Source organism: Buttiauxella sp. A111 (assembly GCF_014189855.1).
Lineage (GTDB): Bacteria > Pseudomonadota > Gammaproteobacteria > Enterobacterales > Enterobacteriaceae > Buttiauxella > Buttiauxella selenatireducens.
Genome location: NZ_BJFN01000001.1, coordinates 227,780 through 343,122, shown reverse-complemented (window position 1 = coordinate 343,122; position 115,343 = coordinate 227,780). Strand labels below are relative to the sequence as shown.

Annotated in this window: 112 protein-coding genes, 2 tRNA genes and 1 other annotated feature (2 of these 115 running past the window's edge); of the genes, 57 read left to right on the top strand and 57 right to left on the bottom strand. The window is 49.8% G+C overall.

The annotated features are described in order from the left end of the window. The 3 genes from BSPA111_RS01565 to BSPA111_RS01555 all read left to right on the top strand — a co-directional run. On the top strand, positions 1-1,479 hold the 3' portion of the coding sequence (locus BSPA111_RS01565; RefSeq protein ID WP_183269467.1) for an FAD/NAD(P)-binding protein. 414 nt of this gene lie to the left of the window's left edge; the window shows 1,479 of its 1,893 coding nt (coding positions 415-1,893); its start codon lies beyond the left edge, outside the window; the stop codon is at positions 1,477-1,479. 5 nt (positions 1,480-1,484) lie between these two features. Then, entirely contained in the window at positions 1,485-2,678 is a 1,194-nt protein-coding gene (locus BSPA111_RS01560) for a cytochrome c (protein ID WP_183269466.1), read from the top strand. A 62-nt stretch (positions 2,679-2,740) separates the two neighbouring features. Then, a complete protein-coding gene (locus BSPA111_RS01555) occupies positions 2,741-2,980 on the top strand; it encodes a DUF2164 domain-containing protein (protein WP_183269465.1) in 240 nt (79 codons plus the stop codon). A 79-nt stretch (positions 2,981-3,059) separates the two neighbouring features. On the opposite strand, the gene BSPA111_RS01550 is transcribed toward BSPA111_RS01555, so the two are convergent. Beyond that, positions 3,060-4,679, bottom strand: coding sequence for a phosphoethanolamine transferase (locus BSPA111_RS01550; RefSeq protein ID WP_183269464.1), 1,620 nt, complete (start codon positions 4,677-4,679; stop codon positions 3,060-3,062). Positions 4,680-5,373: 694 nt separating this feature from the next. Beyond that, a complete protein-coding gene (locus tag BSPA111_RS01545) occupies positions 5,374-5,622 on the bottom strand; it encodes a YqjD family protein (protein ID WP_183269463.1) in 249 nt (82 codons plus the stop codon). A gap of 132 nt (positions 5,623-5,754) precedes the next feature. On the opposite strand from BSPA111_RS01545, the gene BSPA111_RS01540 reads away from it, so the two are divergent. After that, positions 5,755-6,438, top strand: coding sequence for a hypothetical protein (locus tag BSPA111_RS01540; RefSeq protein WP_183269462.1), 684 nt, complete (start codon positions 5,755-5,757; stop codon positions 6,436-6,438). 22 nt (positions 6,439-6,460) lie between these two features. Here BSPA111_RS01540 and melR read toward each other — a convergent pair whose 3' ends face one another. After that, positions 6,461-7,390, bottom strand: a complete 930-nt coding sequence (melR, locus tag BSPA111_RS01535; RefSeq protein ID WP_183269461.1) for a transcriptional regulator MelR — start codon at positions 7,388-7,390, stop codon at positions 6,461-6,463. 271 nt (positions 7,391-7,661) lie between these two features. Here melR and BSPA111_RS01530 point away from each other — a divergent pair, with 271 nt between their 5' ends. Together BSPA111_RS01530 and melB are read left to right on the top strand one after the other, a co-directional pair. Continuing rightward, complete coding sequence (locus BSPA111_RS01530) at positions 7,662-9,017, top strand: alpha-glucosidase/alpha-galactosidase (protein WP_183269460.1); 1,356 nt, start codon at positions 7,662-7,664, stop codon at positions 9,015-9,017. Between the two features lie 84 nt (positions 9,018-9,101). Next, entirely contained in the window at positions 9,102-10,529 is a 1,428-nt protein-coding gene (melB, locus tag BSPA111_RS01525) for a melibiose:sodium transporter MelB (RefSeq protein WP_183269459.1), read from the top strand. Between the two features lie 145 nt (positions 10,530-10,674). Here melB and BSPA111_RS01520 read toward each other — a convergent pair. The 3 genes from BSPA111_RS01520 to mdtK all read right to left on the bottom strand — a co-directional run bounded on the left by BSPA111_RS01520 (position 10,675) and on the right by mdtK (position 12,397). Continuing rightward, positions 10,675-10,751: transfer RNA gene (locus BSPA111_RS01520), tRNA-Val, on the bottom strand. A 42-nt stretch (positions 10,752-10,793) separates the two neighbouring features. After that, positions 10,794-10,870, bottom strand: a tRNA-Val gene (locus tag BSPA111_RS01515). A 153-nt stretch (positions 10,871-11,023) separates the two neighbouring features. Continuing rightward, the gene (mdtK, locus tag BSPA111_RS01510) at positions 11,024-12,397 is read right to left on the bottom strand and encodes an MdtK family multidrug efflux MATE transporter (protein WP_183269458.1); all 1,374 of its coding nucleotides are present in this window, start codon (positions 12,395-12,397) and stop codon (positions 11,024-11,026) included. Between the two features lie 212 nt (positions 12,398-12,609). On the opposite strand from mdtK, the gene BSPA111_RS01505 reads away from it, so the two are divergent. Further along, positions 12,610-13,251: a riboflavin synthase subunit alpha gene (locus tag BSPA111_RS01505; protein WP_183269457.1), complete on the top strand. Its 642-nt coding sequence runs from the start codon at positions 12,610-12,612 to the stop codon at positions 13,249-13,251. Between the two features lie 51 nt (positions 13,252-13,302). Here the strand turns inward: BSPA111_RS01505 and BSPA111_RS01500 are convergent, their stop codons facing one another. The 5 genes from BSPA111_RS01500 to punC all read right to left on the bottom strand — a co-directional run bounded on the left by BSPA111_RS01500 (position 13,303) and on the right by punC (position 19,886). After that, positions 13,303-14,226, bottom strand: coding sequence for a LacI family DNA-binding transcriptional regulator (locus BSPA111_RS01500; RefSeq protein WP_183269456.1), 924 nt, complete (start codon positions 14,224-14,226; stop codon positions 13,303-13,305). A 53-nt stretch (positions 14,227-14,279) separates the two neighbouring features. Next, the gene (locus tag BSPA111_RS01495) at positions 14,280-15,671 is read right to left on the bottom strand and encodes a glycoside hydrolase family 1 protein (protein ID WP_183269455.1); all 1,392 of its coding nucleotides are present in this window, start codon (positions 15,669-15,671) and stop codon (positions 14,280-14,282) included. Positions 15,672-15,717: 46 nt separating this feature from the next. Next, entirely contained in the window at positions 15,718-17,037 is a 1,320-nt protein-coding gene (locus BSPA111_RS01490) for a PTS sugar transporter subunit IIC (RefSeq protein ID WP_183269454.1), read from the bottom strand. Positions 17,038-17,245: 208 nt separating this feature from the next. Continuing rightward, positions 17,246-18,394, bottom strand: a complete 1,149-nt coding sequence (gene cfa, locus BSPA111_RS01485) for a cyclopropane fatty acyl phospholipid synthase (protein WP_183269453.1) — start codon at positions 18,392-18,394, stop codon at positions 17,246-17,248. A 298-nt stretch (positions 18,395-18,692) separates the two neighbouring features. Continuing rightward, a complete protein-coding gene (gene punC / locus BSPA111_RS01480; RefSeq protein ID WP_183269452.1) occupies positions 18,693-19,886 on the bottom strand; it encodes a purine nucleoside transporter PunC in 1,194 nt (397 codons plus the stop codon). A 115-nt stretch (positions 19,887-20,001) separates the two neighbouring features. Between punC and punR the strand changes: the two genes are divergently transcribed. Beyond that, positions 20,002-20,919 carry a DNA-binding transcriptional activator PunR gene (gene punR / locus BSPA111_RS01475; RefSeq protein WP_183269451.1) on the top strand — a complete coding sequence of 306 codons (918 nt, stop codon included), beginning with the start codon at positions 20,002-20,004 and terminating at the stop codon, positions 20,917-20,919. Between the two features lie 18 nt (positions 20,920-20,937). Here the strand turns inward: punR and purR are convergent, their stop codons facing one another. Beyond that, positions 20,938-21,963: an HTH-type transcriptional repressor PurR gene (gene purR, locus BSPA111_RS01470; RefSeq protein WP_183269450.1), complete on the bottom strand. Its 1,026-nt coding sequence runs from the start codon at positions 21,961-21,963 to the stop codon at positions 20,938-20,940. Positions 21,964-22,271: 308 nt separating this feature from the next. On the opposite strand from purR, the gene BSPA111_RS01465 reads away from it, so the two are divergent. Next, the gene (locus BSPA111_RS01465; protein ID WP_034495793.1) at positions 22,272-22,361 is read left to right on the top strand and encodes a YnhF family membrane protein; all 90 of its coding nucleotides are present in this window, start codon (positions 22,272-22,274) and stop codon (positions 22,359-22,361) included. A gap of 79 nt (positions 22,362-22,440) precedes the next feature. On the opposite strand, the gene sodB is transcribed toward BSPA111_RS01465, so the two are convergent. Together sodB and BSPA111_RS01455 are read right to left on the bottom strand one after the other, a co-directional pair. After that, entirely contained in the window at positions 22,441-23,022 is a 582-nt protein-coding gene (sodB, locus tag BSPA111_RS01460; protein ID WP_183269449.1) for a superoxide dismutase [Fe], read from the bottom strand. 164 nt (positions 23,023-23,186) lie between these two features. Next, positions 23,187-24,041, bottom strand: coding sequence for a C40 family peptidase (locus BSPA111_RS01455; RefSeq protein ID WP_183269448.1), 855 nt, complete (start codon positions 24,039-24,041; stop codon positions 23,187-23,189). 362 nt (positions 24,042-24,403) lie between these two features. Here BSPA111_RS01455 and grxD point away from each other — a divergent pair, with 362 nt between their 5' ends. Continuing rightward, positions 24,404-24,748, top strand: a complete 345-nt coding sequence (gene grxD / locus BSPA111_RS01450) for a monothiol glutaredoxin 4 (RefSeq protein WP_034455369.1) — start codon at positions 24,404-24,406, stop codon at positions 24,746-24,748. Between the two features lie 60 nt (positions 24,749-24,808). On the opposite strand, the gene rnt is transcribed toward grxD, so the two are convergent. The 5 genes from rnt to eptA all read right to left on the bottom strand — a co-directional run bounded on the left by rnt (position 24,809) and on the right by eptA (position 29,632). Next, positions 24,809-25,468: a ribonuclease T gene (gene rnt, locus BSPA111_RS01445; RefSeq protein ID WP_183269447.1), complete on the bottom strand. Its 660-nt coding sequence runs from the start codon at positions 25,466-25,468 to the stop codon at positions 24,809-24,811. 96 nt (positions 25,469-25,564) lie between these two features. Beyond that, positions 25,565-25,972 (bottom strand): lactoylglutathione lyase, encoded by a 408-nt coding sequence (gloA, locus tag BSPA111_RS01440; RefSeq protein WP_183269446.1) that lies wholly within the window; start codon positions 25,970-25,972, stop codon positions 25,565-25,567. 207 nt (positions 25,973-26,179) lie between these two features. Next, positions 26,180-27,277: an alkene reductase gene (locus BSPA111_RS01435; RefSeq protein ID WP_183269445.1), complete on the bottom strand. Its 1,098-nt coding sequence runs from the start codon at positions 27,275-27,277 to the stop codon at positions 26,180-26,182. Between the two features lie 55 nt (positions 27,278-27,332). Continuing rightward, entirely contained in the window at positions 27,333-27,932 is a 600-nt protein-coding gene (locus BSPA111_RS01430) for a TetR/AcrR family transcriptional regulator (RefSeq protein ID WP_183269444.1), read from the bottom strand. 71 nt (positions 27,933-28,003) lie between these two features. Beyond that, positions 28,004-29,632 carry a phosphoethanolamine transferase EptA gene (gene eptA, locus BSPA111_RS01425; RefSeq protein ID WP_183269443.1) on the bottom strand — a complete coding sequence of 543 codons (1,629 nt, stop codon included), beginning with the start codon at positions 29,630-29,632 and terminating at the stop codon, positions 28,004-28,006. A 184-nt stretch (positions 29,633-29,816) separates the two neighbouring features. On the opposite strand from eptA, the gene BSPA111_RS01420 reads away from it, so the two are divergent. The 3 genes from BSPA111_RS01420 (at position 29,817) to sodC (ending at position 31,614) form a co-directional block, all read left to right on the top strand. Then, a complete protein-coding gene (locus BSPA111_RS01420; RefSeq protein WP_183269442.1) occupies positions 29,817-30,056 on the top strand; it encodes a DUF1289 domain-containing protein in 240 nt (79 codons plus the stop codon). Between the two features lie 57 nt (positions 30,057-30,113). Continuing rightward, positions 30,114-31,010: an aldo/keto reductase family oxidoreductase gene (locus tag BSPA111_RS01415; RefSeq protein WP_183269441.1), complete on the top strand. Its 897-nt coding sequence runs from the start codon at positions 30,114-30,116 to the stop codon at positions 31,008-31,010. A gap of 82 nt (positions 31,011-31,092) precedes the next feature. Beyond that, complete coding sequence (sodC, locus tag BSPA111_RS01410; protein ID WP_183269440.1) at positions 31,093-31,614, top strand: superoxide dismutase [Cu-Zn] SodC; 522 nt, start codon at positions 31,093-31,095, stop codon at positions 31,612-31,614. 2 nt (positions 31,615-31,616) lie between these two features. On the opposite strand, the gene BSPA111_RS01405 is transcribed toward sodC, so the two are convergent. From BSPA111_RS01405 to BSPA111_RS01395, 3 genes are read right to left on the bottom strand one after another with little or no spacing between them, the layout of a single operon-like run. After that, positions 31,617-33,638, bottom strand: coding sequence for an FUSC family protein (locus tag BSPA111_RS01405; RefSeq protein WP_183269439.1), 2,022 nt, complete (start codon positions 33,636-33,638; stop codon positions 31,617-31,619). 8 nt (positions 33,639-33,646) lie between these two features. Next, positions 33,647-34,498, bottom strand: coding sequence for an HlyD family secretion protein (locus BSPA111_RS01400; protein WP_183269438.1), 852 nt, complete (start codon positions 34,496-34,498; stop codon positions 33,647-33,649). Positions 34,499-34,501: 3 nt separating this feature from the next. Beyond that, positions 34,502-34,738, bottom strand: coding sequence for a DUF1656 domain-containing protein (locus tag BSPA111_RS01395; protein ID WP_183269437.1), 237 nt, complete (start codon positions 34,736-34,738; stop codon positions 34,502-34,504). A gap of 175 nt (positions 34,739-34,913) precedes the next feature. On the opposite strand from BSPA111_RS01395, the gene slyA reads away from it, so the two are divergent. Continuing rightward, the gene (gene slyA / locus BSPA111_RS01390) at positions 34,914-35,354 is read left to right on the top strand and encodes a transcriptional regulator SlyA (RefSeq protein WP_183269436.1); all 441 of its coding nucleotides are present in this window, start codon (positions 34,914-34,916) and stop codon (positions 35,352-35,354) included. Positions 35,355-35,459: 105 nt separating this feature from the next. Here the strand turns inward: slyA and slyB are convergent, their stop codons facing one another. Next, positions 35,460-35,927: an outer membrane lipoprotein SlyB gene (slyB, locus tag BSPA111_RS01385; RefSeq protein ID WP_183269435.1), complete on the bottom strand. Its 468-nt coding sequence runs from the start codon at positions 35,925-35,927 to the stop codon at positions 35,460-35,462. Positions 35,928-36,211: 284 nt separating this feature from the next. Between slyB and anmK the strand changes: the two genes are divergently transcribed. From anmK to pdxY, 5 genes are all read left to right on the top strand, one after another. Next, positions 36,212-37,336, top strand: coding sequence for an anhydro-N-acetylmuramic acid kinase (gene anmK, locus BSPA111_RS01380; RefSeq protein ID WP_183269434.1), 1,125 nt, complete (start codon positions 36,212-36,214; stop codon positions 37,334-37,336). 97 nt (positions 37,337-37,433) lie between these two features. Continuing rightward, a complete protein-coding gene (gene mliC, locus BSPA111_RS01375; RefSeq protein ID WP_183269433.1) occupies positions 37,434-37,757 on the top strand; it encodes a C-type lysozyme inhibitor in 324 nt (107 codons plus the stop codon). 57 nt (positions 37,758-37,814) lie between these two features. Further along, entirely contained in the window at positions 37,815-38,471 is a 657-nt protein-coding gene (pdxH, locus tag BSPA111_RS01370) for a pyridoxamine 5'-phosphate oxidase (RefSeq protein ID WP_183269432.1), read from the top strand. 142 nt (positions 38,472-38,613) lie between these two features. After that, positions 38,614-39,888: a tyrosine--tRNA ligase gene (gene tyrS / locus BSPA111_RS01365; RefSeq protein ID WP_183269431.1), complete on the top strand. Its 1,275-nt coding sequence runs from the start codon at positions 38,614-38,616 to the stop codon at positions 39,886-39,888. Between the two features lie 100 nt (positions 39,889-39,988). Next, entirely contained in the window at positions 39,989-40,849 is an 861-nt protein-coding gene (pdxY, locus tag BSPA111_RS01360) for a pyridoxal kinase PdxY (RefSeq protein WP_183269430.1), read from the top strand. 98 nt (positions 40,850-40,947) lie between these two features. Here pdxY and gstA read toward each other — a convergent pair whose 3' ends face one another. From gstA to ydgT, 11 genes are all read right to left on the bottom strand, one after another. Then, positions 40,948-41,550, bottom strand: a complete 603-nt coding sequence (gene gstA, locus BSPA111_RS01355) for a glutathione transferase GstA (protein WP_183269429.1) — start codon at positions 41,548-41,550, stop codon at positions 40,948-40,950. 110 nt (positions 41,551-41,660) lie between these two features. Beyond that, the gene (gene dtpA / locus BSPA111_RS01350) at positions 41,661-43,166 is read right to left on the bottom strand and encodes a dipeptide/tripeptide permease DtpA (RefSeq protein ID WP_183269428.1); all 1,506 of its coding nucleotides are present in this window, start codon (positions 43,164-43,166) and stop codon (positions 41,661-41,663) included. Positions 43,167-43,780: 614 nt separating this feature from the next. Continuing rightward, positions 43,781-44,416, bottom strand: coding sequence for an endonuclease III (nth, locus tag BSPA111_RS01345; protein ID WP_183269427.1), 636 nt, complete (start codon positions 44,414-44,416; stop codon positions 43,781-43,783). Further along, the gene (locus BSPA111_RS01340) at positions 44,416-45,102 is read right to left on the bottom strand and encodes an electron transport complex subunit E (RefSeq protein WP_183269426.1); all 687 of its coding nucleotides are present in this window, start codon (positions 45,100-45,102) and stop codon (positions 44,416-44,418) included. Before BSPA111_RS01340 ends, nth begins: the two co-directional genes overlap by 1 nt. Beyond that, positions 45,099-45,725, bottom strand: a complete 627-nt coding sequence (gene rsxG, locus BSPA111_RS01335; protein ID WP_183269425.1) for an electron transport complex subunit RsxG — start codon at positions 45,723-45,725, stop codon at positions 45,099-45,101. Before rsxG ends, BSPA111_RS01340 begins: the two co-directional genes overlap by 4 nt. A 9-nt stretch (positions 45,726-45,734) precedes the next feature. Continuing rightward, positions 45,735-46,784 carry an electron transport complex subunit RsxD gene (rsxD, locus tag BSPA111_RS01330; protein ID WP_183269424.1) on the bottom strand — a complete coding sequence of 350 codons (1,050 nt, stop codon included), beginning with the start codon at positions 46,782-46,784 and terminating at the stop codon, positions 45,735-45,737. Further along, complete coding sequence (gene rsxC / locus BSPA111_RS01325; RefSeq protein WP_183269423.1) at positions 46,785-48,872, bottom strand: electron transport complex subunit RsxC; 2,088 nt, start codon at positions 48,870-48,872, stop codon at positions 46,785-46,787. It abuts the gene before it with no gap. Then, positions 48,865-49,443, bottom strand: a complete 579-nt coding sequence (gene rsxB / locus BSPA111_RS01320; RefSeq protein WP_183269422.1) for an electron transport complex subunit RsxB — start codon at positions 49,441-49,443, stop codon at positions 48,865-48,867. The genes rsxC and rsxB overlap by 8 nt, the downstream gene beginning before the upstream one ends. Then, the gene (gene rsxA, locus BSPA111_RS01315) at positions 49,443-50,024 is read right to left on the bottom strand and encodes an electron transport complex subunit RsxA (protein ID WP_183269421.1); all 582 of its coding nucleotides are present in this window, start codon (positions 50,022-50,024) and stop codon (positions 49,443-49,445) included. The genes rsxB and rsxA overlap by 1 nt, the downstream gene beginning before the upstream one ends. 79 nt (positions 50,025-50,103) lie before the next feature. Then, positions 50,104-50,556, bottom strand: coding sequence for a DUF2569 domain-containing protein (locus tag BSPA111_RS01310; protein WP_183269420.1), 453 nt, complete (start codon positions 50,554-50,556; stop codon positions 50,104-50,106). Between the two features lie 93 nt (positions 50,557-50,649). Beyond that, positions 50,650-50,865, bottom strand: coding sequence for a transcription modulator YdgT (gene ydgT, locus BSPA111_RS01305; protein ID WP_183269419.1), 216 nt, complete (start codon positions 50,863-50,865; stop codon positions 50,650-50,652). Positions 50,866-51,145: 280 nt separating this feature from the next. On the opposite strand from ydgT, the gene BSPA111_RS01300 reads away from it, so the two are divergent. Next, positions 51,146-52,186, top strand: coding sequence for an oxidoreductase (locus tag BSPA111_RS01300; protein WP_183269418.1), 1,041 nt, complete (start codon positions 51,146-51,148; stop codon positions 52,184-52,186). A gap of 122 nt (positions 52,187-52,308) precedes the next feature. Here BSPA111_RS01300 and speG read toward each other — a convergent pair whose 3' ends face one another. Then, positions 52,309-52,866: a spermidine N1-acetyltransferase gene (speG, locus tag BSPA111_RS01295; RefSeq protein ID WP_183269417.1), complete on the bottom strand. Its 558-nt coding sequence runs from the start codon at positions 52,864-52,866 to the stop codon at positions 52,309-52,311. A gap of 61 nt (positions 52,867-52,927) precedes the next feature. Further along, positions 52,928-53,278 (bottom strand): DUF1283 family protein, encoded by a 351-nt coding sequence (locus BSPA111_RS01290; protein WP_183269416.1) that lies wholly within the window; start codon positions 53,276-53,278, stop codon positions 52,928-52,930. Between the two features lie 108 nt (positions 53,279-53,386). Here BSPA111_RS01290 and BSPA111_RS01285 point away from each other — a divergent pair, with 108 nt between their 5' ends. The 5 genes from BSPA111_RS01285 to BSPA111_RS01265 all read left to right on the top strand — a co-directional run bounded on the left by BSPA111_RS01285 (position 53,387) and on the right by BSPA111_RS01265 (position 59,232). After that, the gene (locus BSPA111_RS01285; RefSeq protein WP_183269415.1) at positions 53,387-53,713 is read left to right on the top strand and encodes a YnfA family protein; all 327 of its coding nucleotides are present in this window, start codon (positions 53,387-53,389) and stop codon (positions 53,711-53,713) included. 186 nt (positions 53,714-53,899) lie between these two features. Continuing rightward, a complete protein-coding gene (gene rspA, locus BSPA111_RS01280; protein ID WP_183269414.1) occupies positions 53,900-55,114 on the top strand; it encodes a starvation-sensing protein RspA in 1,215 nt (404 codons plus the stop codon). 15 nt (positions 55,115-55,129) lie between these two features. Beyond that, a complete protein-coding gene (locus BSPA111_RS01275; protein WP_183269413.1) occupies positions 55,130-56,143 on the top strand; it encodes a Zn-dependent oxidoreductase in 1,014 nt (337 codons plus the stop codon). A 62-nt stretch (positions 56,144-56,205) separates the two neighbouring features. Further along, a complete protein-coding gene (locus tag BSPA111_RS01270; protein ID WP_183269412.1) occupies positions 56,206-57,609 on the top strand; it encodes an MFS transporter in 1,404 nt (467 codons plus the stop codon). 171 nt (positions 57,610-57,780) lie between these two features. Beyond that, complete coding sequence (locus BSPA111_RS01265) at positions 57,781-59,232, top strand: mannitol dehydrogenase family protein (protein WP_183269411.1); 1,452 nt, start codon at positions 57,781-57,783, stop codon at positions 59,230-59,232. A 45-nt stretch (positions 59,233-59,277) separates the two neighbouring features. On the opposite strand, the gene BSPA111_RS01260 is transcribed toward BSPA111_RS01265, so the two are convergent. Together BSPA111_RS01260 and ydfG are read right to left on the bottom strand one after the other, a co-directional pair. Further along, entirely contained in the window at positions 59,278-59,964 is a 687-nt protein-coding gene (locus BSPA111_RS01260; RefSeq protein ID WP_183269410.1) for a GntR family transcriptional regulator, read from the bottom strand. Between the two features lie 93 nt (positions 59,965-60,057). Further along, positions 60,058-60,807, bottom strand: coding sequence for a bifunctional NADP-dependent 3-hydroxy acid dehydrogenase/3-hydroxypropionate dehydrogenase YdfG (gene ydfG, locus BSPA111_RS01255; RefSeq protein WP_183269409.1), 750 nt, complete (start codon positions 60,805-60,807; stop codon positions 60,058-60,060). Positions 60,808-61,174: 367 nt separating this feature from the next. Here ydfG and guaD point away from each other — a divergent pair, with 367 nt between their 5' ends. From guaD to dcp, 5 genes are all read left to right on the top strand, one after another. Further along, positions 61,175-62,506, top strand: a complete 1,332-nt coding sequence (guaD, locus tag BSPA111_RS01250; protein WP_183269408.1) for a guanine deaminase — start codon at positions 61,175-61,177, stop codon at positions 62,504-62,506. Further along, a complete protein-coding gene (gene xdhA, locus BSPA111_RS01245) occupies positions 62,503-63,939 on the top strand; it encodes a xanthine dehydrogenase small subunit (protein WP_183269407.1) in 1,437 nt (478 codons plus the stop codon). Before guaD ends, xdhA begins: the two co-directional genes overlap by 4 nt. After that, positions 63,929-66,274 (top strand): xanthine dehydrogenase molybdopterin binding subunit, encoded by a 2,346-nt coding sequence (xdhB, locus tag BSPA111_RS01240; RefSeq protein WP_183269406.1) that lies wholly within the window; start codon positions 63,929-63,931, stop codon positions 66,272-66,274. Before xdhA ends, xdhB begins: the two co-directional genes overlap by 11 nt. Continuing rightward, on the top strand, positions 66,271-67,056 hold the full coding sequence (gene xdhC / locus BSPA111_RS01235; protein ID WP_183269405.1) for a xanthine dehydrogenase accessory protein XdhC: 786 nt from the start codon (positions 66,271-66,273) through the stop codon (positions 67,054-67,056). The genes xdhB and xdhC overlap by 4 nt, the downstream gene beginning before the upstream one ends. A 100-nt stretch (positions 67,057-67,156) precedes the next feature. Continuing rightward, positions 67,157-69,202 (top strand): peptidyl-dipeptidase Dcp, encoded by a 2,046-nt coding sequence (dcp, locus tag BSPA111_RS01230; RefSeq protein WP_183269404.1) that lies wholly within the window; start codon positions 67,157-67,159, stop codon positions 69,200-69,202. 53 nt (positions 69,203-69,255) lie between these two features. Here the strand turns inward: dcp and yciA are convergent, their stop codons facing one another. Then, complete coding sequence (gene yciA / locus BSPA111_RS01225; RefSeq protein WP_183269403.1) at positions 69,256-69,648, bottom strand: acyl-CoA thioester hydrolase YciA; 393 nt, start codon at positions 69,646-69,648, stop codon at positions 69,256-69,258. A 158-nt stretch (positions 69,649-69,806) separates the two neighbouring features. On the opposite strand from yciA, the gene BSPA111_RS01220 reads away from it, so the two are divergent. Then, entirely contained in the window at positions 69,807-70,235 is a 429-nt protein-coding gene (locus BSPA111_RS01220; protein WP_183269402.1) for a hypothetical protein, read from the top strand. 105 nt (positions 70,236-70,340) lie between these two features. On the opposite strand, the gene BSPA111_RS01215 is transcribed toward BSPA111_RS01220, so the two are convergent. Both BSPA111_RS01215 and BSPA111_RS01210 read right to left on the bottom strand, forming a co-directional pair. Then, entirely contained in the window at positions 70,341-70,877 is a 537-nt protein-coding gene (locus BSPA111_RS01215; RefSeq protein WP_183269401.1) for a septation protein A, read from the bottom strand. A 59-nt stretch (positions 70,878-70,936) separates the two neighbouring features. Then, positions 70,937-71,680 (bottom strand): YciC family protein, encoded by a 744-nt coding sequence (locus tag BSPA111_RS01210; protein WP_183269400.1) that lies wholly within the window; start codon positions 71,678-71,680, stop codon positions 70,937-70,939. Positions 71,681-72,151: 471 nt separating this feature from the next. Here BSPA111_RS01210 and BSPA111_RS01205 point away from each other — a divergent pair, with 471 nt between their 5' ends. The 9 genes from BSPA111_RS01205 (at position 72,152) to BSPA111_RS01165 (ending at position 80,701) form a co-directional block, all read left to right on the top strand. Next, positions 72,152-73,168, top strand: a complete 1,017-nt coding sequence (locus BSPA111_RS01205) for an iron ABC transporter substrate-binding protein (RefSeq protein ID WP_183269399.1) — start codon at positions 72,152-72,154, stop codon at positions 73,166-73,168. 94 nt (positions 73,169-73,262) lie between these two features. Beyond that, the gene (locus BSPA111_RS01200; RefSeq protein WP_373925621.1) at positions 73,263-74,765 is read left to right on the top strand and encodes an ABC transporter permease; all 1,503 of its coding nucleotides are present in this window, start codon (positions 73,263-73,265) and stop codon (positions 74,763-74,765) included. A gap of 1 nt (position 74,766) precedes the next feature. Then, positions 74,767-75,804 (top strand): ABC transporter ATP-binding protein, encoded by a 1,038-nt coding sequence (locus BSPA111_RS01195; RefSeq protein WP_183269397.1) that lies wholly within the window; start codon positions 74,767-74,769, stop codon positions 75,802-75,804. A gap of 86 nt (positions 75,805-75,890) precedes the next feature. Continuing rightward, entirely contained in the window at positions 75,891-76,592 is a 702-nt protein-coding gene (locus tag BSPA111_RS01190) for a heavy metal response regulator transcription factor (RefSeq protein WP_183269396.1), read from the top strand. Then, positions 76,576-77,967, top strand: coding sequence for a heavy metal sensor histidine kinase (locus BSPA111_RS01185; protein WP_183269395.1), 1,392 nt, complete (start codon positions 76,576-76,578; stop codon positions 77,965-77,967). Before BSPA111_RS01190 ends, BSPA111_RS01185 begins: the two co-directional genes overlap by 17 nt. Positions 77,968-78,245: 278 nt before the next feature. Further along, positions 78,246-78,773: an undecaprenyl-diphosphatase gene (locus BSPA111_RS01180; protein ID WP_183269394.1), complete on the top strand. Its 528-nt coding sequence runs from the start codon at positions 78,246-78,248 to the stop codon at positions 78,771-78,773. A 2-nt stretch (positions 78,774-78,775) separates the two neighbouring features. Then, positions 78,776-79,561, top strand: coding sequence for a hypothetical protein (locus BSPA111_RS01175; protein ID WP_183269393.1), 786 nt, complete (start codon positions 78,776-78,778; stop codon positions 79,559-79,561). 192 nt (positions 79,562-79,753) lie between these two features. Further along, entirely contained in the window at positions 79,754-80,386 is a 633-nt protein-coding gene (ompW, locus tag BSPA111_RS01170) for an outer membrane protein OmpW (RefSeq protein WP_183269392.1), read from the top strand. Between the two features lie 135 nt (positions 80,387-80,521). Further along, the gene (locus BSPA111_RS01165) at positions 80,522-80,701 is read left to right on the top strand and encodes a hypothetical protein (protein ID WP_183269391.1); all 180 of its coding nucleotides are present in this window, start codon (positions 80,522-80,524) and stop codon (positions 80,699-80,701) included. Between the two features lie 571 nt (positions 80,702-81,272). Here the strand turns inward: BSPA111_RS01165 and trpA are convergent. Genes trpA through BSPA111_RS01140 form a run of 5 tightly spaced genes read right to left on the bottom strand, consistent with a single transcriptional unit; the run spans position 81,273 to position 87,805 of the window. After that, entirely contained in the window at positions 81,273-82,082 is an 810-nt protein-coding gene (trpA, locus tag BSPA111_RS01160) for a tryptophan synthase subunit alpha (protein ID WP_183269390.1), read from the bottom strand. After that, on the bottom strand, positions 82,082-83,275 hold the full coding sequence (gene trpB, locus BSPA111_RS01155; protein ID WP_183270257.1) for a tryptophan synthase subunit beta: 1,194 nt from the start codon (positions 83,273-83,275) through the stop codon (positions 82,082-82,084). The genes trpA and trpB overlap by 1 nt, the downstream gene beginning before the upstream one ends. 7 nt (positions 83,276-83,282) lie before the next feature. Then, a complete protein-coding gene (trpCF, locus tag BSPA111_RS01150; protein ID WP_183269389.1) occupies positions 83,283-84,644 on the bottom strand; it encodes a bifunctional indole-3-glycerol-phosphate synthase TrpC/phosphoribosylanthranilate isomerase TrpF in 1,362 nt (453 codons plus the stop codon). A gap of 3 nt (positions 84,645-84,647) precedes the next feature. Further along, positions 84,648-86,243: a bifunctional anthranilate synthase glutamate amidotransferase component TrpG/anthranilate phosphoribosyltransferase TrpD gene (gene trpD / locus BSPA111_RS01145; RefSeq protein ID WP_183269388.1), complete on the bottom strand. Its 1,596-nt coding sequence runs from the start codon at positions 86,241-86,243 to the stop codon at positions 84,648-84,650. Then, the gene (locus BSPA111_RS01140; RefSeq protein ID WP_183269387.1) at positions 86,243-87,805 is read right to left on the bottom strand and encodes an anthranilate synthase component 1; all 1,563 of its coding nucleotides are present in this window, start codon (positions 87,803-87,805) and stop codon (positions 86,243-86,245) included. The genes trpD and BSPA111_RS01140 overlap by 1 nt, the downstream gene beginning before the upstream one ends. A gap of 22 nt (positions 87,806-87,827) precedes the next feature. Next, positions 87,828-87,925, bottom strand: a sequence feature (Trp leader region). A 138-nt stretch (positions 87,926-88,063) separates the two neighbouring features. Between BSPA111_RS01140 and BSPA111_RS01135 the strand changes: the two genes are divergently transcribed. From BSPA111_RS01135 to rluB, 3 genes are all read left to right on the top strand, one after another. Then, the gene (locus tag BSPA111_RS01135; protein ID WP_373925620.1) at positions 88,064-88,966 is read left to right on the top strand and encodes a PHP domain-containing protein; all 903 of its coding nucleotides are present in this window, start codon (positions 88,064-88,066) and stop codon (positions 88,964-88,966) included. Beyond that, positions 88,963-89,583, top strand: a complete 621-nt coding sequence (locus tag BSPA111_RS01130) for an L-threonylcarbamoyladenylate synthase (RefSeq protein WP_183269385.1) — start codon at positions 88,963-88,965, stop codon at positions 89,581-89,583. Before BSPA111_RS01135 ends, BSPA111_RS01130 begins: the two co-directional genes overlap by 4 nt. A 95-nt stretch (positions 89,584-89,678) precedes the next feature. Continuing rightward, positions 89,679-90,557 carry a 23S rRNA pseudouridine(2605) synthase RluB gene (gene rluB / locus BSPA111_RS01125; protein WP_183269384.1) on the top strand — a complete coding sequence of 293 codons (879 nt, stop codon included), beginning with the start codon at positions 89,679-89,681 and terminating at the stop codon, positions 90,555-90,557. 31 nt (positions 90,558-90,588) lie between these two features. Here rluB and cobO read toward each other — a convergent pair whose 3' ends face one another. Together cobO and BSPA111_RS01115 are read right to left on the bottom strand one after the other, a co-directional pair. Beyond that, a complete protein-coding gene (cobO, locus tag BSPA111_RS01120; RefSeq protein ID WP_183269383.1) occupies positions 90,589-91,179 on the bottom strand; it encodes a cob(I)yrinic acid a,c-diamide adenosyltransferase in 591 nt (196 codons plus the stop codon). Then, positions 91,176-91,937: a YciK family oxidoreductase gene (locus tag BSPA111_RS01115; protein ID WP_183269382.1), complete on the bottom strand. Its 762-nt coding sequence runs from the start codon at positions 91,935-91,937 to the stop codon at positions 91,176-91,178. Before BSPA111_RS01115 ends, cobO begins: the two co-directional genes overlap by 4 nt. Positions 91,938-92,208: 271 nt before the next feature. On the opposite strand from BSPA111_RS01115, the gene sohB reads away from it, so the two are divergent. After that, positions 92,209-93,258, top strand: a complete 1,050-nt coding sequence (gene sohB, locus BSPA111_RS01110; RefSeq protein ID WP_183269381.1) for a protease SohB — start codon at positions 92,209-92,211, stop codon at positions 93,256-93,258. Positions 93,259-93,309: 51 nt separating this feature from the next. Here sohB and BSPA111_RS01105 read toward each other — a convergent pair whose 3' ends face one another. Further along, positions 93,310-93,561, bottom strand: coding sequence for a YciN family protein (locus BSPA111_RS01105; protein ID WP_183269380.1), 252 nt, complete (start codon positions 93,559-93,561; stop codon positions 93,310-93,312). Positions 93,562-93,963: 402 nt separating this feature from the next. Between BSPA111_RS01105 and topA the strand changes: the two genes are divergently transcribed. The 6 genes from topA (at position 93,964) to acnA (ending at position 101,509) form a co-directional block, all read left to right on the top strand. After that, entirely contained in the window at positions 93,964-96,561 is a 2,598-nt protein-coding gene (gene topA, locus BSPA111_RS01100) for a type I DNA topoisomerase (protein ID WP_183269379.1), read from the top strand. 191 nt (positions 96,562-96,752) lie between these two features. After that, a complete protein-coding gene (gene cysB, locus BSPA111_RS01095; RefSeq protein WP_064546360.1) occupies positions 96,753-97,727 on the top strand; it encodes an HTH-type transcriptional regulator CysB in 975 nt (324 codons plus the stop codon). 352 nt (positions 97,728-98,079) lie between these two features. Continuing rightward, a complete protein-coding gene (locus BSPA111_RS01090; RefSeq protein WP_221200559.1) occupies positions 98,080-98,208 on the top strand; it encodes a YmiA family putative membrane protein in 129 nt (42 codons plus the stop codon). Between the two features lie 2 nt (positions 98,209-98,210). Beyond that, on the top strand, positions 98,211-98,381 hold the full coding sequence (locus tag BSPA111_RS01085) for a hypothetical protein (RefSeq protein ID WP_183269377.1): 171 nt from the start codon (positions 98,211-98,213) through the stop codon (positions 98,379-98,381). A gap of 174 nt (positions 98,382-98,555) precedes the next feature. Then, positions 98,556-98,654, top strand: coding sequence for a small membrane protein YmiC (gene ymiC, locus BSPA111_RS22750; protein ID WP_304502611.1), 99 nt, complete (start codon positions 98,556-98,558; stop codon positions 98,652-98,654). Positions 98,655-98,833: 179 nt separating this feature from the next. Continuing rightward, the gene (gene acnA / locus BSPA111_RS01080) at positions 98,834-101,509 is read left to right on the top strand and encodes an aconitate hydratase AcnA (protein WP_183269376.1); all 2,676 of its coding nucleotides are present in this window, start codon (positions 98,834-98,836) and stop codon (positions 101,507-101,509) included. 36 nt (positions 101,510-101,545) lie between these two features. Here acnA and ribA read toward each other — a convergent pair whose 3' ends face one another. Then, positions 101,546-102,139, bottom strand: coding sequence for a GTP cyclohydrolase II (gene ribA / locus BSPA111_RS01075; protein WP_183269375.1), 594 nt, complete (start codon positions 102,137-102,139; stop codon positions 101,546-101,548). 208 nt (positions 102,140-102,347) lie between these two features. Here ribA and pgpB point away from each other — a divergent pair, with 208 nt between their 5' ends. From pgpB to yciH, 5 genes are all read left to right on the top strand, one after another. After that, positions 102,348-103,112, top strand: coding sequence for a phosphatidylglycerophosphatase B (gene pgpB, locus BSPA111_RS01070; protein ID WP_183269374.1), 765 nt, complete (start codon positions 102,348-102,350; stop codon positions 103,110-103,112). A 264-nt stretch (positions 103,113-103,376) separates the two neighbouring features. Then, the gene (locus BSPA111_RS01065) at positions 103,377-103,682 is read left to right on the top strand and encodes a LapA family protein (RefSeq protein WP_183269373.1); all 306 of its coding nucleotides are present in this window, start codon (positions 103,377-103,379) and stop codon (positions 103,680-103,682) included. Positions 103,683-103,688: 6 nt separating this feature from the next. Continuing rightward, positions 103,689-104,858 carry a lipopolysaccharide assembly protein LapB gene (gene lapB, locus BSPA111_RS01060; RefSeq protein WP_183269372.1) on the top strand — a complete coding sequence of 390 codons (1,170 nt, stop codon included), beginning with the start codon at positions 103,689-103,691 and terminating at the stop codon, positions 104,856-104,858. A 204-nt stretch (positions 104,859-105,062) separates the two neighbouring features. After that, positions 105,063-105,800, top strand: a complete 738-nt coding sequence (gene pyrF / locus BSPA111_RS01055) for an orotidine-5'-phosphate decarboxylase (protein WP_183269371.1) — start codon at positions 105,063-105,065, stop codon at positions 105,798-105,800. Then, a complete protein-coding gene (gene yciH / locus BSPA111_RS01050; protein WP_183269370.1) occupies positions 105,800-106,126 on the top strand; it encodes a stress response translation initiation inhibitor YciH in 327 nt (108 codons plus the stop codon). Before pyrF ends, yciH begins: the two co-directional genes overlap by 1 nt. 133 nt (positions 106,127-106,259) lie before the next feature. Here the strand turns inward: yciH and osmB are convergent, their stop codons facing one another. From osmB to BSPA111_RS01030, 4 genes are all read right to left on the bottom strand, one after another. Next, entirely contained in the window at positions 106,260-106,478 is a 219-nt protein-coding gene (gene osmB, locus BSPA111_RS01045; RefSeq protein ID WP_183269369.1) for an osmotically-inducible lipoprotein OsmB, read from the bottom strand. Between the two features lie 268 nt (positions 106,479-106,746). After that, positions 106,747-107,505 carry a DNA-binding transcriptional regulator YciT gene (locus tag BSPA111_RS01040; RefSeq protein ID WP_183269368.1) on the bottom strand — a complete coding sequence of 253 codons (759 nt, stop codon included), beginning with the start codon at positions 107,503-107,505 and terminating at the stop codon, positions 106,747-106,749. A gap of 43 nt (positions 107,506-107,548) precedes the next feature. After that, positions 107,549-109,981, bottom strand: coding sequence for a formate C-acetyltransferase/glycerol dehydratase family glycyl radical enzyme (locus tag BSPA111_RS01035; protein ID WP_183269367.1), 2,433 nt, complete (start codon positions 109,979-109,981; stop codon positions 107,549-107,551). A 4-nt stretch (positions 109,982-109,985) separates the two neighbouring features. Further along, positions 109,986-110,885: a glycyl-radical enzyme activating protein gene (locus tag BSPA111_RS01030; RefSeq protein WP_183269366.1), complete on the bottom strand. Its 900-nt coding sequence runs from the start codon at positions 110,883-110,885 to the stop codon at positions 109,986-109,988. Positions 110,886-111,016: 131 nt separating this feature from the next. Between BSPA111_RS01030 and fsa the strand changes: the two genes are divergently transcribed. Next, positions 111,017-111,679 (top strand): fructose-6-phosphate aldolase, encoded by a 663-nt coding sequence (fsa, locus tag BSPA111_RS01025; RefSeq protein ID WP_183269365.1) that lies wholly within the window; start codon positions 111,017-111,019, stop codon positions 111,677-111,679. Positions 111,680-111,708: 29 nt separating this feature from the next. Here fsa and BSPA111_RS01020 read toward each other — a convergent pair whose 3' ends face one another. Then, on the bottom strand, positions 111,709-111,891 hold the full coding sequence (locus BSPA111_RS01020; protein ID WP_183269364.1) for a hypothetical protein: 183 nt from the start codon (positions 111,889-111,891) through the stop codon (positions 111,709-111,711). A 219-nt stretch (positions 111,892-112,110) separates the two neighbouring features. Here BSPA111_RS01020 and BSPA111_RS01015 point away from each other — a divergent pair, with 219 nt between their 5' ends. Then, positions 112,111-112,980: a crotonase/enoyl-CoA hydratase family protein gene (locus tag BSPA111_RS01015; protein ID WP_183269363.1), complete on the top strand. Its 870-nt coding sequence runs from the start codon at positions 112,111-112,113 to the stop codon at positions 112,978-112,980. Here the strand turns inward: BSPA111_RS01015 and pdeR are convergent. Together pdeR and BSPA111_RS01005 are read right to left on the bottom strand one after the other, a co-directional pair. Further along, entirely contained in the window at positions 112,977-114,968 is a 1,992-nt protein-coding gene (pdeR, locus tag BSPA111_RS01010; protein ID WP_183269362.1) for a cyclic di-GMP phosphodiesterase, read from the bottom strand. The two genes, BSPA111_RS01015 and pdeR, sit on opposite strands and share 4 nt — an antisense overlap. A gap of 299 nt (positions 114,969-115,267) precedes the next feature. After that, on the bottom strand, positions 115,268-115,343 hold the final stretch of the coding sequence (locus BSPA111_RS01005) for an exoribonuclease II (RefSeq protein ID WP_183269361.1). 1,859 nt of this gene lie beyond the right edge of the window; 76 of the gene's 1,935 nt are visible here — the last part of the coding sequence; its start codon lies beyond the right edge, outside the window — the gene reads right to left on this strand; it ends in the stop codon at positions 115,268-115,270.

Genomic DNA, 115,343 nt, shown 5'->3' with positions numbered 1-115,343 from the left:
AGTGAAGCATTTCAATCACCGAGCCGGAATTTCAGCCCGGAAGTCAATGGACTGATGTCTACCGTCGGCGTTAGTGTAGTCAGAATGAAGCAGAGTTTTGATGTTAATTTCTACCCCGATTTAAAACTCAGCCGTGGCGTTTTCTTTGATAAAAAGAACTTTGGTGAAACCAAAATTGTGAGTGGCGATCCTGGCCATGCCGTCGCCGATGATATTCCGCGAGATAAACTTAATGGCCGCAGCCTTGAGGCCTTTATTAATGATTTCCCGTTGAGCGAAAGTGACCGTAAAGCGATTTTAGATTTGCATGTGAATCCAGTGGATTACCTAAAAGGTCTATCGGTCGATGAAAAAACCGCGTGGATGGACACCCACAGTTATCGAGATTTCCTGGTGGAAAAAGTCGGCCTGAGCAAAATGGCCGTGATGTATTTCCAGCAACGTACCAACGACTTTTTTGCCATTGGTATTGAAGGTGTGAGTTGTAGCGATGCCCGAACGTGTGCGCTTCCCGGGATGGATGCCATGGATCTGCCGCCGCTTGATGAAGAGGCACAGGCCGACCTCGACGAACCTTACGTTTATCATTTTCCTGACGGCAATGCCGGGCTTGCGCGCCTGATTGTCCGGCACCTGATCCCTGAGGCTTTGCCGGGTAACACCATGGAGGACTCCATCACCTCCAGGCTTAACTATGAAAAGCTCGATCTCCCGGAAAATACGACGCGCCTTCGCCTTAACAGCATTGTCATTCATGCGGCGAATACCGAAGACGGGGTGGTGGTGACCTATGTTAATGACGGCAAAGCGCATCGGGTGAAAGGGCGAAAAGCCATCATGGCGGGATACAACATGATGATCCCGTATCTGGTGCCTGAGACACCGGAACAGCAAAAAGCCGACCTGCGGATGAATGTCAAAGCACCGTTGGTTTACACCAATGTGATGGTAAAAAACTGGCAGGCATTCACTCAGTTGGGCATCCACGAATTCTATTCTCCCGCCGCACCTTATAGCCGCGTGAAGCTGGATTATCCGGTCAGTATGGGGAGTTATCATCATTCACAAAACGCCGATGAACCCATGTGCCTGCATATGGTTTATGTGCCGACTTATCCTGGAAGCAAGCTCAGCGCACGCGAACAGTTCCGCCAGGGACGGGCATATTTGCTGGGGACCCCGTTCGATACGCATGAAAAAATGATCCGTTCGCAATTGCAGGAAATGCTCGGTCAAACCGGCTTTGACCATGAACGTGACATCACGGCAATTACCGTTAACCGCTGGGCGCACGGTTATGCCTATTACGCCAGTGCGCTGTTCGATGATATGGACGAGGTGCCGAAGATCATTGAGCGGGCGCGTCAGCCGATTGGACGCATCGCGATAGCCAACTCTGATTCAGACTGGGATGCCTACGCGCATACTGCGATTGACCAGGCGTGGCGCGCGGTCAACGAACTAAAAGCGATGGGATGAGCGACATGAAACAGACTTTACTGGCTATCGGCTGCTTGTTAGTGACGGGGAATGCCACGGCGCTTTCCGCAGGTGAGTATATGGCGCGAGTGTCGGACTGTGTGGCTTGCCATACCGTTGAAGGCGGCCAGCCCATGGCGGGTGGGAAAAAGTTTTCCACGCCTGTTGGGGATATTTACTCGACCAATATTACGCCCGATAAAACATCAGGCATCGGTCAATATAGCTACGATGATTTTGAAAAAGCCGTCAGACAGGGCATTGCAAAGGATGGTCATCCACTGTATCCCGCGATGCCATATCCCTCTTATGCCAAAATGACCGATAAAGACATTCGCGCACTTTATGATTATTTCATGAATGAGGTGCCTGCATCGCCGGAGAAAAACAAAGAGAATGAGATTCCCTGGCTGCTTTCGGTCAGATGGCCGTTACACGTCTGGAATACGTTCTTTGTCGACGAGATGAAGGCGGATAGCCCAGCAACGAAGGCCGATAAAAACCGCGAATTACTCAGCCGGGGTGCTTATCTGGTCGAAGGGGCGGGGCATTGCGGAGCCTGCCATACCCCAAGGGGCGTGGCTATGCAGGAAAAAGCGTATGACGCATCCAGCGATGTTTATCTTAGCGGCGCGATGATTGATGGCTGGTATGCGCCACCCCTGCGAAATATCACTATGTCGCAGGATGAATTAAAGGATTTATTGCGTATGGGCAGGAGCCAGCATAACGCGATATCCGGGCCAATGAGCGAGGTCGTCACGCAGAGTACGCAATATCTGAACGAAAACGATCTGGATGCCATTTCATTTTATCTGCTGAGTTTTAATCACAAGGCCACCGCTCCGGTCTCGCCTGACGGTACCATTGTCTATAAACCGACTGATGGCAAAACGCTTTATTCAATGTATTGCTCAACCTGCCACTGCGATGACGGGCGAGGCAAAGATTTCACGGTTCCTTCGCTGGTGAATAACTCTTTAATTACTGCAGACGATCCTTCGTCATTAATTTCGGTTATTTATCATGGTGCAGAAACACCGCAAACCCAGGGCAATATCTCTTTTAAAATGCCTGCTTATAAAGAGGTGATGTCTGACGATGAAATGACGAATGTCGTTAATTATGTCAGAGGAACATGGGGAAATGGGGCACCGCAGGCGAATCCAGATGATGTGGCTAAGGTTAATCGCGACTGAGGTTGTAGACGGCCTGAGAGGGCGTTAGATTACGTTAAACCCTTTTGCTATCTGGATATGTGATGACTGAAATTAAACTGAACCTGAATGACAAGGAAGATATTCGGCAGAAGCTGGTGGATTATTGTGAGGCGAATTTCGATTTAACGCTCGAGCAGTTTGATGCCGATTTTTTCACCGATTTCGTCATTAAAGAGTTGGGGCCTGCGTTGTATAACGCCGGAGTTGATGAGGCTATCAAAACCCATGCTGCTTATTGTGACCGCATCCAGGAAGAGATGGATCTGAAGAAAATTCTCTAGCTTCTGAACATCAGATAAATGTTTTGCGGCAGCCAATCATCGGGCTGCCGCAAAAGTTTACACCACGCTCAACAGTGGACTAACTCCGGCATTCGCGGAACAGATCCAGGTCAGGGTTATACACGCTGGAGGTGATGTCCCAAAGCCCTAACACTGATGAGAACAGGTTGTCGTGCGAGTAGTCGTTTTTAACCGCATTATTTTTCAAACACGCCATATTTATATGTTTGTCGCTGATAAAGCCGGGCGACATCCACACCTGCATCGGAATATGCGTTTGCTGGTCCGGTGCCAGTTTGTACGGTGTGCCGTGCAGATACAGTCCACTTTCCCCCAATGACTCACCATGATCGGAAACATACAGCAGTACGGTGTTGTACTGGTCGCTGTATTTTTTCAGTTTTTCAACCATTTGAGCCAGTACACGGTCGGTGTGGCGAATCGTGTTGTCGTAGGTGTTGACCAGTTGTTCTTGCGTACAGTTTTCGATATCGCTACGCGCACACTCAGGCATAAAGTGGCGATCTTCAGCCGGATAACGCTGATAATAGGTCGGCCCATGGCTGCCAATCATATGGAAGGCGATGAGTTTATCCCCGGCCATTTTAGCCACTTCTTCATCGAGATGTTCCAGCATCACCTCGTCGTAACAGGTGTCGCCATCACACAATTTCGCGTTATCGGTGGGTTTAATTTCGATAGTCGGGATCCGTTTACATACGCCTTTACAGCCGCCATCGTTATCTTTCCAAAGCAGTGAAACCCCAGTCTTTTGTACCACATCGAGGAAGTTTTCACTGTTGGAGGCTTTCCTGGCATCGTAATCGGTGCGGTTCATATTTGAGAACATGCACGGCACGGAAATAGCGGTGGCAGTACCACACGAATGCACATTCTTAAACGAGATAACCTCGCCTGTCTGGCTGGTGAAGGCGTTAGTGTCGCGTGAATAACCGTTCATCGAGAAATTCTGGCTACGCGCGGTTTCACCAATCACCAGGAACATCAGGGTAGGTTTTTCTTTATGGGCGACACGTTTGGCGTCATCACCTAATGTCTGGAACGGTTCTTTGGTCGTGAAGTAAGTGTCTTTTAGATAGCGTACGGTGCCATAGGCGTAGTTCGCCGGGATAATCTCTTTGTTTAGCGTCGAGTTATTGCGACCAACGGAGGCGTAATCCTGATAGTAAAGTGCCGCCACGCCGCCAATCAACAGCAGGGATGCAACCATGGACAACAAGCGATATACGATGCCCTTATACCACTTGGCTGGATATTCAATCTCAATTAAAAACAGCAAGATAGCGGGCAGTACACCGGTTAGCAGCACCCATAAAATGATTGAGCCATTCAGGTAGGAATGGGCTTCCTGTGGATTCGTTTCCAGGATGTTTTGGATCATTGACTGATCGAACATCACTTTGTATTTCAACGTCGAGTAACTGACCATCGAACCCGTCACTAACAGCAGGGCAAAAAATGGTTTCAACAGATAGCGAATTGAAAAGGGCAGGAAGACAAAGTTGAGTGCCGCGACAAGTACAAAGGGTATGGAGATAACAAAGCCAATTTTGACGTGTTCGAGGTGCGTCAAAATATCGTAAAAATGCAGTAATACTGGCCAGTTAAGCAAGAAGGCAAAAACCACCGCCAACAGTAAAACCAGTGGGATAAGCTTAATCCTGAAAAGTACGGGCATTAACATCTCCGAGAAGTCATTGATTCCAAAAGCTACGGCTGTCCGAATGGACACATTCGTAAAGCGACAGCTGAGGTGGCATTTTCATGCGCAAACTATTTAATTATAAAAATGCTGATCCTATAAATTATGGGCAGCATAGTGAAAATACAGGGTGTCCAATAATTGCCACGTGATGAATAAGGAAAATGCCAGCGTAGTAGACTCAACTGCCACCAACGGAATCAGTTTCGTGGGTGACTATTTAAGCATTACGAACCTTAATTTAACCTTAATCGAATTAAATCATTAAGGAGAACAATTTCTTGGAGATTTACCTCAGGTTAAATTGAATAGATTCATGCTGTTACGGTATTTTTATACGGATTTCTAATCGTAGCGCAATTTTCAAACAAAGTGGCTTTTTTCTTTTTTACTGGCTCAATCTTAATATTAAGCTAAGAAATCTCTGTTATGTGTTTTCAATTTAACTGCGGTTTAGATTCGGTCATATTTTGCTTTTATTTAATAAATCTGCATCATGATAAATACATTTGCGTGCTGCGGGTTTCTGTCGGTCGTGACGGCTCGAAAAGTATAGTATGGGAAAAGGGATTTGTGGCGTGGGGATGTTCTTCGGTTGATGACGAGTCTGGAATCCTGAAAAAAGAGGCTCTGAAGGCGGGTAAGTGAAGGATTACCCGCCAGACGGCTGTTATCTACGGCCCAGCAAGAAGCCAAATACGACACCTACCGCGGCGGCAATGGCTAAACCCGCCACCGGGTTGCTAGAGACCTGATCCCGCACATTATCTGCTGCGTCTCGTACGGCGTAGCTGGCTTGCGACGCATATTTGCGTGCCGCTCCCTTTAATTCTTCATCAGGGCGCTGGGTATGTTTGCCATAAAATTCACGCGCCGTACCTGCTGCTTCGTTAACTTTGTCTGCTGTTTTATCAAACATTCTGAACTCCTGATCGGTAAATACAGAACTCAGTATAGTTGAGTGAGCGCGGGGAAACGTTTTTGCCTGACAATTCGGATAATGAGAAAAAATGGGCTATTTTTGCAAGACAAAGAGATCGAGGAGGTCGATGTGTTGAATTCTGATGATTTTCCGCAGCTTTATCGCCGTACCAGCGAGAAAACCCTTGAGCAATGGAACGTGCATTCCGGTATTGGTCAGGTGAGGGACGAAGCTTTTTATGATCCGCACAAGCTGGCGATCACCAGTGGTATCCAGCCTGCGCTGACTCCGCCGTTAACGCAGCTGTTGCAAGAGCTGCATCAGCTTGCGGAAAACGATCCACGTGCTGACGTCATGCCGTTGAGTGGGCTGCACTTTACCTTTTTTGCTATTACCATGCCGCAATACCTGCGCAGTGATATCGCCGCAGTCGATCCCGAACTCCTGTCCATTTTTGCCGAACATGCAAAAAACCTGACGGTGAGCGTGCGCAATTTGCAACTGGTGGCATTGCCGAATCAACTGCTGATCGCAGGGACTCCGGAGAGAAACAGCTTGCAGGCAAAAGAGGCGTTTGCCCGCCGCCTGGTTGACTCCCCCTGGCGGGATAAACTCCGCGAACGTCATGGCGACATCCCCTTACCGCCTCCTTTCTGGCACAGCACACTGGTGCGCTATCAGGCGCAGTTCCTGCCAGAGCGCTTCAGAAACTATTTTCAGGCGCGGCAAGCGCACCATTACGGGGACGTTTCAGCTGAAGTGAAATTAGCGTTCACAAACTACAACTGGACCGAAGTATTCAGCTGCCCGTAACCCATTGATAAAGATTCCTGGTTTAAAAGCTCGAGCTGCGTAAATGGCTGAGCTTGCGATAGTTCTGCGGTGACATCCCAACATATTTATTAAACGTACTGTAGAAACTGCTGCTGGAGTGGAACCCGGCGGTGAGCGCAATATCGAGAATCGACTTGTCAGTATCACTTAACAGGGCGCGCACATGGTTAACGCGCATCGCGGTGATATATTGCTTCATGGTCAACTGCATCACCCGCTGAAATATTCCCATCGCATAATTGGGATTAAGTTTGACATGCTCGGCGACGCGTTCAATCGTCAGAGCCTGATCGTAATTCGCACCGATAAATTCCAACATTTGACTGACATAAAACTGCGCGTGGCGTGAGACGTTATTGCCGTTGCTCTGCGTGCGCGGTGTCTTATTGACCAGAATGGGCTGCCAGCCGGACAGGCTAAAACGCTTGAGCATCAGCCCAATTTCGTCGATTGCCAGCTGCCGAATTTGCTCGTTGGGGCTGTTTATCTCCTGCTGCCAGCGTTCAACCTCAAAAGGACTGAGCTGCTGAGCGTTCAGTGATTTGATGACCATACCGTGGGTAACATGGTTAATGAGCTGCCTGTCCAGTGGCCAGGAGAGAAACAGATGCATCGGCAGATTAAAAATCGCCATTTTTGAACAGCGACCGGGGCGGGTGAGTTGATGTGGCGTACAGGCCCAGAACAGAGTGATATGCCCCTGTTTAATCTGCACCACTTCATTGTTTATCAGATATTCAACATCGCCATCGAACGGGACATTCACCTCAACCTGGCCGTGCCAGTGGCAGGATTCCATTGAGTGCGGTATCCGCAACTCGATGTCCATACGTTGGTATTCCGAATAGAGCGACAGCGGGCTACGCGTTTTTTGATCGGTGCTGTTGCACATATGCGGGTCGGGCGGCAGGCGCACTGGGCTGAAATCCATTTTTCTCTCCGGTTCCTGAATAATCAGATATTGTGGCATAAACCTGGAAAAGCACCTGTGAAACGCCCGAGGTTTGTCGAGCTAATGCCCGAGATTATTGCTGGTTTCCCCGAAACCTCTTCTTTCCAGGTTAAAAACTCCGGAAAACTCAGATTTAACGGTGCAGTGAAAATAATCTGAGTATTCCGGAATGCTCGGTCGGGAAGAGGGAGGAGAAGCGGAAATCTGCGTGCCACTCTGAGAGTGTTCAATCATGTCTCGGAGAAGCAGAATGTCAGCACCTAAAATTACCTTTATTGGCGCGGGTTCCACGATTTTTGTCAAAAACATTCTCGGTGATGTTTTCCATCGCCAGGCCCTGAAATCCGCCCATATCGCCCTGATGGATATCGATGAAACCCGCCTTGAAGAGTCGCATATCGTGGTGCGAAAGCTGATGGATTCAGCCGGCGCCTGCGGCAAAATCACCTGCCATACCGACCAGAAAGCCGCTCTCCAGAATGCAGATTTCGTGGTTGTCGCTTTCCAGATTGGTGGCTATGAGCCGTGTACCGTTACCGATTTTGAGGTCTGTAAACGCCACGGCCTGGAGCAAACCATTGCTGATACTTTAGGCCCTGGCGGCATCATGCGTGCACTGCGTACTATCCCGCATCTATGGCAAATTTGTGAGGATATGACGCACGTTTGCCCGGAAGCCACGATGCTCAATTACGTTAACCCGATGGCGATGAATACCTGGGCGATGTACGCGCGGTATCCGCATATTAAACAAGTGGGGTTGTGCCACTCGGTGCAGGGAACCGCAGAAGAGTTGGCGCGGGATCTCTCTATCGACCCGGATTCGCTGCGTTATCGAAGTGCCGGGATCAACCATATGGCGTTTTATCTGTCGCTGGAGAGAAAAACTGCCGATGGCGAGTACGTCAGCATCTATCCTGAATTGCTGCAAGCCTATGAGTCGGGGCAGGCACCGAAACTCAATCAACATGGCAACACGCGATGTGAAAATATCGTGCGTTACGAGATGTTCAAAAAGCTGGGTTATTTCGTGACGGAATCCTCTGAACACTTTGCGGAATATACGCCGTGGTTTATTAAGCCTGGGCGTGAAGATCTGATTGCGCGTTATAAAGTGCCGTTGGACGAATATCCGAAGCGCTGCGTTGAACAATTGGCAAACTGGCGTAAAGAGCTGGAGGAGTATAAAACCGCCGAAAGAATCGATATTAAACCGTCGCGTGAATATGCGAGCACTATCATGAACGCGTTGTGGACCGGTGAACCGAGCGTTATTTACGGCAACGTGCGCAACGATAACCTGATCGAAAACTTGCCGCAGGGCTGTTGTGTTGAGGTTCCATGCCTGGTGGATGCCAACGGTATTCAACCCACGCATATCGGGATGTTGCCGTCCCACCTTGCGGCGTTGATGCAAACGAATATTAATGTCCAGACACTGTTGACCGAAGCGATTTTGACCGAGAATCGTGAGCGCGTTTATCACGCCGCCATGCTTGACCCGCATACCGCGGCGGTATTGGGGATAGAGGAGATTTATGCTCTGGTTGACGATTTGATTGCGTCCCATGGCAACTGGTTACCGGCGTGGTTGCACCGCGCATAAGAGCGAATGCCGGGTTTTATTCCCGGCACCTGACGAGTCTAATAACAGAAGGAGGGCACTGGTAACAGTGACCCTGTACCCTATATGAGCATATCGATTACAACAAAACTCAGTTATGGATTTGGGGCATTTGGTAAAGATTTCGCTATCGGTATCGTTTACATGTACTTGATGTATTACTACACCGATGTTGTGGGTTTGTCTGTGGGCCTTGTGGGCACACTGTTTTTGGTGGCAAGGATCTGGGATGCCATCAACGACCCGATTATGGGGTGGATAGTGAACAGTACGCGCACGCGATGGGGGAAATTTAAACCGTGGATTTTGGTCGGGACGATTGCCAACTCCGTCGTGCTGTTTTTGCTGTTCAGCGCGCATCTTTTTGAAGGCACGACCCAGGTGGTGTTCGTCTGCGTCACGTATATCTTGTGGGGGATGACCTACACCATCATGGATATTCCGTTCTGGTCGATGGTGCCAACCATTACCCTGGATAAACGCGAACGCGAGCAACTGGTGCCTTTCCCACGCTTTTTTGCCAGTCTCTCAGGGTTTATCACCGCTGGGATAACGCTGCCGTTCGTTAATTATGTGGGGGGCGGGGATCGTGGGTTTGGTTTCCAGATGTTTACTCTGGTGCTGATTGCCTTCTTCATCGCTTCAACCATCATCACGCTGCGTAATGTCAAAGAGGTTTACTCGTCTGGCAGTGGCGAAACGGCTGACAGCAGCCGCCTGACGTTAAAAGCCATCATCGCGTTGATCTATAAAAACGATCAGCTCTCCTGCGTGTTGGGGATGGCGCTGGCCTATAACATCGCATCAAATATCATCGCTGGGTTTGCGGTTTATTACTTCACCTATGTTATTGGCGATGCCGATCTCTTCCCGTACTACATGTCATATGCCGGGGCGGCAAACTTGCTAACCCTGATTCTGTTCCCACGTCTGGTAAAAGCGCTGTCGCGCCGCCTGTTGTGGGCTGGAGCCTCAGTGTTACCCATTCTGGGCAGTGGGGTGCTGCTATGGATAGCGTTGGCGGGGTATCACAACGTCTGGCTGATTTCGTTAGCCGGGGTTTTGCTCAATGCCGGTACTGCGCTCTTCTGGGTGTTGCAGGTGATTATGGTGGCAGATACGGTGGATTACGGGGAGTACAAACTTAACGTGCGCTGCGAGAGTATTGCCTATTCGGTGCAAACCATGGTGGTTAAAGGGGGCTCGGCATTTGCCGCCTTTTTCATCGCCCTGGTGCTTGGCATTATCGGATACGTGCCGAATATGCCACAAACGGAAAGTACCGTGGTCGGTATGCAATTCATTATGATTGCTCTACCCGCGGTGTTCTTCCTGATAACCCTGATTTTCTATTTCCGCCTCTACAAACTCAACGGCGATCTGTTGCGAAAAATCCAGATTCATTTGTTGGATAAATATCGCAAGCCTGCGACCACTGAAGTACCAAAACCCGTCAGCATTATCACCACAAAAACATCAGACGCGAAGGCGTAACAACAACGCAGGGCATGGATGCTCTGCAAAGTAGCATTGTTTCAGTCGCTACGGATCTGGGTGATTTTTATCGATGGAATAAAGAGAATAGTGATTTTGTTGAATTTGAAAACGGGAGAAGAATCAGGGGAATTACAATTAAGAATGGTGCGTCCGAGTGGACTCGAACCACCGACCCCCACCATGTCAAGGTGGTGCTCTAACCAACTGAGCTACGGACGCACTGTTTTGCTACGATGATAAATACTGCGGTAAAACTTTAAATGGTGCGTCCGAGTGGACTCGAACCACCGACCCCTACCATGTCAAGGTAGTGCTCTAACCAACTGAGCTACGGACGCATCATGTTGTCTGTGACAACGGGGACGAATATTAGCGGCAGCCCCCGAGCCTTGCAAGTGGAAAACAGCAATTTTCTTCCAGAATTCACTCGTTTGCTGCGCATCTGTGCAACTCGCTGGAAAAATAGCCGCCAAAACGGCGGCTATTGTGTTTTAACGCGCCGCGCGCTGCAAAATTTTCACTGACGGCTGGCGTTGCAACATACGCATTCGCAGCATCATCATGATTGCCGCTGAGGTCAGACCGATAATAAAACCAGTCCAGAACCCTGCCGGCCCCATCGGTGCGACCACCCAATCGGTCAACGCCAGAATGTAGCCGCTCGGCAAACCCAGCACCCAGTAGGCGATAAAAGTGATAAAGAAAATCGAACGCGTATCTTTATATCCACGCAGTACGCCACTGCCGACCACCTGAACGGAGTCAGAAAGCTGGTAAACCGCCGCCAGCAGCATCAGGTGCGCCGCCAGTGCGACCACTTCCGGATTGCTGTTGTAGAGCAGGGCGATGTGTTCGCGCATCACTATGGTGAAAATGGCGGTGAGAGTCGCCATACACATCGCAACGCCAATTCCCGTCCACGCAGCGGTTTGTGCATCAAGCGTGGAACCCTGGCCCAAACGGAAGCCAACGCGAATCGTGACCGCCGCGGAAAGTGACAACGGCAACACGAACATTAGCGAGCTGAAGTTCAGGGCAATCTGGTGACCGGCGACGTTAATAATGCCTAATGGCGCGACCAGCAATGCCACGACCGCAAACAGCGTGACTTCAAAAAACAGCGCCAATGCAATCGGCAGCCCAAGCTGAGTTAAGCGTTTCATCACTTTCCAGTCAGGCTGGACGAAGCCTGAAGGATTGCGTATATCGCGCATTGAGCGTGCTTTCTTCACATAAGAGATCATGCAAAAGAACATGACCCAGTACACCGCAGCGGTAGCAACACCACAGCCTACGCCACCAAGCTCAGGCATGCCAAAATGCCCATAAATAAAGATGTAGTTGACCGGAATGTTGACCAACAGGCCGATAAACCCCATCACCATGCCAGGCTTAGTTTTCGCCAGGCCTTCGCACTGGTTACGAGCCACCTGGAAGAATAAATAGCCGGGAACGCCCCACAACAGCGCGCGCAAATAGCCAACGGCTTTATCGGCAAGTTGTGGATCGATATTTTTAGTCGCATGGATAATATGGCCCGCGTTCCAGAGCACAATCATGATGAGTGCCGACACAAATCCTGCCAGCCAAAAGCCCTGACGAATCTGGTGAGCGATGCGATCACGACGGCCTGAGCCATTAAGTTGTGCAACAGTCGGCGTCAGAGCCATTAGCAAGCCATGGCCAAACAGGATGGCGGGTAGCCAAATAGAGGTTCCGATTGCCACAGCGGCCATATCGGTTGCGCTGTAGCCACCGGCCATCACGGTATCGACAAACCCCATTGAAGTTTGTGCAATCTGCGCGAGGATCACGGGTATCGCCAGTGCAAGTAGCTGGCGGGCTTCAACTATGTACTTCTGCATTTTTACACCTGATTATTTTAATTTTTAGAGAGACAACAAGACCGCCTTAAATGGCAGTAAAAGAAATTGCAGGGAAATTAACCAGAGTATTGTAGCGGGAGAATCTGATTTCGCTAGTCTAAAAATAGTGGGAACTGGCAAGCCTTTTTTCCAACTGTTAAAGTGCAGCGTGATAAAATTATTAGCTGCCATTTAATTTCAGGAGCTTTACGATGTTTACAGGTATTGTGCAGGGCACAGCAACCCTGGTCTCCATTGATGAGAAACCTAACTTCCGCACGCATGTTGTCGCAATGCCCGAAACGATGTTACCCGGCCTTGAAACAGGGGCTTCGGTTGCGCATAACGGTTGTTGTCTGACGGTGACGGAAATTAATGGCAACCACGTCAGCTTTGATCTAATGAAAGAGACGCTGCGCATCACCAATCTCGGCGAGTTAGTCGTGGGAGACAGTGTTAACGTCGAACGTGCTGCCAAATTTAATGATGAAATCGGCGGGCATCTTATGTCCGGACATATTATGACCACGGCTGAGGTGTCTAAAATTCTTACCTCAGAAAATAACCGCCAGATCTGGTTTAAAATTCAGGACAAAACCTTGATGAAATATATCCTGCATAAAGGATATATCGGCATTGACGGTATTAGTTTGACCGTGGGTGAAGTGACCGCGACCCGTTTCTGTGTGCATTTAATTCCAGAAACGCTCCAGCGCACCACACTGGGCAGTAAGAAGCTGGGAAACCGCATCAATATTGAGATTGACCCGCAAACCCAGGCGATTGTCGATACCGTTGAACGTGTGCTTGCACAGCGTGAAGCGACGTTGGCTGCGGTGTTGCCTAAGGTTTAATCCGACGCAAAAGCGGGGGAGTATCTTCACCCGCTTTATTTTTTAATCACCTCAGGCAATTAATAAACTTCCTCGCACCACATTGCTGGATTGGCGCTCTCCTAATAGTACTTCGACGGCCCGACGGGCAATGCTTTCAAGCGGATATTTGATGGCGGGAATAGCGTTTGACCCTGGCATTCTGGTTGAACCGTCCAGGCTAAAGACCATCACCTGTTCCGGCACGTGTAATTGATACTGATTAAGCATCATGACCGCCTCTTGCGCCTGGGTGTCGTCCGTGACTAACAGGGCAGAAAACTTCACGCCACGGTTAATCAGACGTTGTAGCGCAATGCGTACTGACGACTCATCTTCAATGACTAACTGGCGGTTAAAAGGCACGACATGGTTGTGCAGGGCCTGATGATAACCTTCTAGCGTCAACGCTGCCGCTTCGCCGCTGGCAAAGTTAATTAACGCGATATGTCGCCGTTTCTGATTACATAAATAGTGCACGGCGGTTTCAGCAGCAAAAACATGATCGCATTGAATGCTGAAATTGTTTGAGCCGCTCAGGCAATCAATCAGCATAATATCGTCGGCGAGATCCGGGAGCGGGAAACGCGCGCCCACTACCACCAGTGCATCACACAAACCGTTAGATAACTCCTGCGCGGCTTGCGCTACGCTGTCGGGCTCATTAGCAAAGCGCAGCAACAAGTGCTTATGATGCTGATTGAGCTGTTTTTCCAGCGCTTGCAGGTAGCCTGTGGACTGCTGAATATGCTCAGTGGCACAAATAACCCCAATGCAGTTTGTCGACTGGCTGCTTAGGGATTGAGCAATGGCGTTGGGGGTGTATTTCAGAACTTCGGCTGCGCGTAATACCGCCTGACGACTCTCTTCTTTGACACCTCGGCTGCCGCTTAATACGCGCGAAACGGTGGCTTTAGAAACCTGCGCCAGGCGCGCTACATCATTAATATTCGACATGGTCTTTTCCCAGTCCTCAGCCAGAAACGGGCCTTGCGGCCCGAATACTGAGATTACGTCCGATCGTTAAAGCCATTTTCAGCCGCGGTCGCGCGATACCATTCGCCGCTTTTCTTGATGGTGCGCGCTTGCGTCTCCAGGTTTAACGAGACAAAACCGTAACGGTTTTTATAGGCGTTACACCATGACCAGTTATCAATAAACGTCCACATATGATAACCGAGGCAGTTGCTGCCCTCGCTGATACCTTTGTGCAGCCACTTCAAGTGCTCGCGCACAAAATCAATGCGGTAATCATCCTGAATTTGGCCGTTCTCATCGAAACGCTGTTCGTTCTCAACGCCCATGCCATTCTCGGAAATATAGCAATTCGGGTTGCCGTAGTTTTCACGCAGATTAGTAAGAATATCGTAGATACCTTGCTCGTAAATTTCCCATCCACGGTATGGGTTCATTTTGCGGCCCGGCATTTCGTATGACTCGAAGAACCACTCCGGCATAAATGGACTATCAGGATTGACCAGCGAGTCGCGGCACTTGATACGACGCGGCTGATAGTAGTTTATGCCCAGCAAATCGACGACACCCGCCGCAAGCAGGGCTTTATCTTCTGGCTGACACGCTGGCAATTGCCCGTGTTCTTTCAGCAACGCGACCAGTTCCTGCGGGTATTCACCACGCAGAGCTGGGTCGAGGAAGCTGCGGTTAAACATCAGGTCTGCAATATTGGCTGCTTTGACATCGGCCGGGTTTTGCGAACGAGGGTAAGACGGCGTGAGGTTGAGGATAATACCAATTTCGCCACCGTCGTTACGCTCATGGTAAGCCTTTACGGCCAGAGAGTGCGCGATCATGGTGTGGTAAGCCACGGTCGCCGCACGTTTGAAATCCACCACATTCGGGTAATGGAAATCATACAAATAGCCGCCTTCAACAGGGACAACCGGCTCGTTGAAGGTAAACCAATGCTTCACACGATCGCCAAATAGTTCGAAGCAAACCGTGGCGAATTCAGCGTAAGCGGTGACAACGTCACGATTCTCCCAACCGCCTTGCTGTTGCATCACCATCGGCATATCGAAGTGGAACAGGTTGATAAACGGTTTGATACCTTGCGCCAGCAACTCGTCGATCACCTGATTGTAGAAGGTCACCGCTTCCTGATTTACCGTCCCGCGACCTTCAGGGATAAGACGCGCCCAGGAAATCGAGGTGCGGAAGGTGTTGTGGTTGAGCTGTTTTAACAGCGCGATATCTTCTTTCCAGTTTTTATAGAACGTTGAGGTATCCGCTGGGCCAATGTTGTTATGGAAACGGGTCGGTTGCTCTTTATACCACTGATCCCAAATGGTGGCAGACTTGCCAAAAGAGAGCGTTTCGCCTTCAGTTTGCGGTGCTGAACTCGCGCTGCCCCACCAAAAGTTATCAGGGAATACATATTTCATTTTCGTTCCTCGTTTGACGTACCTGCCATCAGGGCAGGTAAAAAAGTTAATTTGCGGCTACTGGATTATTGCTTTCCTGCACATTGCGCTCTTCGTCCTGTTTCAGCAGGGTGCGCTCGTAAGCCTTCAGGAAGGGGTAATACATCACAGCCGACATGACCATACAAATCAGACACATGATTACGGGACTTACCGCCCAATTTGCAGCCCACGATGCGCCAATGGGAGCAGGCGTCGTCCACGGTGTTAACGATACAACCTGCGCAACCCAACCTAATTTTGTCGCAACGTAAGCGAGGGTTGCGTTAATCATCGGCACTAAAGTAAAGGGTAAGAAGAACAGTGGGTTCATGATGATGGGTGTACCGAATAAAATCGGTTCATTAATATTAAAGAAGCTTGGCACCACACCCATTTTACCGATAGTGCGCAGGTGAATGGCGCGACTGCGTAGCAACAAGAAAGCAAGGGGCAACGTGGAACCCACGCCACCAATCAGCAAATAGTGATCCCAGAAACCTTGCAGGTAAATATGCGGCAGCACATTGCCTGCAGCCAGCGCCGTCTGGTTAGCTGAAAGGTTGGCCATCCAGAACGGGTTCATGATGCCGGTGACAATCAGTGCACCGTGAATACCGGCAAACCACAGGATCTGGCAGATAAATACCGAAATGAGAATCGCCGGGAGTGAATCCGATGCCGAAACCAGCGGCGCCAGCAGATGCATGATCGCTTCTGGAATAATCATTCCCGTCGTGGATTCGATAAATAAATTCAGCGGGTGGAGCGTGGCTACAATCACGACAACGGGGATCAGAATCTCAAACGAACGCGCCACACCGGTTGGCACTTCCTTCGGCAAACGGATAGTGATGTTGTGGCGTTTGAGGAAAGCGTACATTTCGCTGGCATAAATGGCGGTCAGAAGGGCGGTAAAAATACCCTGGCCCGAGAAGTATTGCGTTGAAATATGCCCGTCTTTATAGGGAGCCGCGACCAATAAAAAAGCCATAAAGGCCAGTAAGCCGGTCATTATCGGGTCGAGCTTATAGTGCTTCCCGAGGCTTGCACCAATACCGACTGAAATAAAGAAGGTCATCACACCCATGCTGAGGTTAAACGGCAACATCAGCTGTTCCCGGTAGTTTAGGGAAAATTTTAACCACGAGCGCGCGAAGCCCCAGGAACTGTTGGGTGAGAACGGAGGGAAAATAAACACTAACAAGAAAGAACCGATAATCATAAACGGTAGCGCAGAGATAAAGCCGTCGCGGATGGCGATGACATGGCGCTGAGAGCCCATCGCTCCGGCCATGGGGGTGACCTTTTGCTCAATCACATTGACCATTTTTTGGTACATGCTCATGGCGGTATCCTTGTTAGTTTTTTGGAAGTGGGCTAATTGTGAAACAAAACGGAAACCGGTTTCCATTGAGGAAAGAGATAAGTGTTAGCGGGATCAAACTCATGAATAAAGGAGCGTCGGAAACGTGAGGAACCCCACAGTTTGTTATGAAAATGCTACAGATGGTTAAGAGAAGCGACTACCCCGACAGCGCCGGGGTAGTCGGGGATCAACGTGGAACGCGTAAACCGTGTTCGACTCCACGAGTGAAGACGATTTGCCAGAGCTGAATGTCGCGGGCGCGGAAGGCTCCCGCACACGCATTGAGGTAATAACTGAACATGCGTTTGAATCTTTCTGAATAGTTATTAGCAATTTCTGGCCAGTAATTCTGGAATCTTTCATGCCAGGCCATTAACGTTTTGTCATAGTCGGCACCAAAGTTATGCCAGTCCTCCATCACAAAATGTCCTTCGCTGGCTTCTGCAATTTGGCGTACCGAAGGTAAACAGCCGTTCGGGAAGATATATTTGTTTATCCATGGGTCGACGATGTTATCGGTTTTATTGGAGCCAATGGTATGCAGCAGGAAAATACCGTCGGGTTTTAAATTGCGGTCAGCGACGTTGAAATAGGTGGCGTAGTTTTTGGGACCAACGTGCTCGAACATACCGACGGAAACAATGCGGTCAAACTGCATATCCAGATCGCGGTAGTCTTGCAGCAAAATAGTGACGTCCAGCCCGACACAACGCTCCTGCGCCATTTTTTGCTGCTCGGCTGAAATCGTTACCCCATGAACCGCCACACCGTAATGTCGTGCGGCAAATTCGGCAAGTCCACCCCAACCACATCCAATGTCGAGCAGCGTCATACCCGGTTCGAGATGCAGCTTGTCGCAGATCATTTTTAGCTTGGCATTTTGCGCGTCGCTAAGGGTGTTGGCATCTTTCCAGTAGCCGCAGGAATATTGCATATGCTCATCAAGCATGCGGGTAAATAAATCATTACCGAGGTCGTAATGCTCTTTACCGACAATCCAGGCGCGCTTTTTAGATTGCAGGTTGATAATGCGAGCGGCGGCAACACGAAGCGTGTCTTTTAAATGATGGGGGAGTTGGTTTTCCAGTCCGGCGCGAATGGCGTTATGAAAAAAAATATCCAGTCGGTCACAGTCCCACCAACCATCCATATAGCTTTCACCCAACCCCAGCGTGCCCTCTTGCAGGACACGTTTAAAAAAGTCGGGATGCTTAACCTGGAGATCGAAAGGGCGCGGGCCATTTATTTCCACACCAGCCTGCGTGAGCATTTCGCTTACGATTCGATACCACGGGTTATTTTTTATGCTGACTTCTTCTATACACGATGAACTCATAGCTTCTCCATCACCTTTGTGTGAGGAACCTTAAAACAGCGTAGACGCTATTTTGGGCATGTGAGAAATGTCACGGGAAAATCCGCGAGCCTGATATCCGACGTAGAACAGAGAAAGGGCGAGTGCCCATGAAAAATAGCTGCATAAAACAACAAACGGGAGCACAAAGGCTCCCGTCAAAACTTCATTATTATTGTGCTGACGGTAGAGCCGTTAATAAGTATAGGCTCGCCGAAGCGGTGGTTCAATAAAACATTGTTAGCATGCTAACTACAAGGGTGTCACGCTAACTTGCCGATTAATGTGCATCAGATTCAGCGGGTTGCCATACTTCGGCTTTTTTACTACGTTGCAGTAAATAGCCCAGAATTGACAACACAATCGTCACCAACATCACACTGGTGGTGGTCAACAGTGGCGTCGCAACCAGCCAGGAGACCATTAGGCTTGCAAAGAAGCACAGACCTAATTGCAGCGTGTTTTGCAGCGCAGCGGCTTTACCGGTTGCTTGCGGGAAGGGCAGCAGAGCTGATGCCACCACAATGGGGTAAATAGCGCCGTTGGCCATGGCCATCACACAGAATGGGATCAGCAACAACGTGAGGTTAGCGTGACCGCTCATGGCAACCGCCCATGTCGCAAAGGTGCTCAGTGCATAAAGCGCCAGTAACCACGGCAGCATCTGCTTACCTTGCCATTTTTGCAGTGCGCTGCGGCAGCCGTAACCACCAATTAAGAAGGCGATGGTTTGCGGTACATAACTCAGGCCGATGGCGGCGGGGCTGTAACCCATATCGTTAAGAATGAAGGGGGAGCCGGTAAGCCATGCAAAGAAGCTGGCGGAGCAGGCGGCATAGATCAACACGTTGCCACTATAAACTCGGGAGCTCAGCAATGACATGAAGCTCACTTTATTGTCTTCAGTTTGCGGATGATGCTGGGTGCGGGGTTTCAGACGTAAAGTCGGGATCATCAGCACCAGGGTGATGACAAACAGCGTGGCGAAAATCGCCTGCCAGTCAAAGTGGTTCAAAATCCAGCTACCCAGCAACGGTGCCAGCGCCGGGGATAAGCCAACCAGCGGCATAATCGTTGCGAAAATACGATTAGCGCGATTCGCCGGGTAGTAATCGGTCACCAGAGCCTGCCAGCTAACTGCCGCCGAACAGACGCCAACGGCCTGAACAAAACGCAGTACCAATAGCGCAGTGGCGCTTTCGACCCACAACATGCCGATACAGCCAATCGCGAACAGGCTTAATCCCGCCAGTAATACCGGTTTACGGCCGAAGTGATCTGACAGGGGGCCCCACATTAATTGGGCAAACGCAAATCCAGCCAGGAACAGACTCAGGCTTGCACTGACTGCCGATGCATCGGTCTGTAAATCTTGCTGAATGGCAGCGAAAGCAGGCAGATACATGTCTGTGGCAAGGAAGCCCAGCACACTTAAGCCGGCCAGCCAGATAAGAAATCCTTTTGAAGGTTGCATAATTTTCTCTTGATTAAACTTGCAGGTTCATTGCCGCGAGAGTGTACGGAGTGCAATTACGCTTGTGAAACGCTAATATTTGTAGGTTGCGTTCAAAAATTTTGTGAGCAGAGAAATGTGGTCAGAATACTCGCTGGAAGTGATAGATGCGGTGGCGCGCAATGGTAGCTTCAGCGGTGCGGCACAGGAGTTGCACCGCGTTCCGTCTGCCATTAGCTATACGGTGCGGCAGCTTGAAGATTGGTTAGCCGTTCCGCTATTCGAACGGCGTCATCGTGATGTCGAATTAACCCCTGCCGGCCTCTTTTTCCTTAAGGAGGGGCGCTCTGTTATCAAAAAAATGATGACGACACGGCAGCAGTGCCAACAGATCGCAAACGGATGGCGCGGGCATCTGGCTATAGCAGTTGATAACATCGTTAAACCTGAGCGAACGCGGCAACTGGTCGTGGATTTCTATCGCCATTTTCCGGACATCGAACTGCGCATCTTCCAGGAAGTGTTCAACGGCGTATGGGATGCGCTGGCGGATGGCCGTGTCGAGGTGGCTATTGGTGCAACCCAGGCTATTCCGGTCGGAGGGCGTTATGCCTTTCGCGATATGGGAACGTTGAGCTGGCGTTGTGTGGTGGCTTCCACACATCCCCTGGCACAGCGCGGTGGGACGTTAAGCGATGATGACCTGCGTGACTGGCCGTCGTTGGTACTCGAAGATACATCGCGTTCGTTGCCCAAACGAATTACCTGGCTTTTAGATAACCAACGCCGTGTAGTGGTACCTGATTGGGAGTCCGGTTCGGATTGTTTGAGCGCGGGTTTGTGTATCGGCATGGTGCCGTTGCATATCGCCAGGCCGTGGCTGGATTCCGGGCGATGGAGCGAATTAACCCTGGATAACCCGTTCCCTGACGCAGCATGTTGCCTGACCTGGCGGCAAAACGACGCATCACCCGCATTGGGCTGGTTACTGGATTATCTGGGGGACAGTGAAACGATGAATCAGGAATGGTTACAGGAACCTGAGCCCGAGTAAACCCGGGCTCAACAACACTTAACGACGATAATCGCGGAATGGGCCATCAGCTACCGAGCGGCGTTCGATCAGGCGCGGATGGACTTCAATCGATTGGGACTCTTCGCGTTTATTAACGATTCTATCCAATAGCATGTTAAACGCCGTTTCCCCCAGCGAGTCTTTTGGCTGGTGGATGGTGGTCAACGCCGGTGAGAAGAAGCGCGCGTTACGCACATTGTCGTAACCAATAATGGAAATATCCTGCGGTACGCGCAGCCCCATTTCATCAGCGGCACAAATTGCCCCCATCGCCATGATGTCGCCGCCACAGAATACTGCGGTAGGGCGATGAGACTGGCCGAGGATTTGCTGCATAGCGCGATAACCGGATTCAGGTTCAAAGTCACCCTGAACAATCCAGTTTTCTGGAATAGAAATACCCGCTTCTTCGAGTGCTTTCATAAAGCCAGCATGGCGACCGCCGCCAGTATTGCGTTCCATTTGGCCGGGGATCGCACCAATTTCGCGGTGACCGCGTTCAATTAAATAACGACCCGCCAGGTAGCCACCGTGGAATGCATTATCGACCACGGAGTCGGTGAAATCAGCACGGGACTCGCCCCAGTCCATCACAACCATTGGAATGTGGCGGTACTCTTCGAGCACGGAGAGCAAGGAGTCAGGATATTCAGAGCACATCACCAGCAAGCCATCGACACGCTTTTGCGCCATCATCGATAAGTAAGCGCGCTGTTTTTCAAAGTTATTGTGTGCGTTACCCAAAATCAGGGTATAGCCTTTTTCAAAGCAGCTATTTTCCACCGCTTCAATGATCTCGGCGAAATAAGGTGCTTCACTGGAAGTGGCAAGCAGACCGATCGTTTTGGTGTGATTAACTTTCAGGCTTCGTGCTACAGCACTCGGTGAGTAGTGCAATTCTTTAATTGCAGCCCATACCGCGTTGCGAGTTTCTTCCGCCACAAAACGGGTTTTGTTAATCACATGTGATACGGTTGTAGTGGAAACGTTTGCGCGCTTCGCCACGTCCTTGATTGTCGCCATTAAATTTCACTCCGGGCCATATCTTAACCCCCTGATTACTAATGTGTTAAACGTTTGCGTACGCTGACTCCAAAGGCAACATAATGGTTGCGGGTATGCCGGGATTGCGACATAAAACGGGAGGAGGGCATTGAATTGACGATACGCAATAAATTAGCGAGGGATTTTGGCCTATCCTGGCGAAAAGTGGAAGAGGGAAAATGGATATCGGGTTAAAACCGTGAGGATTTTTATCTCCGATTGTGGGAAACTCATCATGACACATCGATTGTAAGGCTGTTTTGTAAGGTAACAAAAAGGAGTTGCTGATGAGTACCGATCTGAAATTTTCAATCACGACCACAGTTATTGTTCTGGCTTTGATTGTTTGCGGCGCATTAACTGCCGTACTGCACTGATTAAGATGGGCCGCTTATCGCGGCCCATTAACATTCTCCTAAATAGCCCTGCAACTCGAACTATTTAAGGAGCAAACTTCTATGCTGCAAGATTCTTCGCAACAAACGCCCAATTCACCAGCGCCCAGAAATGCTCGAGGTAGTTAGGACGAGCATTGCGGTAGTCGATGTAGTACGCATGTTCCCAGACATCCACCGTCAGCAGTGGTTTAGCGGCAGTAGTCAGTGGCGTACCCGCGTTGGAAGTAGAAACAATCGCTAAAGCGCCATCTTCCTGTTTAACCAACCATGTCCAACCTGCGCCAAAGTTCTTGATAGCGGCATCAGTAAACTGTTGTTTGAATTCAGCGAAGCTACCGAAAGATTTGTTGATAGCGTCCAGAAGTTCGCCAGTAGGTTCCCCGCCTGCATTTGGTGCCAGGCAGTTCCAGTAGAAGGTGTGGTTCCACACCTGAGCGGCGTTGTTAAATACACCACCCTCGGAAGTACGAACGATCTCTTCAAGCGTTTTACCTTCAAACGCCGTGCCCTTAACCAGGTTATTCAGGTTAGTGACATAGGTTTGATGGTGTTTGCCGTAATGGTATTCCAGGGTTTCAACGGAGATATGCGGTGCTAAAGCATCTTTCGCATACGGTAATGCAGGTAGTTCGAACGACATTGCTAACTCCTTATTACCCATCAGTCATCGAGCCGCCGCGATGCGACTCGAATTATTTAGGGTATCTATTGTTAAATAACCACTTTTAATGCGGGTTTAGGGTAACAAATTGAAAGGATAAGCAAAAGAAGAACTCACCTGCCCATTTAGGGCAGGTGAAGGTTTTAACGAATGGTTTTTGAGGTCATGACGCGTTTGGCGCCCACATAGTGGCGTTGCCAATAGTCTTCGCTCAGCGAGGTGATTTGAATGTCACGGCCAGTACGCGGTGACTGGATGAATTTCCCATTACCGACGTAAACACCAACGTGATCCGCAGTGCCACGGCCTTGGGTGCGGAAGAACACAAGGTCACCCGTTTCCAGTTCCCCACGATCAACCGAAGAGGCATCACGCAGGTGATACATTTCGTTTGCAGTACGTGGAATACGGAATTTAACCAAATCTTTGTAAGCGTAATAAACCAGACCGCTGCAATCGAAGCCAGTACGCGGCGACGTGCCGCCCCAGCGATACGGTTTGCCAATCTGGCCCATCAATTTGTTCATCGCCGTTTTCTGTGCTTTCTGCACCCGGACTTTATGCGCTGCTGCAATCGTCGTTGGTTGCTCTGCTTTGACTTTCACACAGCGCGTTTTGTAGCCCTTACGCGGTTTACTGCATTTTTCGGTAAAAGTAACAGGCTGGACTTTCGCGAGCTGGGAGGATTTTTTGCGATCATTTTTTGCAAGATGTTTTGTTTTTGCACTGCTGGTGTTCTTAGCGATTTTACTCTTTGAGGCAGTGGATTCTTTTTTCTTGCTGGTGGTTTTAGAAGAGGTGGTAGTTTTCTTGCTGGCGGTAGTGGTTTTATCTTTACTCTTACTGCTCTTTTCTGTGCTCTTCGTTGTGCTTTTCACAACGTGCGCTTTTTGCGCAGCCACGGGACGAGCGTGCTCAGACGCCTGCGTCAATGGTGTATACGGCAAGGTAAATAGCAGAGCACAGAGCGTGATAGAAATTTTTGTTATCCGCGCCACTCGACAATCCCCTGGTTAAAATGAATGCACGATGAATACCATCATGCCCGTGTATGATTTTGCGAAACCCGCCGATTCTAATCTATAAGGCGTAATAAAGTTAATAACCTTTTTCTATTCGTCTTGCTGTTTCGTTACCGTACGCAAAAAAAATGACCAAACTAATGGTTGTCAGGCTATTTATTGATCGGGCTTATAGTTATTTCCTGATTTGCAGCTGCGGGAAAAGTGTTATTCTTGATGCATGTTGTCCCTCCATCGCACATGAAACAGAGACCCTGCAAAAAATGGTGTTTTCTGGAGAGGGTGTCAATCGCTACAATGGCAGGCTAATGCCAGGACAAGGTTTGAGGAAGCAAGCAATGAGCACTATTGAAAAAATCCAACAACAGATTACAGAGAATCCAATCCTTCTTTATATGAAGGGTTCTCCGAAACTGCCTAGCTGCGGCTTCTCAGCCCAGGCTGTGCAGGCGCTGTCTGCCTGTGGTGAGCGTTTCGCGTATGTTGATATTTTACAGAACCCAGACATCCGTGCTGAGTTGCCAAAATACGCAAACTGGCCGACTTTCCCACAGCTGTGGGTTGATGGCGAACTGGTTGGCGGCTGCGACATCATTATTGAGATGTATCAGCGTGGTGAATTACAGTCATTGATTAAAGAAACCGCTGCTAAATACAAATCCGAAGAACCAGACGCAGAGTAATTTGCCGCTGGAGTTTTGTATCAACGGTAATAAAAAAGCGACCTGTTACGGTCGCTTTTTTTATGCTTTTGATTCGGGTTCTTCAGGCAGCGGGAGCGGCCATCCACCTAACCGTTTCCAGCGATTCACAATCTCGCAGAACAGTTGTGCAGTTTGTTCAGTGTCATAAAGTGCTGAGTGCGCTTGGCTGCTGTCAAATGGCATTCCAGCGGCAATACACGCTTTAGCCAGTACTGTCTGACCTAATGCCAGCCCGCTCAATGCGGCTGTGTCGAAAGTGACGAATGGATGGAACGGGTTACGTTTTAATGAAGCACGTTCTGCCGCCGCCATCATAAAGCTGTGATCGAATGTCGCGTTATGGGCAACCATGATTGCGCGGTTGCATCCGCTGTCTTTAATGCCTTTGCGCACCATTTTAAAAATCGCATGCAGCGCATCATATTCACTAACGGCCCCACGCAACGGGTTATGCGGGTCGATGCCATTAAAGGCCAGCGCTTCAGGCTGAAGAATTGCACCTTCAAAAGGTTCGACATGGAAATGCAGAGTTTCATCAGGCGATAACCAGCCATCTTGATCCATCTTTAAAGTGATGGCGGCGACTTCCAGTAAAGCATCGGTTTTCGCGTTAAACCCAGCGGTTTCAACGTCAATGACTACCGGATAAAAGCCACGGAAACGGTCACACAGGCCATGCAGTTGCGTGTTGTCAGACATCAGGATCTCTTAATACGGGGAAAAAGCAGCGCGCATTATGGCAAATTTTGCGAAGGGATGCAGCAGTGGGCGAGATGAACGCCCACTAACAGAGTATTAGTTACCCAGACCTTTGCCTGCGTCTTTGTTTTCGATCAGCTCAATTTTATAGCCGTCTGGATCTTCAACGAAAGCGATGACGGTGGAACCGCCTTTTACCGGACCGGCTTCGCGGGTGACGTTGCCACCGTTTTTGCGAATACGCTCGCAGGCTTCGGCTGCGTTTTCTACGCTCAGCGCGATGTGACCGTACGCGTTACCTAAATCGTAGCTATCGGTGCCCCAGTTATAGGTCAGTTCGATAACCGCTTCTTCGGTTTCCGGGCCGTAGCCAACGAATGCGAGAGAATATTTGTATTCAGGGTTTTCACTGGTGCGCAGCAGGGTCATGCCCAGTACGTTAGTGTAGAAATTGATGGAGCGTTGCAGGTCGCCGACGCGCAGCATGGTGTGTAGTAAGCGCATAAAATCCTCTTTTCCCCTTCATCCTTCAAGTTGTGGGGGTGTTGGCTGCACTCACTCACCCCAGTCACTTACTCAAGTAAGCTCCCGGGGATTCCTGAGTTTGCCGCCTACCCACAACTCGAATTATTTGGGTAAAAATTAAAGGGTTAATTTCTAAATGTGAGGTAAGTATAGCGGCGATTACTCGCCGCTATCAATGGACTGTTCTTATAATGTCGGGTAATCGGTGTAACCTTCAGCACCACCACCATAGAAGTTTTCTGGGCGTTGGGTGTTGAGTTCTGCATTGTGGTGCAGGCGCTCAACCAGATCGGGGTTCGCGATGTAGTCACGACCGAATGCGACGGCGTCGATTAAACCTTTCTCGATTAACGACTCTGCCTTTTCTGGGGTATAAGCGCCCGCGCCAATGATAACGCCGTTGAAACGCTCACGCACTTTCTGACGGAATTCATCGGTGTACGGCTTGCCACCGGCCCAGTCAGGCTCGGACATGTGCAGATAGGCAATCCCACGCTTGTTTAATTCTTCAATCAGATACAGCGCATCAGCTTCTTCGTCCGGGCCGTTATCGACATTCTGGAACGAACCGATTGGCGAAACACGAATACCTATGCGATCGGCACTCCACTCTTTACTCACAGCATCAACCACTTCCAACACCAGACGCGCGCGGTTTTCACGGTTACCGCCGTATTCATCGGTACGGTGGTTAGACGTCGGAGAGAGGAACTGGTGTAACAGATAGCCATGTGCGGAGTGCAGCTCGACCATATCAAAACCGGCATCACGCGCGTTACCTACCGCCTGACGAAAATCATTCACGATGCCCGGGATTTCACTGAGCTCAAGTGCACGCGGCATTGAGGTATCGACACGGATTGCATGTCCATTTTCATCACGCAATGAGGTGCGCGTACCGGCAGAAATTGCTGATGGCGCAACAGGCGCCTGCTGGCCTGGCTGAATGCTGGAGTGAGAGATACGACCGGTATGCCACAGTTGCACGGCAATGCGACCATCAGCCGCGTGAACGCCAGCCGTGATTTTCTTCCATGCAGCAATTTGTTCATCGCTGTGCAGGCCTGGGGCACCTTCATAGCCTTTAGCTTGTGCTGAGATCTGCGTCGCTTCGCTGATGATAAGGCCGGAGCTTGCGCGTTGGCGATAATACTCACCCATCAACGGGGTAGGGATATCCCCTGGCACAATGCTACGCAGACGCGTTAAGGGCGCCATAAAAATACGGTTTGGAGTGGTAATGGCACCGACTTTCAGTGGGGTAAACAATTTATCTGCTGACATATAAAACGCCTCAAGTAGACCGGTCGTCTAGTTAGAAATTAAATAAAAAAGCCTGTCAGGAGACAGGCTCCGCTAATAATTGGGTAACGTGGGCGAGGGCGCTTTCAAGCGGCACCGCGCTACGTGAAATCTTCGCCTGGAGGCTGGCCCCAAGCCACAGGGAGTAAATCACCTGCGCCTGGCTTAACGCAGAATCGGTTAGTTTCAGACTTTTTTCAGCATCACCTTTTGCCAGCGCATCAGCAAGTTGGGCGACGATTTGTGTGGCACCATTATTGAGCGCTGCACGCATATCTTCCGAAAGGTCACATACTTCAGCCGAAAGTTTGACGGTCAAACAGCTGATAAGGCTTCCGTGTTGGGAAAACCAGTTTGCCATTTCCTGGTACCAGGCCAGGAATCTTTCCCGATAAGTCCCACTGCCTTGCGAAAAATGCTGCTGCAAACGCAAGTTGTAAGCGGTGTAATACCGCTCCAGCATCGCCACGCCAAACGCTTCTTTGGAGCGAAAGTAGTGGTAGAAAGAGCCTTTTGGTACTTCGGCGGTAGCTAATAATTCGCTTAATCCCATACCAGTAAAACCGCGTTGCAGGCAAAGCTGCGTACCGGTAGCAAGAAGATGTTCGCGAGTGTCATGGTCAGGATGTCTGTTCATGGGAATAAATGTAATAGACCGGTCGGTCTAATGCAAGAGACAGGCGGCGAGTATTTTCTGCCGCCTGATTATCAGGCTTGACGACAAGTGGCGATAATATCCATATTTGACTGATATTCAGATGTTTTAATGTCCATCATGCCTAGCAGCGTTGAGAAAATATTATCCTGAGAAACTTTTTCCGCAGCGGCTTTTTTCGTCAGACAGTCAGCATTCACTGCAAAGTTCTGCTGGTAATCTTTCGACAACCAGAACAGGAATGGAATGTGTGTTTGCTGTGAAGGTGCCAGCATGTAAGGCGTGCCATGCAGGTAAATGCCGTTTTCACCTAATGATTCGCCGTGGTCGGAAAGATACACCAGCGCGGTGTTGAACCGATCGCCATGCGCTTTGAGTTCGTCGATTGTGCGGCTGACAATATCATCGGTATACAGAATAGTGTTGTCATAGGTATTGATGAGCGCCTGACGATCGCAATCCTGTATCTGGTTACTGTCGCAAGTTGGCGTGAATTTACGAAATTTGTCAGGGTAGCGGCGATAGTAAGCCGGGCCGTGGCTGCCCATCAGGTGCAGAACAAAAACGGAATCCTGTTGCACACCATCCAGCACATGGCCAAAGCGGTTCAGCAACGCATCATCCCAACATGATTGATCTTTGCACAAGGCGCTTATATTCCACTGCGTCATATCAGTATGCGGGATTCGGTTACAGACCCCCTTACAACCCCCGTCATTTTCACGCCATAACACGTTGATACCCGCATGCGCGAACACATCCATCAGCCCTTCCTGGTGGCGAGCAAGATCAGCATCGTAATGTTTACGCGGCATATTAGAAAACATACAAGGGACAGATACGGCCGTTTCTGTGCCACACGATGAAGCATTAGGGAAATATATAACGTTCTGTTTTTTCAGCTCAGGATTGGTTTCACGGGCGTAACCGTTCAGAGAATAGTTTTCAGCACGTGAAGCTTCGCCGACCACAAACACGACTACGGTCTTCTTTTTCTGTTGGGTAATCAGTGCGCCTTTCCTTGCATCTTCACCAATCTTTATCAATGTCTGGTCACCGGTAAACCAACGCGCTTTGGTGTAGCTGCTAATCGCACTGATGTAGTTGGCGGGAGTCACCATTTTCACGATGTTTTTGTTATTACGGAACAGTGAGGCGTAGTCCTTATAAAATACAGAAGCCACCAAAATAATGATAAGCAGACCGGCCAGAACACTGACGGTACGCGTCAGGAGGGTGTACCACCAACGTGAGGGTTTGATTTTTATGATGGTCATGAACGCTGCAGGCACGATACCGGCAAACCCAAGCCACAACAGCAATTGTGGGGTAACCAATGCCACCGCTTCCTGGGAGTCGGTTTCAAAGACATTGGTCATCATATTTTTGTCGATAACCGCGCCATAGGTGAACATAAAATAGTTACAGGCCGCGCAGCCAATCACCAATATCACCAGCAGGGGTTTACGTAACCACGGCAGGTTAATCAGGCTAAAGATAGTCAACCAGGCGCTAAACAAAACGACGGGTACGGAGATGGCGAAAACCCAGCTGTGGAACGAATCTGGAGCAATGATTTCCCAGGTGCGCTTGATAAATAGAAAATTAATTAACGTGAAGAAGAATGCGCAGTAAAGATTAAACTTTGAGTCGTTACACTGTAACTTTTCTAAGGTTTCCATAACAACCATAAGTGCCCATAAATAATGAGCACAGCCTAATGAAGGAAGATTAGGTGAACCTTAATTTAATTAAAACGGTCATATTTTGGGTTTCGCGACAAGTGTTAAGAATATTCACCGCACCGCTTGCAACATTTTGGATGTCAGGCTTCAATTGAAATAATGCTGCAAAAAGGGGTTTAGGGTGTCTGAACAGTTAGAGTTTTTCCCGATACAAAGCCCATGTCGCGGCATCTGCCAGTCAGATGAGCGTGGATTTTGCCGTGGCTGTATGCGAAGCCGTGATGAACGTTTTCAGTGGCAGCAGATGAGTGATGTGCAAAAGCAAGATGTGCTGCGCTTATGCCGCCAGCGATTAATGCGCAAATTACGAGCAAACAAATCCGCTTCACCTGAAGAGCCGCAACAACCCTCACTATTTTAATTCGTTGATGTCGTTATACTCAGATGCAGAATTCGTTTAATACTGAGGATCGGCCTTATGGTACAGCGCATTACGATTTCCCCGCAGGGACCTGAGTTTTCACGCCTGGTTATGGGTTATTGGCGTTTGATGGAGTGGAATATGTCCGCTCGTCAACTGGCCAGTTTTATTGAAGAACATGTCGATTTAGGTATCACGACTGCCGATCACGCCGATATTTATGGTGGTTATCAGTGTGAGGCCGCGTTTGGCGAAGCGATGCGTCTGGTGCCACATCTGCGCCAGAAAATGGAAATTGTCACCAAGTGTGGGATTGCCACTACTGCCAATCCAGACCATGCACTGGGGCACTACATTACCGACAAATCACACATCATCAGCAGTGCTGAAGCCTCGCTACAAAAACTGGCTACTGATTATCTCGATTTGCTTTTGATTCACCGTCCTGATCCTCTTATGGATGCTGATGAAGTGGCTGATGCGTTCACCTCGCTTCATCAGAGCGGTAAAGTGCGCCACTTTGGTGTGTCGAACTTCACACCGGCACAATTTACGCTGTTGCAATCGCGGTTGCCGTTTACGCTTGCTACCAATCAGGTAGAAATCTCACCGGTGCATCAGCCAACCATTCTTGATGGCACGTTGGATCAATGCCAGCAGCTACGTATTCATCCTATGGCGTGGTCATGTCTTGGGGGCGGCAGTTTGTTTAATGATGAAGCATTCCAGCCGTTACGTGATGAGTTACGCGCAGTGGCAGATGAAATGGGTGCGGAAACGATCGAGCAAGTGGTTTATGCCTGGGTGATGCGCTTGCCTGCAAAACCGCTGCCTATCATTGGCTCCGGTAAAATTGAACGCGTGCGTTCAGCTATCCACTCTCTCAGCCTTGATATGAGCCGCCAACAGTGGTTCCGCATTCGTAAAGCCGCTCTGGGTTACGACGTGCCGTAACGCGCAAAAATAGTTATCTCCCGGAGTAATCGACTGGTATGGCCTATGCTTAACAGGCTGAAAGTCAATCCGGGAGGTAAATATGAAGCGAATAAGTCTGGCTTTTCTAACACTATTTAGCTGTGCGGCAGTTCAGGCTGCGAGCACCGAGGTTCAAATGAATCTCGTCACGCCACAGGGAATTGGTCATTCTCTTGGTACGGTAAAAATCACCGAAACCGATAAAGGGCTGGTTTTCGCGCCCGATCTCCGAACACTTCCTCCTGGTGAGCATGGCTTCCATGTTCATGCCAACGGCAGTTGTGAGCCCGCAATGAAAGCGGGAAAACCTTCGGCCGCTGAAGCCGCAGGAGGACACCTTGATCCCGATAAAACCGGTAAACATATGGGGCCAATGGGCGTTGGACATCTGGGCGATTTACCCGTGCTGGTGGTCGATAATGACGGCATTGCAACCGAACCCGTGACTGCACCACGCCTGAAAACCCTTGATGAAGTCAAAGGCAAGGCGCTGATGGTGCATGTCGACGGCGATAATATGTCCGATCAACCTAAACCGCTTGGCGGTGGCGGCGCGCGATACGCGTGTGGTGTGATCCAGTAAACTCAGCGGCTGCCTGCTGGTTGTTCGGCAGGCGGCGCTTGTGCCAATTGTGAAAGCGAACAATAGAGTCGCCAGATGATACCGGCAAGTTCACGCGCGGCCGGAGTATGGTGGTGCGACAGTGAATCCGACATACGCTGCAATTCCTGCAACGTCCGGGCTAAAGAGTTTTGCTGAACCCCTCGCTCGCTCATTATGTCTCTCAGGGTATGAATACATACATCACGTACCTGAGAAAGCGGGTCGGAGCGTGTTTCCCAACCGCGAAGTTGCCACACCACATGTGAGCAGTTAAGTAGCACCACGCCCCAACGCAGCAGCCATCGACGCGCCATCTCATCTTTACTATTACTTAGCTGGCTAATGTGATGATAAACCAGTGATTCGAACTGGTTTTCAGAATGCAGTGGCTTACGGCTGAGCTGGTCAACGAAACCGCGACGCAATGCGCGAATATGACGACGGCTTTTCCGCGAGTCTGAACCCGGGCGCAGTACAGAAAATGCTACCCAGGAAAGGCCCACGCCGATAACTTTTGCCAGATTGTCGTTCAGGAAGTCGCCGAGGTCATAAACCGGGGGATTCGTTACGGCAACAAACGATCCCATGAACACAATCAATTGCCCCCATAAACCGGCAAGCTTGGGTTGTTGTAGTTTCAGTAATTGCATCGTCGCCAACAACGGCAACAAGAAAATCAGGAATTGCCAGAGATCGGTAATTTGGACCATCAGGCCAAATTTCACCAGGAAGCTGAACATTGAGAGCCACAACAACGTGCGCATCAGGAGTGTGAGTGAATTCAGCGGTGAAGGTACGGACGAATAGAGCACACAACTGATTGCCGCAAGCGTCAATGCGCCACTGCCTGAATCCCATTGGGTGCTGATACACCAGGCTCCGGTTATGGTTATGACGCAAAATGTACGCAGTGCGCTCCATATGGCTTCAGTACTATCGGTATGACGTGCCAGCGGTGCGGTGACAGGTGGAGTGAGTACTGAAACCGGAGTGGCATTTTCCAGTTCACGCATCCAACGGCTGCTATTGAGATACAGCCAGCAGAAATAGCGCAGACGATGCCAGAAAGCCTGGTGGCGATAATCATCTTCTGAAGGGGGAGCAATCTGCGAAAGGAGACGTGCAACGGTGTACTTATGAACATCTTCCCGCGCTAACTCTTTGATCAGCGCGTCCATAACAGGCCATAAATTTTCAGGTGGATTCGGCCAGTTCATCAGCATACGGCGCAGGCTGGAGATAACACTGGTCATGCGTAATTGCTGATGAATGAGATAGTTAAGCAAATTGTTCTGACGGCGGAAACGGTAGTGGCTCCAGAATGCCTGAATGCGTAACAGGTTCATGGTCAGAATTTGCCCAATAACACCTTCATGCGCGGTACGAATCGCATCAGTGGTTTCAGGCTTCCACAGCATCGAGGCGTGTTCGAGCAAGCGCGTATGCATATTGCGCAGTGCGGTGAGCAGCGTGGTGCCATCTGACGTACTGGGCAGCACCATCATCATGAATGCGCCACACAAAATACCGACGATAACTTCGCAAACACGCGCCTGTGTGATATCCCAAAGTTGCGTGGTATCGACGGTATTCACCATGGGGAAAGCGATGATCGCGGCGGTATAGCCCGCCAGCATAAAGGCGTACGCCACGTTGTTCTGATAATGACTGGAGCTCCAGGTACAGAGCGCAAGCCACGACGCCATCGCAAAGGTGAACAACCACGGGTCGTTGAGCGTATTCCCCGCAATGATCAGGGAGGCCATCGCACCTATCAGGCTACCCGCGACTCGCCCAAGGCTTTTGCTGACCACGCCGCCGACCGTTGGAAAACTGACTACGGCCGCTGAGGTCATTGCCCAGTAAGGTTCATCTAAATTGAGGTAGTAGGCGATGGTGAGTGCGAGACACATCGCAATAGCATTACGCAGTGCGTAACGCCATTGGCCTGCATTCGCTTTCGCCCAGGGGGTATTTCGCCATGTCAACGCGGAGAATTTCATCGGCGAGGTCAGTGCTTAATGGTCACGGTGCAGGTGGTGCCGGAAACCAGAGTAATTCCTTGCGGGATTTCATCTAGCTGAATGCGCACAGGAACACGTTGGGCCAGGCGCACCCACGGCACATTAGGTTTAATGTCCGGTACTAAATCACTATTACTTTCCACGCTTTGATCGTATATCGCGCGCCCAATACTTTGTACTTTGCCGCTTAATGGAATATGCCCGCTATACAAAACAATCTGTGTAGCATCACCGGGTTGGATATGGCGCAGTTTGGTTTCTTCAAAATAACCCACAACGTAAAACGAGTGGCTGTCGACGAGGGCAAAGACGGGTTGGCCCACAGTGGCGTAGTTACCGGTTCGCGTTGAGAGATTCGTCACCCATCCATCCACCGGTGCGCTGACCGTAGTTTGAGTAATTTGCCATTTTGCCTGTTCAAGCGTAGCTTCGGCCGCTTTGACTGCGGCTTGCTCGGCTTTGACATTAATATTCGCGGTATCCATATCTTCAGCCGATATGTAATTGCGGGGTAAATTTCTGCGGCGCAGTGCTTCATTGCTGGCTTTTGCCAGTTCAGACTGCGCCTGGGCTAACTGCGCTTCCGCGTTCAGTTGTGCAATGTGATAGGGCGTGGGGTCAATCGTGAACAGTATCGTACCCGCTTTGACGAACTGGTTATCTTCAATATTGAGTTGAGTAATGGTTCCCGACACCTGGGGCGTGATGCTGACTTGTTCGGCGCGCACTTTCCCATCTCGCGTCCACGGAGATTGCATGTAATAATTCCATAACAACCAGCCAACAATGATGGCTACAGCGAAAATCAGCAAAGTGGAAAAGTATTTTATTGTTTTCATGTTTTACCAGACCACCAGAAACGCAAGTCCTGCACAGACGGAGAGTGAAAATAACGACAGATCCATTAATGTCGGATGCCAGATATCACCGGAATACATCCAGTCACGCAGTAAATGATGAAGAATGAGCCAGATAAAAAAGCCCAGGAATATCGCTTTAAAAATAGGGGGGAAGTAGATTGAAGCTCCTACAACCAAGTCCTGGAGCGGCAGGCCGGATGTTAAAAAATCGAGTTTCACGTCAGATAATCCTTTAAATTTCCGGGGATGACTGCCGTTTCCCCTGACTTAGTTGTAAACTAAAAGTATAGCTGGTTGCTTAACGTCAGCAAAAGTAAGGAATCTAATTTTTCAATTAATGCCTGCACAATAGTTTAAAATCAGTATAATAAGTTAGCAAGCTAATTATAAGGAGATGAAATTGGAATCGCCACTAGGATCGGATCTGGCACGGTTGGTGCGCATTTGGCGTGCTCTGATTGACCATCGCCTGAAACCTCTGGAGTTGACACAGACGCATTGGGTAACGCTGCACAATATTCACCAGTTACCGCCCGAGCAGTCACAGATTCAGTTGGCCAAAGCGATTGGTATTGAGCAACCATCACTGGTTAGAACGCTCGACCAACTGGAAGAGAAAGGGCTTATTTCACGTCAAACTTGTGCGAATGACCGAAGGGCGAAACGCATAAAGCTTACTGAACGTGCTGAGCCAATTATTAATGAGATGGAAACGGTTATTAAAAAAACGCGCAATGAAATTTTGTTGGGGATCAGTTCTGAAGAACAAGAACTATTACTTGACCTGATTAATCGCCTGGAGCAAAACATCGTTCATCTACAGACAAAAGAGTAATGCCTTTCAGTAAGCCTCATCATTCGGTGAGGCTTTCTATTTTGCAACAATCGATACTGCAGAAATAACGTGGGGCAACCTGCAAGCAAGCCGCCCCTGGCATTATTAATTTGGTGATACAGTCGTTTGGCTGCCGTTGCTGGCGATACGTACACGTTGACCTGCTACGAATTGGGTCTTGCCTTGTTTCTGCACGACCAGAATAGTGTTGCCATCATCTTTACGAATTTCTAGCTCAACACCGTCGGTTTTGTTCAGTGCACCCTGAACGCTCTGGCCCGCAACACCACCTGCTACTGCACCAGCGGCAGTTGCCAGTGAACGACCGGTACCCCCGCCAACAGTGTTACCCAGGAAACCACCCAGAACAGCACCACCAATCGCGCCCATCACATTTGAATCTTCGCCTGCCTGGATTTGAACCGGACGGGTGGATACCAACGTGCCGTAGGTTACGCTTTGAACTTGTTTGGCTTCTGAGGCGCTATAAACATCGCCTGAAAGCGTGCTGGTGTTAGTACAACCAGCCAAAGTTAAACCCACTAACGAGACTGCCAGTATACGTGAAATCATTTATGACTCTCCTGATCATCTAGAAACGCCCAACTGAGCATCCATCATGTCTAAATTATATGGTATTTAGGTGCTGAATTTAATATTAGTTCAGCCCCATTATGGCATTGATACTAAAAAAGCCTGCATTAACCAGGCTTAAACCAGTTGCAGTTAGGGCATAACACCACTTTCACTCTCATTTTGTGACGCAATGTTATTAAAAATATTAATTAATCACCGCATTGAATGTTAGTTTATGAAGGAATTAATCCCACTATTTGGCGAGTCTCCAGGAGTAACAGATGAAATCAGGGCGTTATATCGGTGTGATGTCAGGTACCAGCCTGGACGGTATTGATGTCGTTCTGGCAGCGATCGATGAACATCTTGTTGCCCAGCAGGCCAGTTACTGCCATCCGATTCCGTTGGATATCAAAAAAGCCATTCTGGCTATCTGCCAGGGGCAACAATTAACCCTTTCTCAACTCGGACAGCTTGATAATCGGCTGGGTAAATTGTTCGCTGAGGCGATACAAACCCTGATGACTGAACAAGGGCTGACGTATACGGATGTCACCGCCATTGGTTGCCATGGGCAAACGGTGTGGCATGAGCCACATGGTGAAGCGCCTCATACCATGCAAATTGGTGACAATAATCAGATTGTTGCCCGTACGGGTGTCACTGTTGTGGGGGACTTCCGTCGTCGTGATATGGCGCTTGGGGGACAGGGAGCACCACTCGTGCCTGCTTTCCATCAGGCTTTACTTGGGCATCCTACTGAACATCGTATGGTGCTCAACATCGGCGGTATCGCAAATCTCTCGCTGCTCATTCCCGAACAACCGGTGCGCGGCTTCGACACTGGGCCGGGAAATATGCTGATTGATGCATGGATCTGGCGTCAGCGTGGGAAAGCCTACGATAAAGACGCGGAATGGGCGATCAGCGGTAAGGTGATTCTCCCGCTGTTGCAGCAAATGCTAAGCGATCCTTACTTTGCGATGCCCGCGCCAAAAAGTACCGGGCGCGAGTATTTCAATTATGGCTGGCTCGAGCGTCAACTCGCGGCATTTCCGGGCGTTGCTGCAGAAGATGTTCAGGCGACACTGACCGAACTGACTGCGGTAACGATTTCAGAGCAAGTCTTGTTGAGCGGCGGTTGTGAGCGCCTGATGGTGTGTGGCGGGGGCAGCCGTAATCCTTTATTGATGGCCCGTTTGGCTGGGCTCCTGGCTGGAATCGAAGTCACCACCACTGACGACGCGGGAATCAGTGGTGATGATATGGAAGCGTTAGCTTTCGCCTGGCTTGCCTTCCGCACGTTATCTGGGTTACCGGGTAATCTGCCTTCGGTAACGGGCGCGTCGGCCGCCAGTGTGATAGGTGCAATTTTTCCTGCAAATCCACTGCATAATCAGAGTTAACTGAAATAATCTTCAGCACTAAATCTCTAAACTGAAGTTAATGGGGGAGGTTATGCTCCCCCTTTATAAGAAATAATAAGAACTTCAGGACATGCAGATGAAAAAACTACTTATTGCCACCATCCCCTTCATGCTTGCCGGATGTAGCTACTACAACACTTTTGTAGAACGTATGCAGACGGATACGCTGCAATATCAATGTGATGAAAAACCCCTGACGGTTAAACAAAACAACCAAAAAAGTATGGTGAGCTTTGTTTACGACAACGAATACTTATCACTGACACAGGGCTTATCCGCATCGGGTGCCCGCTATACTGATGGGGTTTACGTGTTCTGGTCGAAGGGGGATACCGCTACGGTGTATCGTAAAGACCAGATTGTACTGAATAATTGCCAGCTACAAAATCCAAAACGTTGAGATTTCTTAGGGTGGGGCGCACAATAGCTCCACCTTACGATAGCCTGACGTAACGCCATGTCTGATAACGACTCTCTGCAACAAATTGCACATCTGCGCCGCGAATACACTAAAGGTGGCTTGCGCCGTAATGATCTTACTGAACAACCGTTAGCACTGTTTGAGCGCTGGTTAGCTCAAGCCTGCGACGCAAAACTTGCTGATCCTACCGCCATGGTGGTGGCCACGGTTGATGAGAACGGCCAACCGTATCAGCGTATTGTTTTGCTCAAACACTTTGATGAACGTGGGCTGGTGTTTTATACCAATCTCGGTTCGCGCAAAGCGCATCATCTGGAAAATAATCCACGTATAAGTCTGCATTTCCCTTGGCATATGCTCGACCGTCAGGTGATGGTGCAGGGTACTGCGGAGCGCTTATCCACACTCGAAGTGATGAAGTATTTCCACAGTCGACCGCGTGACAGCCAAATCGGTGCCTGGGTTTCCAAACAATCCAGCCGAATTTCCGCTCGCGGTATTCTTGAAAGTAAATTCCTTGAACTGAAACAGAAATTCCAGCAGGGCGAAATTCCATTACCCAGTTTCTGGGGGGGGTATCGCGTAACAATTGAACAAATGGAATTCTGGCAGGGTGGAGAACATCGTCTACACGATCGTTTTTTATACCAGCGTGAAGGCAGTGCCTGGAAAATAGACCGTCTGGCTCCATAACATAGGCAAATTGTTGTTTTAAGCGCTGGCACTCCGGTTGTTGGCGCTTTATTCTATGTCCCCTAAGAAATTACTTCCTTTCGTCAACTGGCGAAAAGCCGTGTACCGGCCAAGGTGCAGTCGTATATAGATGGAGAATTTGATGGCAAGCATCAATTTGATAAAACAATTGCAAGAGCGGGGCTTAGTCGCCCAGGTAACGGATGAAGAAGCGTTAGCACAGCGACTGGCGCAAGGGCCAATTGCTCTGTATTGCGGCTTTGATCCTACCGCTGACAGCTTGCATTTGGGCCATCTGGTTCCTCTGCTGTGCCTGAAACGCTTCCAGGAAGCAGGTCACAAACCGGTTGCGCTGGTGGGTGGTGCGACAGGTCTGATTGGCGACCCGAGTTTTAAAGCATCAGAGCGTAAACTCAATACCGAAGATACCGTTCAGGAGTGGGTTGAAAAAATCCGCCGTCAGGTTGCACCGTTCCTTGATTTCGACTGTGGCGAAAACTCAGCAATTGCGGCTAACAACTACGACTGGTTTGGCGGCATGAACGTGCTGACCTTCCTGCGAGATATTGGTAAGCACTTCTCTGTTAACCAGATGATTAACAAAGAAGCCGTGAAGCAGCGTCTGAACCGTGATGATGTCGGTATCTCCTTTACTGAATTCTCCTACAACCTGCTGCAGGGCTATGACTTTGCATGTCTGAACAAGCTGCATGGCGTGGTTCTACAAATCGGTGGTTCTGACCAGTGGGGCAACATCACCTCCGGTATCGATTTGACTCGTCGTCTGCATCAGCAACAAGCCTTTGGTCTGACTGTTCCGTTGATCACCAAATCCGATGGCACCAAGTTTGGTAAAACTGAAGGTGGTGCGGTGTGGCTGGATCCTAAGAAAACCAGTCCATATAAATTCTACCAATTCTGGATTAACACGGCTGATTCCGATGTCTATCGTTTCCTGAAGTTCTTCACCTTCATGAGCCTCGAAGAAATCAACGCGCTGGAAGAAGAAGACAAGAACAGCGGTACGGCTCCGCGTGCGCAATATGTGCTGGCAGAGCAAGTGACTCGTTTGGTTCACGGTGAAGAAGGTTTGGAAGCGGCGAAACGTATCACCAGCAGCCTGTTCAATGGCAACCTGAGCGATTTGACCGAAGCTGACCTTGAGCAACTGGCACAAGACGGCGTACCGATGGTGGAAATGGAGCGCGGCGCTGACCTGCAACAGGCATTGGTTGATTCCGAGCTGCAACCGTCACGCGGCCAGGCACGTAAAACCATCGCGCAAAACGCCATCACCATTAACGGCGAGAAGCAGTCTGACCCGGAATATACCTTTGCAGATAGCGATATTCTTTTCAATCGCTACACCTTGCTGCGCCGGGGCAAGAAAAATTACTGCCTCGTTTGCTGGAAGTAATTAAGAATGAACAGAAGGGCGTGGGAAACCACGCCCTTTATTTTTACCACCCGTTGTTATTTCACAACCACTATAAAAATCGGTGTATCCGAGTAGAGAAATGAAAAACATTCTTGCCATCCAATCCCATGTAGTTTTCGGTCATGCAGGTAACAGTGCCGCAGAATTCCCGATGCGACGTCTTGGTGCAAACGTATGGTCGCTGAACACAGTACAGTTCTCCAACCATACCCAATACGGAAAATGGACAGGCAGCGTAATGCCAGCCAGTCACCTCAGCGAGATTGTGCAGGGGATTGCAGATATTGGGCAATTAGAGCGTTGTGACGCAGTTCTGAGTGGTTATCTTGGCTCAGCGGAACAGGGCGAACACATTCTTTCTATTGTGCGTAAAGTTAAAGAAGCGAATCCAGGTGCTAAGTATTTCTGTGACCCAGTCATGGGGCATCCTGAAAAGGGCTGTATCGTCGCCCCTGGTGTTGCTGAATTCCATACGCGTTACGCATTGCCAGCCAGTGACATTATCGCGCCAAACTTGATTGAGCTTGAAATCCTGTGCGGTCATGCGGTTAACACGGTAGAAGAAGCGGTACATGCCGCGAGAGAGTTGATTAATCTGGGCCCGGAAATTGTGCTGGTGAAACACCTGGCGCGCGCAGCTTATCAGCAGGATCGCTTTGAAATGCTATTGGTGACGGCCGATGAAGCCTGGCATATCCATCGCCCATTGGTCGATTTTGGTGAGCGCCAGCCAGTCGGCGTGGGTGATGTGACGAGTGGGCTGCTGCTGGTAAATCTTTTGCATGGTGCCACGCTACGCGAAGCATTAGAGCATGTCACGGCAGCGGTTTACGACATCATGGTCGTGACCAAGAAAATGGAAGAATACGAGTTACAACTGGTTGCAGCGCAGGAAGGTATTGCGCGTCCAGAGCATTATTTCACTGCGGTGAAACTGTAATAAAAAAGCGGGTGACGCATGCGTCATTCCGCCTTCTGAATTGCTGGCAATAGGTCGGATAGTCAACAGCGCTATCCGACTAAGCACAACCCATCGAATTAAATCCCTTCAGCCGTTAATGCAGCAGCTACTGCAGGACGCGCTTTCATTCGTTCCATAAACGCATCGATATTACTTAGCCCTTCCATGTTCAGTTTCACCGCACCCGCCCAGCGCAACACGGTAAACAGATACGCATCTGCCACACTAAAGCGCAGCCCCATCAGCCACTGTTTATCATTGAGCTCTTCGTTGACGTATCTGAATTTCTTCTCCAGTGCCGCACGAGTGATGAGTTTGAACTCTTCCGGTGTGGCCGGATTGAACAGCGGTGAGAAACCTTTATGTAACTCGGTTGCGATGTAGTTGAGCCATTCGAGCGTGTGGTAGCGCGTCATACTGCCGGCAGGCGCAAGTAATTGGCGGTCAGGTACTTTATCTGCCAGATACTGCACAATCGCCACGCCTTCAGTCAGCAGTGAACCATCATCAAGCAGCAGCGCGGGGACTTGTCCTTTTGCATTCACGTCGAGATAGTCGTCACCCGCTTCGGTTTTCTTCGCCGCTAAATCGACTTTAACCAGAGAGAAATCAACACCAGTTTCACGCAGGATAATATGAGGGGAGAGGGAACAGGCACCAGCTTTATAATACAGTTTCATTTCTGAACTCCTATAGGGCGCAAAGATACTCTATGGTAGTGCTCATTCAGATAAAAAAAAAGCCGTTAAGCATGAAGCTAACGGCTTAAAATTTTATGTTTCCCGCTACATTACGCGGTAGCTGTTTCCTTAGCGGCTTCAGCTTTTTCGTCACTCTGTGCCATACGGCTCAGTTTCGGTGCAGTGATCATCATCAGAACCGCGATGACTGCGGTGGCAATACCAATCTGCATGAACACACGACCGTAAACTTCCAGAGAAACCAGCGGATCTGTAACGTTTTCAGGTACAGCCATCAGGTTAGCAACTTTACCTGCAATAATTGCAGCACCTGCGGTAGTCAGGAACCAGCTACCCATGATGAAGCCCATCAGACGCTGTGGAACCAGTTGTGCAACCATCGCCAGACCCAGACCGGAAATCATCAGCTCACCGATACTCTGCAGCGCATAGCTCAGAATTAACCAGCTTACAGATACGATACCGGCATCAGATGCGAACTTAGCACCCAGTGGCAGCACCAGGAAGGCCAGGGAACACAGAACCATACCGAATGCGAACTTGTGCGGCATCGGCATACGGTCGCCCATCTTGTTATAGATTGCAGCCAGAATCGGGCTACCAATCATAATCCAGAACGGGTTCAGTGCCTGGAACTGCTCAGGTTCGAACATGACACCCAGGATAGAGTGCTCAACATTACGAATCGCAAAGAAGTTCAGAGAGGTTGGCATTTGGCTGTACAGCACGAAGAACACAATTGCCTGCACCATCAGGATGAACGCAACAATCATCTTACGACGAGCAGCACCCTGCATTGCGAAAGCTTCTTTAGCAAAGATAATCACGATGCCCAGAGCGACGACGCCCAGAACCATACGTGCGATACCCTGGTTGTGCAGCAGCCAGGTTGCCGCGGTAACCAGCACCAGAACACCCACAATAGTGGTTGCCAGTTTACCAAAGTGAACAGGTTGGAAGTCAGGTTTGGAACCGTGGTTCTTGACCCACTTCTTGCAGAACATGAAGTTTACGAGGGTGATAAGCATACCCACGAAGCTCAGAGAGAACGCAACGCTCCAGCCATATTTCGCAGCAAGCCATGGCGTGGCAAGCATTGAGAAGAATGAACCGATGTTGATGGACATGTAGTACATGGTAAATGCACCGTCCAGACGTGGATCATCCTTTTCATAGCAAGTGGAAAGCAGGGAGGACGGGTTAGCCTTAAACAGACCGTTACCCACAGCGATAGTCGCCATACCCATATAAACGATAGCAACATCGTGACCGGAGTAAGCTACCAGCGCGTAACCGATAGCCAGTACGATGGTACCGAGCACAATGACACGCTTGGTGCCGAGAACTTTATCACCTAACCAACCACCAATCGCCACCATCCCGTAGACCAGTGCGCTGAAGGAAGAGAACAGGGTGATGGAGTCAGCTTCGGACATACCCAGCATTTTGACCAGGTATACGGCCATAATGCCCTGGAGGCCGTAGTAGCCAAAACGCTCCCATAATTCGATAGAGAAAATCAGGTAGAACGATTTAGGTTGCTTGAAAGCATTCAGACTAACGCTTTCTGCTGGTTTTTTGTTTGCAGTCGACACATATACCTCTTTTTTTACATCCCAATTTAACAGGAGTTTTTAAGCGCTATGCCGAGAATGCATTCGCTTTTTTAGTTATAAGAAAGGGGAAACGGCGGGTAATGTTCACTATCCTGAGACATCAGGCAAGAGGTTTGTAATAACCTGTTACATTTATCTCGCGCGAGATAAAGCTCCGCAAAGCAAATTGTTATTCAGCGTTAAATTTTATCAAAATGCGCTTTGCCAATTTATTCTCTTCTCGAATGCTAAAATAAACGAAATTTAGTTATATATTCTGCTTTACGGCCGAATGGGTAGTGATATGGGCCAGGTGTAAAGATTTGTGCAGGCTATTGTACTGCTTGAGTTGGGTTATCACTGTGTATTACGAGGTTATTTATTTCATTTTGATGACTTAAATTTAACATCAAGTTATCAAAGCGATCTATGTCACATAGTTATGGAAAATTCTTATCGTAAAAAAACGATTAACCTCTTCGAGTGATTACACACCAGATGAAGTAAACGAAGCGGTAATAATATGCAGAATAAATCAATGGATTTTCTGCTGTTAGCAGTGACATTGGAGGCAGGGAGAGATATCGCCCGCTTCATAAGAAGCAGGCAGCGGATTAGATATCAACTTTATCTTTGAATTCGCAGAGATCTTCAATGATACATGAGCCACAGCGGGGCTTACGGGCGATGCAGGTGTAACGGCCATGGAGAATTAACCAATGGTGGCAATCCACTTTAAATTCTGCCGGAACGACCTTAAGTAGTTTTTCCTCAACTTGCTCAACATTTTTACCTGGAGCGAAGTTGGTGCGATTACAGACGCGGAAAATGTGGGTGTCGACGGCGATAGTGGGCCAACCAAACGCAGTATTGAGCACCACGTTTGCCGTTTTACGACCCACGCCCGGCAAGGCCTCCAGCGCAGCTCTGTCTTCCGGCACTTCACCGTTATGTTGCTCGAGCAATATCCGGCAGGTCTTGATGACGTTTTCGGCTTTACTGTTAAACAGGCCAATGGTTTTGATGTACGACTTCACACCATCCACACCTAAGTTGAGTATGGCCTGAGGTGTATTCGCCACCGGATATAGCTTCGCCGTGGCTTTATTGACGCTGACATCGGTAGCTTGTGCTGACAGCAATACCGATATCAACAATTCAAACGGGGAGCTGAAATGTAACTCTGTGGTCGGGTGAGGGTTGTTATCACGCAGACGTGTGAGGATCTCTAACCGTTTGGCTTTATTCATTACGCTTTCTCTGGATTCCCTTCAGGTGCAGCAGCTTTCGCTGCGCGGCGCGTTTTCATTTTTTCATCAATCAGATACTTCACTGCCAACATTAAACCCAGGCCGATGAATGCACCCGGTGGCAACATCGCGAGCAGGAAAGGCGTGTCAGTATGGAAGACTTCAATACGCAGCACCTTAGCCCAGCTACCCAGCAGCGCATCGGCCCCATCAAACAACGTTCCGTTACCAATGATTTCACGCAGCGAACCTAAAACAAACATTGCGCTGGTCGCCCCCAGACCAATGGCTAAGCCATCCAGAGCGGCAAGGGGCACGCTATTTTTAGCTGCAAATGCTTCGGCGCGGCCAATAACGATACAGTTGGTCACAATCAATGGAATGAAAATCCCCAATGACTGGTACAAGCCGTAGGCGTAAGCGTTGATCAACATCTGTACGATGCTCACCACCGAAGCAATGATCATCACATAAATCGGAATACGAATTTCTGCTGGAGCCCACTGACGTAGCGCGGAAATAGCGCTGTTGGTCAATACCAACACCAGCGTAGTCGCAAGGCCAAGGCCGAGTGCGTTGGTGGCCGTGGAGGTTACCGCTAGCAGAGGGCACATACCCAACAGCTGAACCAGGGCTGAGTTATTTTTCCATAGCCCCTGAACGATAATGTCTTTTACGTCGCTCATGGTTGTGCTCCACAAACAGGCAGGTTATCAATTTGCGAGGGTAAGGTTTTAGCGAACAGTCCCGCGCGTTTTACCGCATTAACCACGGCACGAGGTGTAATAGTCGCGCCCGTGAACTGGTCAAACTGACCACCATCTTTTTTAACCGCCCAGCTTGGGTCATCACTACCTTGAATGGTTTTACCGGAAAAATAGGTAATCCAGTTACTCAGTCGTGTTTCGATTTTATCGCCAAGGCCCGGTGTTTCATGATGTTCCGTGACGCGCGAACCTAATACTTTGCCGTTAAAATCAGCCGCGACCAGCAATTGAATCGCGCCAGAATAGCCATCTGGTGCTGTTGCTTCCATCACCACGGCAACGGGCTGTTCGCCAAGACGTGCCACATAAATATGGTGTGTGCCTGTTCCTAACGGCGAATTATTCACGACCACACAGCTGGTTTGAATATCATTGTTGTAGCTATCAGCCGGAATAACCTGGTTAAACAACAGCTTTTGCTGCGCAACTGCCTGTTGTTCGATGGTGTCTTTGGTCAGAGCATTGACCACTGCCGTCAGACCCGTAGCCAGTACGGCAAACAGCGCCAAAGTAACGCCATGTTTTTGCATTGTTTTCAGCATGACATTTCCTTAGCGGTGTCCATAAGCCCGAGGACGGGTGTAGTAATCAATCAATGGGACGGTAATATTTGCCAGCAACACGGCAAACGCAACGCCATCTGGATAACCGCCGTAGGTACGAATTAGCCACACTAAAACCCCCGCCAGGGCGCCAAAAATCAAACGCCCACGATTCGTTGTCGATGCGGTAACGGGGTCGGTAAGAATGAAAAATGCACCCAACATCGTTGCACCAGAGAACAGGTGAATGACTGGCGAGGCACATTTTTCAGGGGAAAATATCCAACCCAGCGTGGCACACACCGCCAGCGTTATCAGGAAACTGACCGGAATATGCCAGCGAATTGCGCCTTTCATCAATAAGAAGACGCCACCTGCCAGGAATGCCAGATTGACCCACTGCCAGCCAATCCCAGCCAGTGCGCCCGTATAAATAGGAGCCTGCATCAGGGACGTTGCGGAATGTCCGGCACGCAACCCGGTTTTAAAGGTATCAAGTGGTGTGGCCTGGCTTATGCCATCAATGCCCATGCGGAGTTGCGACATGCTGTCACCCGCAGCAGTGGCACCCGAAAAAATCACCTGTAACGAATCGGCAAAACCAGGCACCGTAGCGGCAAGTGATTGTGGTGGGAGCCACGATGTCATTTGTACCGGAAAGGCAATCAGCAACACCACGTAGCCGACCATTGCCGGGTTAAATGGGTTGTGGCCAAGCCCGCCATACAATTGTTTAGCGATAATAACCGCGAATACGGTACCGAGGATCACCATCCACCATGGGGCAAGCGGTGGAATACTCATGCCTAACAGCAGGCCGGTTAACGCAGCTGAATTGTCACTCAGAATTCTCAGCGGTTGCTTACGAAGTTTGATCACCAGCAGTTCTGCGGCGACGGCCGTCAGGACGCCTAATGCGATTTGCACCAGGCTGCCCCAACCGAACCAGTACCATAGCATTGCCATTCCCGGCACGCAGGCACAGGTTACCAGCAGCATAATCCGGGAGGTGCTGCGTTGGTTATGGGTATAAGGGGAGCTTGCTATCTTGAAAACCATCTATTCCTCTGATGCCATTTGTTGCGCTGCTTTTCGTGCCTGGACTCGGGCGATAGCAGCGGCAACCGCGGCTTTACGCGGATCTTGTTCTTCTGCGGTTTCTTCTACAGATTCCTCAGTAGCCTTAGCCGCTTTACGTGCTTTAGCTCGGGCAATAGCGGCTTCGACTGCGGCTTTGCGTGGGTCAACGGGTTCGACGTTTACCACTTCAGCGCTTTTCGCAACAGCCGTAGATTCACCGGCTTGCGCGGCTTTACGTGCTTTAGCTCGGGCAATAGCCGCTTCGACGGCGGCTTTGCGTGGGTCAACGGGTTCGGTGTTTGCCACTTCAACGGTTTTGACAACAGGTACAGATTCACCGGCTTGCGCGGCTTTACGTGCTTTAGCCCGGGCAATAGCCGCTTCGACCGCCGCTTTGCGCGGATCGTTTGTCTGTGTTTCTGCCACGCTAATTTGCGATTCTTTCTCTGCCTGACGAGCGCGAGCCTGCGCTTTGCGTGCTTCACGAGCAGCGATGACTTGTTGGTTATCAGGCAAACTTCCTGCCTGAATCACAATAGGCTCATGGCTTTGCGCTTGTTTGTTTTTCACGCGCGCAAGGGCTGCCTGAATTGCATCGTTATCTTGCGCTGTGGGCTGAACAGCGGCCTTTTTATGGCGCTCCAGTCGGGCGGATTTTTCACGCTCAAGACGCGCCTGGCGAGCTTCAAAACGAATTTTTGCTTCCGCCGTACGTTTTGCTTCGAGCTCTATTTCGCGGATCTCCGCCTTTTCCTGACGGAAATATTGCACCAGTGGAATGCTGCTTGGGCATACATAAGCGCAAGCTCCGCACTCGATACAGTCTTTGAGGTTATGCGCTTGTGCTTTATCGTGCTGCTGCCCGCGGCTAAACCAGTAAAGCTGTTGTGGCAGTAAATCGGCAGGGCAAGAATCGGCGCACGCGCTGCAACGAATACAGTTCTGTTCTTCTTGCTGTTCACCCATTTCATTGGCAGACGGGGCCAGCAAGCAGTTGGTGATTTTAACCACCGGCACATCCAGCCACGGCAGACTAAAGCCCATCAGTGGGCCGCCCATAATCACTTGTTGATCATGGCCTGGTCGGAAACCGGCGAAATCGAGTAGATGGCGGACAGGGGTCCCCAGCCGCGCCCAGACATTCCCGGGCTGCTGAACCGCCTCGCCGGTTAACGTCACCACGCGTTCGGTTAAAGGTTCACCGTCGATTATGGCGCGTTTCACCGCGAAGGCTGTACCGACGTTCTGCATTAATACGCCAATATCAGAAGAACGCCCACCCTGGGGAACCTGCTTGCCCGTCAGAATTTGGGTCAGTTGTTTCGCTCCACCGGATGGATATTTGGTCGGGATCACGCGCAGTTGAATACCGTGGGTGTCGCATAACACCGCACGCAGCATCGAAATCGCTTGCGGTTTGTTGTCTTCAATCCCGATTAATACGCGTTGGGGTTTCAGGATATGCGCGAGGATGCGTACACCTTCGATGATTTGCGCGGCACAATCCTGCATCAGGCGATCGTCGGCAGTAATGTACGGTTCGCACTCAGCAGCATTGATAATCAGCGTATCAATTTTATCTCCGCCACCCTGCAATTTATTACCTGTAGGGAAGCCTGCGCCACCCAAACCGGCCACACCAAACTGATGAATACGCTCAATCAGCTCTTCGCGGCTGCGGGAGAGATAGTCTTGCCAGCCATCGCGTTCAATCCACTTATCTTCGCCATCGGCTTCAATAATCACACTCAACTCTGCCAGCGCAGAAGGATGAGCAGTGGAGTGGGGCGCAATGGCGGTAACGGTTCCTGAGGTTGGGGCATGAACCGGAAGCATGCGACCACGCCCGCGAGTCAAAGGTTGACCGCGCAGAACATAATCACCGGGTTTCACGCACAGCTCGCCTTCAGCACCAATATGCTGCTTTAACGGGATAACCAGTTTTTGAGGTAAAGGAACCTGGCGTAACGGTGTGCCGTTTGACTGAGTCTTCATTTCTGGCGGATGAATGCCGCCATCAAAATCCCAGATTTTATCTTTGTTGAAACGGGTAAATAGCTTAAACATGTTGCTCCACCGGAATCAGTCGAACCGGGATGGTTTGCAGATCCCACTTCCAGCTTTCTGTGGTGGTTTCGACCGGGCGTAATTCAATACAGCGCGTTGGGCACGGGTCGACACATAAATTGCATCCGGTGCAAAGGTCACTAATAACGGTATGCATGGCACGCGTCGCGCCAACAATGGCGTCAACCGGGCAAGCCTGAATGCACTTGGTACAACCGATACAGTTGGGCTCATCGATAACCGCCAGCATTCGTACCGGTTCCTGAGCCTGGCCATCGCCACCAATAGGTTGTGGATCGACGTTCAGTAACGAGGCAATTTTGTGCATAACAGCTTCGCCACCAGGGGCGCACAGGTTGATATTCGCACCCTGGTTTCCTACGGCTTCTGCGTATGGGCGACAGCCTGGATAGCCACACTGGCCGCACTGACTTTGCGGCAGCAATTCATCAATTTTATCGACGATCGGGTCTTCTTCAACGAGAAAACGGCGTGAGGCGTAACCGAGTATCAGCCCAAATACCAGGCCTAAAAGGCCCAATGCAAGCACAGCAATCCAAATAGTACTCATCAGAACTTAACCAATCCGCTAAAGCCCATAAAGGCCAAAGACATCAAGCCAGCAGTGATCAGCGCAATAGCGTTGCCGCGAAAAGGAGCGGGCACATCGGCGACGGCCATGCGTTCGCGAATGGCCGCAAATAGCACCATCACCAGCGAAAAACCAACCGCTGCTGAAAACCCATAGAGTGCTGATTGCAGGAAGTTGTGGCCCAGATTGATATTGAGCAGCGCAACACCCAGCACCGCACAGTTCGTGGTGATGAGTGGCAAAAATATTCCCAGCAGGCGATAGAGTGCCGGGCTGGTTTTGCGAACCACCATTTCGGTAAATTGCACGACGACGGCAATCACCAGAATAAAGGCCAGCGTGCGCAAATAGACTAAGTCGAGAGGAACAAGGATCAACTCATTGACCAGCCAGGCGCAAATAGAAGCCAGCGTTAGTACAAAAGTGGTCGCCAGCCCCATGCCGATGGCGGTCTCCAGTTTTTTGGAAACCCCCATAAACGGACACAGACCAAGAAACTTCACCAATACGAAGTTATTGACCAGCACCGTGCCAACAAAGAGCAGCAAATAATCTGTCATGAATAAGACCTGAAACAAAAAAAAGCCGCCTATTATCGGCCAACTGGCCAATAACGACAACGGGGTGTTTATAAGGTTATTACGGCTTAATAAATGTTTGCTTCACACGGCTTGAGCGCTTGAGGTAAGGAACCAACAAGGCAGCAGCCAATAAAGGAAACATCAACTGACGTAATGCCAGCGTGTCACTTACTGGGGAAAATGCGAAGGTTTTAATCGCTAACAGTACTGACAACAATAACCAAAAAATATAATGACGTACCACATTCTTACGACGTTTGAAGAAGGCGATCGTCAACCACATGGTATAACCCCACATAGCAATCGCGCAGGCAATCGAGGTATACCAAAAGATCACCATTTTGGGGCCTTGAGCGCTCATAAGTCGATGGCTTTCTGGGGAGATGAGCATCATAAGATAAATGGCCAGCGCAATTGTACTGCTGAGAAGCGTCATCAAAAGCCAGGCGAGAGGGGCCAGAAGCCAGCCTGCAATACGTGGTGCTTGCGTGGGTTCTTGCATGGTCGTCATATTACCTCCCGAAAAAGTGTGAAACTTTCCTTATGTGAATCATAAGGCGGGAGGATTATAAGGTTTTTTCAGCGCTTTGCTACCTGAGAGAGGCTAGATCACATAGCGCCAGACCGATTTTGGCACGCAGCCTAAATCAAACAGACGCCCGCCCGAGACTAATTCAGCACGACGATGATCGGCTGCGCGATACATATTCATCAGCTCATTATTATCTGTCAGGTTGTAATTGAGGTGATCAAACAGTTTTTCCAGGCTTTCAGATGAGCTGATTTTGCGAAACTTCATTAAATAGTCGAGAGCAGTCATGGGCGGCTGTTATCCATACAATAAATGAGGAGTAGGTACGCGGTGTGTTCGTTATGCATGAATAATAAACGGTAACCATGCATTAAAAATCAATAAATACTCCCTGATGGGCTTTTTAGGATTTTTCAATTAGCCGCAGCCACACGAATCTTCTCCAGATGTCCACTTGATTGACGGTCGCCTGGCGAACATGCAACTAACACGTAACAATATAATTACCTGTTGTTACAATCACTGGGATGGTGTCAAATGAGCCGTCAAATAATCATGAGGAAAGCAAATGAGTGATAACATTCGTGTCGGACTAATCGGTTACGGTTACGCCAGCAAAACCTTCCATGCGCCATTAATTGTCGGTACGCCAGGTATGGTTTTGGCCGGGGTTTCCAGCAGTGATGCCACGAAAGTTCATGCTGACTGGCCAAACATGCCGGTCGTCTCTGACCCTCATCATCTGTTCAATGACCCTAATATCGACCTGATTGTCATCCCAACCCCAAATGATACCCATTTCCCGTTGGCCAAAGCGGCTCTGGAAGCAGGCAAACACGTGGTGGTCGATAAACCGTTTACCGTGACGTTGTCACAAGCTCGTGAATTAGATGCGCTGGCAAAAAGCTGCGGTTTGTTGCTTTCGGTGTTTCATAACCGTCGTTGGGACAGTGATTTCCTAACCCTCAAAGGGCTGTTAGCCGAAGGCACCCTGGGAGAAGTTGCCTATTTTGAATCGCACTTCGACCGTTATCGCCCGCAAGTTCGCAATCGCTGGCGTGAGCAGGCCGGCGTAGGCAGCGGCATCTGGTATGACTTAGGACCGCATCTTATCGACCAGGCGCTGAATCTTTTCGGGTTACCGGTGAGCTTGACTGTGGATTTAGGCCAGCTTCGCCCAGGTGCGCAAGCGACCGACTACTTCCATGCTGTACTTGCGTATCCACAACGCCGCGTTGTCCTGCACGGCACCTTGCTGGCGGCGGCAGAAACGGCTCGTTATATCGTGCATGGGGCTCGCGGCAGCTATATCAAATATGGTCTGGACCCACAGGAAGACCGCCTGAAAGCAGGCGAGCGTTTGCCGCAGGAAGACTGGGGTTACGATATGCGTGACGGCGTTCTGACGCTGGCTCAGGGTGAAGTGATGAACGAACAGACGTTGCTAACGGTGCCGGGTAATTATCCTGCGTACTATGCCGCTATTCGCGACGCACTCACCGGACATGGTGAAAATCCGGTTCCGGCAGCTCAAGCTATTCAGGTCATGGAAATGATTGAACTGGGTATGGAATCCGCAAAGCATCGCGCTACGCTGAATCTGGCATAACGCGGACTCCGTGAACGACAGATGAATGCGGCTTTTAGGGTGGATGAGCGTTTGCGCATCCACCATATTACTGCGCGATTGAAGGGAGCAGCTTGCGCTTACCCGAACGACAAGGTGACTGATTATTGCGCGGTGGGTTTTAACATATTTCCGCTCTTTTTGTGCTCCGCCAGATACTGATGCTGGAAAATGCACATACGAATAGTGTTGCGGTATTCACCATTAATAAAGAATTCGTGGATTAATTCGCCTTCCACCATAAAGCCCAATTTCTTATAAATATGCACGGCTTTTGCATTTTCTTTATCAACAATTAAATACAGTTTGTACAGGTTCAACACCATAAACCCGTAATCCATCGCAAGCTTCGCAGCACGTGATGCCAGCCCTTTGCCCTGATAGTCAGGTGAAATAATAATCTGGAACTCGGCACGGCGGTGAACATGATTAATTTCGACTAATTCAACCAGACCGGCTTTTTCACCATTACATTCGATAACAAAACGCCGCTCACTTTGGTCGTGAATATGTTTGTCGTACAGGTCGGACAGCTCGACAAACGCTTCGTAGGGTTCTTCAAACCAGTAGCGCATCACGCTTGCGTTGTTGTCCAGTTGGTGGACGAAACGAAGATCTTCGCGTTCCAGGGGGCGAAGTTTGATTTGCAGCTCTTGGGACATGTGAGTTCCTTTCAAAGTTTCAAGGCTTCTGGACAGAAGCCTTATTGACTACAGTACCGTGTTACGGTGCGACATCGCGGCCGGTTTTGCGATCCAGACAACGCAGGGTGTTTGGTTCCCAATAGGCGTTGATATTGGCGCTTTTCTGGCAATTATCACGCGCGTCAAAAGCAGTATCGGCTTTATCCCACTCTTTCTCGGTCCGTTTGTTCACTTTCTGGCGCAAGTTACGTGTGTCATTCCATTGCTCTTTGTCCATCGCCGCATCCTGGCGAGTCTGCGCATTGTCACCAGATTCAATAATCAGCTTGTTTGTCTGGGCATTGGCTGGTTGAACAAACGCAAATGCACTTAGCAACAGCGCCAGCGGCAGTGTTGCCACGGACAGACGTTTGCGAAGATTTGTGTTCATTGCATTTTCCTTTTAGGGTGACGCTCTTTGTTGAAGTAAATGTACCATTGAGACTGGCGCGGACCAACGCGACCATGTATTAGCCCATTATTCCAGACAAGGTTAAAGATGATCAAAACAACCTTACTTTTTTTTACAACAGCCCTGGCTGAAATCATCGGCTGTTTTTTACCCTGGCTGTGGTTAAAACGCGAGGGATCGCCGTTGTTGCTGATTCCCGCGGCGTTCTCCCTGGCGATGTTTGTCTGGTTACTCACGTTGCATCCGGCCGCGAGTGGGCGTGTTTATGCCGCGTACGGTGGGGTCTATGTCGTGACCGCGTTGCTATGGTTACGCTGGGTCGATGGCGTAAAATTGAGCGTCTTCGATTGGGTTGGCGCAACCGTCGCCTTCTGCGGCATGTTGATCATCGTTGCTGGATGGTCACGCACCTGATTTCACCTTTCTCTCATCGTTCTTTTCTGTCTCCTTTCAAATCGGCTGTTTTCCTTTGTCAGTGTCACAAGTTAATTGTGACGCAGTCCAAGAAATCACCATAAGACTACTTGTATGGTAGTATTTTCATGTGTAGTTTAACCTTCATTGAACACCGTACACCTCATTTGCCGTCAGGGAGTCCGAATGAAGATTGTAAAAGCAGAAGTATTTGTCACGTGTCCTGGGCGTAACTTTGTCACGCTGAAAATCACTACCGATGAAGGGATTACCGGACTTGGCGATGCCACCTTAAATGGCCGTGAGCTTTCCGTTGCATCGTATCTGAAAGATCATGTGTGTCCGCAGCTAATTGGTCGCGATGCTCATCGCATCGAAGACATCTGGCAGTTCTTTTACAAAGGCGCTTACTGGCGTCGCGGACCCGTTACCATGTCGGCAATTTCTGCGGTCGACGTGGCGTTGTGGGATATCAAAGCTAAAGCCGCCAACATGCCGTTGTATCAATTACTGGGCGGCGCATCCCGTGAAGGGGTCATGGTTTATTGCCACACCACCGGGCATTCCATTGATGAAGTACTGGACGACTACGCGCGTCATAAAGAGTTGGGCTACAAAGCGATTCGCGTGCAGTGCGGCGTGCCAGGCATGAAAACCACCTACGGTATGGCGAAAGGTAAAGGGTTGGCTTACGAGCCCGCAACCAAAGGTGACTGGCCAGAAGAGCAGTTGTGGTCCAGTGAAAAATACCTCGATTTCACGCCAAAGCTATTCGAAGCCGTGCGTAATAAATTTGGTTTCAATGAGCATTTATTGCATGACATGCACCACCGTCTGACGCCAATCGAAGCCGCTCGCTTTGGGAAAAGCATTGAAGATCACCGCCTGTTCTGGATGGAAGATCCCACTCCGGCGGAAAACCAGGAATGCTTCCGTTTGATTCGCCAACACACCGTTACCCCCATTGCCGTAGGGGAAGTGTTTAACAGCATCTGGGACTGTAAACAGCTTATTGAAGAACAGCTTATCGATTACATCCGCACGACTATCACCCACGCGGGAGGGATTAGCGGGATGCGGCGAATTGCCGATTTTGCTTCGCTATATCAAGTACGTACCGGCTCGCATGGGCCATCAGACCTTTCGCCAGTTTGTATGGCGGCGGCGTTGCACTTTGACCTGTGGGTGCCGAACTTTGGCGTACAGGAATATATGGGTTATTCCGAGCAAATGCTTGAAGTGTTCCCGCATACCTGGACGTTTGATAACGGCTATATGCACCCTGGTGAAAAGCCGGGTATTGGAATTGAGTTCGATGAAAAACTGGCGGCGAAATACCCCTATGAACCTGCATATTTGCCGGTTGCTCGTCTCGAAGATGGCACCTTGTGGAATTGGTAATAAGGAAACTAAACGATGAAAAGCATCACCATACAGCAACCAGAAAAGTTGGTTATTGAAGAGCGTCCTGTTCCACAACCCCTGCCAGGAGAAGTGCGAATTCGTGTCAGCAGTGCCGGTATTTGTGGTTCTGACATACATATTTATCGCGGCCATAATCCGTTCGCTAAATACCCACGCGTCATTGGCCACGAGTTCTTTGGTCATATTGATGCCGTTGGCGAAGGGGTTGAACCATCACGCATCGGGGAGCGCGTAGTGGGTGATCCGGTCGTGAGCTGCGGTCAGTGCTATCCGTGTTTAGTCGGGCGACCCAATGTTTGTACGGAACTCCAGGTTATTGGTGTTCACCGCGACGGTGGTTTTAGTGAATTTATCACCTTGCCCGCGAGGAATGCCCATGTTGTACCGCAGAACATCTCTGATAATGAAGCCACGATGGTGGAGCCGTTCACCATTGCCGCCAATATCTGTAGCCAAATGAATCCAGGCCCACTGGACATCGCAATGATTTACGGGGCCGGGCCGATGGGCTTGACGTCAATTCAGGCATTGCGTGGCGTGTATAACGTAAAAGAAATTATCGTCGTAGACCGTATCGACGAGCGTCTTGCGATGGCAAAAGCAAACGGAGCCGATCGCGTTATCAATAATACCCACCTGGATTTGCGCGCAGAACTTGAGCGTCTGGGAATACGCCCAACACTGATCATTGATGCGGCCTGTCATCCGGCCATTTTACCGGAAGCTATCGCGCTTGCTTCTCCCGCTGCACGCATCGGCATTATGGGCTTTTCATCTGACCCTTGCGTGTTGAATCAACAAGCGATCACCAGTAAAGAGCTTGCAATATATAGCTCACGACTCAACAGCAATCGCTTCCCACTGGTGATTGACTGGATGACACAGAAAAAAATAAACCCGGAGAAATTAATCACCCATCAGTTCAATTACATGCAAGTAGTTGATGCAATGGAGATATTTGAGAAAGACCAAAAGCAGTGCTGCAAGGTATTGCTGACGTTCTGATTCCCCCATCTGTATCTGAAGATTTGCTGTCCCTACAACGACAAATTACTGAGAACAGAAATATGAATACTTCTATTGATATTAAAAATAATCAACCGGAAAGAAGTACGGGTGATTTAGTTAAGGCCGCCGTTTCCGGCTGGCTCGGTACTGCACTTGAATTTATGGACTTTCAGTTATATTCATTAGGCGCTGCATTAGTTTTTCATGAAATATTTTTCCCAGAGCAATCTGCTGCGATGGCATTAATATTGGCGATGGGAACCTATGGTGCCGGTTATATAGCACGCATCGCCGGTGCATTTTTCTTTGGCCGAATGGGCGATACTATTGGGCGTAAGAAAGTTCTGTTTATCACTATTACAATGATGGGGATTTGTACCACCTTAATCGGTGTGCTCCCAACGTATGCTCAAATCGGTATTTTTGCACCGATGCTGCTGGTGTTGTTACGTATTATTCAAGGGTTGGGGGCGGGTGCTGAAATTTCTGGGGCTGGGACCATGCTTGCAGAGTATGCGCCCAAAGGAAAACGCGGCATTATCTCCTCTTTGGTGGCTATGGGGACCAACTGCGGAACGCTATCGGCCACGGCAATTTGGGCTGTGATGTTCTTCGTCCTTCCGAAAGAAGAGCTGCTGGCATGGGGTTGGCGCGTACCGTTCCTTGCGAGCGTGGTGGTAATGATTTTTGCCATCTGGTTGCGTATGAACCTCAAAGAAAGCCCTGTGTTTGAGAAAGTTAATGACGACACTGAAAACGTTGCGGTGGCAAAACCGGTAGCTGATGAGACTCACTCTCTTGGCGCAATGTTTACCAGTAAATCATTCTGGCTTGCAACGGGATTGCGTTTTGGTCAAGCCGGAAACTCAGGTTTAATTCAAACTTTCCTGGCTGGGTATTTAGTCCAGACATTATTGTTCGAGAAAAAGATTCCGACTGACGCGTTAATGATTAGCTCTATTATTGGTTTTATGACTATTCCGTTCTTAGGCTGGTTATCAGATAAAATAGGTCGTCGCATTCCTTATATTATCGTCAATATTTCAGCCATTATTCTTGCCTGGCCAATGCTGTCGATGATTGTTGATAAGAGCAATGATGTTAACGTTATTATGGCCTCAATTATCATTATTCATAACGTTGCGGTACTGGGATTATTTGCCCTGGAAAATATCACCATGGCAGAAATGTTCGGTTCACGTAATCGATTTACACGAATGGCGATTTCGAAAGAGGCGGGGGGGCTGGTCGCGGTCGGATTTGGTCCGGTTCTCGCGGGTATTTTCGTCAACATGACGGGTTCCTGGTGGCCAATTGTCGTCATGATGATTGCCTATTCAACCATTGGCTTACTGGCAGCGATATTGATGCCGGAAGTGAAAGACCGGGATCTCAGCCTGGCTGAAGATGCGGCAGAAACACCGAAAAAGGCTGCTGCGATCGCGGGGGTCAGGAGCTATTAAGGGTTTCGCCACATGTTCAAGGCTCGGCAGACATCGAAAATGCGATCCTGTTATACAACTTTTAAATTCGTGTCATACCAAATAACCAAAGTTTAATTCAAATCAAAATGCAGACTACCATAGCAGGTAGTCTGTAGCTGTCCCCACGTTACTACACAGCGAGTTTTAAAAATGGAAAACAAGCTCTTATCAGCAAAAGCTATTCTCCCGAAATATGACCGTAATAAACTGGTTACACGCATCGTTCATCTTGGTTTTGGCGCATTCCATCGCGCGCATCAGGCAGTTTACGCCGACATTTTGGCTAATGAACATGGTAGCGACTGGGGTTACTGTGAAGTCAATTTGATTGGTGGCGAGCAGCAAATTGCTGATTTGAAGAAGCAAGACAACCTCTATAGCGTGGCAGAAATGTCTGCAGAGGCCTGGCATTGCCGCGTTGTGGGTGTGGTGAAAGAAGCCATACATGCGCAGGTTGAGGGGCTGGAAGCCGTATTTAGCGCACTGACTCAGCCACACGTTGCCATTGTTTCCCTGACCGTGACTGAAAAAGGTTACTGCCATACTCCAGCAACCGGCACCATCCTGCTCGACAATCCTTTAATCGCGCACGATCTCGCCAATCCGCAGCAGCCAAAATCCGCACCTGGCGTGATTGTCGAGGCACTGGCTCGTCGTAAAGCTGCGGGTCTGCCAGCGTTTAGCGTGATGTCCTGCGACAACATGCCGGAAAACGGCCACGTAACCCGTAACGTCATCACGGCATACGCACAGGCGCTAAACCCTGAATTGGCAGAATGGATTGGGACTCATGTGACATTCCCATCCACCATGGTTGACCGCATCGTGCCAGCCGTTACCGCTGAAACCCTGGAACAAGTTGCCCAGGCGACAGGGGTTGCTGACCCAGCGGCGGTGGCGTGTGAACCGTTCCGTCAGTGGGTTATCGAAGATAACTTCGTTGCAGGCCGCCCTGAGTGGGAAAAAGCGGGTGCAGAACTGGTGAAAGATGTTCTGCCATACGAAGAGATGAAACTGCGCATGCTCAACGGCAGCCACTCATTCCTGGCATACCTGGGTTATCTGGCGGGTTATCAACACATTTCTGAATGTATGCAGGATGAGAACTATCGTCGTACTGCGCACGCATTAATGCTGCAACAGCAGGCGCCAACTTTAAAAGTGCAGGGTGTTGACCTGGCGAAATATGCCGATTCATTGATTGCGCGTTATACCAACCCGGCGCTGCGCCACCGCACCTGGCAAATCGCCATGGACGGCAGCCAGAAACTGCCACAGCGTTGGTTAGACTCCATCCGCTGGCATCTGGCAAACGGCAGTCAGTTTGATCTGCTGGCGCTGGGCGTTGCTGGTTGGATGCGTTATGTTGGTGGTGTTGACGAGCAGGGTAATCCAATCGAAGTGAGTGACCCATTGCTGCCTGCCATTCAGCAAGCGGTGGCGGCAAGTAAAGAAGGGGAGACTCGTGTTAAAGCGCTGCTGGAGCTGAAAACTATCTTTGGCGAAGACCTGCCAGCAAACGAGAAATTTGTTCAGCGTGTCACGGAGTGTTATCTGGCGCTACGTGAAAACGGTGCAAAAGCAACAGTCGCTAAGTTCTAAAAATCGCGTATTCATCTCGCCCGATACCGGGCGAGTTTTCTCACATCACTCTTCGCTAAACCAATCGCGTTTTTCTTGATGAATCAATAATATTGACTGGCTTATCTCATGCAGATGGAGATGCATCGCCTGATCCACTGCGTCTTCATCATGGCGCTTTAACGCGTCAAAAATATCGTAGTGCTGAGCGAGCAACATCTCGGGTGGCGAGACATGCTCAAGGCTCATATAACGCACTCGATCCATCGTCGCTTTGATGTTTTCCACTGTGTCCCAGGCCAGGGGGCAATCGGCAACCAGTGCCAGTTGCTGATGAAATTCATCATCTAGCTGGAAGAAATCATCCAGCTGGTTTCGCTCGATGGCGGTACGTTGCTGGTTCAGCAATTGCTCAAGCAGATAAAGATGCTCGTCCGTCGCCATCCTTGCCGCACGCTTCGCTACTGCACATTCAATCGCTTCACGAACAAAGCAGCCGTTTTTCACCTGGCTGACGGAAATCTTATTGACGTATGTTCCACGCTGCGGGCGAATTTGCACCAATCCTGTTTCTGCCAGTTTAATGAAGGCTTCACGAACGGGTTGGCGTGAAACGTCAAAGCGGATTGACACTTCTTTTTCGGACAGCGGTGTTCCTGGCGGAATTAAGCAACGAACAATATCCCGACGCAAAATACGGTAGATTTGCTGGTTAACAGGCTGGGTAGGATTTAGTAAAGTTGGCGGTAGCATTAATATTTTCTTATCGTGGAATAACCGTGCAAATGTAACATTTATTTGCACGGTCGCCCATACCCGAAATCCCTTCAAATATGGGCTGGATGGTTAACTTTCACGGTGAACGCTTAAACCGGCAAATGTCTGGCTAACCGGCATCATCTCAAGCGTATTGATGTTGACGTGCTTAGGCAGCGTTGCGACCCACCAAACCGCTTCCGTCACATCTTCAGGCGTTAACGCATTGGCATTTTCATAGGTTTTTCCGACTTTTTCGTCATCGCCTTTGAAACGCACATTGGAAAACTCAGTACCGCTGACCAAACCCGGCTCAATATCGGTTACGCGGATCGCGGTTTTATGCAGATCTACACGTAAGTTCAGGCTGAACTGGCGCACAAATGCTTTCGTCGCACCGTAGACATTCCCACCCGCGTAAGGCCAGTTGCCTGCGGTAGAACCGATGTTGATAATGTGCCCACGATTACGTTCCACCATGCCAGGAAGCACGGCGCGAGTCATATATACGAGGCCTTTGTTGTTGGTATCAATCATTGTTTCCCAGTCATCTGGGTCAGCTTTATGAGCTGGTTCCATACCGAGTGCCAGGCCTGCGTTATTCACCAGCACATCAATATTGCGCCACTCTGCAGGTAATTGTTCCATCGCGAGTTCAATAGCCGCGCGGTTACGCACATCGAGTTGCAGCGTTAGGATGCTTTCACCCAGTTCTTCTTTGAGCTCTTGCAGACGTTCATTACGGCGGCCAGTGGCAATCACTTTGTGGCCTTGCTGTACGAAACGACGGGTGATGCTCTCACCAAATCCGGCGGTGGCGCCGGTTACCAGAATAATCATCTCACTGTTCCTCAACGCTTTTATGTCGTAATACCTTAGCACGCTAAGGCTGTTAGTGATAATTCAACTTTTAGCTAAAAACAACGTAGAAACTGCCTGCGCGTTGCTGGTGCAGGGACCTCAATAAAGTGCAATTTTCTGGTGCACGAAATCCCACAATGTGTCGTGTCCGAACTCATGATATCAAAATGCAATCGGTTGCGCCTCAAGGCAACCGATTGCATAGGTAGCTGTTGCGCAAATGTTGCGCAATGGTGATAAATATAATCTAAGCTGCTGTTATAAAACTGATTAAACCCAAAGTTCAACATGGCATCAACATTGCAATATTTAACTCACTCTTCACAAAACCATTACAGGTATGACGATGACAGTTAATTACACGCAAGTGCTACGCGGTCAGTTTTTCGATATGACCCAAACCGGAACCCGTCCTGACGAGTTGCTGGCGAATGCGCGTCATCATGAAGATGCATTGCTGTTCATTGATGGCGGTACGGTGTTGGCGTTGTTGCCATGGGAAGAAGGGCGCAAGCATTTGCGTGGCGAGAGTGATTATGTCGATTATCGCGGTAAATTGATTCTTCCCGGATTTGTCGATACCCACCTGCATTATCCGCAAACGGAAATGATCGGGGCCTATGGCGAGCAACTTCTGGAATGGCTACAGACCTATACTTTTCCGGTTGAGAGTCAATATCAGGACAGCTCGCACGCAGCGAAAATGTCGGCATTTTTCCTCAGCCAACTCTTGAGTAATGGCACCACCACGGCTTTAGTTTTTGGCACGGTACATCCGCAGTCGGTGGAGGCACTTTTCAGTGCGGCAGAACATCTCGCCATGCGGCTTATCGCCGGTAAAGTCATGATGGATCGCAATGCACCGGAATACCTCACAGAAACGCCGGAGCAAAGTTATCAACAAACGCGTGAGCTGATTCAACGTTGGCATAAAAAAGGGCGTCTGAACTACGCACTGACGCCGCGATTTGCCCCGACGTCTTCGCCGGAATTGCTCAAAATGGTACAGACCCTGCGCGAAGAGTTTCCTGATACCTGGCTGCATACCCATTTGAGTGAAAACAGTGCAGAAGTGGAATGGGTGAAGAACCTGTGGCCGGAATCCGAAAGCTATCTTGACGTCTATCACCAGTATCAACTGACCGGGAAACGCAGCGTATTTGCCCATGCCATTCATTTGCAGGAGTGTGAATGGGATTGTCTGCACCGTACCGAATCGGCCATCGCATTTTGTCCGACCTCCAATCTGTTTCTGGGAAGCGGTCTGTTTAACCTGAAACAGTGTCATGAGCGGGGGATCCGCATGGGAATTGGCACTGACGTTGGTGCAGGCACAACATTTAATATGCTGCAAACCCTCGCCGAAGCCTACAAAGTCGCCCAGTTGCAAGGCTACCGACTGTGTGCCAGCGAGGCGTTTTATCACGCCACTCTGGGAGGGGCACACGCACTGGATTTGGATGACAAAATTGGCAACTTCTTGCCGGGTAAAGAGGCAGATTTCGTGGTGCTGGACTTGGCGGTAACGCCATTACAGAAACTGCGGCATGCCAACAGTCGGGATATTTATGAACAATTGTTCGTGCTGATGACGCTTGGCGATGACCGCAACATTTGGCACACCTGGGTTAACGGCAAATGCGTGTGGCAACGCGGCACGCTGGAGGTTGCGGCATGATCCAATTTTTGCTCAATCAAACAGTCAAGACGCTTGATGATATTGACCCGAACACCACCGTGTTGAACTGGTTGCGCGGCAGCGAGCACCGCTGTGGCAGCAAAGAAGGTTGCGCGACGGGGGATTGTGGGGCCTGCACGGTGGTGCTCGGGCAGCCCGATGGCGAGAACATACGTTATGACACCGCCAATAGCTGCATCATGCTGGTCAGCCAGTTGCAGGGTAAACAGTTGCTAACGGTTGAAGATTTATCAGAAGGGGGCAAATTGCATCCCGTTCAGCAGGCGATGGCCGATTGCCATGCCTCTCAATGTGGTTTTTGTACTCCCGGATTTGTGATGTCCGGGTTTGCATTGCAAAAGAAAAACGGTGACCCGCAGCATCAGGAGATTGAAAAGCAACTCGCGGGAAATCTCTGCCGCTGTACCGGCTATCGCCCGATAATTCAGGCGATGCAGCAAAGTTGTGGCGCATATACAGACTCATTTACGCGAGCAGCGCCGCAAACCGTTGCGCGCTTAAGGTTGATGCAGGAGCCGGAGGTCGCCGAGTTAACCCAATCCAACCGTTGCCTATTGCCAAAAACCGTTCAGCAACTGGCACAGCTCTATCAGCAAAATCCGCAAGCACGCTTACTCGCGGGGGGAACCGATCTGGCGCTGACCATTACGCAACAATTCCAGACGCTGCCGCTGATTATCACGCTTAGCCAGGTGGATGAGCTTAAAACCATTTCCGTCACGGATAGCCACATTAGTATCGGCGCAATGGCGACATTGCAGGCGTGTCAGGAGATTTTGCAGCCACTTATCCCGGCGTTTACACAGGTGCTGGAGCGCTTTGCATCACCGCAAATTCGTCATCATGCGACGCTTGCAGGCAACCTGGCTAACGCCTCACCCATTGGTGATGGTGCGCCGATGCTGCTGGCGCTCGGTGCCAGTCTCGAACTGCGCTGTGCAGAGACCGTTCGCAATCTGCCGCTTGACGAATTCTTCCTTGGCTATCGCAAAACCGCTTTGCAGGCAGGTGAGTTTATCAGCGCGGTGATCATTGATAGGAACGCGATTTCCCCAACGTTCAGCGCCTGGAAAGTCTCCAAACGGTTGGATGATGATATTTCTACGGTGTTTGGGGCGTTTAATCTCCAGTTTGAGGCAGGAGTGGTGACACGAGCACGGTTGGCATTTGGTGGTATGGCGGTGGTTCCGGCACGAGCAAAAGGGGCTGAAAATGCACTAACAGGTTTGCCGCTCAATCCGCAAACACTGGCTCAGGCGTGTACCGCGCTGGTTGCGGATTTTCAACCACTCAGTGATTTCCGGGGTTCCGCAGCATATCGTCTGAAACTCGCGCAAAATCTGCTCAGGCGTCTGGCGCTACAACTCGCCGAGCCGACTCACGCTCTGGAGGTACAGCGTTATGTCAACTAATCCAGTGCGCCTGTCAGAACAGGCTTTAATCGAGCAGTTCTCTCGCAAATTGCACGGTGGCGCAGGCGAAAGCCGCAAACATGAAAGTGCGGATAAGCAGGTTAGCGGTAAAGCGGAATATATCGACGACAATCTAACGTTACCCGGAATGCTGTACCTGTGCCCGGTTCTCAGCCAGCACGCTCATGCACGGATCCTCAATATCGATACCTCCGCGTGTTATGCCATTGCTGGCGTTGTACGCACTTTTGGCTGGCAGGATGTGCCGGGCGAGCTGGATATTGGCCCACTCGCACCAGGCGACCCGCTGTTTGCCCGCGACAAGGTTGATTATTACGGCCAGGTTGTCCTGACGGTGGCGGCCGATACACCAGACGCGGCGCGAGCAGGGGCGCAGAAGGTGGTCATCGAATATGAAATTCTCGAGCCGGTGCTGGATGTTGAAGAGGCTTTACGGCGTGAACTTTACGTTCAGGAACCGCATGTCCATCAACGTGGTGATGCCGATACCGCGCTGGCCACTGCGCCGCACCGTATTCAGGGGCAATTTCACATTGGGGGCCAGGAACACTTTTATCTTGAAGGGCAGATTGCTGTGGTACAGCCAGGGGAAGATGGCTGCGCAACGGTCTGGTCATCCACCCAACATCCGACCGAAGTGCAAAAGCTGGTGGCGTCGGTGCTTGGCGTAACAATGAACAAAGTCACGGTGGATATGCGCCGTATGGGCGGCGGGTTTGGTGGCAAAGAAACCCAGGCGGCAGGAATTGCCTGCCACGCTGCACTGGCGGCTGTATTAACAGGACGCCCAGCCAAAATGCGTCTTTCACGGCGTGACGACATGCGCACGACAGGTAAACGGCATCCCTTTTTTGTGCGTTACGACGTGGGGTTTACTGACGAAGGTCGACTCAATGGTGTGAAAATCGATCTGGCCGCCAATTGCGGGTATTCACTGGATCTATCAGGATCGATCTGCGATCGCGCGATGTTTCACGCCGATAATGCTTACTACCTCGGTGATGCACGAATTACCGGATATCGTTGCCGCACCAATCTGGCGTCCAATACTGCCTTCCGGGGATTTGGCGGGCCGCAGGGTATGGTCGCCATTGAGCAGATTATGGACCACATTGCGCGCGAGCTCGGGCTTGATCCGTTGGACGTTCGCAAGCTCAATTATTATGGCGACACCGAGCGCAATGTGACGCACTACCATCAAACCGTTGAACACAACATCATGCCGGAAATGACCCGCCAGCTTGAGATCAGTGCTGATTACTCTCAGCGTCGCGCGGAAATAAACGCGTTTAACCGTACAAGCGCGGTGCTAAAACGTGGTCTGGCGCTCACGCCGGTAAAATTTGGCATCTCCTTTACCTCCAGCTTTCTCAACCAGGCAGGGGCGTTAATACTGATTTATACCGATGGCACCGTGCAGCTTAATCATGGCGGGACAGAAATGGGCCAGGGGTTGAATACTAAAGTGGCGCAAGTGGTCGCTGAGGTGTTGCAAATTCCTGTCGAACAGATTCAGGTCACCGCCACCCATACGGGGAAAGTGCCCAATACCTCGCCGACGGCCGCATCATCTGGTGCGGATCTTAACGGTAAAGCAGCGGAAATCGCAGCACTCACGGTTAAACAGCGACTGATAGAAATGCTCTGCCGTTTGCATGATTGCGAAGCCGAAGATGTGGAGTTTCGTAACGGCGTGGTGAAAGTCCAGGGGCGGCATTTTACCTTTAGTGAAATCACAAACCTGGCCTGGCTGAACCAGGTCCCGCTGTCTGCCACGGGGTTCTACACCGTGCCGGGCATTCATTACGACCGCGCAGCGGGTCGCGGGCAGCCGTTCTATTATTTTTCATTCGGCGCGGCCTGTTCGGAAGTCATTATCGACACGCTAACCGGAGAGTATCGCCTGTTGCGTACGGACATTCTTCATGATGTTGGCAATTCGCTGAATCCCGCACTCGACATCGGGCAAATTGAAGGCGGTTTTGTACAAGGCGCAGGCTGGCTGACCTGCGAAGAGTTGGTGTGGGATGACAAAGGACGGTTACTGACCGACAGCCCGATGAGTTACAAAATTCCTGCAATAAGCGATGTGCCAGCCGACTTGCGGGTGAAGCTGCTTGAAAATCATGCCAATCCGCAGCACACCGTTTACCGTTCTAAAGCCGTTGGTGAACCACCATTTATGCTGGGGATTTCCGTCTGGTGCGCCTTACAGGACGCAGTAGCCAGCGTAACTGGCTACCGTAAACACCCGATGCTGGATGCCCCCGCCACGCCGGAACGCGTATTCTGGGGTTGTCAGGAGGCGCCATGAACGATGACGAATGGATAAGCATTCTGATGCAACTGCGCGAGCGTCGCGAACCGTGTGTGTTGCTGACGGTACTGGCTGATAAAGGATCGGTGCCGAGAAACTGTGGCACCAAAATGATTGTTGGGCGTGAGCACACGTACCTGACTATCGGCGGTGGGCATCTGGAATACCAATGTATTGCCATGGCACGAGCGATGCTGGACAAGCACATTACGCAGCCACATACCGAGCATTTTAATTTGGGCGCAAGGCTTGGGCAGTGTTGCGGAGGAATGACGTCGGTGCTCTTTGAACCACTGATTCAGGCACAACCGCAAATGACCGTTTTTGGCGCAGGCCATGTCGGGCAGGCACTGGTAGCGTTGCTATCAACGTTACCCTGTCACATTACCTGGGTTGATGAACGTCCGGACCTGTTCGCCTGCGCACCCAAGGGGGTGAAAACGTTTCAGGCAGAAGAGCCGCTGGATGCCGTACACGCGGCACCTGCGCAGAGCTATTTTATCGTGATGACCCACAGCCATCCGCGGGATCTGGAGTTGACCGAAGCGATACTCAAGCGTGGCGACTACCGCTACCTGGGGCTGATTGGGTCACAGACCAAACGTCAGCGCTTTGAGTATCGGCTGGCGGGGAAAGGGATAACGCCTGATCAACTGAGTACATTGCGCTGCCCGGTGGGGTTGCCGGATGTAAAAGGCAAACTCCCGGCAGAAATTGCTGTGGCTATTGCCGCTGAAATTATCGCGGTGTATCAGGCGGCGAAGGTTAACGGTGGATGACGCTCACGCGTATCCGCCCTACAATCAATACATCTTTTTCGTAAGGTGGGAACGCAAAGCGGCTTCCACCTTCCTGTTGGCCTCGCTTCGGGAGTTCAGGATGTTGTCAGACAATCCGTTTTACCACCTCAGTTTATTGCCTTATCAAGCCCCTCATTTTGATGACATCAAAGATAGCCACTACCGTCCGGCTTTTGACGAAGCCAAACGCATTAAACGTGAGGAAATTGCGGCGATAGCTCACGACCCCGCAGAGCCTAACTTTGAGAACACCTTCCTCGCGCTGGAAAATACGGGCCACATGTTGGGGCGCGTTACCCAGGTTTTCTTCGCGATGACCGCTGCAAATACCAATGATTACCTGCAACAACTGGATGAAGAGTTTGGCGCCGAGCTGGCTGAGTTAGCCGATGAAATGCGCCTGAATGCCGTGCTGTTTTCGCGTTTAAATGACGTGTACCAGCGTCGTCTGACATTAGAACTTGATGACGAGTCTCTGCGTTTGATAGAGGTCGTCTGGCAGAACTTTACCCTCGCGGGTGCAACTCTCAGCGAGGATAAAAAAGCGCGTTTGAAGGTGCTGAATAAAGAAGCTGCACAGTTGAACAGCCAGTTTAATAATCGTCTGCACGCAGCCAATAAAGCGGCTGCTCTGGTGGTTGATGACGTTCAATTTCTTGATGGGTTAACTTCTGCGGAAATTGCCGCGGCAGCACAGCATGCCAGTGCTAAAGGACTGGAGGGGAAATACGTCATTCCGCTGCTCAATTTTACCCAACAACCCGCGTTGCAATCTCTGAGCAATCGCCAGACGCGTGAAAAACTGTTTAAAGCAGGTTGGGAGCGGACTCAGCACGACGACAGCCACGATACACGCGCCATTGTTGCTCGTCTGGCGACGCTGCGTGCGGAACAAGCGCAACTGTTGGGCTTCGAGAGCTATGCCTCGTGGAAAATTGCCGATCAAATGGCGCAAACCCCGCAGGCTGCATTACAGTTTATGCGAGACATCGTGCCCGCAGCGACCGCTCGAGCACAACGCGAATTAGCCGCTATTCAACAGGTTATTGACCAGCAGAAAGGTGGTTTCAAAGCTGAAGCCTGGGATTGGGCTTTTTATGCTGAACAAGTCAGACTCGCGCAATACGACCTCGATGAAGCGCAAATCAAACCCTATTTTGAACTGAACAATGTGTTAACCAATGGCGTCTTTTGGGCGGCGAGCCAGCTTTTCGGCCTGAGTTTTGTTGAACGTTTTGATATTCCCGTCTATCACGATGATGTGCGGGTATGGGAAATATTCGATAAAGACGGGCGCGGTATGGCGCTGTTCTATGGCGACTTTTTTGCCCGTGATAGCAAAGGTGGCGGCGCATGGATGGGCAATTTCGTGGAACAATCTACGCTGCTGGAAAACGCACCGGTGATTTACAACGTTTGTAACTACAGTAAACCGGCAAACGGGGAGGCGGCGCTTATCTCCTGGGATGACGTTGTTACGCTGTTCCACGAGTTTGGCCATACGTTGCACGGACTGTTTGCTACCCAACGTTATGCGACGCTGTCGGGCACCAACACCCCACGCGATTTTGTTGAGTTTCCGTCGCAAATTAACGAACACTGGGCGCGCCAGCCGCAAGTTTTCGCAAACTATGCGCGGCATTACCAGACCGGCGAGCCGATGCCTGAAGCCCTGAAAGAAAAGTTATTCCGTGCTGCGCAATTCAATAAAGGCTACGACATGACGGAACTCCTCAGCGCCGCATTGCTGGATATGAATTGGCACAGTTTGCCAGCAGGCAGCGTAGTGGATGAGGTAACCGCGTTTGAAGCGCTGGCACTCAATCGTGAGCATATTGACTTACCGGAAGTACCTCCTCGTTATCGCAGCAGCTACTTCGCGCATATCTTTGGCGGGGGTTACGCCGCTGGATATTACGCTTATATCTGGACGCAAATGTTGGCGGATGATGGCTACCAATGGTTTGTGGAGCAAGGCGGGCTAACGGCGGACAATGGCCAGCGTTTCCGCGAGGCGATTCTATCTCGTGGCAATAGCCAGGATCTTAAAGCGTTGTATAACGAGTGGCGGGGACATGCACCGTACAGTGAACCGATGCTGGCAAATCGGGGTTTAGCAGACTAACCCGTGTTGATAAAAAAATGCGCCCTCGGGCGCATTTTTTGTGGTCAATAAATTTAGACCGGAATCGGGCGGGGTTTACCCGCGGGGTCCACCGCCACATAAATGAAAATGGCTTCTGTTGCTTTGTAACGCTGACCAATAGGTTCGGAAGAGACTTTTTTCACCCAAACTTCCACGTTAATCGTGATGGAACTGGTTCCGCGTTTTACGCATTTCGCATAGCAACACACCACATCGCCCACAGCGACCGGCTTGAGAAATGTCATCCCATCGACACGAACAGTGACTACGCGGCCTTTTGCGATTTCTTTTGCCTGAATTGCGCCACCCATGTCCATTTGTGACATCAACCAGCCACCAAAAATATCGCCGTTGGCGTTAGTATCAGCAGGCATTGCCATTGTGCGTAATACCAATTCCCCTGAAGGAGTGTCTTGCTGGATCATTTGTCTTCCCGATATGTATAGATGTCATTCATCATAGCTTTGATGTCTCTGCCTCTAGTTTAATACGTGTAAGCCTCTGTAAGTAGCATTAATGTCTAAAGGGGTTTGTTTTATGGCTGGCAAAATCAGCTCCACCTAAAAACGACACAGCTCTCAACATGAAGAAATATCTACTTATCGCTTTCAGCCTGCTCGCGTTATCCAGTCAATCCAGTTTCGCGGGGACCAAAACCCTGGTGGATTATGGCGTTGTTCAACAGAGCACAATTATTAGCAGCCAGAATCGATCCCATCCGCTGCGAACCATGGCAGCGGGTGCCGCCGGTGCTGCAATAGGTAATCAGTTTGGTGGGGGATCCGGGAAGACTATCATGACGGCTACAGGCGCCGTCGCTGGGGTGGAAGCTTCACGTAATCGTCAGGCGAGGCAGCAAAGTGCCCAGACCGTGAACCTGACTATCAAGACCAATAGTGGGCAAATCATCCAGGTGGTGCAGGACTATAACGGAACGCTCACCTTCAACAAAGGTGACAAGGTGCGTATTCTCACCTCCGGTTCGAACACCACCGTTGATAAGTCCGTATGATCTAAATAACTGCACGAGTGGTTAATCGAACTCGGTTGAAATAAAAAAGCACACGCCTGGTAAGGATACCAATGTGTGCTTTTTTTTGGCCTTGAAGCCGGAGGCTTATTTCTCTTCTTGCGGCATATGCTTATAGATGTACACGCCGCTGAGCAGGGTAAATACCAGGGTCGCAGCCGTCAGGCCGAACACTTTAAAGTTGACCCAAACGCTTTGTGGAAGCCAAAAAGCGACGTAAATATTCACCGCACCGCAAGCGATAAAGAACAACGCCCAGGCAATGTTCAGGCGCGACCAGACGGTTTCTGGCAGAGAAATTTCCTTTCCTAACATCCGTTGAATTAACGGCTTGCCCATCACAAATTGGCTAATCAGCAACGCGAGAGCGAACAGCCCGTAAATCACCGTCACTTTCCATTTAATAAATTCATCATTATGGAAGAACAACGTCAGGCCGCCGAACACAGCGACCATCAGGAAAGTAATCAACGCCATCTTTTCCAGCTTGCGGAATTTATACCAGCTGTAGATCAGCGCAAAGCCGGTTGCGACGATCAATGCGCCGGAAGCGACGTAGATGTCATACATTTTGTAGAATGCGAAGAAGACAATCAGGGGGAGGAAGTCGAGAAACTGCTTCATAATCTGTTCCGTAAAATGACTCCTGAGCGCTGAAATCCAGGCTCAGGAGCAGGTGTAAGTTATTGGCGAATCAGCATATACAGGCGGAATAAATAGATGAGCAATACTGCTGAAATAAGATTGCTTATCGTATTCGCTATCACCGCGCCAATAGAGGGGGATAGTGCCGCAAACGAAGATGCGAGCATCAGCAGTGCAGTCTTCGCCAGCAACCAGCTAATCACTGCTGGTGCAACAAGGCGCATATTTGACCAGGCAAGACGCATACTGCTGCGCAGTGACTGGAAGACCCCCGCTTTATCCTGAACAACCATAATCGGTGCGAATGAAAGCAAAATCGCTAACAGCACGCCCGGCACGACTATCAACATGATGCCAATCTGCACCAGGAAAGTCGTCAGGAACATCAGAATAAAGATTTTAGGCAACACAGGAGCCGAAGTGCCAATGGCACGAAGCGCACTCACACGTTGTCCGGCACTCACCATCTGGATTAGCACCAGCACGCTACCTACAAGGATAGCATTGCCGATCAGGCCAGAAAATGTCGAAGCCGCAGAGGCTCTGAGTAACATTTGTTGCTGCTCAGGTGTCATGTTCTGCACAAGGTCAAACAGCCCAACGCTATTCGATAAATTGTCTCCTTCACTAAGGATAGACAGTTGCTCGTCGCTGGGTGAAAAGGCGTGACCGATCACAACCGAAATAAAAGCACAAAGTAACGCGATCAGTAAGACAGTAACAAACTGATTGCGTAGAAAATTCCCCGTGTCACGGTACACAGAACCTGCCGTGATAGACATGCACTCTCCTTGATGTTGCGCGGTTAAAAATCAGCGGCCAATTGTACCCTGGATGAAGGGCGGTGGCACCGACAAGATGTAAGCCTTGAGTAAGTTACTGTCAGCAAGAAATATTGATCTGGATAGGGTATGGCGTTTTATCCATAAGTTGACATATATGAACCATAATCTGGCATAGCCTTAATCTTCCCGGCATGTTCCGATTTATTCAACAGAGCTCGGGAACGTTACAAAATGGCGGTCGTGTGATTTTTTCGTGACATGGTCAATTGTTCCTAAGGTTTTACTAATGTTTTTAACCTCCGTCATTCGCGAGCAGGATATTTTCTTAGTAAAGCCCCGATCCGCCACATTTTTTACCTTTCTTTAAAAATGATAACCATTTTCATTATCATTCCGAATGCGCTGTGGTGTAATCCGCGTCGCTATGCATTCTGGTGTTATGTACTCATTTTTATGAAGGATTAACTTATGAAATTTGGCGTATCGTCCCTTTGCTCCATCGCAGTAGTGACTTCATCTATTCTACTGTCGTCATTTGCCAGTGCGGCGGATAACAACGAAGGAATCGTGGTTTATAACGCCCAGCATGAAAATCTGGTTCAGTCTTGGGTCGATGGCTTCACCAAAGAGACGGGCATCAAAGTCACTCTGCGTAACGGCGGGGACAGTGAGTTAGGCAATCAGCTGGTGCAGGAAGGCAGTGCGTCGCCTGCGGACGTTTTCCTTACCGAAAACTCACCTGCGATGGTACTGGTTGATAACGCGAAATTATTCGCACCTCTGGATGCCGATACCCTTGCGCAGGTCGCTCCAGCATATCGTCCGGATCATGGGCGCTGGATTGGCATTGCCGCCCGTAGCACCGTGTTCGTGTATAACCCTGCAAAACTGAGCGAAGCGCAATTGCCAAAATCCTTAATGGATTTGGCGAAACCTGAGTGGAAAGGGCGCTGGGCCGCTTCCCCGTCAGGTGCTGATTTCCAGGCGATCGTGAGCGCCGTTCTGGCACTGAAAGGCGAGAAAGCAACGCTGGATTGGCTGAAAGCAATGAAAACAAACTTTGTTGCTTATAAAGGCAATAGTACCGTCATGAAAGCCGTGAACGCAGATCAAATTGATGGTGGGGTGATTTATCACTATTACCGTTTTGTTGACCAGGCCAAAACCGGCGAAAACAGCAAAAACACGCAACTCCACTACTTTAAACATCAGGACCCAGGCGCTTTTGTCAGTATCTCTGGCGGCGGTGTTCTGGCTTCCAGCAAGCATCAACAACAAGCTCAGGCCTTCGTGAAGTGGGTGACCGGTAAATCTGGTCAGGAAATTCTGCGTACTAACAATGCGTTTGAATATGCGGTCGGTAATAACGCGGCATCTAACCCTAAACTGGTTCCACTGAAAGATCTGGATGCGCCGAAAGTTGAGCCGTCATCACTCAATAGCAAAAAAGTCATTGATTTGATGACTGAAGCTGGCCTTCTTTAATAAATGCAGTGGTGAGTGCCTGATGTCCGTGGTTAACGTTACAGAGAGTCCCAACATACAGATCCGTGATTTACAGCGGCGTCCTGCCTTTTTGATGGTGCTGCTCGCGATCTTTTTCTCAATGCTATCGCTGATCCCCCCCGTTTTTGTCATTGTTATTGGATTTGACACCGGCTGGGAAACGGTCAAGGCACTCATATTCCGTCCTCGTGTTGCTGAGCTTCTCAGCAACACACTGCTCTTAGTGATAATCGCCGTCCCGCTTTGTATCTTCACGGGGACATTGCTCGCCTGGCTGACTGAAAGAACGACGCTTGCCGGAAGGCGTATCTGGTCGATGCTGGCCGTGGCTCCCCTGGCAATCCCAGCTTTTGTGCAAAGTTACGCGTGGGTCAGTGCGGTGCCGTCGATGCACGGCTTATCCGCTGGGGTCTTTCTGTCTGTACTGGCCTATTACCCCTTTATTTATCTGCCTGTGGCGGCCGTACTTCGTCGTCTCGACCCCACATTAGAAGATGTCGCCGCTTCACTGGGTACACCGCCCTGGGCGGTATTTTTCCGTATTGTCCTGCCGCAGCTTAAGCTTGCGATTTGGGGTGGGGCGCTGCTAGTGACTTTGCATTTGCTGGCGGAATACGGGCTGTACGCGATGATTCGTTTTGATACCTTCACCACTGCTATTTACGACCAATTTCAATCGACGTTTAGCGGTCCTGCGGCGAATATGCTGGCGGGAGTTTTGGCCTTGTGTTGTCTGGTGTTCCTTACCCTCGAAGGGGCTACTCGTGGCAAAGCTCGTTACGCGCGAGTGGGAGCGGGTTCGCCGCGTCAGCAAAATCATCTGCGTTTGAACAGGCTGCTGAGTATTTTAGGTCAGTTATTCTCATCGACGATCATACTGCTGGCTTTCGTGGTGCCAATCGCGGTGCTGTTGCGCTGGTTATGGTTGGGGGGAATAGAAAACTGGAACCAGCCCGAACTCTGGTCCACTCTGCGCCAGACCCTGCTGCTGGCCTCTGCGGGCGCATTGGTCATTATTCTTGCAGGTATTCCCATTGCCTGGCTTTCGGTACGCCATCCGCGTCCGCTGTACCGCGTGCTTGAAGGGTGTAATTACTTTACCAGTTCATTGCCCGGCATTGTGGTCGCACTGTCGCTGGTCACAGTAACCATTCACTACATGCGCCCCATCTATCAGACAGAAGTCACACTGTTTCTGGCTTACTTGCTGATGTTCACGCCGAGAGCGTTGATAAACTTGCGCGCCGGGATTGCTCAGGCGCCTGTAGAACTTGAGAATGTCGCTCGCAGTTTAGGTAAAACCCAGGCCGCTGCCATCTGGAGCATTACCTTACGCCTTGCGGCTCCGGGTGCCGCCGCAGGTGCTGCATTGGTATTCCTCGGGGTGACCAATGAGCTGACTGCAACGCTTTTGCTATCACCGCCAGGCACGCGCACGCTTTCGACCGCCTTCTGGGCGCTGACCAGCGAAATTGATTACGTTGCTGCCGCCCCTTATGCGCTGCTGATGGTCCTTATTGCACTGCCGTTAACCGGTATTTTATATGTGCAGTCTCAAAAACTGGCGGGTCTGTAAGATGATTGAACTAGCGAATATTTCCAAAAAATTTGGCCAGACATCAGTGCTGGAAAATATCAATTTATCTGTCGTGCCTGCCAGCCGGACGGTGATTGTCGGGCCATCTGGTTCGGGAAAAACCACATTGCTGCGCATTCTTGCGGGGTTTGAAACGCCGGATAGCGGGCGAATTACTCTGTCGGGTAAAACGCTTTTTGACGAAAGTACGTTTATCCCGGCGCATCAGCGTGGCATTGGTTTCGTTCCGCAGGAAGGGGCACTTTTCCCACATATGAAAGTGGGGGACAACATCGCGTACGGCCTGACGGGGTCCCGTCATGAAAACCGCCGCCGCATCGCTGAACTGATGGAACTCGTTTCTCTCGACCGTCATCTGCAAGACCACTGGCCGCATGAAATCTCAGGCGGGCAACAGCAACGCGTGGCGCTGGCTCGCGCGCTCGCACAAGAACCGGTGCTGATGTTGCTCGATGAACCGTTCTCTGCACTCGATACCGGGCTGCGTGCAGCGACTCGAAAAGCCACGGCTGAATTATTGGCATACGCCGGAGTGGCCTCGATTCTGGTGACTCACGATCAGCATGAAGCGCTCTCCTTTGCCAGCCAGATTGCGGTCATTCGCGATGGCCGTTTTTCCCAGGTCGGTTCGCCGACAGAGGTTTATTCACAACCCGTGGATGAAGCCACCGCGCTGTTTCTCGGCGATGCGTTGATTTTCTCCGCACAAGTCAGCAACGGCTTTGCCCACTGTGAGCTGGGTACTATTCCTGCGGACAACCCGCAATTTACAGGTGACAAACGTATTATGCTGCGCCCGGAGCAAATCATTATTTCTCCATACCAGGCCGATGCTGAAACTCATCACACTGTCACCATCAGCGATGTGGATTTTACCGGTTACCTTTCAACACTGACGCTCATCTCTCCCGTATGGACCGCGCCGTTACAGATTAAAACGGTCAGTCAGCAAAAGTGGCAGGTGGGGATGCAAGTTAAACTGGCGGTTACGGGTCATGCCTGCGTCCTGGCGGATTAAGATGACAAAATTGTCATCTTAGCGCCTCTCTGTTTGTCGGAAAGCCCAAGGTAAAATGTAGTTGCGGCGCATTTATTGGAGGCTCAATGAGACTATTGCTGGTTGAAGATCAATCCATGGCGGCGGATTACATCGCTAAAGGAATGAAAGAAAACGATTTTGTGGTTGATGTTGCCAACAACGGTGTTGATGGCCTGCACTTTTTGCTCACCAACGACTATGACCTTGCGATTCTGGATGTGATGCTGCCTGGCATGAATGGCTGGAAAATTCTTGAGCTGGCACGCCAGGCGGGGAAGGCCACTCCAGTCATGTTCCTCACTGCGCGGGATGAAGTCGAAGATCGGGTTCGTGGTCTGGAATTAGGTGCAGAAGATTACTTGATCAAACCTTTTTCATTCAGCGAATTGCTCGCAAGAGTACGCGTGATCATGCGCCGTCAGGCCGTTCACGCGCCAGTAGTGGAAAAATCAGTATTGCAAATCAGCACCTTGCAACTCGATTTTCTCAAGCATCGGGTATCGCGTGCAGGAAAACGTATTGAGCTTACGCAAAAAGAATTTCTACTCTTAAGTCTGTTGATGCGTCGTAGCGGCGAGGTGCTCTCGCGAACAGTCCTCGCTGAGCAGGTATGGGACATGAATTTTGACCCGGAAACCAACGTGATTGATGTCGCGATTCGCCGTTTACGCTGCAAAATTGATGATGGCTATGACATGAAGCTTCTACATACCATCAGAGGCGCAGGTTACGTGCTGGAAGAAAGAGATAATGCCGATACCGCGTAATTTCTCGATAACGCTAAGGCTGACGCTCTATTTTACCATCGCCATGACGCTGGTGCTGTATAGCGTATCCGGGCTTTTGTACTCCAGCATGCGCAATCAGATCAGCCAAAAAAATGAAAACGAACTGCGCAGCACCTTGCAGTTTCAACAAGAGATTGCCACCACCATCAGTGAGCGCCAGGGGCCAACCGATCTCTGGCAGCGAGAGTTGTTCGATTTTATCGCCCACCAGGACAGGCTATCGCTGCGCATCATCAGCCCCGACGGCAAGGTATGGGCGCAATCGAAGAATTTGCGGGTGCCTGAAGGGGATTTCCCGGCTCCATCACCTGAGTTCAAATACAGCCCATGGCACTATCGCTCCGGCGGCATCACAGAAGAATACCTGATTACCTCGACTCATTTTCTGCTGAAAGGCAACCAACCGTGGCGGGTTCAGGCAGCGCTAAACATTTCGCGCAACAATGAAATCATTGAAGATTATTGGGAACGAATGCAGATTGCGGTGGCGCTGGCGATTGTTCTCTTTTCGGCAATTGGCTACTGGCTGGCGCGGCGCGGGCTATATCCGCTGCGTAAAATGAGCCGCGAAATTGAGTACATTCACGCGGAGGATTTGCATACCCGTCTTGCCACTCAGCGCTGGCCATCTGAGCTAAATACGCTGGCGTCTTCGTTCGACGGAATGATGACACGCCTTGAAGCGTCGTTTAAACAACTGAGCCGCTTCTCATCAGATATTGCCCATGAACTGCGCGGCCCTATCAACAACCTCATCTCAGCGGCCAGCGTGACGCAGAGCAAAGCACGCAGCCCGGAAGAGTATCGGGACGCTCTGGCGGCGATTGTGGAAGAAGGTGAAAGGTTGTCGCGCATGATCTCTTCCATGCTGTTTCTGGCAAGAGCCGATAACAGTCGTGAACCGCTGCACATTAAACACCTGGATAGCACCCTGGAATTTGCTCGTTTAATTAATTATTACGACATCCTGGCCGAAGAAAAAAAGATCACTCTAACGAGCGAGGGGAGCGTGGCATTCCGCGCCGACCCAGTGCATTTACAACGGGCGCTTTCAAACTTGCTCTCCAACGCAATACGCCACACCCCATCGGGTGGTGAAGTGTGTCTGAAAGCCGTGCAGGAAAATGGCAATGTATTGTTATCGGTAATTGATAATGGTGAGGGGATCAGTACCGAGCATTTGCCACATATTTTTGACCGTTTTTACAGGGTAGACGATGCACGCAGCAATGCCGGAAGCACCGGGTTGGGACTTGCGTTAGCCAAGACTATTACCGAACTGCATGGTGGAAAAATCCAGGTGGAAAGCACCGAAGGCAAGGGAAGTTGCTTCACTCTGGTATTACCGCAATAACATTCACCCGCTGTCAATTCTGACAAAATTGTCATTCAGAGGTTGAGCTACCGTCATGGTTAAAAGCTGATAATTCCGGGAAGACCAACAACAGGATTTCCAGGAGAAGCCAATGGCCCTGCATGGTGTTTATTATTTGTCAGCGCCGGTTATCTCCTGGGTTTTATTCCCCTGGGTTAAAACGTATATGGAATTAATAGTGCTGGCTTTTATCGAGATCTCTCTTATTCCTGTGAGCGACCCGATAAAAACAAAGTCATCTCGGTGGAGTAAATAACATGTCACTTAATACGTCATTATTTCTTCTGATTAATGCATCACATATTCCTGGTGTCATCCCGCTTTACGTTGCGCGAGCCATTGCAGAAATACCAATATGGTTTATTCCGTTAATTTTAGGTTTACTTTGGGGAAAGAAAGAGAATCGGCAACTTGTGCTGAGTTGCCTATTATGCGCAGGACTCGCATTGCTGATTAACATCACTATTGGCCATATTTGGCCAATGCCACGCCCGTTTGTGGAGGGTATCGGTCTTACACTGGTTCCACATGCTGCCAGTGCCTCATTCCCAAGCGATCATGCGGTGCTGACGTGGTCTGTTGGCTTCACGATGTTGATGGCGCCTCGTTATCGGAAAGTGGGCATCTTACTTTCTGTGGCTGGTGTCGCGGTAGCCTGGGCCCGTGTTTTTATTGGCGTGCATTTCCCGGTTGATATGCTCGGTGCTTTGGTGGTGGCAGCAGTAAGCGCCGGGATCATTACTCGTCTGCAAATAATACAACGCCTGACTAATGTGAGAAATTAATAATGAATAGCCAACAAAATTATTGTGGGTGGTTAAATAAAGTCCCGGAAATCACCCTTGTATTCTGGTTTATTAAAATGATGTCGACCACCGTCGGTGAAACGGCGGCAGATTTCCTGAATATGGACCTTAACTTTGGCCTGACAAATACTTCGATTATTACCGGTATATTACTGGCGGTTGCACTGTTCTTTCAAATGCGTGTACCACGTTATAAACCGGTTCTTTATTGGCTAACGGTGGTTTTTATTAGCGTCTTTGGCACGTTGATAACCGATAATCTAACCGACGCCTGGCAGGTTCCGCTTGCCGCATCATCACTCTTCTTCAGTGTGGTTTTAGTCGTGACGTTTGTGGTCTGGTATCGCCAGGAAGGCACGCTATCAATTCACAGCATTGATAGTTTGAGCCGTGAATCCTTTTACTGGCTGGCTATCCTTGCGACATTTGCTCTGGGTACGGCGGTTGGAGACTGGCTGGCAGAAGGGCTGGGACTTGGTTACAGCGGTGCTGCCATCTTCTTTGGCGCATGGATTGTGATAATCACCATTGCCCGCTTTACCTTCCGTGCCAATAAGGTGTTCTGCTTCTGGGCGGCCTACATTCTCACGCGACCCTTCGGTGCAGCCTGCGGTGATTTGCTATCACAACCCGTCGACAATGGTGGATTAGGGCTTGGCGCGAACCTGACCAGCCTGATTTTTGGCGTAGCGATTGTGGTGATGGTCGGCGGGCTGGTGGTGAACGACTGGCGTAAAAGTGAAAGGATTGCAGGGCAAAGAGATTGATAACACGAGAGTTAAATAAAATTGATCGCGGCTATCTTATGGTTAGTCTCCCAGTTTAAGCAAAATGTGGAAAAATTAATCTAGATCATTAAATGTTAAATTAGCCAGAGAAGTGTGATCGAATCAAGATCACTTTGTACTCAATAATGAGTATATTCAGCCCGCTTATAAAACCATAACAAGGAGAGGGCTATGAAAAAACTGTCTGTGGCGTTACTCGCATTAACCTGTTTGTCAGGTGAAGCGCTGGCACATCAACAAGGTGAGTTCTTCATGCGTGCGGGTTCTGCTACCGTGCGCCCAACGGAAGGTTCTGACAATGTGCTTGGAATGGGTGGTTTTAGCGTCAGCAACAATACCCAACTGGGGCTGACATTTGATTACATGGTGACGGAAAACATAGGAATCGAACTGCTGGCTGCTACACCATTCCGCCATCGCGTCGGGTTAGGCCCAACAGGTGACTTAGCCACTGTACGTCAACTGCCGCCAACGCTGATGGCACAGTGGTACTTTGGCGATTCGAAAAGCAAAGTACGTCCATACATTGGTGCAGGCATCAACTACACCACCTTCTTTGATGCCGATTTTAACCAGACGGGCAAAGACGCCGGTTTAAGCGACCTTAGCGTCAAAGACTCGTGGGGTGCTGCGGGTCAGGTGGGGCTGGATTATATGGTCAATCAGAACTGGCTGTTGAATATGTCAGTCTGGTACATGGATATCGACACCGAAGTGAAGTTTAAAGCTGGTGGCGAACAGCAGAATATCAAGACACGCATCGACCCGTGGGTGTTTATGTTCTCTGCGGGTTACCGCTTCTAAAGTACCTCAGCAAAACCCCTGCAAAACTGGTCATTCTATGGCCAGTATTTTGAATACATTTTGTTACCTATCTTTTCAATGACACATCGTTGGTGGTATTTTGATACTCTTCACGACGCTCGAGGAATATCAAAAATGACCAAAGAAGAAAAAGTCATGTTTTTAATGCGTTTAGCTGTCGATACACATAACGCTTATAGATCTGCTCAAATAACCACTAGTCAAGCATTCACCGCTGCATCCAACCCAATGAAGCTAATTGGCGAATTCTATTCTCGCTATGAAGAATTTTTCGACGAAAAAATCAAGGAGTAGAAAGCTATCTTCTGGCAGTGCATTTCTTAATTAAATGCAATAACTTGATATGAGTTGTTTGGGCTGAACGTCACGAGCGGGCAGCTCACTTCATAAAACTTCCAAAATCTCAGAACTGATAATCCCGAAAAAGCTCTCGATGCAGGTTATATCGATCTACAGGCTCGCGTGTATTGAGGTGACGGAAAGTACGCGTCTATGTTTAGGTGGGCTTAAAATTTATCTTCAAACCAATGCGTAACCTGGGACAAAGGGTGAGAAATCATTTCAATATCGAAGATTAACGCACCCCATAGTAGGGAAATCAGTGCAAATGCCGCAGCGGTAATAACCTTAAACAACTTCAAACTCTCCAGTAGAAAAAACCAATAGTAGGGATAATGTCCAATAGACTATAGGAAAAACAGGAGCAATGCGTGCAAGTTTGATTGTCCGCACAAACATTTCAGGTACACAAACTTTTTTGTAAAACATGTACATTGAACTGTCGGTGTTTATGTTCTCTGAAGGTTATCGATTATGACGTTCTGGAAACAATAAAGGCCGGAATGGCTCCGGCCAATCAGTTTTCTTATGCTGTGTGAGTTGCGGCTTTCAGTGCCTGCACAAAGGTTTTCAGCTCGCTTAACATCACATCCGGTTTATCAAGGTTTTTCTCGATAATCTTCACGATGGCGGAACCTGAAATCGCCCCGGCAGCGCCTGCAGCAATCGCATCCTTAACTTGCGATGGTTCGGAAATCCCAAAGCCTTGCAGCGAAGGTGCCGCACCAAATTCAGTCAGCTTTTCTACCAGATGATGCAGTGGCAACTGGGCGCGAGTTTCCGCTCCCGTCACACCCGCACGAGACAGCAGATAAGTATAACCACGGCCATGAGTTGCGATTTCACGCAGCAGCGCGTCATCCGCATTCGGTGGACAAATGAAGATTGGCGCGACGTTGTGGCGCATTGCGGCCTGACGGAATGGCGCAGACTCTTCAATAGGGACATCCGCAATCAGCACGGAATCAACGCCCACTTTTGCACACAACGCATAGAACTCATCAATGCCACGGTTAAACACCAGGTTTGCGTACATCAGCAAGCCAATCGGAATGGTTGGGTGTTTCTGGCGAATTGCCGCCAGCATTTCAAAGCATTGTGTTGGCGTCACACCTGCGGCAAATGCGCGCAGTGCAGCGTTCTGAATAGTTGGGCCATCTGCCAATGGGTCGGAGAAAGGGATCCCCAATTCCAGTGCGTCAGCACCCGCTTCAATCAGTGTGTCGATTATCTTCAAAGACTGTTCTGGTGAAGGATCACCAAGGGTAACGAAAGGAACAAAAGCACCTTCCTTGCGAGCTTGCAACTGTTCAAATGCGTGTTGATAACGTTCCATTAAATTTCCCCTCGTGCTTTAAGGATGTCGTGAACAGTGAAGATATCTTTGTCACCACGGCCAGAGAGATTCACCACCAACAGTTGTTCTTTTTCTGGGTTTTCTTTCATCATTTTTAGCGCGTGAGCCAGTGCGTGAGAAGATTCCAGCGCAGGAATAATCCCTTCTTTGAGGCACAGCGTTTTGAAGGCTTCCAAAGCTTCGTCATCCGTAATCGAAACATAGTCCGCACGTCCAATGCTGTTCAGGTGTGCGTGCTGTGGCCCAACAGAAGGGAAGTCCAGGCCGGCAGAGATGGAATAAGACTCTTCGATTTGGCCTTCGTCCGTTTGCATCATTGGCGATTTCATACCGAAGTAAATCCCCACGCGACCATGTTTCAATGGCGCGCCATGCTCACCGCTTTCGATACCGTGACCTGCAGGTTCAACACCTATCAGACCGACTTTCGTTTCCTCGATGAAATCAGCAAACATGCCGATAGCATTCGAACCGCCGCCCACGCAGGCGATTACCGCATCAGGCAGACGGCCTTCTTTTTCAAGGATCTGCGCTTTGGTTTCCTCGCCAATCATGCGCTGGAACTCACGCACGATAGTTGGGAATGGGTGCGGGCCTGCTGCTGTACCAAGCATATAGTGTGCGGTGTCGTAGCTACCAGACCAGTCGCGGAGCGCTTCGTTGCATGCGTCTTTTAACGTGGCGGAACCGCTGTGTACTGGGATCACTTCCGCACCCATAAGACGCATACGGAACACGTTTGGTGACTGACGCTCAACGTCTTTTGCACCCATATAGATACGGCATTTCAAGCCGAGCAGGGCGCTGGCTAATGCCGACGCCACACCGTGTTGACCCGCGCCGGTTTCTGCGATGATTTCAGTTTTACCCATTTTCTTCGCCAGCAACGCCTGGCCGAGCACCTGGTTAGTTTTGTGCGCGCCGCCGTGCAGCAAATCTTCACGCTTTAAATAGAGCGTAGTTTTCGTGCCAGCGGTCAGGTTTCTGCACTTGGTCAGTGCTGTTGGACGGCCCGCGTAGTTTTTCAGCAGGTCGTTAAATTCAGCCTGAAATTCTGCATCGCTTTGTGCTGCCACAAACGCTTCTTCAAGCTGGCGCAGTGCAGGCATCAGGATTTGCGGCACATACATACCGCCAAACTCACCAAAATAGGGATTAAGTAATGTCATGATATTTTCCTTAGTAAGCCCGCAGCGTCTGGAAGACGGCAGCCAGCTTGTTAGCATCTTTAATACCCGGTGCGCTTTCGACACCTGAGTTGAAATCTAAACCTGCGCAACCCGTTTTAGCTGCATCCACGCAGTTGTCTGCACCTAAACCACCCGCCAGAATCACGTTTTCCAGATTCTGCCCTGCGAGCAATGACCAGTCGAAACGTTGGCCGCTACCGCCCTGGCCGTTATCGAACAGGTATTTGTCGACGTGGTTTAAATCACGAGCAGGCAAACTCTCTTTCACGCTCAATGCTTTCCAGATTTGTACATTTGCCGGAAGGGCCGCACGAAGATCGTTTATATACGCCTGGTTTTCTTCACCATGCAGTTGCACAGCACTAAGAGATAACTGAACGGCTTTTTGTACGACCTCGTCAATCGCTGTGTCACGGAATACGCCTACATATTTCAGTGCGGCGGCTTCGATGACCGAGGCGGCAGTTTCATCGCTGATAAAACGCGGTGAGGAAGGAACAAAAATCAGGCCACCATAAATGGCACCCGCTTCAAATGCTGCGCGCGCATCTTGCGGGCGAGTCAGGCCGCAGACTTTGTTACTGCCCAACATGACGCGACGAACCGCCGCATTCAGGTCGTCTTCGCTCATTAAGGCTGAACCAATCAGGAAGCCGTTGGCAAAATGGCTGAGTTCGCGGATTTGGCCATAGTTGCTGATACCAGATTCGCTGATCACCGTTACGCCGTGACCCAGGCGAGGTGCTAACTGGCGAGTTCGATTCAGATCGATGGATAAATCACGCAGGTCGCGGTTGTTAATGCCGACGACTTTTGCTTTCAGCGCAATAGCCCGTTCCAGCTCTTCTTCATTGCTCACTTCTGTCAGCACGCCCATATTCAGACTATGTGCAACGGCTGCGAGCTGGCGGTATTGCTCATCGTTAAGCACCGAGAGCATCAGCAGACAGGCATCGGCCTGATAAAAACGAGCCAGCAGAATCTGATACGCGTCGATAATAAAGTCTTTGCATAACACCGGTTGCGTGACGATATCGCTAACAATCGGCAGAAAATCAAAACTTCCCTGAAAATACTTTTCGTCGGTTAGAACGGAAATAGCGGAAGCATAGTGTTTGTACACGCCGGCAATGCGAGCCGGATCAAAATCATCCCGAATCACGCCTTTTGACGGAGAAGCCTTTTTGCACTCCAGAATGAATGCAGTTCTTGCACCTTGCAGGGCGTGATAAAAGTTGCGTGTTGCCGGTACAATGTTGTTCTGGAAACTTGCCAGGGGTTGTTGTTGTTTACGTGCTTCAACCCATATCGCCTTATCGTCGACGATCTTCTTTAATACGGTTTCCTGCATGACTTATCCTCTTCCTGCCAGTGCTGTTACCCGGTCGTATGCCGCGCCGCTGCGCAGCACTTCCAGCACTCGTTGTGCATTCTCTTTAAGATCTTCTTGTCCATGCAGACGCATCAACATGGCGACGTTTGCCGCGACTGCAGACTCATGAGCGGTCTCACCTTTACCTTGTAACAGGCGGGTGAGAATGTCACGGTTTTCTTCCGGTGTGCCGCCTGCAAGCTGATCCTGATGATAGGCAGGTAGGCCAAAGTCTGCGGCTTCCAGTTGATAACTTTTGATTTCCCCGTCGTGCAGTTCAGCAACTTGCGTCGTGGCGTGCAGAGAAACTTCATCCATTCCGCCGCTGTGTACGACTGCTGCACGTTTGTAACCCAGCACGCGGAGAGTTTCTGCAATGGGCAGAACCAGTTCTGCGCTGTAAACGCCGATCAATGCCATTTGCGGATGCGCGGGGTTTATCAATGGCCCCAATACGTTAAACAGGGTACGCGTCTTTAACTGTTGGCGCACGGGCATCGCATGTCGGAAACCGGTGTGGTATTTCGGTGCAAACAGGAAGCAAACGCCCAATTCATCTAATGCTTTGCGCGAAGTTTCAGCACTCATTTCGAGGTTGATCCCAAATGCGGCTAATAAGTCTGATGAACCCGATTTACTGGAAACGCTGCGGTTACCGTGTTTGGCCACTTTCAATCCGACCGCAGCAGCAACAAATGCGCTGGCGGTGGAGATATTAATGCTGTTGCTGCCGTCTCCACCGGTTCCGACGATGTCGGCAAACGGATAGTCAGGGCTTGGGAATGGTGCTGCAGCTTCAAGCAACGCAGTGGCTGCGCCTGCGATTTCGTTCGGATGCTCACCGCGGACTTTCATACTGACCAGGGCCGCTGCCAGTTGTTCTGGCTTCAGCTCGCCACGCACGATAGCGGCAAAAAGCTGGTGGCTTTCTTCACGGCTCAGAGTTTGCGCCTGGTAAAGTTTGTCGAGAATCGGTTGCAGCGTGTTGGCCTGCTTTAACTTCAGCAGCGCCCAGTCGAGGGTTTGCTCAAGCAGACGAGCACCATGCGTGGTGAGGATAGATTCCGGGTGGAACTGGAATCCACATACACGGTCAGCATCGTGGCGTACGGCCATGACCATGCCATCAAAATGGGCGTTGATGGTCAAACCCGCTGGAATGTTGCTGCCGACTAACGAATGGTAGCGCGCAACAGGGAGTGGGTTAGGTAAACCTGCGAACATCGCCTCGCCATCATGTGAAATGATCGACGCTTTACCATGCAGGATTTCGCCCGCCTGGCCGACATATCCGCCATATGCTTCAACAATCGCCTGGTGGCCAAGACAAATACCAATAATCGGCAATTTGCCACGCAGTCGCGTTAACAGTTCGGGCATGCAACCTGCTTCACTTGGCGCACCAGGGCCTGGAGAAAGCATCAGTACGGGGTTGTCCATAGTCGCCAGACGTTCAATTAAGGTCTGCGCAGGAACGTGATTACGATAAATAACGACATTGTGACCATTGGCACGCAATTGATCGGCCAGGTTGTAGGTGAACGAGTCGATGTTATCGAGCAGCAGAATGTCAGCCATCAGAAAATCTCCTGTGCGTGATGCGCGGCGGCAATGGCGCGCAGTACAGCGCGGGCTTTGTTGCGGGTTTCGTCAGCTTCGGACTGTGGTACAGAATCCAGTACCACACCAGCGCCCGCCTGAACGGTGGCAATACCATTTTCAACGTAGGCGGAGCGGATGACGATGCAGGTATCCAAATCGCCATGAGCAGTGAAATAACCCACAGCACCACCGTAGCTGCCGCGACGAACGCCTTCCGCTTTGGCAATCAATTGCATCGCACGGACTTTTGGCGCGCCGCTCAGGGTGCCCATATTCATGCAGGCGCGGTAGGCGTGCAGTACGTCGAGATCGTTACGCAATTCACCGACAACGCGAGAAACCAGGTGCATCACAAAGGAGTAGCGGTCGACTTTAGTCAGGTCAGCAGCATAACGGCTGCCCGGGGTACAAATGCGCGCCAGGTCGTTACGCGCCAGGTCAACCAACATAAGGTGTTCGGACATCTCTTTATGGTCGGTACGCATTTCCAGTTCAATGCGGCTATCCAGATCGCGGTCAAGAGAACCGTCAGCACGACGACCACGTGGGCGAGTACCGGCAATGGGATAGATTTCAATCTGACGCGATGTCGCATCATACTTAAGTGAACTTTCAGGCGATGCGCCAAACAGCGTGAAGTCGTTATCCTGCATGAAGAACATGTACGGGCTTGGGTTGCTCTTCTTCAGCGTCTGGTAAGCCGCAAGTGGAGAAGGGCACGGCAGTGAGAAACGGCGAGAAGGAACGACCTGGAAAATTTCACCGATGCGAATCGCTTTTTGCATTTTGCGCACCACGTCGCCAAATTCTTCATCGCTCTGGTTGCACTCGCAGGTCATGTGCTCAACTTTCTGCACGGGCAATGCAGCGGGCTCTTGCTGCATTTGCTTACTCAGTTGTGCAGCACGCTGAATCAAACGCTGTTTTTCTGAAGCTGATGGAGTAAATAAGCTGGCCTGGATACGGGTGCTCTTTTTCTGATGATCGATAACCAGCAGTGTTTCTGCCAAATAGAAACAGTAGTCAGGGCAATTGTTATCTTGCTCAAGGGTTGGCAGTGCTTCAAACCCTGCGACCAGGTCATAGGCAAATAAACCGCCGAAGAACATGGCTTCGCGCTCGTCTTCCGGCACAGTAACCAGTTCCTGCATCAGGCGGAACGCGTCAAATACTGACAGTGAACACAGACGCGCATCTTCATCGAGTAGCGAGCTAACCGCCGGGAAGCGCAGTACGCGGCCTTGAGGAGAGTGTTCGTTTTCAACACCGGCAGGCAGTGCGGCATCAAGCAGAGGGAGCAGTGAAGCGCCGTTCTCTGAAAGTGCGTGAATGGTGACGGTGTCACCTAATGCGGTAATGCGTAGTGCGCTGTCGACTAACAGCAGGCTTTTCAAATCGTTTTTGCTGTCGATATCGGCGGATTCGAGCAGCAAGGTTGCCGGGCGAGCACCACACAGTTGATGGAATACTGCCGTTGGGTTATCCCGATATGGCGCGTCATTAATCAGTAATTCGAGCGCTGGTTTTTGTGTTTGCATGTTCTGCTCTCATATTTTGTTCAAAAAAAGGCCCGCTTAGTTGGCGGGCCTGGTATCTGGGCTGAATTACAGCCATAGCGATTACACTGCCCGTTTTCAGGAAGTACGCCACCAGCTGTGCATGCGGATTATCGCTTTCATTTTCAGATACCTTTATCGTGTGAACTTGCGTACTAGTTAACTAGTTCAATGAATCAAAGTCAATAGCGATTTTTAGTTATCAGTGAATATCGTTATCATGAGCGGCGTTTTTCTTTTATTAGCACAACCGGAGCCATTTTGAGCGAACCAACACTTGCGGTGATTTACGACTTACATAGCCATACCACTGCGTCAGATGGCCTGCTAACACCTGAGGCGCTGGTGCAACGTGCTGTGGATATGCGTGTTGGTATTCTGGCCATTACTGACCATGACACAGTAGCCGGAATTGCTGCGGCAAGGGAAGCGATATCACGCCTCCAGCTACCTTTGCGTTTAATCAGTGGCGTGGAGATCTCCACCCTTTGGGAAAACCATGAAATCCATATCGTTGGCTTAGGTGTTGATGAACATCATCCGGCGCTGACCGCGTTTCTGGCCCAGCAAAGCGAGCGACGTGTACAACGTGCGGCGTTAATTGCTGAGCGGCTTGAAAAAGCGCACATCCCTGGGGCACTTGAGGGGGCGATGCGCCATGCCAACGGAGGAGAAGTGACTCGCGGACATTTCGCGCGTTTCCTGGTGGAGTGCGGTAAAGCCAATAATATGGCTGACGTGTTTAAGAAGTATCTCGCAAAAGGGAAAACCGGTTACGTTCCGCCTCAGTGGTGTACAATAGAACAAGCTATTGATGTGATTCATCATTCTGGCGGGCAGGCGGTTCTGGCACATCCAGGCCGTTATGACCTGACGGCTAAATGGCTGAAAAGATTGCTGGCGCAGTTTGCCGAAAGTGGTGGCGATGCTATGGAAGTCGCGCAGTGTCAGCAAGCCCCAAATGAGCGTACCCAACTTGCCAGCTATGCCCAGCAGTTTAATTTGCTGGCATCGCAGGGCTCCGATTTCCATATGCCGTGTGCGTGGATAGAGCTTGGACGCAAGCTTTGGCTACCGGCAGGTGTAGAACCTGTCTGGCAGAATTGGGGTAGCAGCCACATCGCAAAAGAGAGGGCAGTATGAGTCAATTTTTCTATATTCATCCAGATAATCCCCAGCAGCGCCTGATTAATCAGGCGGTGGAGATAGTTCGCAAGGGCGGCGTTATTGTTTACCCAACCGATTCGGGTTATGCGTTGGGCTGTAAAATTGAAGATAAATCGGCAATGGAACGTATTTGTCGTATTCGTCAGTTACCCGATGGACACAATTTCACCTTAATGTGCCGGGATTTATCGGAGCTTTCGACCTACGCATTTGTGGATAACGTGGCGTTTCGCTTAATCAAAAATAACACGCCGGGTAATTACACATTTATTCTGAAAGGCACCAAAGAAGTCCCGCGACGTTTGTTGCAGGAAAAACGTAAGACCATCGGTTTGCGCGTACCTTCCAATCCTATAGCGTTAGCGCTTCTGGAAGTGTTGAACGAGCCTATGTTATCGACTTCGCTGATGTTACCTGGCAGCGAATTTACGGAGTCAGATCCGGAAGAAATTAAAGATCGTCTTGAGAAGGTAGTCGATTTGGTTATCCACGGTGGATATCTTGGTCAGCAACCCACGACCGTAGTGGATTTAACCGATGATGCACCAGTGGTTATCCGCGAAGGCGTGGGTGACGCTAAACCTTTCTTATAAGTGCGTCTACGGCTATACTGTCCGGCCTAAAATGGGGCTGATGTGCCCCATTATCCCAATTCGACGCCTGTGAAGGCGACACCCGAGGAAGCTCAATGAGCGATAAGAGCGAAAAGTTACAAAAAGTCCTGGCTCGCGCCGGCCACGGTTCACGCCGTGAAATTGAAACCATTATCTCCGCAGGCCGCGTTAGTGTGGATGGCAAAGTTGCCACGCTGGGCGACCGTGTTGAAGTGACTCAGGCCCTGAAAATTCGTATCGATGGTCACCTGATCTCTATTAAAGAATCCGCAGAACAGATTTGCCGCGTACTGGCGTACTACAAGCCGGAAGGTGAATTGTGTACACGTAATGACCCGGAAGGGCGTCCAACGGTATTTGACCGTTTACCCAAACTGCGTGGTGCACGCTGGATTGCAGTCGGTCGTCTGGATGTAAATACCTGCGGACTGCTGTTATTCACAACTGACGGTGAGCTGGCAAACCGCCTGATGCACCCAAGCCGTGAAGTTGAACGTGAATATGCTGTGCGTGTATTCGGTCAGGTTGACGAAGACAAAGTGAAACAACTGGCGCGTGGCGTTCAGCTTGAAGATGGCCCAGCAGCGTTCAAAACCATCAAGTTTACCGGTGGTGAAGGTATTAACCAATGGTACAACGTGACTCTGACCGAAGGCCGCAACCGTGAAGTTCGCCGTCTTTGGGAAGCAGTCGGTGTACAGGTTAGCCGTTTGATCCGTGTGCGTTACGGTGACATTCAGTTGCCAAAAGGCCTGCCGCGTGGTGGTTACACTGAACTCGATTTGGCTCCGACTAACTACCTGCGTAAATTGGTAGAGTTGCCAGAAGAGACAGAAAGTAAAGTTGCGGTTGAAAAAGACCGTCGTCGCATGAAGGCGAATCAAATTCGTCGTGCGGTAAAACGCCACACCCAAGTCACGGGTGGTGGCCGCCGCGGTGGACGCAGCAGCTAAAAAATCAAACCCCTCAGCTGAGGGGTTTTTTTTAATAATCGATACCGATTTGCGCTTTGACGCCTGCATCAAATGCGTGCTTAACCGGTCGTAATTCACTGACCGTATCAGCGACTTCAAGAATATCCCGATGACATCCACGACCAGTCAGAATCACTGTTTGGTGCTCTGGACGTTGTGTCAGTGCGGCTAGCACCTCTTCAAGCGGTAAGTAATCGTAAGCCACCATGTAAGTGATTTCGTCGAGGATAACCATATCAAGTGAGCTATCAGCGAGCATACGTTTTGCATGCTGCCACACTTCCATACAGGCGGCGGTATCGGTTTCGCGGTTTTGTGTGTCCCAGGTAAAACCTGTCGCCATTACCTGAAACTCGACACCCAAGGGTTCGAGTAAATTACGTTCCCCATTCGGCCATTGGCCTTTTATGAACTGGATGACGCCGACTTTTTTACCGTGTCCTACCGCGCGCGAAGCCGTGCCAAACGCAGCGGTGGTTTTACCTTTCCCGTTTCCGGTAAAGACAATTAAAATGCCGCGTTCTTCTTGTGCTGCAGCCACACGCGCGTCTACTTTTTCTTTTTGTCGCTGCTGGCGTTGTTGATAACGATCTTCACTCATTCGGAAATTCCTGGTTTACGGTTGGGTTGTGCATCAAAGCTCATGCCTGTTTTACGGCGACTATCATCACCCATCAGCCATAAATAAAGCGGCATCAAATCTCGTGGCGTTTTCAGTTTTTCGGGGTCTTCGGTTGGAAATGCACTGGCGCGCATTGCGGTACGTGTTCCGCCTGGATTAATACAATTTACGCGCAGATTCTGTTGTTTATATTCCTCGGCCAACACCTGCATCATTCCCTCAGTGGCGAATTTCGACGCTGCGTAAGCTCCCCAACCCGCTCGCCCCTGGCGGCCGACGCTGGAACTGGTAAACACCAGCGACCCTGAATCTGATTTCAGTAATAAAGGAAGCAGAGCCTGAGTCAGGAAAAAGGTGACATTGACATTAACTTGCATGACGTTTTGCCACGTTTGCGGATCTTGCTCATCCATTGGCCGAACATCGCCGAGGATCCCGGCATTGTGTAAAACGCCGTCCAAACGAGGGATTAGCCCTGACAGTTTTTGTGCCAGATGCTGACAATTTTCAGGTGTAGCGGTGGCAAAATCCAGCACGAACCAATGCGGTTGGCCCCCGTAGCGGGTGGTGATCTCCTGGGCTGTGGTACGTAATTTATCCTCATTACGACCTAACAGCACGAGGCTTGCCCCGTAACGAGCATAGGTTAAGGCGGCTTCTCGTCCGATGCCATCACTGGCACCTGTCACTAAGATGATGCGATTTTGCAGTAAGTCGGTTTTCGGTTGATAGTGCACTTTCAACTCCTCGCGCGATGCAAAGCTCGCGTCTTAATTCTCAGAAATGCCTGGGTTTACTTAGCCTTTAGGCTTTATGCCTGAAAGGGCTGGTTATTTCAATCAGGCAACAGGAGACAATACCTTTGATTAACATTTTGCAAAAGTTTCATTTTGCTAAAGCCGTTCAGGAATGCGCCTCGCAGCATTTATAGTTGGTTGCAGACGTGGAATCAGCGCTCGGTTACACTGGGCGCCAGGTATTTAATGCTCTGAATGGAAGGCGGAAAGCGTGGATCTAATTGCAAACTATGGGCTGTTTTTGGCAAAAATTGTCACTGTCGTTGCTGCTATTGGCATTCTTGTCACGATTATCGTGAATGTGGCTGGGCGTAAAAAACATCAGCGTGGGGAATTACGGCTCACCAATTTAAGTGAACAGTACCAGGAAATGCAGGAAGAAATGCAGGTGGCAAGGCTCGACAGCCATCAGCAAAAAATCTGGCATAAAGCTGAGAAGAAAAAACACAAACTCGAAGCAAAACAGGCTAAAGCACGTGCTAAACGGGGTGAAAAGGTTATTTCCGATAAACCAACGCTTTATGTGTTGGATTTTAAAGGGAGTATGGATGCCCACGAAGTCACTTCTTTGCGTGAAGAGATAACGGCAGTGTTAGCCGTGGTGAAACCTGAGGATGAGGTTCTGTTGAGGCTGGAAAGCCCTGGTGGCGTCGTACATGGATATGGACTTGCGGCTTCGCAATTACAGCGTCTGCGTGACAACAAAGTGCGTCTGACTGTCGCTGTGGACAAAGTCGCGGCCAGCGGGGGTTACATGATGGCGTGTGTGGCAGACAAAATTGTCGCCGCCCCGTTTTCTATTATTGGCTCAATTGGCGTCGTCGCGCAGGTGCCAAACTTTCACCGCCTGCTAAAACGTAATGATATCGATGTTGAGCTACATACTGCAGGGCAGTACAAACGCACATTGACACTGTTTGGTGAAAATACCGAGCAGGGGCGTGAGAAATTCCGTGAAGACCTGAATGAAACTCACCTGTTGTTTAAGCAGTTTGTGCATGACATGCGTCCTTCTCTGGACATTGATTCAGTGGCCACAGGCGAGCATTGGTACGGTACACAAGCGTTAGAGAAAGGACTGATTGATGCGGTAAGCACCAGCGATGATTTACTGATTAATCTGATGAAAAATCATGAGGTCATTAATGTGCACTACACGCGCCGTAAAAAAATGATGGATCGTTTTACGGGGAGTGCGGCAAATAGCATTGATAGTCTGTTGCTGCGCTGGTGGCAACGTGGTGAAAAACCGTTGCTCTAAGCAAATTATTACTGAAAATGAAAACGAGGCCAAATGGCCTCGTTTTTTACTTTAATCTTGCAGGTGATATTTATCGGCAAACACATGCGCAAGATGCTTAAACATATTAAAAATCGCGGTGCTTTTCCCGGTAGGTAAGCCTTGCTCATCAAGGAAGTATTCACCTTTGAACACCAGCACCCCGTTTTTTTGCTCTACATCCGTTGCTTCCATTCCGTGCATGAAATCTTCATGTTCGCGGATGACTTTGTTGGCTTCAACGAGTAGCGATTGTTTATCGATAGGTTGAGTGGTCGGTTTCATGATTTCCTCCTTTAAAAACTGGCAGTAGTGTACTTCCGCTATACTGCAAAGGGCAATATTTCCCTGTAAACCACGGGTGATTTAATCAGTTTACTGTTCTGGCAGGAATCGAAGTTGCATGCTAATAAAGTTGCTTAACTCATTTTATCAGGTAGAGTGTGACGCTTTCGCAAATCTGGCAACGGAATTGCTTGACATTCAACCAAACATACGTCGTGCTATGTCACCAATGTGAAAGGCTCGCTATCTCAATCACCTGCGTATGTTGGCGCAATCGGGTTGATGATGAAAAAAGAGTTGATATCCATTGACGCTGTCGCAATATAGAAAAGCGAGTCGCCAGTGGAAGGTGTAACTAACGTGCGACGTTTTCTGGAAGAATTACATTAGGTAAAGGTGAATATGGGTAAAGCTCTCGTCATCGTTGAGTCCCCGGCAAAAGCCAAAACGATCAACAAATATCTCGGCAATGACTACGTGGTTAAATCCAGCGTCGGTCATATCCGCGATTTGCCGACCAGTGGATCAACCACCAAGAAGAGCGCTGACTCCGCCTCGACCAAAGGGACCAAAAAGGTCAAAAAGGATGAACGCGGCGCGCTCGTAAATCGTATGGGTGTCGATCCATGGCACAACTGGGAAGCACAATACGAAGTGCTGCCTGGTAAAGAAAAAGTGGTTTCAGAACTGAAATCGCTGGCTGAAAAAGCAGACCATATCTATCTCGCAACCGACCTTGACCGCGAAGGGGAAGCCATTGCATGGCACCTGCGGGAAGTTATCGGTGGCGACGACACACGCTATAGCCGCGTTGTGTTTAACGAAATTACGAAAAATGCTATTCAACAGGCATTTGAAAAGCCGGGCGAATTGAACATCGACCGTGTTAACGCACAGCAAGCGCGTCGTTTTATGGACCGCGTTGTGGGTTACATGGTGTCGCCACTGCTGTGGAAGAAAATTGCCCGTGGTTTATCTGCCGGTCGCGTTCAATCTGTTGCTGTGCGTCTGGTTGTTGACCGCGAACGCGAAATTAAAGCGTTCGTACCCGAAGAATATTGGGAAGTTGATGCGAATCTGACCACGCCGAAAGGTGACAGTCTGCCGGTTCAGGTCAGCCACCATAAAGACAAACCGTTCCGTCCGGTTAACCGCGAGCAGACCATGTCTGCGGTTAGCGAACTGGAAAAAGCACGTTATTCCGTGCTTGAGCGTGAAGATAAACCAACCAGCAGCAAACCTGGTGCGCCGTTTATTACTTCCACGTTGCAGCAGGCTGCAAGTACCCGTCTTGGTTTTGGCGTGAAGAAAACCATGATGATGGCTCAGCGTCTGTATGAAGCGGGTCATATTACTTACATGCGTACCGACTCAACCAACTTGAGCCAGGATGCAGTGAGCATGGTGCGTGGCTATATCGAGGAGAATTTCGGTAAGAAATATCTTCCAGCTGCCGCGAACCAGTACTCCAGCAAAGAAAACTCACAAGAAGCGCACGAAGCTATTCGTCCTTCTGACGTGGGTGTGGTTGCCGAGTCGCTCAAGGATATGGAAGCTGACGCGCAAAAACTTTACCAGCTGATCTGGCGTCAGTTTGTTGCGTGTCAAATGACTCCGGCACAATACGACTCCACCACCTTAACGGTGCAGGCGGGTGATTTCCGTCTTAAAACGCGTGGCCGTACGCTGCGTTTTGATGGCTGGACTAAGGTCATGCCTGCGCTACGCAAGGGTGACGAAGACCGTACATTGCCAGCTGTTGAGCAGGGTGATGAACTGGCGCTTGTTGACGTCGTACCGGGGCAACACTTTACTAAACCACCTGCTCGTTTTAGCGAAGCTTCGTTGGTAAAAGAGTTAGAAAAACGGGGTATCGGCCGTCCGTCTACTTACGCATCAATCATTTCCACCATCCAGGATCGTGGCTATGTGCGTGTAGAGAACCGCCGTTTCTATGCTGAAAAAATGGGTGAAATTGTTACCGATCGCCTGGAAGAAAACTTCCGTGAGCTGATGAATTACGATTTTACCGCGCAAATGGAAAGCAACCTCGACCAGGTAGCCAATAATCAGGCTGAGTGGAAAGGGGTTCTGGATAACTTCTTCAGTGATTTCAGTGAACAGCTTGGTAAAGCTGAGCTGGATCCAGAAGAAGGCGGTATGCGTCCAAACCAAATGGTTTTGACCAGCATCGATTGCCCAACGTGTAGCCGTCAAATGGGTATCCGTACCGCCAGTACAGGCGTGTTCCTGGGTTGCTCCGGTTATGCATTACCAGTTAAAGAGCGCTGCAAAACCACCATTAACCTGGTGCCGGAAAACGAAGTCCTCAACGTACTTGAAGGGGATGACGCGGAAACTAACGCTCTGCGCGCAAAACGTCGCTGTACTAAATGCGGTACCGCGATGGACAGCTACCTGATTGATCCAAAACGTAAACTTCACGTGTGTGGTAATAACCCAACGTGTGATGGTTACGAGATCGAAGAGGGTGAGTTCCGCATCAAAGGTTATGACGGCCCAATCGTTGAGTGTGAGAAATGTGGTTCTGAAATGCACCTGAAAATGGGGCGTTTTGGTAAGTACATGGCGTGTACGAACGACGATTGTAAAAATACCCGTAAGATCCTGCGTAATGGCGATGTGGCTCCACCGAAGGAAGATCCCGTTCCATTACCAGAACTGCCTTGCGAGAAGTCAGACGCTTACTTTGTATTGCGCGATGGTGCGGCGGGTGTTTTCCTTGCGGCAAACACATTCCCTAAATCTCGTGAAACACGTGCGCCACTGGTTGAAGAACTGTACCGCTTCCGCGATCGCCTGCCAGAAAAACTGCGTTATCTTGCAGATGCCCCACAGCAAGATGCTGATGGCAACAAAGCGGTCGTGCGCTTTAGCCGTAAAACTAAGCAGCAGTATGTTTCTTCCGAAAAAGAAGGCAAAGCGACCGGTTGGTCAGCGTTCTTTGTGGATGGTAAGTGGGTTGAAGGGAAGAAATAACTCTCTTTAACATTGAAAGCCGGAACCTGTGTTCCGGCTTTTTTATATCTGCTTATATAACCTGATTATTATTTTTTCTTTCAAACTATACAAATAGGGTATAACTGATATAGTGGCTGTAATGAATTTTACCTTGTCTGAATCCCCGCCGTTGTTTGTGTCGGGGCTGTTTTTACTGCGGATGGAACGCCATGAAACTACAGCAACTTCGTTATATCGTAGAGGTGGTGAATCACAACCTCAACGTCTCGTCGACGGCAGAAGGGCTTTATACTTCGCAACCGGGGATCAGTAAACAAGTTCGGATGTTGGAAGATGAACTGGGCATTCAGATCTTTGCGCGCAGTGGCAAACACTTGACGCAAGTGACGCCTGCCGGGCAAGAGATTATCCGGATTGCCCGCGAAGTGCTGTCTAAAGTTGATGCGATTAAGTCGGTTGCCGGTGAACATACCTGGCCTGATAAAGGTTCTTTGTACGTCGCCACGACACACACGCAAGCGCGCTACGCGTTGCCAAATGTGATTAAAGGCTTTATTGAACGTTATCCTCGTGTCTCGCTGCATATGCATCAGGGCTCGCCGACGCAAATTGCGGAAGCGGTGTCTAAGGGCAATGCGGACTTTGCGATAGCGACAGAAGCATTGCATCTTTACGATGATTTGGTGATGTTACCGTGTTATCACTGGAACCGTTCGATTGTCGTGACGCCAGACCATCCGTTAGCGTCGAAAGAGTCCGTCTCAATTGAAGAGTTGGCGCAATATCCGTTAGTCACGTATACCTTCGGCTTTACCGGGCGTTCTGAACTAGACACCGCGTTTAATCGCGCAGGATTAACGCCGCGTATTGTCTTTACCGCAACTGACGCCGATGTGATTAAAACCTACGTGCGTTTGGGGTTAGGCGTGGGCGTAATTGCCAGTATGGCGGTTGATCCCGTTTCTGATCCGGATCTGGTCCGCATCGAAGCGCAGGGTGTATTTAGCCACAGCACCACCAAAATTGGTTTCCGTCGCAGTACATTCTTGCGTAGTTATATGTATGATTTTATTCAGCGTTTTGCGCCGCATCTGACTCGTGATGTTGTTGATACCGCAGTCGCATTGCGCTCTAACGAAGATATTGAAGCCATGTTTAAAGATATTAAATTACCCGCAAAATAATATCGTCAGGTATCTTTTCCCTGGGGGAAAGATACCTTTTCTCATTTGCAATTAAGAATATGTTTCAATCCGCCTGATAATTAATATCCCGCCAGATCTTAATTAACCATGAATTATAAGTGGTTAATCTGTCTCAATTAAGAGACAAACGTAGATAATAATTAACCACCCTGCAAATTTAATCTTTCAATTATTTATTTGAGGTCAAAAGATTAAATCTTTTCCTGCAATCGGTAAGCAATTTCTCTGGCTTTTGTACTAGAGTTTCTTTAGGATTTATCCCAGCTGGCGATTAATTCTACCGATTGTTTGGGTTTTTATGATAAGTGGTGCCGATTGTATGAGGTTAGCAATGCCTTCTGGAAGTGAAGAACCGCAGATGGAATCAGGGCTTAAACGTAAAGCCTGGATAGCGGTGTTTCTCGTATCAGGCCTGTTTTGGCTAGTCGTTGCGCTGGCAGCGTGGATTTACTGGGGGTAAACATGACAACCCTGACACAGATGCAAGCACAGAAAACTGTACGTCAGCAAGATGAAAAACCACAGCAAGAGGCGAAGTCTGACGACGTTCAGATTCCGGAGTCGTGGCAACTGACTCAACAACAAAAAGAGTTCATCGAACTGTTTTCAACAGATGATCATATAAAACAATAATCATTCTTTTCGTTCACCTTTATTTAACTTGCGGTTAATCACACTTTTGTATTAATTGTGACTAGTCGCTCACTCTTTACTTCATCGCTACACACAGCAATATTCAACGAGATTGAGTTTTTATTCAGTCCTGGTGTTTTCATAAAGTGGTTATCCGAAATATGAGAGTGACTTATGAATATTCACTGTAGCGTCAAGTACTGGTCGTGGTTGAGCGTATTTACTGTTTCGTTTGTTTTTTGGGCGCAAATGGTCTGGATGCTGACAAACTAATTATCTTCGACACCCTGGCCTGCTGCCGGGGTGTAAATCCATTCATCCTCCCGCTTTACATCCTCTGATTTATCAATTCGGGTTGTTATCAAATCGTTACGACATCTTTGTGTTATCTTTAATACTGTCCCTGATCTTCATCCGGGATACCGCGATCCTAAGAAATTTAAGGAGGAGCTATGTCGTTAACCCTACGCGAGGCCAGTAAGGACACTCTACAGGCGCTGAATAAAACCTATCACTATTACAGCTTGCCACTGGCTGCAAAGGAACTTGGGGATATCACCCGTTTACCCAAGTCGTTAAAAGTTCTGCTTGAAAACCTGCTGCGCTGGCAGGATGAAAACTCCGTTACTCAAGACGATATTCATGCTTTGGCCGGTTGGCTGAAAAATGCCCATGCCGATCGCGAAATTGCTTATCGCCCCGCACGTGTATTGATGCAAGATTTTACCGGTGTTCCCGCCGTTGTGGATTTAGCCGCGATGCGCGAAGCGGTAAAACGTCTTGGCGGCGATGTCGCCAAAGTCAATCCGCTTTCCCCCGTTGATCTTGTCATAGACCACTCCGTGACCGTCGATCATTTCGGTGATAACGATGCATTCGAGGAAAACGTGCGCCTCGAAATGGAACGTAACCACGAGCGATATGTTTTCCTGCGTTGGGGCCAACAGGCATTCAGTCGCTTTAGCGTGGTGCCACCAGGAACCGGGATCTGTCACCAGGTGAATCTGGAATATCTTGGTAAAGCGGTGTGGAGTGAAATGCAGGGCGATGACCTGATTGCCTATCCGGACACGCTGGTTGGTACAGATTCCCACACCACCATGATTAACGGCCTTGGCGTACTAGGGTGGGGTGTTGGGGGGATTGAAGCTGAAGCTGCCATGCTAGGTCAGCCGGTTTCAATGCTTATCCCGGATGTTGTCGGGTTTAAACTTGATGGTAAGTTGCGCGAAGGCATTACCGCGACAGACCTGGTTTTGACGGTTACGCAAATGCTGCGCAAGCATGGCGTTGTCGGGAAATTTGTTGAATTTTATGGCGATGGGCTTGACTCACTACCGCTGGCCGACCGTGCCACTATTGCCAATATGGCGCCTGAATATGGTGCGACCTGTGGTTTCTTCCCGATTGATGCGGTGACACTCGATTACATGCGTTTAAGTGGGCGCAGCGAAGAACAAATCGCGCTGGTTGAAGCTTATGCGAAAGTGCAGGGGATGTGGCGAAATACCGGCGATGAGCCGATATTTACCAGCACCCTTGCACTGGATATGAACAAAGTTGAGGCCAGTCTTGCCGGGCCGAAACGCCCACAAGATCGTGTCTCGTTGAGTGATGTGCCGAAAGCGTTTAACGCCAGCAATGAACTCGAACTCAATACGTCGCAAAAAGACCGGGCTCCGGTTAATTACACGATGGCCGGGCGTGAGTATCAGCTACCCGATGGTGCAGTCGTCATTTCCGCCATTACGTCTTGTACCAATACTTCAAACCCCAGTGTTCTGATGGCCGCAGGGCTGTTGGCGAAAAAAGCCGTGACATTAGGATTGAAACGTCAGCCTTGGGTAAAAGCGTCTTTGGCTCCGGGTTCCAAAGTCGTTTCAGACTATCTGGCAAAAGCGGGATTAACGCCTTATCTCGATGCGCTTGGTTTTAATCTGGTGGGTTACGGCTGCACGACGTGCATTGGTAACTCAGGTCCGCTGCCTGACCCCATTGAACAAGCCATCAAGAAGGGCGACCTGACTGTGGGTGCGGTGCTATCCGGTAACCGCAACTTTGAAGGGCGCATCCACCCGCTCGTGAAAACAAACTGGCTGGCTTCACCGCCGCTGGTAGTGGCCTACGCACTGGCCGGGAACATGAATGTTAACCTGACCACCGATCCGCTGGGGCATGATAAAAAGGGCGATCCGGTTTATCTCAAAGATATTTGGCCGAGCAGCCAGGAGATTGCCCGTGCCGTTGCGCAAGTCACGACCGAAATGTTCCGCAAAGAGTATGCGGAAGTGTTCGAAGGCACACCAGAATGGCGCAATATTGAAGTGGCTCACTCCGATACTTACGGTTGGCAGAGTGATTCTACTTACATTCGGCTGTCACCATTCTTTGATTATATGGAAGCTACGCCTAAACCTTTGCAGGATATCCATGGCGCGCGCGTGCTGGCCATGCTGGGTGATTCGGTCACCACTGACCATATCTCTCCAGCAGGGAGCATCAAGCCTGATAGCCCCGCTGGGCGTTACCTGCAAAATCACGGGGTGGAACGAAAAGAGTTTAACTCCTACGGTTCGCGTCGTGGCAACCATGAAGTGATGATGCGCGGGACATTTGCCAATATCCGTATCCGCAACGAGATGGTGCCGGGAGTGGAAGGTGGCATGACACGCATGCTACCGGGAGACGAGGTTATTTCGATTTACGATGCCGCGATGCGTTATCGGGATAAAGGTATTCCGTTGGCGGTGTTTGCCGGCAAAGAGTATGGCTCGGGTTCCAGTCGCGACTGGGCAGCGAAAGGACCACGTCTGTTAGGCGTACGAGTGGTCATTGCGGAATCCTTTGAACGAATTCACCGTTCTAACCTGATTGGCATGGGCATACTTCCGTTGGAATTCCCTGAAGGTGTGACGCGCAAAACGTTAGGTCTGACTGGTGAGGAGTTTATTGATATCAGGGGCCTCAATGACCTTAAACCGGGCATTTCGGTTCCGGTATCGTTGACTTTTGAGGACGGCAGAAAAGAGGTGATTCAGTGCCGTTGCCGTATTGATACCGGCAATGAACTGACGTATTTCAAAAACGACGGCATCTTGCATTACGTGATTCGCAACATGCTGAACTAGCGAAAATTCTCCCCCAGCGATGGGGGAGAAAATCACTTAATCTTTCGACAGCAAGTGGCCCATTTTAGCGGCTTTGGTATCCAGATAATGTGCGTTTTTCGGGTTACGGCCCACGATGAGCGGCACGCGTTCAACAATATTAATTCCCGCTTCGCTGAGAATTTCTACCTTGCTTGGGTTGTTGGTCAGCAAGCGAACGGCATCGATACCCAATAACTTAAACATATCAGCACAGAGAGTGAAGTCACGCTCATCGGCGGCAAAACCGAGTTGGTGGTTGGCTTCAACCGTATCGTAGCCTTTATCTTGCAAGGCATAGGCGCGGATTTTATTAAGTAAACCAATATTGCGGCCTTCCTGGCGGTGATACAACAGCACGCCACGACCTTCTTCGGCAATTTGGCTTAATGCAGCTTCAAGCTGAAAACCACAATCGCAGCGCAGGCTGAACAGGGCATCGCCCGTCAGACACTCTGAATGTACACGCGCCAAAACAGAATCATTTCCGTTTACATCACCAAAAACCAAAGCAACGTGATCTTGCCCGGTTGCCAGTTCTTCAAAGCCCACCATCAGGAAATCGCCCCATGGGGTTGGCAGTTTGGCCTCTGCCACACGTTTAAGCTGCATGTGATTCTCCAGGTACTTATCGTGGCACTCAGGGTGCCTGCCAGCAGACTGGCTTGTTTAATTACTACTGCTTAGTTTGCCACAACGCCGACCACTTCGCCTAATAGACTGGGCAGACTCCTATTTTTACCCTTTGTGCGACTTCCCATTTTCCCTTCGGTGCGGTTTATCGGGTATCCTTGAGATTCAAAAAGCATAAGGATAAGCAATGCGAGCAATAGCAAAACGAACAACAATGGGAGCTGGATTATTGTTAGTCATGCCTTTAGCCGTGTGGATCTCCGGTTGGCAGTGGGTTCCAGGTGCGCAGGGAAGTTGGCTTAAAATGATGTATTGGGTGACGGAAACCGTTACCCAACCCTGGGGCATCATCACCCACGTTTTGCTGTGCGGGTGGTTCTTATGGTGTCTAAGGTTTCGCCTAAAAGCTGCTCTGATGCTGTTTGCGATACTCGGTGCGGCTATTCTTATTGGGCAGGGGGTTAAATCTGTCATTAAAGATGAAGTGCAAGAACCGCGTCCTTTTGTGGTATGGCTTGAAAAAACTCAACATATTCCTACAGATGAGTTCTACAATTTAAAGCGTAAGCAGCGTGGCGAGTTGGTGAAAAACCAGCTTGAATCGCAGCAGGAAATACCGGGATGGTTGCGTCAGCACTGGCAAAAAGAGACCGGTTTTGCATTCCCTTCAGGGCATACAATGTTTGCGGCAAGTTGGGCATTATTAGGTGTCGGGTTGCTGTGGCCACGTCGACGTACCTGGACCATTGCATTGCTGTTAGTGTGGGCTACAGGGGTGATGGGCAGCCGATTAGTGCTCGGAATGCATTGGCCACGAGACTTGGTGGTTGCCACGCTCATCTCTTGGGTGTTGATAACATTGGCAACCTGGCTTGCTCAGAAACTGTGCGGTCCGTTATCTCCACCGCCGCAAGAAGCTGACGAAATAGCCGAAAGAGATGCTGAGCCTTGAGATTATTGATTTAACCCCCATTTCTTATGAATTGAACGTCGCTAATGGATTCCACGAGCAACCGGGAAATGGTAGTTTATATAGTTGGAAAAACATTAGCGCTTAATTTATCCCCATCATCCATCAAGCTGTAGGGGCGCTGGCATACTCACTTACCCGAATCACGTACGAAAGTCAGTCCGTTGGGGTAAGTTAACTTGCTGCCTACCTGAAACTCGAAAGCGAATGGGTTTAGTCGCGTAAGACCACATGACGGGAAGTAATGTGAAATATTTATTCATTTTCTTACTGGTGCTAGCGATTTTTGTGATTTCAGTCACTTTGGGCGCGCAGAACGATCAGGTTGTTAATTTCAACTACCTGTTGGCACAAGGCGAATATCGTGTCTCCACATTACTGGCGACTCTTTTTGCTGCCGGTTTTTTGCTTGGCTGGCTAATTTGTGGCCTGTTTTGGTTGCGTTTGCGTGTTTCGCTGGCACGCGCCGATCGTAAGATCAAACGCCTTGAGCAGCAAATTACGACGGATTCTGACGCCATAGCAGCGGCTGTACCGGCTGTTAAGGAATAACCTGCCATGCTGGAATTGTTGTTTCTGCTGTTGCCTATCGCCGCCGCTTACGGCTGGTATATGGGACGCAGAAGCGCGCATCAAGATAAGCAGCAAGAAGCTAATCGCCTGTCACGTGACTATGTGGCGGGGGTTAACTTCTTGCTGTCGAACCAGCAAGATAAAGCTGTAGATCTCTTTCTCGACATGCTCAAAGAGGATACCAGCACCGTTGAGGCTCACCTCACGCTGGGTAACCTGTTCCGCTCTCGTGGTGAAGTTGACCGCGCCATTCGTATACACCAATCATTAATGGAAAGTGCCTCGTTAACTTACGAACAACGCTTGTTGGCAGTGCAACAGTTGGGTCGTGACTATATGGCTGCTGGCCTGTATGACCGCGCAGAAGATATGTTCGCGCAACTGATAGACGAAACCGATTTCCGCATTGGCGCGTTACAACAGTTGCTGCTTATCCATCAGGCTACCAGTGACTGGCAAAAAGCTATCGATGTGGCCGAGCGCCTGGTTAAACTTGGCAAAGATAAACAACGTACTGAAATTGCCCATTTCTATTGCGAACAAGCGCTGCAATTGATGGCCAGTGACGACCTTGATCGCGCCATGTCTCTGCTTAAAAAGGGCGCTGCTGCGGACAAAAATTGCGCCCGCGTTTCAATCATGATGGGCCGCATCTTTATGGCGCGTAATGAATACGCGAAAGCCGTTGAATTGCTCCAGCGCGTTATCGATCAAGATAGCGAGCTCGTCAGTGAAACTCTCGAAATGCTGCAAACCTGCTACCTGCAGTTAGACAAAACGCAGGAGTGGGAAACATTCTTGAAACGTTGTGTCGAAGAGAACACCGGTGCGGGTGCTGAGCTGATGCTTGCCGAGATCCTTGAGCGTAAAGAAGGCTCAGAGGTGGCTCAGGTTTATATCAACCGCCAGCTTCAGCGTCACCCAACCATGCGTGTGTTCCATCGGCTGATGGATTACCACCTACAAGAGGCTGAAGAAGGGCGCGCGAAAGAGAGCCTGATGGTACTGCGTGATATGGTCGGCGAACAAGTGCGTACCAAACCACGTTATCGCTGCCAGAAATGTGGCTTCACCGCTTTTACACTGTACTGGCATTGCCCATCCTGCCGGGCCTGGTCAACGATTAAACCGATTCGTGGGTTAGATGGTCAATAACGGGCAAAGTGCGCTCACTTATAAAAAAACGCTGCACTTTAGTTACAACATACTTATAGCTACTACGACCATCCACTCTGAAGCACCGTGCTGTTTATGCTTAGCAAGGTACAATGGCAACTGTAATTTTGTGTCTACCGCGGGTAGAATGCTTGCCGTTTATCTCTTGCGCCGCAATGCTGCCCAACATCAGAAGGTTTAGCCATGAATTCAACTGCATCCTCCTCCTCCCGTGTTGCTACCGATTCTCCAATTGTCGTCGCACTTGATTACGATAATCGCGATAAAGCCTTAGCTTTCATTGACCGTATCGACCCGCGTGATTGCCGCCTGAAAGTGGGCAAAGAGATGTTTACTCTGTTTGGACCGCAGTTGGTGCGTGATATCCAGCAACGTGGCTTTGATGTATTCCTCGATTTGAAATTTCACGATATCCCAAACACCACTGCGCGTGCAGTCGCTGCTGCTGCGGAACTAGGCGTATGGATGGTGAACGTGCATGCCAGCGGTGGGGCGCGCATGATGAATGCTGCGCGTGAAGTGTTGCTACCATTTGGCAAAGATGCACCGTTGCTGATTGCGGTGACCGTTCTGACCAGTATGGAAGCCAGCGATCTGGCAGATCTTGGTATTACGTCAACTCCTGCTGAATATGCTGAGCGGTTAGCGCGTTTAACGCAAAGTTGTGGTCTTGATGGTGTGGTTTGTTCTGCGCAAGAAGCGGTACGCTTCAAAAGCGAGCTGGGGCAGGGTTTCAAATTAGTCACCCCGGGTATCCGTCCGGTTGGAAGTGATGCCGGTGATCAACGCCGTATCATGACACCACAACAAGCACAGACTGCGGGTGTGGACTTCATGGTGATTGGACGCCCGATCACCCAATCTGCTGATCCCGCCCAAACTCTGCGTGACATCCGCGTTTCACTACAGCAGGGGGCGTGATGAAGGACGATAACAGTCGTTTAGTTTACTCAACCGAGAGTGGACGTATTGATGAGCCTAAAACAGCACCTGTTCGGCCAAAAGGGGACGGTGTAGTGCGCATCCAACGCCAGACCAGCGGGCGCAAGGGTAAGGGCGTGTGCCTGATAACCGGTATCGATGCCGATGACGCAGAATTATCGACACTTGCAGTAGAGCTAAAAAAGAAATGCGGCTGCGGTGGTTCGCTAAAAGAGGGGGTGATTGAAATTCAGGGCGATAAACGCGATCTGATAAAATCTCTGCTGGAAGCGAAGGGAATGAAAGTTAAATTGGCAGGCGGTTGATTCGTATATTGAAATAAATAGGCCACGGTATATTTACCGTGGCTTTTTTATTGTGACTGCTGAAAGTCAGACCTGAAAAATTAAATATTTTATAATTCGTTAAAGCGTTTCACGCTTCTGCTGGCATCAAGCTTTATTTACTTACCTGATGGCCGATAATACCACCTACTGCTGCGCCACCCAGAGTCCCCAGCGCGCTACCGTCTGTTAAGACAGCACCACCAACAGCACCAGCACCCGCACCAATCGCGGTGTTACGGTCACGTTTGGACCAGTTTGAACAGGCGCTCAGAGACATAGCTACGGTTAAGGCCAGCACAACGGCGGCAATTTTTTTGTTATTTAAGGTCATAATACTTTCTCCTGAATTATTGATTCACGGAAATAAGCTTCTCTAAAAGTATAGTGGTTTTGAATCAACTTCGAGAAAGCTTCCGTGAAACTGCATAACGATATAAGACCTAAAAGATAATTTTGGTAATTATCACTTCTTGTTACACCGCTAACAAACATTCTAATTTGAATGAAGAATTACAACAGGTAAATAGTCTTAAAGGAACGGCAGGATAATTCTTAGAAAAGAACTGCCTGCAGTAAAAGCAGGCAGATAACGATCGTGATTACTCGATGGGAAATTGTTTAACAATATTGATTTGAATGCCAGTATCCCGCAATTGCTGCCCTGTGGTTTCGTTGAGACCATCATCAGTAATCACGCGATTGATGCATGAAATTGGCCCTAGCGTGTAAGGGTGCATCGAGCCGAACTTGGTACTGTCTGTCAGAACAATGGCTTCGCAGCCTTTTTCCAACACGGTATTCACTACATCGGCGCGCATCATGTCACGGCTCGTAAATCCGGTTTCTGGCAAGAAGCCATCAATACCGATGAACGCCTTGCTGAAATGCACTTGCTGGATAAATTGACGCGTCAGGGGCCCAACCATACTTTCGCTTTTTTTCTGATATATACCGCCAAGTAATACCACTTCACAGTCAGTATCCTTCAGAAGATGAGCGATATAGCTGCTGACGGTGACCAGCGTAATTTTTTTCTGCTCAGCCAATGCGCGGGCGAGGAGTGCATTACAACTGCCGTTTTCGATAAAGATTGTTTCGCCATCGTTGACTAAAGTCGCTGCAAAATCAGCGAGATGCCTTTTAAGCGAATAATTGTTCATCATTCGCGTTTCAACGTCTTCGCTATCCAGCGGAACGGCATAGCCATGTGTGCGTCTCAGGTAGTTCTTTTTCTCCAGAAGATTGAGATCCTGCCGAATAGTCACTTCTGAGACGCCGGTTTTTTTAGCGAGATCGGTCACACTCATGCGACCATGATCAATCACCATCTGTAAAATAATTTGTTGTCTGGAGTTCATGTCAGCCAAATTTAGGGCGGCGCATACCGCGCCGCCTGGATTATCAAAGAGTATGTTCTGTACGGGCTATAATATCATCCTGAGCGTCTGGAGATAAGGCGGTAAAGAAAGCAGAATAACCTGCTACACGTACCACCAGATCACGATATTTATCAGGATGTTGTTTGGCATCTAGCAGGGTTTCACGGGAAACAATGTTGTATTGCACATGCCACCCTTTATGTGCCTCGAAGAAAGTTCGCAGCATAATCATTAACTTTTCGCGGTCGCGCGGATTATCCAGCGTCGCCGGATTCAGCTTCTGATTCAGCAACACACCGCCCAGAATTTTGCTGGTAGGCAATTTACCGACTGAACTTATCACCGCTGTTGGCCCCAGACGGTCAGTCCCTGATGCTGGGCTTGCACCCTCTGCCAGTGGAGTCTTCGCTTTACGTCCATCCGGTGTTGCCATTGTTGCGGCGCCGAAGGGGACGTTTGCTGAAATCGATGAAGTCCCTGCGTAATAGGTCCCACCAATAGGGCCACGACCAAAGCGGGTATTGTGATACTGCTTCAGCTCGTCGATATAAGTCTGGTAAGCCCGTGCCAACAGCAGATCGACTTCATCGTCATCATTGCCATATTTTGGCGCGCTATTAATCAAGCGCTGGCGTAACTGCTCACCGGTCAAACCATCAAAATCGTTAGCCAGTGCTTCAGCTAATTGCTGTTGGCCAATAGCGCCTTGTTCGAACACCAGTTTCTTCACAGCGGCAAGACTGTTACCCAGGTTGGCAATACCGACCTGCAGACCCGAAACCCAGTCATATTTTGCGCCACCTTGTTTAATACTCTTACCGCGCTCGATGCAGTCATCGACCAGAGCCGAGCAAAGAATATCGTGGGCATTTTCTTCAAGAACGGTATCAACAACGCATTCTATTTCGATAGATTTCTGGGTGTAGTAACGAATCTGGGTATCCCAGGCGTCGATGACCTGGTCAAACTGTGTAAAGTTGCCGGAGGACAGTGCATGTTCCTGCGGCAGGAAGATTTTACCGCTGGTTGCATCACGCCCATGCTCCAGTGCTGCTAACATGACACGCGCGAAGTTAATAAAACTCATGCCTGTGCAACGATAGCCCCATTTGCCCCCCACTGCGGTTTCGATACAACCGATGGCGGCATAATCGTAAGCATCTTCGCGGCTGACACCCAGCTTGATAAATTCATCGATAACGATTTCATCGTTATTAAACGCAGGCATACCGAAACCACAACGGATCACTTGAACACAAGCGTCCAGGAAGTCGTTACTCATTCCCGCGTGATAACGCACGCTCAAGTTAGGTTGTGTTGAGCGTAACTGGCCGCATGACTCAAGGATGGCGTAAGAGAGCGGGTTGACCGCATCAACAGGTTCACCATTGACGAGCGTTTGGCCGCCAATTGTCACGTTTTGGTATAACGGACTACCGGCGGAAGCTTTGGAGTGAGAACCAGAACGAATTTTGTTAACTTCCAGTAACTTCAACCAGCAGCTTTGCAGCAATTCGATAGCCTGGTCACGTCCCAGCGTTTGTTCTAGTTCAACATCACGGCGATACCATGGATAGAGGAACTGGTCGAGACGACCGAAAGAAACGGAGTGTCCGTTAGATTCAATCTGCAATACCAACTGAACAAAGTAGCTTAACTGCAATGCCTGCCAGAATGAGGTTGGTTTTTGATGGGCAATAACTTCACAGTTTTCAGCCATTGCCAGCAGTTCGTAACGGCGAGATTCGCGTGTTTCTGTGCCAGCCATTTCTTTAGCAAGTGCCGCATAACGCAGGATATGATCACTTAATGCGACAAAGGTAATATCGATGGCTTTAAGGAATTGTTCTTTATGCAAATCTTCCCAATCGGTGAGATGCAGACGTGAACGACGCTCGGCAACTTTGCTACGTAAACCATCGATCCCCAATTCCAGTAACAGAGGGAAGTTGACCGCCAGGTGCGCATCGCCCGAGGTCATATTGCCTTCAGCTTTAATAATCCCACTTGCCAGCAACTCTTTCTGCTCGTCGGTAAACATTCCGTAGCAACGGTCTTGTACTGTTTGGCCGCGCCACCACGGACAAATTTCATGCATTACCGCTTTGTCTGCATCGGAAATTGAGAAGCCGGCACCAGGACGGTCACCCAGCTCATCAATTTCAGTCTCAATCCAGCCAACTGTATATTCAGGGAAGAACGGTGCACCACGCACATGGCTTGCCTGGTTACCGACGATCAACTCATCATGCTTAATCCAGATAGTACGTTCAGCAAGGTGGTGGGCAAGGGCGAGGGCGCGGCGCACAGGCAAAGGCTTGTCCTGATGCTGCTGATAAATCGCCGTGTAATGCTGTGCACGTTCAGTACAAACAGGCGGCTTAACTATATGAATTAGCGCCTCTTTATGATCTTTTATGCGTTGGCTTAAGGTGTTCAGGTTCAGTTGTGTCATCGGTTTATCCTCTTATCCAGGCGGTCATCCCTTTTTGGCTTGCGTACTGCTCAGCAAATTGCAGCAGTTCTGGCGCATCAAGCGGTTGGTGCGCGGCCGTATAAGGGATATTCAGGAGTTTATATTTGTTAATACCTAAGGTGTGGTAAGGCAAAAAATGAATCGCTTTCACGCCGATTTCGTCGGCAGCAAAATCACTGATTGCACGAATAGATTGCTCATCCGCATTAAAATCAGGGATAAGTGGTACGCGAACCGTCATTTCGACATTGCGCGCAGCGAGCTTGCGGAAATTATCCAGTACGCGTTCGGCGCTGCCATCCGTCCATTGTTTGAAGCGTTGTACATCGACATGCTTCAAGTCGGCGAGCAATAAATCGAGGTTTTCAAGAGTCGGCTCAATATATTTCCATGGCACGTGGAGGCAAGACTCGACGGCGGTATGAATCCCCGCCTCTTTGCTTTTTCTCAGCAATTGCTCAGCCACTTCAGGCTGCATAAAAGGTTCACCGCCAGAAAGCGTGATGCCACCGCCGCTGCGGTCATAAAATGGCTTATCACGCAGTACGGTTTTCATGATTGCATCGATACTTTGCGTTTCGCCGCATACGCTCAACGCCTGAGTAGGGCAGCAGTCTGTTAACGCGGTGAGATCATCAGTACCCAGCTTTTCACGGGCGATAACCAGCGAATCATCAATGCGAGAAATAGCATGTGGAGCAACCTGTGGGCACAACTCACAAGCAGCAAGGCATAAACGCTCATCAAACAGAACATCCCGATCGCGTGCGCGGCTCTCTGGATTCTGGCACCAGCGGCAACTTAAAGAGCAGCCTTTCAGGAACACCACGGTGCGGATGCCTGGACCATCATGTGTTGAGTAACGTTGGATATTAAATAGCATAAGCCGCCCCTATCTTCTGTTCGTAAATTAGATTACTTTCGAATGAAAGTTTTATTGATCCTGATCAGATAAAGAACAGACAGTGACGTTATGATGTCAGCAATGAGATAGATGACCGATTCGGAGAGCTTATGGAACTGTATTTAGATACTGCTGATGTTGCCGCAGTGAAGCGTTTAGCACGTGTTTTGCCTTTGCAGGGCGTCACAACCAACCCATCCATTGTAGCTAAAGCAGGTATTTCCTTGTGGGAAGTGCTGCCCGCGTTGCAGGATGCACTAGGCGGTGAAGGCAAGTTATTTGCTCAGGTTATTGCCGCACAAGCTGATGAAATGGTGAAAGAAGCGGAATTGTTGGTTAAGCGCGTGCCTGGTATCGTGGTGAAAGTTCCGACCACAGTAGAAGGTCTGGCAGCCATGAAGCAATTGAAAGCGCTGGAAATTCCGACACTCGGGACGGCGGTTTATGGTGCAGCTCAAGGGTTACTTGCGGCACTTGCGGGCGCTGAGTATGTCGCGCCATATGTGAACCGCCTGGACGCGCAGGGTGGTGATGGCATTCAAATGGTTCAGGACTTACAGCAATTGCTGACGCTGCATGCTCCGCAATCTAAAGTTCTGGCTGCCAGTTTCCGTACGCCACATCAGGCGATGTCTTGCCTGTTGGCTGGTTGCGAAGCCATTACCTTACCGGTGGATGTCACGGAACAACTACTGACAACGCCTGCGGTCAATGCGGCTATTGCGACATTTGAAAAGGACTGGCAAGGGGCGTTTGGTTCACTGAGCTTGTAAAACTGCGCCGGTTTTTAGCCGGCGGCAGATCAAATCTCCCAGGGCGACTTTTTCAAGTCGCTCTCTTTTTGTTCTTTACCACTCGCAACATTCAGCAATTCAGCTTTCAAAATCTCCAGATTATTAATGGCTGACGCATGATCGCCTCCCACCAAAATATCCAGTACGGTGTCAATACGCTTTGCGAGTTGCAGAGGGTCCACTGAAGGCATAGTGCATCCTGTTTATTCTGAAAAAAAGTTACCGTCATAATGCAAAAAAAGACTCAAAAAGAGAAGGTGTTATGACTCTTTTTTCGCCTTATTCATCAATCGATTATCGAACAATATATAAGTAATAATTATTAAATGTCTCGGTACATTCATCCTTAAGCAGTAGTGCATTAGTCTGATCCTGCGCGTAACGCGCTTTCATAACATGAGGATAAGATAATGACAGTAATTAACCAGCCAACCTGCAAATTGTTCACGGATACTACTCGATTCACTCAATTGTCGGGATATTACGAAGCAGAACGCCGCACTGTGTGGATGATGTTACGAGCTCAACCTCGCCCTTGCTTCAATCACAAACTGATCGAAGAAATTATGAACCTGCGGTATCTGGTTCAACAAGAAGGGTTTGTGGTTGATTTTTGGGTGACCGGTTCATTGGTGCAAGGAATGTATAACACGGGTGGTGATTTGGGCTTCTTTGTTGAATCAATTCAGCAAGGACGGCGAGAAGCACTGCGTGCTTATGCACGTGCTTGTGTGGATTGTGTCCACGCGGCTTCCCGAGGCTTTGACAGCGGTGCGATTAGCCTTGCAATGGTGGAGGGTAGTGCATTAGGGGGAGGGTTTGAAGCCGCGCTCGCACACCATTTTATATTGGCACAACGGGACGCGCGCATGGGGTTCCCGGAAATCGCTTTTAACCTGTTCCCTGGAATGGGGGCGTATTCGCTGGTTGCACGCCGCTCAGGGATGAAACTGGCTGAGGAGCTTATTTATAAAGGTGAATCGCACACCGCTGAGTGGCATCAGCAATTTGGCCTGGTGGATGAGTTGTTTGAACCGGGTCAGGGCTATCTTGCCACTCGTACCTTCATTGATACCTTGCAACCGAAGCTTAATGGCGTGCGCGCAATGTTGCGTGCCCGTCAACGTGTACTTCAGTTACCTCGTTCGGAATTAATGGATATCACAGAAGATTGGGTGGACGCAGCATTCTGCCTGGAAGCTAAGGATATTGCGTATATGGAAAGATTAGTGCTGTTGCAAAACCGCCACACCGCGACGGTTTTACGTAAAGCCAGTTAACGCGCGGTTCTTGCCTGATATCGTTTTAACCAACGTTCGAATACGGCTGCGGGCATTGGTTTAGCAAATAAGTAACCCTGCCGTTCGTTGACGCCATTCTTTGTTAGAAAGGCGTCTTCTTTTTGGTTTTCGACCCCTTCAGCAATCACCTGCAAATTCAAAGCTTGCGCAACCGCAACGATGGCACGAACAAGCGATTGGGAAACCGATTGTTTATGAATATCGCGCACAAAACTTTGGTCGAGCTTAATGGCGTCTATCGGGAAACGAGCGAGCTGAGAAAGCGAAGAATAGCCCGTGCCGAAGTCATCTAAATGCACTTGCGCACCAAGGCGACTGAATTGTTGAATCACCGAAAGGGCTAACTCTTCGTTCTCAATCAAACAGCTTTCTGTCAGTTCGACATCAATCGGGCAGTATTCAAAGTCGAGATCTTTGAGAGCTTGCTTCAGATCGCTAAAGATAGTTTGGTCGGCTAACTGACGCGCAGATACGTTCACCGCAACACGTAAATTGATGCCTTTATCGCGCCATTTCGCGACCTGTTGAACCACACTTAACATCACCCAGCGGCCAAGCGGAACAATCAGTCCGGACTCTTCGGCATAGGAGATAAAGTCCAGTGGAGGGATCAAACCACGCTCTGGTGATTGCCAGCGCACTAGTGCTTCCAGGCTTCTGACCTCACCGCGCCAGGTCATTTTCGGCTGATAGTGAATGACAAGCTGGTCGTTTTCGAGAGCCTTACGCAAGTTGGTATCGAGCCACAAGTATTCAAAGACCCGCTGATTCATTTCCGGCGAGAAGACGCAGAACTTACCGCGGCCACTCTCTTTGGCGGTATACATCGCGGTATCCGCGTTGCGAATCACGCTTTCACGGTCTTCACCGTGCTGGGGAGCCAGCGAAATACCTAATGAACAACCGGTGTAGACTTCAATTAAACCAATGCGGAAAGGTTGCTTCAGGCGAGTCAAAATACGCGACGACATCGCTTCCAGAGTGGCTTGCGAAGTGTCGGTCGCCAACACAATAAACTCATCACCGCCAAGGCGTGCCAGAATTTGCCCGTCATCAAGACAACTTAAAATGGCTAACGAAACCGCCTGTAAAAGCTGATCGCCGAACATGTGCCCATATGCGTCGTTCACTTTTTTAAAGTTATCGAGATCCAGATAAACGATGCCTACCTGAGTTTCACCACGATTTTCAATCGAGGCGGTAATCAAGTCATTGATGGCATTGCGATTGGGCAGACCCGTAATGGTGTCGGTATTCGCCAGAACGCGCAGACGCTCTTGTGCTCGGCGTTCTTCGGTAATGTCAGTACCAGAACAAATCAGATAGATTTCGTTCTTACCGCTGCCACTGTGGACGAATTTATTGCGGAATAAAAACAACCGCTGGCCCTTGCGGGTTTTTATCCAGCGCTCAACTTCATAAGAGTTACCGTTGCGAAAGAAACCGCTGATATTGCGTTTGGATGCGGCGGCTTCACTGCGACTCATGAATAACTTAAAAACGTTTTGGCCAATGACCTCTTGTTCTTTAAGACCGGTATATTCTTCACACAAGCGGTTAAAGCGTTGGATATTCCCTAATCTGTCGAGAATGACGATAACTGAGTTCGCCTCTGAGACCACCTGTTCTGCAAAAGAGAGCCCTTGCACCAAATCACGTGCAACAGAAGGGGTGTCGTTCCATGCCGACGCGGAGCCAGCCCACTCCTTTTTTGAAACTTTACGCCCTACCAGATGCACAGAAACTTCACTGCCAAACAACGAAATTGACATGGTTACACTTGAGGTAATCACCGTCATTTGGCGAATTTGTTCAGCCTGTTCAGGAGCCAAAGCAATGACCTGGCTAACATCTGAATCTTCACTGGCTGCTAATTGCAGCGCATTGCTATCGCCTGGCAAACGCCAATATGGGCTGGTTGTCCCTAAATAACGGTAGAGCAGATTCTGCTCCAAATCGTCTTTCATGCTCTCTCCTGAACCGGGGCCGACATATCGCGTCAGTCTGATATTCATATTAGCAATATAAAACCGATCTCAAAGTAACAACTATATGTAAAAATGATTGTTTTTACAGAATATGTGGGAAATCTGAATCTTCGGCGCTAGATTGTCAGTTTTTTAGGCGTTATAGCAAGTAAAAAAAGTGTTACGACTCTAATCATTTCCCGGGTGTGACTATTACTCAAAATCCGACCGAGAGAGAACAACGCAAAAAAAAAGCTGAACATGTGTTCAGCTTTTAAAGAAGATTTTTAAACTTGCGGTTAAATGGCAGGGCGAGCAATCACGCTACGCGTTTCCATTCGCACTTCTGCGATTGTCACATCAATCACATCAGTG

Bases quoted from the DNA above. Each gene is read 5' to 3' on its own strand.
- BSPA111_RS01560 (WP_183269466.1), top strand. From the start codon at position 1,485: ATGAAACAGACTTTACTGGCTATCGGCTGCTTGTTAGTGACGGGGAAT.
- BSPA111_RS01555 (WP_183269465.1), top strand. From the start codon at position 2,741: ATGACTGAAATTAAACTGAACCTGAATGACAAGGAAGATATTCGGCAG.
- BSPA111_RS01550 (WP_183269464.1), bottom strand. From the start codon at position 4,679: ATGCCCGTACTTTTCAGGATTAAGCTTATCCCACTGGTTTTACTGTTG.
- BSPA111_RS01545 (WP_183269463.1), bottom strand. From the start codon at position 5,622: ATGTTTGATAAAACAGCAGACAAAGTTAACGAAGCAGCAGGTACGGCG.
- melR (WP_183269461.1), bottom strand. From the start codon at position 7,390: ATGGATTTCAGCCCAGTGCGCCTGCCGCCCGACCCGCATATGTGCAAC.
- BSPA111_RS01530 (WP_183269460.1), top strand. From the start codon at position 7,662: ATGTCAGCACCTAAAATTACCTTTATTGGCGCGGGTTCCACGATTTTT.
- melB (WP_183269459.1), top strand. From the start codon at position 9,102: ATGAGCATATCGATTACAACAAAACTCAGTTATGGATTTGGGGCATTT.
- mdtK (WP_183269458.1), bottom strand. From the start codon at position 12,397: ATGCAGAAGTACATAGTTGAAGCCCGCCAGCTACTTGCACTGGCGATA.
- BSPA111_RS01505 (WP_183269457.1), top strand. From the start codon at position 12,610: ATGTTTACAGGTATTGTGCAGGGCACAGCAACCCTGGTCTCCATTGAT.
- BSPA111_RS01500 (WP_183269456.1), bottom strand. From the start codon at position 14,226: ATGTCGAATATTAATGATGTAGCGCGCCTGGCGCAGGTTTCTAAAGCC.
- BSPA111_RS01495 (WP_183269455.1), bottom strand. From the start codon at position 15,671: ATGAAATATGTATTCCCTGATAACTTTTGGTGGGGCAGCGCGAGTTCA.
- BSPA111_RS01490 (WP_183269454.1), bottom strand. From the start codon at position 17,037: ATGAGCATGTACCAAAAAATGGTCAATGTGATTGAGCAAAAGGTCACC.
- cfa (WP_183269453.1), bottom strand. From the start codon at position 18,394: ATGAGTTCATCGTGTATAGAAGAAGTCAGCATAAAAAATAACCCGTGG.
- punC (WP_183269452.1), bottom strand. From the start codon at position 19,886: ATGCAACCTTCAAAAGGATTTCTTATCTGGCTGGCCGGCTTAAGTGTG.
- punR (WP_183269451.1), top strand. From the start codon at position 20,002: ATGTGGTCAGAATACTCGCTGGAAGTGATAGATGCGGTGGCGCGCAAT.
- purR (WP_183269450.1), bottom strand. From the start codon at position 21,963: ATGGCGACAATCAAGGACGTGGCGAAGCGCGCAAACGTTTCCACTACA.
- BSPA111_RS01465 (WP_034495793.1), top strand. From the start codon at position 22,272: ATGAGTACCGATCTGAAATTTTCAATCACGACCACAGTTATTGTTCTG.
- sodB (WP_183269449.1), bottom strand. From the start codon at position 23,022: ATGTCGTTCGAACTACCTGCATTACCGTATGCGAAAGATGCTTTAGCA.
- grxD (WP_034455369.1), top strand. From the start codon at position 24,404: ATGAGCACTATTGAAAAAATCCAACAACAGATTACAGAGAATCCAATC.
- rnt (WP_183269447.1), bottom strand. From the start codon at position 25,468: ATGTCTGACAACACGCAACTGCATGGCCTGTGTGACCGTTTCCGTGGC.
- gloA (WP_183269446.1), bottom strand. From the start codon at position 25,972: ATGCGCTTACTACACACCATGCTGCGCGTCGGCGACCTGCAACGCTCC.
- BSPA111_RS01435 (WP_183269445.1), bottom strand. From the start codon at position 27,277: ATGTCAGCAGATAAATTGTTTACCCCACTGAAAGTCGGTGCCATTACC.
- BSPA111_RS01430 (WP_183269444.1), bottom strand. From the start codon at position 27,932: ATGAACAGACATCCTGACCATGACACTCGCGAACATCTTCTTGCTACC.
- eptA (WP_183269443.1), bottom strand. From the start codon at position 29,632: ATGGAAACCTTAGAAAAGTTACAGTGTAACGACTCAAAGTTTAATCTT.
- BSPA111_RS01415 (WP_183269441.1), top strand. From the start codon at position 30,114: ATGGTACAGCGCATTACGATTTCCCCGCAGGGACCTGAGTTTTCACGC.
- sodC (WP_183269440.1), top strand. From the start codon at position 31,093: ATGAAGCGAATAAGTCTGGCTTTTCTAACACTATTTAGCTGTGCGGCA.
- BSPA111_RS01405 (WP_183269439.1), bottom strand. From the start codon at position 33,638: ATGAAATTCTCCGCGTTGACATGGCGAAATACCCCCTGGGCGAAAGCG.
- BSPA111_RS01400 (WP_183269438.1), bottom strand. From the start codon at position 34,498: ATGAAAACAATAAAATACTTTTCCACTTTGCTGATTTTCGCTGTAGCC.
- slyA (WP_183269436.1), top strand. From the start codon at position 34,914: ATGAAATTGGAATCGCCACTAGGATCGGATCTGGCACGGTTGGTGCGC.
- slyB (WP_183269435.1), bottom strand. From the start codon at position 35,927: ATGATTTCACGTATACTGGCAGTCTCGTTAGTGGGTTTAACTTTGGCT.
- anmK (WP_183269434.1), top strand. From the start codon at position 36,212: ATGAAATCAGGGCGTTATATCGGTGTGATGTCAGGTACCAGCCTGGAC.
- mliC (WP_183269433.1), top strand. From the start codon at position 37,434: ATGAAAAAACTACTTATTGCCACCATCCCCTTCATGCTTGCCGGATGT.
- pdxH (WP_183269432.1), top strand. From the start codon at position 37,815: ATGTCTGATAACGACTCTCTGCAACAAATTGCACATCTGCGCCGCGAA.
- tyrS (WP_183269431.1), top strand. From the start codon at position 38,614: ATGGCAAGCATCAATTTGATAAAACAATTGCAAGAGCGGGGCTTAGTC.
- pdxY (WP_183269430.1), top strand. From the start codon at position 39,989: ATGAAAAACATTCTTGCCATCCAATCCCATGTAGTTTTCGGTCATGCA.
- gstA (WP_183269429.1), bottom strand. From the start codon at position 41,550: ATGAAACTGTATTATAAAGCTGGTGCCTGTTCCCTCTCCCCTCATATT.
- nth (WP_183269427.1), bottom strand. From the start codon at position 44,416: ATGAATAAAGCCAAACGGTTAGAGATCCTCACACGTCTGCGTGATAAC.
- BSPA111_RS01340 (WP_183269426.1), bottom strand. From the start codon at position 45,102: ATGAGCGACGTAAAAGACATTATCGTTCAGGGGCTATGGAAAAATAAC.
- rsxG (WP_183269425.1), bottom strand. From the start codon at position 45,725: ATGCTGAAAACAATGCAAAAACATGGCGTTACTTTGGCGCTGTTTGCC.
- rsxD (WP_183269424.1), bottom strand. From the start codon at position 46,784: ATGGTTTTCAAGATAGCAAGCTCCCCTTATACCCATAACCAACGCAGC.
- rsxC (WP_183269423.1), bottom strand. From the start codon at position 48,872: ATGTTTAAGCTATTTACCCGTTTCAACAAAGATAAAATCTGGGATTTT.
- rsxB (WP_183269422.1), bottom strand. From the start codon at position 49,443: ATGAGTACTATTTGGATTGCTGTGCTTGCATTGGGCCTTTTAGGCCTG.
- rsxA (WP_183269421.1), bottom strand. From the start codon at position 50,024: ATGACAGATTATTTGCTGCTCTTTGTTGGCACGGTGCTGGTCAATAAC.
- BSPA111_RS01310 (WP_183269420.1), bottom strand. From the start codon at position 50,556: ATGACGACCATGCAAGAACCCACGCAAGCACCACGTATTGCAGGCTGG.
- ydgT (WP_183269419.1), bottom strand. From the start codon at position 50,865: ATGACTGCTCTCGACTATTTAATGAAGTTTCGCAAAATCAGCTCATCT.
- BSPA111_RS01300 (WP_183269418.1), top strand. From the start codon at position 51,146: ATGAGTGATAACATTCGTGTCGGACTAATCGGTTACGGTTACGCCAGC.
- speG (WP_183269417.1), bottom strand. From the start codon at position 52,866: ATGTCCCAAGAGCTGCAAATCAAACTTCGCCCCCTGGAACGCGAAGAT.
- BSPA111_RS01290 (WP_183269416.1), bottom strand. From the start codon at position 53,278: ATGAACACAAATCTTCGCAAACGTCTGTCCGTGGCAACACTGCCGCTG.
- BSPA111_RS01285 (WP_183269415.1), top strand. From the start codon at position 53,387: ATGATCAAAACAACCTTACTTTTTTTTACAACAGCCCTGGCTGAAATC.
- rspA (WP_183269414.1), top strand. From the start codon at position 53,900: ATGAAGATTGTAAAAGCAGAAGTATTTGTCACGTGTCCTGGGCGTAAC.
- BSPA111_RS01275 (WP_183269413.1), top strand. From the start codon at position 55,130: ATGAAAAGCATCACCATACAGCAACCAGAAAAGTTGGTTATTGAAGAG.
- BSPA111_RS01270 (WP_183269412.1), top strand. From the start codon at position 56,206: ATGAATACTTCTATTGATATTAAAAATAATCAACCGGAAAGAAGTACG.
- BSPA111_RS01265 (WP_183269411.1), top strand. From the start codon at position 57,781: ATGGAAAACAAGCTCTTATCAGCAAAAGCTATTCTCCCGAAATATGAC.
- BSPA111_RS01260 (WP_183269410.1), bottom strand. From the start codon at position 59,964: ATGCTACCGCCAACTTTACTAAATCCTACCCAGCCTGTTAACCAGCAA.
- ydfG (WP_183269409.1), bottom strand. From the start codon at position 60,807: ATGATTATTCTGGTAACCGGCGCCACCGCCGGATTTGGTGAGAGCATC.
- guaD (WP_183269408.1), top strand. From the start codon at position 61,175: ATGACAGTTAATTACACGCAAGTGCTACGCGGTCAGTTTTTCGATATG.
- xdhA (WP_183269407.1), top strand. From the start codon at position 62,503: ATGATCCAATTTTTGCTCAATCAAACAGTCAAGACGCTTGATGATATT.
- xdhB (WP_183269406.1), top strand. From the start codon at position 63,929: ATGTCAACTAATCCAGTGCGCCTGTCAGAACAGGCTTTAATCGAGCAG.
- xdhC (WP_183269405.1), top strand. From the start codon at position 66,271: ATGAACGATGACGAATGGATAAGCATTCTGATGCAACTGCGCGAGCGT.
- dcp (WP_183269404.1), top strand. From the start codon at position 67,157: ATGTTGTCAGACAATCCGTTTTACCACCTCAGTTTATTGCCTTATCAA.
- yciA (WP_183269403.1), bottom strand. From the start codon at position 69,648: ATGATCCAGCAAGACACTCCTTCAGGGGAATTGGTATTACGCACAATG.
- BSPA111_RS01220 (WP_183269402.1), top strand. From the start codon at position 69,807: ATGAAGAAATATCTACTTATCGCTTTCAGCCTGCTCGCGTTATCCAGT.
- BSPA111_RS01215 (WP_183269401.1), bottom strand. From the start codon at position 70,877: ATGAAGCAGTTTCTCGACTTCCTCCCCCTGATTGTCTTCTTCGCATTC.
- BSPA111_RS01210 (WP_183269400.1), bottom strand. From the start codon at position 71,680: ATGTCTATCACGGCAGGTTCTGTGTACCGTGACACGGGGAATTTTCTA.
- BSPA111_RS01205 (WP_183269399.1), top strand. From the start codon at position 72,152: ATGAAATTTGGCGTATCGTCCCTTTGCTCCATCGCAGTAGTGACTTCA.
- BSPA111_RS01200 (WP_373925621.1), top strand. From the start codon at position 73,263: ATGGTGCTGCTCGCGATCTTTTTCTCAATGCTATCGCTGATCCCCCCC.
- BSPA111_RS01195 (WP_183269397.1), top strand. From the start codon at position 74,767: ATGATTGAACTAGCGAATATTTCCAAAAAATTTGGCCAGACATCAGTG.
- BSPA111_RS01190 (WP_183269396.1), top strand. From the start codon at position 75,891: ATGAGACTATTGCTGGTTGAAGATCAATCCATGGCGGCGGATTACATC.
- BSPA111_RS01185 (WP_183269395.1), top strand. From the start codon at position 76,576: ATGCCGATACCGCGTAATTTCTCGATAACGCTAAGGCTGACGCTCTAT.
- BSPA111_RS01180 (WP_183269394.1), top strand. From the start codon at position 78,246: ATGTCACTTAATACGTCATTATTTCTTCTGATTAATGCATCACATATT.
- BSPA111_RS01175 (WP_183269393.1), top strand. From the start codon at position 78,776: ATGAATAGCCAACAAAATTATTGTGGGTGGTTAAATAAAGTCCCGGAA.
- ompW (WP_183269392.1), top strand. From the start codon at position 79,754: ATGAAAAAACTGTCTGTGGCGTTACTCGCATTAACCTGTTTGTCAGGT.
- BSPA111_RS01165 (WP_183269391.1), top strand. From the start codon at position 80,522: ATGACCAAAGAAGAAAAAGTCATGTTTTTAATGCGTTTAGCTGTCGAT.
- trpA (WP_183269390.1), bottom strand. From the start codon at position 82,082: ATGGAACGTTATCAACACGCATTTGAACAGTTGCAAGCTCGCAAGGAA.
- trpCF (WP_183269389.1), bottom strand. From the start codon at position 84,644: ATGCAGGAAACCGTATTAAAGAAGATCGTCGACGATAAGGCGATATGG.
- trpD (WP_183269388.1), bottom strand. From the start codon at position 86,243: ATGGCTGACATTCTGCTGCTCGATAACATCGACTCGTTCACCTACAAC.
- BSPA111_RS01140 (WP_183269387.1), bottom strand. From the start codon at position 87,805: ATGCAAACACAAAAACCAGCGCTCGAATTACTGATTAATGACGCGCCA.
- BSPA111_RS01130 (WP_183269385.1), top strand. From the start codon at position 88,963: ATGAGTCAATTTTTCTATATTCATCCAGATAATCCCCAGCAGCGCCTG.
- rluB (WP_183269384.1), top strand. From the start codon at position 89,679: ATGAGCGATAAGAGCGAAAAGTTACAAAAAGTCCTGGCTCGCGCCGGC.
- cobO (WP_183269383.1), bottom strand. From the start codon at position 91,179: ATGAGTGAAGATCGTTATCAACAACGCCAGCAGCGACAAAAAGAAAAA.
- BSPA111_RS01105 (WP_183269380.1), bottom strand. From the start codon at position 93,561: ATGAAACCGACCACTCAACCTATCGATAAACAATCGCTACTCGTTGAA.
- topA (WP_183269379.1), top strand. From the start codon at position 93,964: ATGGGTAAAGCTCTCGTCATCGTTGAGTCCCCGGCAAAAGCCAAAACG.
- cysB (WP_064546360.1), top strand. From the start codon at position 96,753: ATGAAACTACAGCAACTTCGTTATATCGTAGAGGTGGTGAATCACAAC.
- BSPA111_RS01090 (WP_221200559.1), top strand. From the start codon at position 98,080: ATGCCTTCTGGAAGTGAAGAACCGCAGATGGAATCAGGGCTTAAACGT.
- BSPA111_RS01085 (WP_183269377.1), top strand. From the start codon at position 98,211: ATGACAACCCTGACACAGATGCAAGCACAGAAAACTGTACGTCAGCAA.
- ymiC (WP_304502611.1), top strand. From the start codon at position 98,556: ATGAATATTCACTGTAGCGTCAAGTACTGGTCGTGGTTGAGCGTATTT.
- acnA (WP_183269376.1), top strand. From the start codon at position 98,834: ATGTCGTTAACCCTACGCGAGGCCAGTAAGGACACTCTACAGGCGCTG.
- ribA (WP_183269375.1), bottom strand. From the start codon at position 102,139: ATGCAGCTTAAACGTGTGGCAGAGGCCAAACTGCCAACCCCATGGGGC.
- pgpB (WP_183269374.1), top strand. From the start codon at position 102,348: ATGCGAGCAATAGCAAAACGAACAACAATGGGAGCTGGATTATTGTTA.
- lapB (WP_183269372.1), top strand. From the start codon at position 103,689: ATGCTGGAATTGTTGTTTCTGCTGTTGCCTATCGCCGCCGCTTACGGC.
- pyrF (WP_183269371.1), top strand. From the start codon at position 105,063: ATGAATTCAACTGCATCCTCCTCCTCCCGTGTTGCTACCGATTCTCCA.
- yciH (WP_183269370.1), top strand. From the start codon at position 105,800: ATGAAGGACGATAACAGTCGTTTAGTTTACTCAACCGAGAGTGGACGT.
- osmB (WP_183269369.1), bottom strand. From the start codon at position 106,478: ATGACCTTAAATAACAAAAAAATTGCCGCCGTTGTGCTGGCCTTAACC.
- BSPA111_RS01040 (WP_183269368.1), bottom strand. From the start codon at position 107,505: ATGAACTCCAGACAACAAATTATTTTACAGATGGTGATTGATCATGGT.
- BSPA111_RS01035 (WP_183269367.1), bottom strand. From the start codon at position 109,981: ATGACACAACTGAACCTGAACACCTTAAGCCAACGCATAAAAGATCAT.
- BSPA111_RS01030 (WP_183269366.1), bottom strand. From the start codon at position 110,885: ATGCTATTTAATATCCAACGTTACTCAACACATGATGGTCCAGGCATC.
- fsa (WP_183269365.1), top strand. From the start codon at position 111,017: ATGGAACTGTATTTAGATACTGCTGATGTTGCCGCAGTGAAGCGTTTA.
- BSPA111_RS01020 (WP_183269364.1), bottom strand. From the start codon at position 111,891: ATGCCTTCAGTGGACCCTCTGCAACTCGCAAAGCGTATTGACACCGTA.
- BSPA111_RS01015 (WP_183269363.1), top strand. From the start codon at position 112,111: ATGACAGTAATTAACCAGCCAACCTGCAAATTGTTCACGGATACTACT.
- pdeR (WP_183269362.1), bottom strand. From the start codon at position 114,968: ATGAAAGACGATTTGGAGCAGAATCTGCTCTACCGTTATTTAGGGACA.